This window comes from Streptomyces sp. NPDC055632 (genome assembly GCF_053618675.1).
Genome location: NZ_JBSHHY010000010.1, coordinates 102,300 through 213,160, shown reverse-complemented (window position 1 = coordinate 213,160; position 110,861 = coordinate 102,300). Strand labels below are relative to the sequence as shown.

Genomic DNA, 110,861 nt, shown 5'->3' with positions numbered 1-110,861 from the left:
CGTCGACCACCTGGCCGCGTCCCCCTCCCGCTACGAGGAGGCCCGCGCCCGCCTCGACCTGGCCCGGGTCACCGGCTCCGCCGAGGCCCTCGCCGAGGCGACCGCCCTGGCCACCACCTGCGGCGCGTCCCTCCTCACCGCCGACGCGGTGACAGCCCGTGCGTCGTCCCACCCTCCGCAGTGAGGTAATGTTTCCCCTGCACGCCGACGCGGGACCAAACCGCCGAGGACGCGCATCGGGACGTGGCGCAGCTTGGTAGCGCACTTGACTGGGGGTCAAGGGGTCGCAGGTTCAAATCCTGTCGTCCCGACTTTTCGAAGTCGCAGATCAGGGGCCGTTTCAGAGCAATCTGAAACGGCCCTCGATCATTGTCGGAGGCCGGTCGGCACCGGACGGACGGTCCTGAGCCGGCTCCGCGTCATTCCCGCGGGGCGTCGCGCCGCGTTTCCGCGTCGAGCGTCGCGCGGAGGCGATCCGCGTACGGCAGGTCTCCGTGCCGGGTCGACCAGTCGGCCGCCAGACGCATCACCTGGACTCTCTGGAGGGGCGGGAGCGCCGGGAGAGCGAGCAGATCCTCAATGATCTGACATGCCTTCGGCCTCATGCCGTGCTCTTCGAGCCAGCTCAGGGCGCTGTCGACGGCGCGGGATCTCCGGTCCTCGTCGAGGGCCGGGTGGCGCAGGACGCCGGAGAGCACGGAGCGGGACTTTATCGACCGGTCGGTGCTCAGGCGGTCCAGAGCGATGTCGATGCCGACGCGTGCCTGTTCGGGGGACAGGTCGGGGCGTGTGAGGAAGGAGGCGAGCACCGGGCGCTGGACCTTGCCGCCGTGGCAGGCCAGCCACCGCAGGCTGACGTCCGCGAGGGACCGTGCCTGATCGCGCGTCAGCCCATCGAGCTGACTGAGCATGACGGACATGAGCACGTGGGCGTCCGGACGTGCGAGGAGTACGGTGCATCCGAGGTGGACGGCACGCTCCAGCTGTGCGGACGGCAAGTCCGGTACGCGCAGGAGGGAGCTCAGTACGGAACCGAACGCCTCGTGTTCCGGGTGGCTGTCGAGCCACGTGAAGGCGAGCGTGACGGCGGTCCGAGCCTGGTCCCGGGTGAGTTTCTCGCATTGGATGAGCAGGCGAAGGAGTATGGCCGGGGCCGACTCGGCGTCAGGTTGCGACCTCAGCCGTTCCAGGAGGATGGCGGCGGCGTCCGCCATGCTGTCGGTGGACAGCAACGTGCCCAGGACGCGGGAGCCTGCCGGGTGGTCGGCAGGACCCACGGTCGCCCACCAGCGTGCGACGGCGATCACCCTGGGACGCAGCTCCGGCGGGCACCCGTCCGTGGAGAGGAGTCTCTGCACGACCCGACCTGTGCTCGGGTGTACCCGTCCCCTCTCCAGCCAGTCCAGTGCGCTTCGGATCAATGTCGCGCGGTCCGGGTCCGGGAGGCGATCGTCTTCGAGCAGAACACACAGTTCCGGACCGATGTTCGAGCCCGGGCGCAGATCGGAACGCAGCCACGCGAGGCCGTGATCGACGAGTTTCCGGCGGGCGGCGGCCTCGATGTCCGTGCGCTGCAGGAACCCGCGGATCACGGGTGCGACTCCGAGGGACCGGTAAGGAGTGAGCCACGCCAGTATGCCCGTGACCACTCTCTCCAGTCGGTCCTCGGAGTGGTCCATGCCGAGCAGGCGTTTCAGCAGCGCCGGCGTGTGACGCCAGTCGGGCCGGGAGGACACCCAGGCGAGGGTGCAGTCGACCACCAGGTCCTCGGTCCTCGGCGGAAGGTCGGGGCGCTCCATCAGCGCGAGCAGAAGATACTCCGTGTCGGTCTGTCCGCCCCGGCGAACGAGCCATCCGACGGAAGCCTCGACGAGGAACGCGGGAGCGGGGTCCATACCTCGCAGGGCGGCGGTGAGAAACGGCCGAGCGGTGTGGCCGGCCTCGGCGCGGGAGAGCCAGGGGGCAACCAGGGTGTTCCACACGGAGCGGTCGAACCCTTGCCAGGGCCGGCTCGTCACCATCGTCAGCAGCGCTTGGCCGCCGTCGTCACCGGCTCCGGCCAAGAGGTGGCCGAGCCGGTTCATGTGGGCCGCGAGCCATTCCCCGCAGAAGCGTTCCAGGGCGGCGATCCGATGGGCGGGGCCGTGCGCCGCCATGTCGACGGCCAGCCGCCGGAGATGGCCGGTGAACAAGAAGAACGTATGCGCATGCCGTGTGAACGCGGCGAAGAGCGCACCGGCGGTTCCCGCGTCGATGCTCCATCCGGGAGGAGGCATCAGCGACTGCAACAGGAGTTCGTCGGTGACGATGTCGTGGACCACGACCAGCTGGCCGTCGACCTCATCGAGCCACCCGAGGGAGATCAGCGTGTCGACGACGCGCCGCCCTCCGAACGGAACGGCCGGCCCACCGGCCGCTGTGAGGAACGTGTCGACGGCCTGTTCGACGACCACGCGAGGCTGGGGGCTCGCCACGACCGCCACGGTGAAGGCCAGCTGCTCGACGGCAGGGGTGGCCATACCCAGGGAGGAGGGGCTGAGGGCGGGGCTCGTGGCGAGCGCGTCGCGGCGCATGCCCTCGCGCAGCCAGTCCAGCAGCTCGCCAGGCCGGACGGACGCCGCCGCCGGTGTGTGCTCGGCCAGTCCCTGCTCCTCGATCGCCCGCGCGATCAACAGCGCGATCACCGGACGCCGCCCGCAGATCCGGGACAGCGCCTCGTTCCCCCACCGGCGCACGGTCTCGGGTGCCGTGTGGCGGACTATCTGGTCGATGACCGCGGACTGGTGCGGCCAGTCTTCCCGTACGTAGATCTCGTCGAGCACTCGGCTGCTGCCACGGAGCTGAACCGTGTGCAGGGATCCGGGTCGCACGGATGCCAGGCATGCCACGCTCACGCCACGCTGCTTGGCCTCCGGGATCAGCACTTCGGCGAGGACGCGCAGGTCGACCTGTGGGCAGGCGTCGAGGTAGTCCAGTATCAGCAACACCCGTCGGTGGCCGCACGAGACGATGGCCGCGGCCACGTCGTCGACGGTCACGGCGCTGTCGGCCTGGACGTGCAGGACCTGCCAGCCCGCGCGGTCCGCTCGGTGAGCGACCTCGAAGCACGTCCGAGTCTTGCCCGAACCGGCTGGTCCTACCAGCAGCGCCCCTCGTGAACGGCCGGTGCTCAGCCGGGCGAACAGGTGGTCCGGGTGCGACGCGTGGTCCGTCCCGGGATGGATGAAGGGCAGGTGTTCCTCATCGAGGAAGCTGCGGCGTCCGAGCAGGCGCCGCATGACCTCGGCATGGGTGCGTACGCGGCCGCGCACGGCTGGGTCGAACGGCGTCGGGACGATGTCCTTCGGCGGCACCGGCTCCACCCCGTGTTCGGCCAGCAGGCGCACGAACTCAGGATCCCGGGACACTTGGGAGAGGTCTGTCGCGGTGAGGCTCGCCGCGCCGGACGGAACGTGATGACTCGTGCACACGCCGACGAGAACGCCGTCTCGCGTGATGACCCCTGCCCCGGACACCCCCTGCCAGGGGGACCCGCTCGATTCCAGCGGCGCAGGGCTGCTGAGGGACAGCTCCATCTCGTGGCTCCCCAGGAAGGAGCCCAGGAGGATCGAACCGGCCAACTGGCGCGTTTTCGGAATGCCTTGACGCAACGCGTGGTCGGGGAACCCGATCGCGACGAAGGGCACCGACTCCGCGGTTCGGGGCAGGACGCCCCACCGGGCGGGAGGGACGAGGGGCCCGCCCTCCCCGAGAACCAGGAGGGCGAGGTCCACCTCATGGTCCCGGTGCCGTAGCACCGCGGTGACCTGAAGCCTCTGTGCCGACTGCCCTGGAGTTCTCACCTCATGGCGGTCACCGTGCCGGGTGAAGCCGTGGGCGGCGCAGATGACCAGTCGTGAGGCGAGCAGGAAACCGGAAGCGGCGAATCGAGGGACGCCGTCGGATCCACGGCGCACCACCATGGCCACACGCTCCAAGGACTGCTGCGCGGCGATCACATCAGCCACAGCCGACACCACTCCCGGAGGGCCGACTCATCCACGAGGTCAATCCTCCAGAACGGCTCCACGCCCCGAATCCGTGAGGACCGAGCCGCCGTCGGCCGTCTCGGCCGAGAGCTCCAAAGACAGGGTGTGCGTGGTGGAGACGCCCTCGGTCGCCTTTCCCCCGGCCGACAGCACCCAGAACTTGACCTCGCCCTGAGCCTCCGCCGACGCCGTCACGGCGACCTGTACGTCCAGCTTCACGGACTGCACTCGAAGCCGGACCGGCTGGCCCTCGCCGTCCGCCATCGCCTGCGCCAACTCACCACGCAACGCCTTGATGGTCTCCGCCAGGCCGATCTCCACCAGTCCCCCTCTTCCAGACCGCTGCTGCCGCCCTCGTGCCCGTGTGGTGACGGTGGCGGAGGCGGTCTACGTGATCATCCCATCATGGTAAACGGTCGAGGCGTCGGCGGCGGTGTCGTACCCGAGGCGACGCCGGGCGGCAACACGCCTGCGCGGCAACACCGGTGACGGGCCGGAGGGTCGGCGGGAGCCCTTCCCGTATCACCATATGGACTAGACCAATTCTGTGATCAAGGAGCGCCGACCTGGGGTGCTTCGCGTGCGACCTGCGGCGTTCGCGGCGAACCGCGAGGGGCGGGAGTGGCCGGAGGGGGTTATTGGTCTAGACGTTTCGCGTGGGGCGTCGTTACATGGTCCGCGCACGATCAAGGGAGCTCCCGCACCATCGTTTTCATCTCTCCACGCAACCGGAGGAAACTCATGGTCAAGAGTCTGTCCGCCCTCGCCGGCCGCGCCCTCGCGCGGGTCCTGCCCCAGGAGACCGCCGCGGCCGCGTGCGCGTGCCCGGCCGGCAGCTCCAGCTGGTGTTCGGGCGAGAACCTGTACACCCGCTTCTGCTGTTCCTGGAACTGCGCCGCCAAGCCCACCTGCACGGTGACCGTGGTCTACGGAGCCTGCTGACGGATCGGCTGGGCGACGGGCCCCGGCGACCTCCGTGTCGCCGGGGCCCGGCACCGCCGGCATCGAACTCCGGCCCGCACCACGGGACGAGAGGGGACGCGAGACGTGGACCACCTGCTCTTCGGCGCCCGGTGCGCCCTGACCCTGACCCTGCTGACCTCGGCCGTCGGCAAACTGCGCACCCCCGGTGACCTCGGCCGGACCGTCGCGGACCTGGGCTTCGTCCCGCAGCGCCTCACCGGCGTCACGGCCGTGGCCGTGATCGCCGCCGAGGTGGCGGCGGCCCTGCTGATCTGGCTGCCCGGTGCGACGGGCGCCGCCGCGTTCCTCGGTGCCGGAGCGCTCCTCGTGGCCTTCACGGCGGTGCTGGTCGTCCTGATCCGCAGGGAGGACGACGTCTCCTGCGCCTGCTTCGGCGCCTCGCGCACCCCCGTGGGTCCCGCCCACCTGGTGCGCAACGGCGTCCTGCTGGCCGTCTGCGGCCTCGGGGTCGTCGCGCTGGCCCGGGGAGCGGACGCCGTGGTGCCGCCCGAACCGCCGGCCGCGTTCGCGGCCGGGGCGATCGCGGTCGTCGTCGGTGTCCTGCTGATCGCCACCGACACCCTGGCCGGTCTCTTCGCCCGGCCGCAGTGACACCGGCCCCGCCGCCCCGGCACCGCCCGCACCCGCCCCGCCCGCATCCGTACCACCCGCGCGGGCGCACCCGTCGTACCGGCGGCGCGCCCCGTCGAGAACACCGGCACCGCGTGTGCCGCACCGGTGGCCGTCCGACCACCCCCAGCACACGGAAATGAGGCACAGTTGTCCGTCACCACCACCGTCGTCGTCTGTCTGAACGCCGTCGTCGGCGTGCTCAACCTGGTTCTGCTCCTGGCGCTCGCCCGCCGCATCACCGACTCGGGCCACGGCCACGGCGGAAACGCCGGGGAGGCCGCCGTCACGGTGCCGGAGAACCGGCTGGCCGACGGATCGCCCGTACCGGCCTTCCGCGTGACGACCCGTCACGACGGGGAGATCGACGAGGCGGATGTCCCCGGACCGGCGGCCGTAGGCTTCTTCTCCACGACCTGCCGCCCGTGCCGCGAGCAGGCTCCGGGCTTCGCGCGGATCGCCTCCACCGTCCCCGGCGGGCGCGACCGGGTCGTCGCCGTGATCAAGGGGGCCGGGAAGGTGGCCGACGACCTCGTGGAGATCCTCTCTCCCGTGGCGCGCGTCGTCGTCGAGGCCGACGACGAGAACGACCCCACCCTGCGGCCCGGCGTCAGCCTGGCCTCCGAGGCCTTCGGGATCGTCCGCTGGCCCAGCTACGTGGAGATCGGCGCGGACGGGCGGATCACCCACCGGGAGTCGGCGACCGAACTGTTCGCCGACCCCGCCGAACTCGCGCCCCAGACGGTCTGAGCACCGCCGTGGACACCGCACCGGGCGACGGCACGCGTCGCCGCACCCTCGAAGCGCTGCGCTCCGCGGCCGCCGCCTTCGCCCTGGCCTGGCGGTCGAGCCCGGCCACGGTCGGCGCGTACGTGGCGGTCAGCGTCGTCGCGGGCCTGCTGCCCACCGCGGCGGCCCTGCTGGTGAGCAGCCTCCTGGACCGGCTGACCACCCCCGGCGGCGGTTCGCTGACGCCGGTCGCGCTGCTGCTCGTGGCGGCGACGCTCGGCACGTCGCTGACCACCCCGGCCTCGGAGTTCCTGCGCAGCGAGAGCACCCGGGCCCTGCGCGTGCGGGTGCAGGACGAGATGCTGGACGGCGTCAACCGGCTGCCGGGCATGCGGCACTTCGAGGACCCCGCCTTCCAGGACCGGCTGCGGCTCGCCCAGCAGGCCGCCGGCAACGCACCGGACCTGTTGGTCGGTTCGGTGGTCAGCGGTCTCCAGGCGGTGGTGCTGCTCGCGGGATTCCTGATCACCGTCTTCGTCATCAACCCCGTGCTCGGGGCGGTCACGGTCCTCCTCGCGGTGCCGGCGCTGCGGACCCAGCTGGCGGCGGGGCGGCGCCGTGCGGAGGTGCTGCGCGAGACGATGGGCAACAGCCGCCGCGAGATGTTCTACGGGAGCCTGCTGTCGGACACCGACACCCTCAAGGAGGTCCGGCTCTTCAACCTGCAGCGCTACTTCACCGACCGGGCGGCGAACGAGCTGCGCACCGTCGTCCGCGCCGAACGCGGCACCGACCTGCGCAATCTGCGCGAGCGCGTGCCGGACCTGCTGCTCGGTGCGGCGGTCTTCGCCGCCGGGCTGCTCTGGGCGGTCCGCGCCGCCGGCCGAGGCGAACTGACCGTCGGTGACCTGTCGGTGTTCGTGACGGCCACCGCCGGCATCCAGCGCGGCGTCGCACAACTCGCCTCCACGGCCTCCACCGCGTACCAGGCGGCCCTCACCTTCACGTTCTTCCGGACCCTCCGCGACGTCCCACCCGACCTGGTGCTCACCGACAGCCCCGACCGGGTGCCGCGCCTGACCGGACGCATCGAGCTGCGGGACGTGTGGTTCCGCTACACGCCGGAGTCCCCGTGGATCCTGCGGGGAGTCGACCTGAGCCTCGCGGCCGGCGAGGTGACAGCGCTCGTCGGCGTCAACGGGACCGGCAAGAGCACCTTGGTGAAGCTGCTCTGCCGGCTCTACGACCCGACGCGCGGCCGGATCCTGTGGGACGGAGTCGACCTGCGCGACGTCGATCCGGCCGACCTCAGGGAGCGGATCGCCGCGGTCTTCCAGGACTACGGCCGCTACGACCTGACGGCCGGGGAGAACATCGGCATCGGCCGCGTCGCCGACATCGGACGCGAGGACCTGGTGACCGAGGCGGCCAGCTCGGCCGGGGTGCACGCACGGCTCTCGCGGCTCGGACAGGGCTACGACACCCTGCTCAGCCGGATCTTCGCGTCCGCGGGTTCCGCCGGCGCGGCCGTGGGCGAACTGCTCTCCGGCGGCGAGTGGCAACGCGTCGCCATCGCACGGGCGTTCATGCGCCGTGACGCCGACCTGATGGTGCTCGACGAACCGAGTTCCGGCCTGGACGCGGCGGCGGAGCGGGAGATCCACGACAGTCTGCGCACCCTGCGCGCCGAGGCCACCGTGCTGGTCATCTCGCACCGGCTCAGCACGGTCCGGGACGCCGACCGGATCGTCGTCCTCGGCGAGGGCCGCGTCACGGAGAGCGGAACGCACGACGAACTCCTCGCGCGGGACGGCACATACGCGAGGCTGTTCCGCCTCCAGTCGGAGGGATACGCGCCGCAGGAACCGACCGGCGCCCCGGCCCTGTTGCCGGGACCGGACGCCGACGGCGGGCCGGACGGTGACGGCCGACCGGGTGGTGACGGCCGACCGGGTGGAGACGGTGAACCGGGTGGAGACGGTGAACCGGGTGGAGACAGGAGCCCCGGCGCCGTCGACACCCTCCCCACCACCTCCACCCCGGCCGACACGCGGCCACCCGTGGACGCTCGATCGGTCGTCCCGCGGTGACCGCGGTCACCGTCGCCCTGATCGCCGCCGCGGCACTGGTCGTCGGGTGCCTCCTGGCGGCGCGGCGCGTCCTGATCGCCGTCACGGTGCACGGCGCCAGCATGTTCCCGGCCCTCGCGCCGGGAGACCGCATCCTGGTGAGGCGAGCCGCGTCGCCGGCCGCACGCCCCCGCGTCCACCAGGTCGTCGTCCTGCGCTGCGACCGCATCCCCGGGGCGGGTCCGGGCGGGCTGGTCGTCAAGCGCGTCGCCGCGCGCCCGGGGGACCGGGTGCCGTCCGCGGTCGGCGACGGCGTCGTCCCCGACGGCCGCATCGTCGTGCTGGGCGACAACCCTGAGGTCAGCACCGACTCCCGCGTATGGGGGCCGGTGCCCCTCGACAGCGTCGTCGGGACCATGATCGGCCGCCTCGCCCGCCCGGGCCGATCCCACCCGGCCGCACCGCGCGAGCGGACGCGGGGCTGACGCCCACCGCGTCGGCCGGCGGCAGCCGGACGCGGCCGAAGTCTTCCCGGATCCGGCAATGAACCGCCCTCCACCCGTGTGACACCATGATCCGGCCCGCGGCGGCACCGTCCGTGACGGAGTGTCACGGGGCGGGCCCGGAGCGGGGATCGGCAGGCGAGGGGGAGGCCATGACCGTAGTGCCCCAGGCGAACGGGCGGTTGCGGACCGGTGGGCACATGGTCGTGTGCGGGGACGACGCGCTCGCGCACCGGATCGCCGTCGAGCTCGCCGACGTGTACCGGCAGGCCGTCACCCTGGTCGTGCCGCCGCCGGTCGGTTTCGAGGGGGTGGCCGGTCAGCCGGCGGGCGTCTCCCGGGCCTCGGCGCTGCTCGGCCGGATGAGCGCGGCGGTCGGGCGGCCGGGCGGGCTGCCGGGGAACGGCGCGGACGCCGGGCAGGGGCCGGGCGTGCGGGAGGTGACCGCCGCCGTGCCCGACGAGCAGGTCCTCGCGGAGGTCGGCGTGGCGCGGGCCGAGGCCCTCGCCCTGCTCTACGAGGACGACGAGGCCAACATGCGGGCCGCGTTCCTCGCCCGCCGCCTCAACCCGAGGATCCGGCTCGTCCTGCGGATGTACAACCGGAACCTCGGCCGGCGCATGGCGGAGCTGCTCGACCAGGCCACCGACCTCACGGTCCCCGAGAACGTCCGCGGCCGGCACGACACCTCGACGATCGTACTCTCGGACGCCGACACCACCGCCCCGGCGCTCGCCGCCACCGCCGTCGCCGGCACCCGCAAGATCGTCCAGGCCGACGGACTGCTGCTGCGCGCCGCCGAGCGGCTGCCCAGCCGCCCCGGGGACGTCGCCGCGCCCGGCCTCGCGACCCTCGCCCTGCTGTCGTCCACGACCACCGACCCGGCCGGCGCCGAGGGCTCCGACCGCAGCGGCCCGCAGGCCCCCCAGCTGCTCCCCGACGACGCCGCCGTACGGGCCGCCGCGGGGCGCGGCACCATCGTCCTGGAGGCCGTCACCCACGAACCGGCCGCGCCCCGCAGGCGCACGAGCCGGGGCGCCTCCTTCAAGGAGCTCCTCTCGCGCCGGCTGCGCTGGGCCCTCGCCGGGGTCGTCGCGGCCGTCACCGTCCTGGCCGTCGTCTCCTCGCTCGTCACCGACGACTCCGCGCTGCACGCCGTCTACATCACCCTGCTCGACCTGTTCGCGATCGCCGACCCCGCCGTCGAGGAATCCGCCCCCCGCCAGATCCTCCAGCTCCTCACCGGGTTCGTCGGCCTCGCCCTGCTGCCCCTGCTCGTCGCCGGCGCCCTGGAGGCCCTCGGCGCCTAACGCAGCGCCGCCGCCCTGCGCCGGCCGCCGCGCGGGCTCGCCGGCCACGTCGTCCTGCTCGGCCTCGGCAAGATCGGCACCCGCGTCCTGGCCCGGCTCCGCGAACTCGACATCCCCGTGGTGTGCGTGGAGGACGACCCCGACGCCCGGGGCGTCGCGCTCGCCCGGAGCCTGCGCGTCCCGGTCGTCCTCGGTGACGTCACCCAGGAGGGAGTCCTGGAGGCGGCCAAGGTCCACCGCGCGCACGCGCTCCTCGCCCTCACCAGCGCCGACACCACCAACCTGGAGGCCGCGCTGTACGCGCGCACGCTCGCGCCCGACCTGCTCGTCGCCCTGCGCCTGTACGACGACGACTTCGCCACCGCCGTCTACCGCACCCTGCGCGCCGCCCACCCCGGCGCGCTCACCCGCAGCCGCAGCGTGTCCACCCTCGCCGCGCCCGCCTTTGCCACCGCCATGATGGGCCGCCAGATCCTCGGCGCCATCCCCGTCGAGCGCCGGGTGCTGCTCTTCGCCGCGCTCGACGTCGCCGGACAGCCCCAGTTGGAGGGGCGCACGGTCCAGGAGGCCTTCCGGCCCGGCGCCTGGCGCGTCCTCGCCCTCGACACCACCGCCCCGCAGGCCCGCCGCCCCGACCTCACCGCCGCCCACGACCGCGACGCCCCGCCGGGCCTCCTGTGGGACCTCCACTCCGGCTACGTCCTGCGCCCCGAGGACCGCGTCGTGATCGCCGCGACCCGGGCCGGCCTCGCCCAGCTCCTCGAACGGTCCCGTACGCCCGCCTCCGGCCGGGGGCTGTGAGGCGCCGCCGTCACAGCTCCTGGTCCGGCCAGTCCAGGAAGCGGGCGCCGATGACGGCCGTCTGGAGGGTGTAGCGCTGGGCGGGGTCGCCCGGATCGGCGCCCGTGAGGCGGTGCACGCGGTCGAGCCGGTACGTCACCGCCCGCACGCTCAGGGAGAGCTGCCGGGCCGTCTCGGCGGCGACGCAGCCGGTGTCGAAGTACGCGGTGAGCGTGTCGATCAGCGGCCGGGCGCCGCCCCGCGCCTCCCGGAGCGGGCCCAGGACGCTGACCACCAGGTCGGCCATGGCCTGGCGGTCACGGGTGAGGACCGGGTAGACGAGGAGGTCGGCGGCGCGCAGGACCGGGTCGTTCAGGTCCAGGCGGGCGGCCAGGTCGAGGGCGTTCAGGGCCTCCTCGTACGACTGGACGACACCGCCCGGGCCCGAGTGGGGGCGCCCGATCGCGATCTGTCCGCCGTCGGTCGCCGCGTACGCCTGCTTCGCGAAGAAGGACAGCACCTCCGGCTGGTCGGCCGGGGCGACGCAGACGAGGCGCCCCTCCTTCGTGGTGAGCAGGATGCGCCGCTGGCCGAACCGGGCCACGAGGGACGCCTCGACGCCCCGGGTGACGGAGGCGCCGTCCTCGTACGGCTCCCTGCCCTGCGCCACGGCCACCGCGTGCGCGTGGGCGAGCAGCAGGTCGAAGCGCTCGGCGCGCTGGGCGAGGCGGCCGAGGTCGCTCCGCCCGTACAGCAGGTCGTCGATGAACTCGCGGCGCGACGCCTCCTCCTGGCGCACCGCCAGGATCCCCGCCCGCTCGTGCCCCTCCGCGAAGGCGTCGACGGCCTGCTCGACGACGGCGAGGAGGTGGTCGCCCGCGGCGCGCGGCAGCTCCGCCCGCAGCTCCCCGGCGGCCGAGAGGTGCGCCCGTATCAGGGCGCGCAGCCCGATCCCGGCCTCGGCGGCCCGCTCGCCCCGGGCCCGCAGCGCCTCCAGCTCGTCGCGGGTCAGCCGCCGGCCCGTCGCCGAGGCCCCCGCCAGGATCTCTCCGTACCCCTCCAGGTACTCCCCGGACACCACTCGTTCCACCGGCGTCCTCCCCGCCCCTGTGCCTCGCTCGAACCCCCCTCGACGCACGGACCCGAACGCGGGCCGGACACCGCCAAGGGGCGGTCACCGGCATCAAGGACGCGTCAAGATTGCCGGAAACCGGCAATGCGAACAAGTGGACGGCCGAGCCACGATGGCTCCACGGAGGGCACGTCCGCCGGCGGAACGCCGGGGACGGGCAGCGAAGACCGCGCGTCGAGGGGAGGGGGAGCACGATGAGTGAGTCCCCGACCGATGCCCTTCTCCCGGACGGCGCCCGCTCCGGCGGCAGTGCCCGCCTCCCGGCCCGTGGACGTTTCCCGGCCCGCGGGCTCTCCCCGGCCGGCGCCCGCCTCCGGTCCGGCACCCGCTTCCCGACCGGCGTCCGCCTCCCGGCCGCACCGGCGTGCCGCTGCCTCGCGCGGCGCACGGCGAAGCTCTTCCCCGACGAACCGTAGCCGTCCCGGGAGGACTCCGGTCCCCGGGTACGGCCCCCTCACGGCCGGCGGACGACGGCGCCCGGCCCGGGCGCGGACCTCCCGCACGGGACGGCCCCACCGCGGACGTCCACCGGCCGGCGGCGCGGACGCGGTGCCGCCACACCCCTCAACCTCCTTCATACACACGGGGTTCCCCATGGATGCCATCACCGTGGGCATCGGCGCGCTCGTCGCCGTTGTCCTGCTCTTCGTCCTCGTCCTGGTCTTCGTGATCGGCAGACTGTTCCGCAAGGTGGAGCAGGGCAAGGCGCTGATCGTCTCGAAGATGCGGAAGGTCGACGTCACCTTCACCGGACAGGTCGTCCTGCCCGTGCTGCACAAGGCCGAGGTCATGGACATCTCGGTCAAGACGATCGAGATCTCCCGCACCGGCCGCGACGGCCTGATCTGCCGGGACAACATCCGCGCCGACATCCGGATCTCCTTCTTCGTCCGCGTCAACAAGACCGTCGAGGACGTCATCAGGGTCGCCCAGGCCATCGGCACCGTCCGCGCCAGCGACAAGGACACCCTCCAGGAGCTGTTCAACGCCAAGTTCTCCGAGGCGCTCAAGACCGTCGGCAAGCAGCTCGACTTCACCGACCTCTACACCAAGCGCGAGGAGCTGCGCTTCCGGATCATCGAGATCATCGGCATCGACCTCAACGGCTACAGCCTGGAGGACGCGGCCATCGACTACCTGGAGCAGACCCCGCTCGGCCAGCTCGACCCCGGCAACATCCTCGACGCCCAGGGCATCCGCAAGATCACCGAGCTGACCGCCGCCGAGAACGTGCGCACCAACGAGTTCCGCCAGCACGAGCAGAAGGAGATCACCCGGCAGAACGTCGACGCACGCGAGGCCATCCTGGAGCTGGAGCGGCGCCAGGCCGATGCCGAGATCAAGCAGAAGCGCGAGATCGACACCGTACGGGCCCGCGAGGAGGCCGAGACCGCCCGGGTGGTGGAGGAGGAGCGGCTGCGGGCGCAGAGCGCCTTCCTGAGGACCGAGGAGCAGCTCGGCGTCCAGCGCGAGAACCAGGCCCGCGAGGTCGCGGTCGCGCAGAAGAACCGCGAGCGGGTCATCGCCGTCGAGACCGAGCGGATCGAGAAGGACCGCCTCCTGGAGGTCATCGCCCGCGACCGGGAGACCGAGCTGACCCGCATCTCCGCCGAGAAGGAGGTCGAGGCGGAGCGCCGGGACATCGCCGAGGTGATCCGCGAGCGGGTCGCGGTGGACCGCACGGTCGCCGAGCAGGAGGAGTCGATCAAGCGGCTGCGGGCGGTCGAGGAGGCCGAGCGCAACCGTCAGGCGATCGTGATCGCCGCCGAGGCCGAGGCCCAGGAGCGGCTGGTCAAGGACATCAAGGCCGCGGAGGCCGCCGAGCAGGCCGCCGTGCACCGGGCCGCCGAGGAGCTCACCCTCGCCGAGGCCCGCAACAAGGCCGCCGACATGGACGCCCGCGCCAAGATCCGCCTCGCCGAGGGCGTCCAGGCCGAGGCCGCGGCCGAGGGGCTCGCGGCGGTCCGGGTCCGGGACAAGGAGGCCGACGTCATCGAGAAGGCCGGCCGCGCGGAGGCCGGGGCCACCGAGGCCCGGCTGCGCGCCGAGGCCGCCGGCGCCCGCGAGAAGGCGCTCGCGGAGGCCGAGGGCGCCAGGGAGAAGGCCCTCGCCGAGGCCACCGCGATCGGCGAGAAGCTGAAGGCCGAGGCCGCGGGCCTGACCGAGAAGGCGGCGGCGATGGCCGCCCTCGACGAGGCGTCCCGCGCCCACGAGGAGTTCCGTCTCCGCCTGGAGGCCGAGAAGGACGTCCGGCTCGCCGGCCTCGACGTGCAGCGCCAGGTCGCCGAGGCGCAGGCCACCGTCCTCGCCACCGGTCTGGAGAACGCCGACATCAACATCGTCGGGGGCGAGTCCGTCTTCCTCGACCGGCTCGTGCAGTCCGTCTCGCTCGGCAAGTCCGTCGACGGCTTCGTCGAGCACTCGGGGACCGCGCAGGCCCTCGCCGGTCCGTGGCTGGACGGCTCGCGGCCCTTCACCGAGGACCTGACCCACGTGCTCGGCTCGCTCTCCGGCTCCGACGTGCGCGACCTCAGCGTCTCCGCGCTGCTCGCGAAGCTCATGAAGTCCGGCGCGCTCGACGGCCTCCTGCCGGCCCCGACCCCGGCCCCGACCCCGGCCCCGGCCCCGGCCGCGCCGGCCGGGACCGCCGCGCTGAACGGCGCGGCCAAGGACTGACCGCCCACGGGGGTGGCGGTCGGTACGGGTCCGGTGCCGGCGAACGGGGGAGTGGCCGGCACCGGACCCGCAGTCACTACGGTACAAGGGAGCACAGGGATGAGCGCCGGAATCGACCAGGACACGTACGCGGTGCTGCGCGACCGCCTCACCGCGCAGGCCGGCGAACTGGCCCGGCGGGCCGAGGCGCTCAACACCGCCCGTACCGCCGCCTTCGGCTCCGGCGGACTCGCCCTCACCGGCACCGACCGGGTCCGCACCGAACGCGCCGGGGTGCTCCTGGACGTCGTCGCCGTCGGGGACGGCGTCCTGCTGTTCGGCGGGAGCCCGGTCGCCACGGGCGGTGAGGGACCGGCGGTCGCCGACGTCCTCACGCTGCACGACCGGGACCTGAACCCGCTGCCCGGGGACGCGGTCCCCGGCCTCCTGGACGACCCCGGCTTCGTCCGCGAGTTCGCCGCGCTGCACCGCTACTTCCGGGGCGCCCGGCTGCTCCGGCTGCGGCGCGTGGAGGACCGGCTCCTCGCCGTCTTCCGGACCGGGGAGAAGGCCGACGACCTGCGGGTGCTGCGCTGGGCCCTCGAACCGTCCGGCGGGGCGCGGTTCCTCGACGCCCGGGGCGAGCGCGACCACACCTTCCCGCCCGCGCACGACCTCGACTGGACGGAGAGCACCCGGGACGACCACGTCTCCGGCCGGCACCCCCACATCTCGCTCGGCGGGCGCCTGTACGTCTCCACGACCGGCGGGGCGCTCACCGTCAAGACGGAGAACGACCCCGAGACCGGCACCGGGGTGTACGCGGAGCCGGTCGACGAGCCGCTGCAGTCCCTCGCCGACGCCGAGGTCGCCCACGCCGTCGTCGGCGCCCTGACCCTGATCCGGGTCCGCCCGTACAAGGAGGAGGCCGTCCGCCACCTCGTCTTCAACGCGCTGACCGGGACCGTCGTCCGGCTCGACGGCATCGGGCAGGCCTGTCTGCGGCTGCCCGACGACGAGGGCGTCGTCTTCCCCGGCGGCTACTGCCTCTCCTCCGGTGCCGTGAAGACCTTCGACACCGACACCTCCGGCCTCGCCTTCGACCGGGCGGTCCGCTCGCCCAACGGCGAGGACCTCCTCTTCGCCTTCCACGCCGAGGCGGAGGGCCGCGGCCTCCTCCTGCCGTACAACCTGATCCGCAAGGAGATCGCCACCCCGCTCGCCTGCCGGGGGTACGCGCTGCTCGACGACGGGACGATGGTCGTCCTGCGCGGCGAGTCCGGCGAACCCGGCCGGGTCCACCCCGTGCAGGTCTGGACGACGCCGTACGTCTCCGACACGCACGCGGCCCCCGTGAGCGACGACCCGCTGGCCCGCATCGGCAACGCGGACCTCGTCCGGGGCATCTCCGACTGCCTGTCGATCGCCCGGCGGGCCACCGAGCTCACCCCCGCCGGCGAGGTGTACGAGGCGCTCGTCGCCGCCTGCGAGAGGGCCGGCGACGTCCACCACTGGCTGGGGGACCCGGAGACCGGGGACCTGCGCACCCCGCTCACCGAACTCCGGGCCACCGCCGGACAGGTCCTCGACGAGTTCGCCACCGTCACCACCCTCACCCGGCAGGCCGCCGACGCCCTCGCCGGGGCGACCGAGCGGATCGCCCGGCTCGTCCGGCGCGTCCGCGGCGAGGCGCCCGCCACGGCGGAGGAGTGGATCTCGCGCATCACCGAACTCCGTCGTGCCCAGGGCCACCTGGTGTCCCTGAAGGAGATGCGGTACGCCGACACGGACGCCGTCGACGCCCTCGCGGCGGACGTCGAGTCCGACGTCGCCGCGGCCGGCCGCCGCGCCGTCGCCTTCCTGCGGGGCGAGGACGCCTTCGCCGGACAGCACGCCGAGGCGGAACGGCTCGCCGCCGACGCCGGGGAGGTCGCCACCGTCGCGGGGACGGGCCCGGTCGGCGAGCTGATCGACGAGCGGACCACCGGCCTGCGCGCCCTCGGCGAGATCGTCGCCGGACTCGACATCGGCGACGCCACCGTCCGCACCGCGATCCTGGGCCGCGTCGCGGACGTCCTGGGCGCCCTGAACCGCGCCCGCGCCGTCCTCGCCGCCCGCCGCGCCGAACTCCTCGACCGCGAGGGCCGGGCGGAGTTCGCCGCCGAGTTCGCCCTGCTCGGCCAGGCCGTCACGGGCGCGCTCGCCGCCGCCGACACCCCCGACCACTGCGACGACCAACTCGGCCCGCTGCTCCTCCAGCTGGAGAACCTGGAGTCCCGCTTCGCCGAGCACGACGGCTTCCTCGCCGACCTCGCCGAGCGCCGCACCGAGATCCACGACGCCTTCACCGCCCGCAAGCAGTCCCTCCAGGACGCCCGCGCCCGCCGCGCCGAGCGCCTCGCCGGATCGGCCGACCGCGTCCTGGAGACGATCGCCCGCCGGGCCGCCGCCCTGACCGGCCCGGACGAGGTGCACACGTACTTCGCCTCCGACCCGATGGTCGCCAAGGTCCGGCGCACCGCCGCCGAACTGCGCGAACTCGGCGACCAGGTACGGGCCGAGGAGCTGGAGGGGCGGCTCGGCGCCGCCCGCCAGGAGGCCGGGCGCGCGCTCCGCGACCGCACCGAGCTGTTCTCCGACGGCGGCGACACCATCCGCCTCGGCCGGCACCGGTTCGCCGTCAACCGGCAGGCACCCGAGCTCACCCTCGTCCCGCACGGGGACGCGCTCGCCCTCGCCCTCACCGGGACCGACCACCGCACGCCCGTCACCGACCCGGAGTTCGCCGCGACCCGCCCGTTCTGGGACCGGACGCTGCCCTCCGAGTCGCCCGCGGTCTACCGGGCCGAGCACCTGGCCGCCCGGCTGCTCGCCGAGCACGGCGCGGACGGCCTCGTCGGTGCCGACCTGCCCGCGCTCGCCCGGACCGCCGCCGAGGCCGCCTACGACGAGGGGTACGAGCGCGGCGTCCACGACCACGACGCGGCGGCGATCCTGGAGGTGCTCCTCGGCCTCCGCGAAGGGGCCGGACCGCTGCGGTACCCGGCGGCGGCGCGGTCCGCCGCCCAGCTCTTCTGGGCCCACGCCGCCGACGACGCCCGCGAGCAGTGGACCCGCCGCGCGGTCTCGCTGACCCGTGCCCGCGACCTCTTCGGCGCCGCGTCGGCCGTCGACGGGCTGCGCGAGGAACTGGCCGGGGAGATCGGCGACCCGACCGCCGCCGAGTACCTGGTCGAGGAGCTCGCCGCCGGCCCGAGCGGCTTCGCCGTCTCGGACGCGGCCCGCACCCTGCTCGACAAATTCCGCCGGGCCGTGGGCAGTTCCGCGTACGACGACGCCCTCGCCGGGCTCGCGGACCCCGGCGCGCGGCGCCAGCTCGTCGAGGCCTGGCTCACCTCCTACGCCTCCGCCTCCGGCGAGCCGCTCGACGGGGGCGTGCTCACCGAGGCCGTCGCCGTCGAGCTCTGTCCCGGACTCGAACGGTACGAGGTCGACGCCCCGACCACCGCGACGGTCACCGGCCTCCTGGGCGCCCACCCCCGCGTGCGCGACCGCGCCCTCGACGTGCGGATCGACGAATTCCTTTCCAGGACACGGGAGTTCGCCGCCGTCGACGTGCCCGCCTTCCGCGCCTACCAGGAGCGCAGGGCGCAGCTCGTCGCGGCCGAGCGCGCCCGGCTCCGCGTGGACGAGTACCGCCCCTGCGTCATGTCCTCCTTCGTCCGCAACCGGCTCGTCGACGAGGTCTACCTGCCGCTGGTCGGCGACAACCTCGCCAAGCAGCTCGGCGCCGCCGGGGACGCCAAGCGCAGCGACTCCCACGGCCTGCTGCTGCTCCTCTCCCCGCCCGGCTACGGCAAGACCACCCTGATCGAGTACGTCGCCGACCGCCTCGGCCTGCTCCTCGTCAAGGTCGACGGACCGGCCCTCGGACAGCGCACCACCTCCCTCGACCCGGCCGGGGCGCCCGACGCCACCGCCCGCCGGGAGCTGGAGAAGATCGCCTTCGCGCTGTCCGCCGCCAACAACGTCCTGCTGTACGTGGACGACATCCAGCACACCTCGCCGGAGTTCCTGCAGAAGTTCATCCCGCTCTGCGACGCCACCCGCACCCTGAACGGGCACGACCTGCGGGGCAAGCGCTTCGCCGTCTGCATGGCCGGCAACCCGTACACCGGGTCCGGACAGGCCTTCCGGGTGCCCGACATGCTCGCCAACCGGGCCGACGTGTGGAACCTCGGCGACGTCCTGACCGGCAAGGAGGACGTCTTCGCGCTCAGCTTCGTCGAGAACGCCCTCACCTCCCACCCGGCCCTCGCCCCGCTCGCCGGCCGCGACCGGGCCGACCTGGAGCTGCTCGTCCGGCTCGCGGCCGGCGACCCGACCGCGCGCCGCGACCGGCTCGCCCACCCGTACGCCCCGGCCGAACTGGAGCGGATCCTCGCCGTCCTCGGGCGGCTCCTCACGGCCCGCGAGACGGTCCTCGCCGTCAACGAGGAGTACATCGCCTCCGCCGCCCGGAACGACGCGGCCCGCACCGCGCCGCCGTTCCGGCTCCAGGGCTCGTACCGCACCATGAACAGGATCGCGGCCCGGATCTCGCCCGCCATGAACGACGCCGAGCTGGCCGCCGTGATCGACGACCACTACACCGCCGAGGCCCGGACCCTCACCACCGAGGCCGAGGCCAACCTCCTCCGCCTCGCCGAACTGCGCGGCACCCTCACCCCGGAGCAGGCCGCGCGCTGGGCCGAGGTGAGCGCCGCGTACGTCCGCGCGCGGGCGCTCGGCGGCTCCGGGGACGACCCCCTCGCCCGTGCGGTCGCCGCCCTCGGGCTCCTTGCCGACCGGATCGCCGCCGTCGAGTCGGCGATCGACCGGGCGGCCGACCCGGGGAACCCGCTCCGGGCCCCGCGCCGACCGTGACCCGGGGAGCCCGCCGAGGGCGCCGCGCCACCCGTGAGGAGCGCTACATGAGGAGCGCGCCCGGGTCCCGGACCAGCGGGGCCGTGCCGACGGAGTTGCTCACGTTGAAGGTGACGCTCCCCGCCCGGTAGCGGTCCTCGGTCCACTCGATGGGGCGGCCGTCCGGGTCGCTGGTGAGGTGGCGCTGGCGCAGGAGGGGGCTGCCCCGGCGGACGCGGAGCAGCCGGGCGTCGTCGCTGCCGGCCGGCACGGCGTCGATGAGGTGCTCGCCGTAGTGGGCGACGATCCCGGCCTCCTCGGCCATGCTGTCCATGATCGAGGCGCAGTCGACCGGCAGGGCCTCGACGGCGGGGGCGGCCCAGGCCGCGTACGCGGTGCGCTCCACCATCACCGGCTCCCCGTCCAGGTACCGCAGCCGCAGCACGCCGAGGACCCCGGCCCCCTCCGGCAGGACGAGCCGGCGCGCCTCCTCGGGGGTGGCGGGGCGCCGCTCGCGGTGCAGGAAGCGGCTCGTGGCCCGGTAGCCCATGGCCCGCGCCCACTGGGCGAAGCTGTGCAGCTCGGCGAAGCTGTGCCGGCGCTCGCGGCGCAGCACGATGCGGCGGGCGCCCTGGCGGGAGCCGATCAGCCCCTCGGAGGTGAGGAGGGCGACGGCCTGGCGCACGGTGCCGCGCGAGGCGGACCAGCGGTCGGCGAGGTCGCTCTCGGACGGCAGCCGGGCGCCGACGGGGTACTCGCCGCTGAGGATCGAGCGGCGGAGCCCCTCCGCGATCTCCACGTAGAGCGCCGTCACGGCGTCCCCCTTCCCACGCATGGCTGTGCACACCCGGTCACGGCGCGTGCTGTCCTTCCGTCCACCCTAACCCGGTTCGCGGACGCGGGGCGTACCCGTGGAGGCGCCCCAACACCACCGCGTTCACCCGGGGTTCACCGCCACCGGCTCTTCCGGGAGGCGTGGGGGACCCGTCACGCGCCGTTCACCCGCCGGACAGGAGGTGCGGGCGAACTAGGGGCGTCTTGTCCAGACAAGTTCCACCCTCGCTCCTGGGAGAACCCGTGCACAGAACCCCCGTCCGCGGTGCCGCCGTCCTGCTCGGCGCCGTCGTCCTCACCACCGTCACCGCCTGCGGCGCCGCCCCCGAGGGCGAGGCCGGAGCGAAGGGCGACGGCGCGAAGGCCGCCACCGCGGCCTCCGCCAAGGACCTCGGAGGCCTGGACGCCCTCGCCGCGGCGGCGAAGAAGGAGGGCGCGCTCCACGTCATCGCCCTGCCGCCGGACTGGGCCAACTACGGCGAGCTGATCAAGGCGTTCGAGAAGAAGTACGGCATCGAGGTCGAGAGCGAGAACCCGGACGCCTCCAGCGCCGACGAGATCGCCGCCGTCAAGTCCCGCAAGGGACAGAAGCGCGCCCCCGACGTCCTCGACCTGGGCATCGCCTTCGCCCGCAGCGGCGCCGAGGAGGGCCTCTTCGCCCCGTACAAGGTCGAGGCCTGGGACAAGATCCCGGCGGGCCAGAAGGACGAGGCCGGGCGCTGGTACAACGACTACGGCGGCTACGTCTCCATCGGCTGCGACGCCAAGCGGATCCCGAACTGCCCGACGACCTTCGCCGACCTCCTCAAGCCCGAGTACAAGGGCAAGGTCGCCCTCAACGGCAACCCGACCAAGTCCGGCTCGGCCTTCGGCGGCGTCTACGCGGCCGCCCTCGCCAACAAGGGCTCCTTCGCCGACATCCAGCCCGGCATCGACTTCTTCGGCGCGCTGAAGAAGAGCGGCAACTTCATCCCCGTCGAGTCCACCCCGGCCACGGTCGAGAAGGGCGAGACGCCCATCAGCATCGACTGGGACTACCTCAACGCCGGCTACGCCGACCAGTTCAGGTCCAAGGGCGTCGACTGGAAGGTCGCCGTCCCCACCGACGGCGTCTACGCCCAGTACTACTCCCAGGCGATCAACAAGGACGCCCCGCACCCGGCCGCCGCCCGCCTGTGGATGGAGTTCCTCTACAGCGCCGAGGGCCAGAACCTCTGGCTCAAGGGCTACGCCCGCCCCGTCCTGCTCCCGGCCATGACCGCCGACGGCACCGCCGACAAGACCTTCGTCGCCAAGCTCCCGAAGGTCGAGGGCACCCCCTCCTTCCCGGCCTCCGCCGAACTCGACAAGGCCAAGGCCACCCTCGCCGAGAAGTGGGACAAGGCCGTCTCCTGATGTCCTCCGCCTCCTCCACCCCCACCACGGGAACCGCCTCCACGACGGAGGCCGCTCCCGCCACGGGAACCGTCGGCGGCACCCGCCGCCGGCGGCGCGGACCCCGCCCCTGGCTCGCCGCCCTCCCGCTGATCGCCTTCACCGCCCTCTGCTTCGGACTCCCGCTCGGCGCCCTCCTGTACGGGGCCGTGACCCGCACCGACCCGGCCACCGGAGCCACCGCGCCGACCGGCGAGCACCTGAGCCGCTCCCTCCAGGGCCCCTACCTCGGCTCCCTGATCGGCAGCGTGCAGCTCTCCGCCCTCACCGCGCTCCTCGGCTCCGTCCTCGGCGTCCTCATCGCCCAGGCCGTCGTCACCTCCCGCTCCCGGGCCCTGCGCGGCGCGGTCCTCACCGCCTCCGGAGTCCTCGCCAACTTCGGCGGCGTCCCGCTCGCGTTCGCGTTCATCGCGACCCTCGGCATCTCCGGCGTCGTCACCCAGCTCGCCGACCTCACCTCCCTCGGCTGGAACCTGTACTCGTTCACCGGCCTCACCGTCGTCTACCTGTACTTCCTGATCCCGCTGATGGTCCTGGTGACCGCCCCCGCCCTCGACGGCCTGCGGCCCCAGTGGCGCGAGGCCGCGCGGAACGCGGGCGCCGACGGATGGCAGTACTGGCGCCACGTCGGCCTCCCGGTCCTCGCGCCCTCGCTGCTCGGCGGGTTCGTGCTGCTCTTCGGCAGCGCCTTCGCCGCCCACGCGACGGCCGCCGCGCTCGTCGGCGGCTCCGTCCCCCTGGTCACCCTGAAGATCGCCGACGCGCTCTCCGGGAACGTCCTGGTCGGCCAGGAGAACGTCGCCCTCGCCCTCGGCCTCGACATGATCCTCGTCGCCGGACTCGTCATGGCCCTCTACCTCCCCCTCCAGCGCAGGAGCGCCCGATGGCTGCGATGACCCCCACCGCCCCGGACACCGCGCCGGAGGCCGGGGCGCGGGCGGACCGGCCCGTCGCTCCCGCACGGCGCCCCCGCCCCCGCCCCCGCGTGTGGCGCGGGCTCGTCCTCGGCCTCGGCGGCGCGTACTTCCTGGTCCCGCTGATCGCCTCGTTCGTGTTCACGGTCCACACCCCCGGCCAGGGCGTCTCCTTCGCCGCGTACACCGAACTCCTGGGCGCCGAGGGCTTCCTGAGCAGCCTGCTGCTCTCCCTCGGGCTCGCCGCCGCCACCATCGCGCTGTCCCTGCTGCTCGCCGTGCCCGCCCTGGTGGCCGTGCGGCTCGGCGCGCCCCGGCTGCGCCCGGTGATCGAGCTGCTGTGCACCCTGCCGCTCGTGGTGCCGCCGATCGCCCTGGTCACCGGCGTCACCACGGTCCTGCGCTGGGGCCCCGACCACCTCTCGCGGACCCCGCTCTACCAGACGTTCCTCGCCGTCCAGAACGAGGACTTCCCCGTCGTCCTGGTCCTCGCGTACACCGTCATGGCCCTGCCGTTCGTGTACCGCTCCCTCGACGCCGGACTGCGCGCCGTCGACGTCCCGACCCTCGTCGAGGCCGCCCGCAACTGCGGGGCGAGCCGCACGTACGTGATGCTGCGCGTGATCCTGCCCAACCTGCGCTCCTCGCTCGCGGGCGCCGCCTTCCTCACCCTGGCCCTGGTCCTCGGCGAGTTCACCGTCGCCTCGCTCCTCGGCTTCCGGCCGTTCGCGGTGTGGATCGTCTCCGTCTCCGGCGCCCAGGCCCGGATGTCGGTGGCCGTCTCCCTGCTCAGCCTGCTCGTCACCTGGGCCCTGCTGCTCGTCCTGTCCCGGGCGGGCACGGCACCGGCCGGCCCCCGTACCCCCTCCCGTACCTCCCGTCGCACCGTCCGCAAGGAGCCCTGACCCCTCATGTCCTCAGCAACAGCGGAACGGACGGAGACCGCGACCGTCACCGGGGCGCGCGTCGAATTCCGCGGTCTGCGCCGCTCGTTCGGCCCCACCACCGCCCTCGACGGACTCGACCTGACCGTGGAGCCGGGCGAACTCCTCGCCCTGCTCGGCCCGTCGGGCTGCGGCAAGACCACCGCCCTGCGCGTCCTCGCCGGCTTCGAGCGGCCCGACGCGGGCGAGGTCCTCGTCGACGGCACCGACATCACCCACGTGCCGGCCAACCGCCGCGACGCCGGGATGGTCTTCCAGTCGTACAGCCTCTTCCCGCACCTCACCGCCCGCGACAACGTCGCCTTCGGCCTGCGGGTGCGGAAGGTCGGGGCGGCCGAGCGGCGCGCCCGGGCCGCCGAACTCCTCGACCTGGTGGGCCTGCCCCAGCACGGCGACCGCTACCCGCACCAGATGTCCGGCGGCCAGCAGCAGCGCGTCGCCCTGGCCCGCGCCCTCGCCCTGCGCCCCCGCGTCCTGCTCCTCGACGAACCGCTCTCCGCGCTCGACGCCAAGGTCCGCCTCAGCCTCCGGGAGGAGATCCGGCGGCTCCAGCTCGACCTCGGCATCACCACGGTCTTCGTCACCCACGACCAGGAGGAGGCGCTGTCCATGGCGGACCGCGTCGCCGTCCTCAACGCCGGACGCCTCGAACAGTGCGCGGCCCCGGCCGAGTTGTACCGGCGCCCCGCGACCGCGTTCGTCGCCGGGTTCGTCGGCACCATGAACCGGCTGCCCGGCCGCCTCGCGGGCCCCGGCCTCGTCGAGGTCGCGGGCGCCCGGCTGCCCGTCGACGGCGAGGCGCCGAAGGGCCCCGGGGTCGACGTGCTCGTGCGCCCCGAGAACCTCACCGTGACCGAGGACCCCGACGGCGACGCGACGGTGGTCTCCGCCTCCTTCCTCGGCCCGGTCACCCGCCTCCACCTCGACCGCGCCGGTACGCCGGTCAAGGCCGACCTGCCGTCGCGGGACGCCGGAGCGCTCGCCCCGGGCACACGCGTCGCCCTCGGCGTCGTCCACCACCCCGCCCTCGTCGTGGCCGGGAGGGCGGCCGGTGAGTGAACTCGCCGCGGTCCTCTTCGACATGGACGGCACCCTCGTCGACACCGAGACCCTCTGGTGGGACGCCACCGAGGAGGTCGCCGCCCGGCTCGGCCACCGCCTGACGGCCGCCGACGCCCCCGAGGTCGTCGGCCGCGCCGTCGAGGACACCGCCGCCCACCTCGTACGGGCCACGGGCATGCCGGAGGCGACGGGGACGCCCGGGGTCGCCTCCGCGCTGACCACCGCCTTCCGGCGGCGCGTCGACGCGGGCGCGCCGCTGCGTCCGGGCGCGGCCCTTCTGCTGGCCGAACTGGAGCGCGAGGGCGTGCCGTTCGCGCTGGTCAGCGCGTCTCCCCGGTCGGTGGTCGACGCGGTGACCGGCGGCGCGCTCGCCCACGTTCCGTTCGCCTTCACCCTCTCGGCCGACGACACCGACCGCACGAAGCCGCACCCCGACCCGTACCGGACGGCCGCCCGCCGCCTGGGAGTCCCGCCCGCCGCCTGCGTGGCCGTCGAGGACTCGCCGGACGGGACCGCCTCCGCCGACGCGGCGGGCTGCGTCGTCCTGGTCGTCCCCTCGCTGCTCCCGGTGGAGCCGGGGCCGGGACGGGTCTTCGCGGAGAGCCTGGAGGAGGTCTCCCTCGCCACCCTGCGCGGCCACCTGCGGCACGGCCGATCCCCGGCCGTCAGCCCGCCCAGCGTCCCGACATGAAGGTGATCGCCAGGACGGTGCTCAGCGGCGCGACCAGGCACAGGTAGGCGATCGTGACCCACCGCCTGCGCACGCTCCAGACGGCCAGGCCGACCCACAGCGGCCACCACAGGAGGGTGCTGCGGGCCACGGACATGTACCAGTACGAGGTGCCGAGCGCCCACAGCGTCAGCGCGATGTACACGGCCTCCGGCCAGCGGCGCCGCACGACGAGGACGGCGAGCAGCGCCAGGCCGAGCACCATGGCGAGCAGGTCCGCCTGGAACTGGGCGGCGTAGCCGGTGGCCTGGGTGTGGTCGAAGGCCTCGTGCCAGGTCTGCGACCAGGCCTCCCAGGGGGCGCGGAAGTGGCGGTACCAGCCGCGCTCCTGCGCGTGCTTCCACGCCATGGGGTCGCCGGTCCGCCCGTACAGGTACCGGAAGTAGAGGAGCGCGGGCAGGCCGGGGAGGACGAGCCAGGCGGCGGCGCGCTTCCGGCCGGCCCCTCCGTCCCGCCGCGTCGTCAGGGTCGTCAGGAAGAGGACGACGAGCGCGGCGGCGAGGAAGAGCCCGCTGATGCGCACGGTGGTGGCGCCGGCGGTGAGCACCGAGGCGAGGAGCCACCGCTGCCGCCGGGCCGCGAGCCAGGCGGGCAGGGCGAGGGCGAGGAAGAGCGCCTCGCTGTACCCGGCGGCCAGGAAGACCGCGCAGGGCGACACCAGGAGGAAGAGGGCGGCGCGCCGGCCCGCGCCGGAACCGGGCAGGTGCAGCTCGGCGATCCGGGCGAGGGCCACGGCGGCGACGGCCCCGGCGACGAGGGAGACGAGGAGCCCGGCGACGGTCCAGTGGGGCACGAGGACGTGCACGGCCCGCAGGACCAGGGGGAGGCCGGGGAAGAACGCCTCCCGGTTGTCCCCCTCGCCCGGCCCCCCGGGGAAGTAGCCGTCCCTGGCTATGTTCAGGAAGTGCCCCCAGTCCCAGTGCTCGAAGGGCGCGAGGACCGGCTCGGGCACCCGGGCGTCACCGGACGCCGGGAACAGCCAGCGGGTGCAGTACGCGGTCGTCCACACGGCCGCCCGCGTCAGCAGGTACAGCCACAGGACCTCGCGGTCGGCGGGGCGGAGGCGGGGCGGCGGTACGGGCGCGGGCAGGACTTCCGAGGGGGCCGTGCGCGCGGCGGGATCCGTCCGCACGGGGGCGTGCCCGGGGGAGGGCGGTGCCGAGATCGGCATGGGCGAGGTCTCTCCGTGAGTACGCGGGCACGCCGGAGGGGCGGTGCGCGCGGGTACGGGGGTACGGGGAAGGGCGGGGCGGCCCGGTGGTGCGGGGCCGCTCCGGGAGCGTGGACGCGAGCGGTCACCTGGCTGATCTGCGGGTCGACCGGTCGGGAGCGTCCGGGAAACGTCCGGAAAGTCCGGGAAAAGGGGAGGGTGGCGGGCGGGTCAGCCTTGCGGCGGTGTCGTCGTCACCAGGGTCGTCGCCGTCTCCGGCGGGGTCATCGGTGTCGTCGTCCCGCCGGAGGTCGTCGGCGGACGGGTCCGCCGGCTCTCCGTCGTCGCGCTGCCGGGGCCCGGCGGAGTGCTGTTCTCCGTCTCCCGGGGCAGGGGCTCGGAACGGTGGGTGGGGCTGGGACCGGGCGGGGGTACGGAGGGGCTCGTCGCGGGCAGGACGGGGTCCGCGGGCCCGGGGGCGAGCGAGGCGGCCGTCGCCACGCCGAGGACGGCGACGACGCCCGCCGTGACCGTGGCGAGGGCCAGCCGGCGCCGGTGGGCGCGCCTGCCCCGTTCGACGACCTGCGCGACCGGGAGCGTCGTGGCCTCCCGGCTGCCGTGGTCGGCGGCGGCCCGGAACAGGGCCCTCAGGGAGGGATCGGTGGGGTCGTTCACCGGGATCCGGCCTCCTGTTCGGTGTCCTTGAGCCGGTCGGCGAGGGCGGCGCGCCCCCGGCCGAGGTGTGTCTTGACGGTGCTGGCGGACAGCCCGGTCTCGCCCGCGATCTGCTCGACGGTGAGGTCGCACAGGTAGTGCAGGGTGACGGTGCGCCGCTGCTGGGCCGGGAGGGTGCGCAGGGCGTCGACGAGCACCACGTGCTCCGGCCCGGGGCCGGCCGCGTGGGACGGGGCCGCGCGCCTGCTCCAGGCGTCGGCCGTACGCCTCCGGAAGCGCCACCGGCTCACGGCGAGGCGCCAGGCGACCGTGCGGATCCACGCCTCCGGTCCGCTGTCGCCGTCCAGCTGACGCCGCCGGTTCCAGCCCTTGATGAACGCCTCCTGGACAACGTCTTCAGCCTCCTGCAGATCGCCGAGCATGACGTAGAGCTGCCCGGTGAGCCGCCCGACCGACTGGACGTAGAACGCTTCGAACTCTTCGACGGTCAACGGCAACTCCCGGGTCTCTCGCTTCACCGGGCATACGCCTGGCACGGCCCCGACGGTCGACACCGATCCCGAAGAAGGCACGTGAGCCCGGTCACACCGTGGACCCGCGCGGTCGTCCTCCGACCGTCGACCCTACGGCCTGCCCGGCGGATCAGGGTTTTCGGGCCCTCAGGCCTGGGGGGAGGCGTCCCGTACGGGGTGCTTGCTCAGGATCGACACCCGGTTGAACGCGTTGATGGTGATCGCCACCCAGATCACGGCGGAGAGCTCGTCGTCGGTGAGGGTCCGGCGGGCCTCCTCGTAGGCGCGCTCCTGCGCGGGGGCGTCGGAGGGGTGGGTGGTGGCCTCGGCCAGGGCGAGGGCGGCGCGCTCGCGCGCCGTGAAGAGCTCGGTGTCGCGCCAGGCGGCGAGCACGCCGAGGCGGCGGGTCGTCTCTCCGGCGCGCAGGGCGGCGCGGGTGTGCACGTCGAGGCAGGAGGCGCAGCCGTTGAGCTGGGACACCCGGAGGTTGACGAGCTCCACCAGGAGCCGGTCGAGCCCCGCGTCGGCGGCGGTCGCGCGCACGGCCTCGGCCGTCCGGACCAGGGCGTGATAGGCCTGGGGGCTCCGCTTGTCGAGATACACCCGTCCGGCCGCGGGGGCTCCTGCCGCATCGCTCACTGCGCACTCCGTTCTCGGGGCCTTCCGCGGTCGCGGAAGCTATCATCGTCCATGATTGTTTAAAATAAAACTACAGGTTTCCGGAGGGGTCGAGAATGAGCGGCAAGGCGGAGGTCGGTCCGGGGGCGGTCGGGTCCGAGGTCACCGGGGCGGGGGCCGGGGTCGGGGCCGTCGGGACCGGGGTCGAGGTGCTGTCCGCGCGGGACGTCCCCCTGGGCGGCCCGCGGGCGATGACCGTACGGCGCACGCTCCCGCAGCGGTCCCGGACCCTCATCGGCGCCTGGTGCTTCGCCGACCACTACGGCCCCGACGACGTCGCGGAGTCCGGCGGCATGGACGTGGCCCCGCACCCGCACATCGGCCTGCAGACCGTGAGCTGGCTGTTCGAGGGCGAGATCGAGCACCGCGACAGCCTGGGCAGCCACGCGTTCGTGCGCCCCGGCGAGCTCAACCTCATGACGGGCGGACACGGCATCTGCCACTCGGAGGTCTCCACCGCCCGCACCACGGTCCTGCACGGCGTACAGCTCTGGGTCGCCCTCCCCGAGGAGCACCGGAACGCCGCCCGCGACTTCCAGCACCACGCCCCGGGGACGGTCCGCCTCGACGGGGTGGACGTCAGGGTCTTCCTCGGCACCCTGGCCGGCGAGACCTCCCCGGTGCGGACCTTCACGCCCCTGCTCGGCGCCGAACTCCTCCTCGCCCCCGGCGCGACCGTCACGCTCCCCGTCGACCCCGCCTTCGAACACGGCCTGCTCGTCGACCGCGGAGAGGTCCGCCTGGCCGGAACCCTCCTGCACCCGGCCGAACTGGGCTATACGGCCCCCGGCCCCGACGCCCTCACCCTGACGAACGAGTCGGACGCCCCGGCCCGCGCGGTCCTCCTGGGCGGCCCGCCCTTCGAGGAGGAGATCGTCATGTGGTGGAACTTCATCGGCCGATCCGGTGACGAGATCGCACAGGCACGGGACGACTGGGAGAAGGGCTCGCGGTTCGGCGAGGTGCACGGCTACGACGGCGCCCGCCTGCCCGCCCCGGCACTGCCCACCACCCCGCTGAAGCCGCGTGGGCGAGTGCGCTGACCAGGGGAAACCTATAGTCGGTTTGGCCGTGCTCGCCACTGGCGACCACCATGCTGAGACCCCCGGTCCGCATCCTGTCCCGTGTTCGGCTTGGGGAGTCTGCTGGGAGCGGGAGGAGGCATGCCGAGTCGCGTGTTCGGGCTTGTGTGCCAGGGTTCGATCGGATCGATGCCGACCTTTTGCCGACTTTCCTGACTGGTGGTCAGGTCACGGTGGTCACCGTCTGCCGCCCGGATGCCGAGGACCGGGCCCAGACGGAGTCCCTGAAGCGCGACGGGGCGTTGCGGAAACCGGGTGTCGAGCTCGTCCGGCTGTCCGCGTCTCCGAGGAGCTCGGCCGGGCCCTCCACGGCGATGAGCGACCGCACGGTGAGCCCAGCGGTGCGGGCCTCGGCGACTCCAGGCAGTGACATGTTGTCCGCTGCGAGGGCCTGCCGGCCGGCGTGGAAGCGGGACACCGCGACTGCGATGACCACTTCTCCGGGACGGAGATAGTGGTGGGCCTCCTGCCGGGCGCGCTCATGCGTTCGAGGTCGGCCGTCGAGGTGAGCATCTCCAGCCCGGAGTGCATGCCGAGCCAACTGCTGCGATCGCCGGCTGGGCCCACGAGTCCTTCCTGGAACACGCTGGCGCATGAGGCCGTCCCGGGAACGGTGCGGCCGGGTCCCGGGGCGACGGGCCCCGGGAGGGGGCGGGGGAGGCCGTGCGCGGGGATCGGCGCGTGGTCTCGTTCACGGCCGTTTCGATGAGGTCGACGAGGTGCCGCCGTAGGAGTGGCCGACGAGGACCACGGAGCCTTCGGCCTGTTTGATCATCTTGCGGGTGCGTTCGGCGTCCTCGGCGAGGGAGGTGAGCGGGTTCTCGACGGCGCGGATCTCGTCGTAACCGCGCTTGTCCAGTTCCACGACGACGTTCGCCCAGTGGGCGGTGCCCGGTCGGCGGGCGAGCTCTGCCCCGGATGCGCCGAGGTCCGTGGGGACCCGGTTCACGGGCTCCCACGGACCTGTGTGACGGCGCCGGACGCCGTGTGTCAGATGCCGAGCGTGGTGAAGAACCGGCACCGGAACGGCGCGGAGTGCTCCGGGTCGAGCCGGTCCGGCACGAGTCGGGCCACGTGGGGATCGATCGCCGGGCCGAGGTGGCCGGCCGAGTCGGGGCGGCACTTGTCCCGGAGGACGATGTCGGTGACGTCGGGCCCGGTGAGGAGCCCGCTGGTGTACGGGGTGACCACCGTGTCGTACCGGGTGACGATGCTGGTGTACGTCGGGCCGGAGAAGGGTGTGCCGACGTCGGCGCCGGCGGAATCGGCGGCCGCTTCCGCGAGGGTCTCGTCGATCGCGGCGGGCAGGCGCGCGGCGCTGGAACCGGGGCCGGTGTCGCCCACCGCGACGGCGAAGAGCGGGCCGTTTTCCTCGGCGGGCTCTTTCAGGGCCTGACCGACCGGAGCGGAGCCGCATCGGTCGGCCGTGAGCACGGTCCGGGAAGGTCAGCTGCCGGAACGGGTACGGCGGCGGGCCATGGTGGTCAGGAGCGTTCCGATGGCCACGAACGCGGCGGCGCTGCCGCTCGCGACAGCCAGAGCGGCGGTGCGGGACCCGGTTTCGGCCAGGGCGGCGGGCTCGCCCGCCCCGGCTGCGGTGGCGCCGGCCGCGGCACGGATCTGCTGGGTGACGACATCGGGGTGGGACATCATCGACACGTGGGAGGAGTCGATCTCCACGGTGTGGGACTTGGCGCGCTTGGCCTCGAAGCGCTCCAGGTCCGGGGCTATGGCCTTGTCGTTCTTCGACACCACGAACCAGGAGGGAATGCTCTTCCAAGCGGCGGCGGTCGCCTTCTCCGCGAAGCCGGCCTGCGCGACGGGACGCTGTGTGACCCCCATCAAGCGGGTCTGGGACTCGGGAAGGTCGGCGGCGAACACCGAGCGGAACTTGTCCGTCCTGATGTACAGATCCGTGCCGGTGGCGTCGGCGTACGGGACGGGGGTGAGCGCCGGTCCCAGCTCGCTGCCCGCGAACTTCATGGACAGCTCCGCCGGGGACTCACCTACGTCGGGCATGAACGCCGAGACGTAGACGAGCGCCTTGACGTCGGGATTCCCGGCGGCGGCCTGAGTGATGACCGCGCCGCCGTAGGAATGCCCGGCGAGCACGATCGGGCCGTTGATGCTCTTGAGCACGCCGGCGACGGAGGCGGCGTCGTGGGACAGTCCCCGCAGCGGGTTGGGCGGGGCGACGACCTTGTACCCGGCGTCCAGGAGGCGTTCGGCGACCGCGTTCCAGCCGGAGGCGTCGGCGAACGCGCCGTGTACCAGCACCACTGTCGGCTTCGCTTCCTTGTCTCCGCCCGCCGCAGCGCCTCTGTCGGCGGCGATGGCGGTGGAGGGAACGGCGGCGACCGCGCAGGTCGCCATACCGAAAGCGGCGACGGTGGCTATTCGGCGCCGAGAGAGCGGCATGTTCATGCGCATCTTCCTTACGGGAGGGGGTGCTATCCCCGACCTCACTGCCGCCCGGCCCGCGCGGCACTCCGAGAAGGGCGATCGGGTGAACGGCTGCACCCTCACACAGGCTCTGAAGCCGGGACCGGTCCAGCAGGGCATGTGACTGCTCCGTGCCAGGTCCAGGCCTGGGCGCGGGGCCGGTTGCTGTTCCACCGGGCCGTTACGCGGGGCTGAGGGCGTCGGCCGGAGCGATCCGGGCGGAACGGCGTCCACGGTCCCGGCTTGACCCTCACGCAACGTGAGGCCGGAGGGTGGGGCGCATGAGCGACTACTACGACGCGTTCGAGATGAGTCCCGTGCCCGCCCCCGGCCCGGACGCGGTTCCGCCGGAGCCGTTCCACGGCATCTACGGAATGCCCGCGTTCGTGACGATCCCCACGAACGACCTTGCGGCGTCGGTGGACTTCTGGACGCGCGGGCTCGGCTTCTTCGAGCTGTTCGGCGTCCCCGGCACGCTGACGCATCTGCGCCGGTGGGCGTTCCAGGACGTCCTCCTCGTGTCGGCGGCGAGCGTTCCGGAGCGGCCGCCGGCGATGGCCTTCAGCTTCGCGGGCGTGCTCGGCCAGGTCGATTCCCTTGCCGAGGCGTGCCGTGCGCTGCGCCCGGACTCGGTCGACGGTCCACGGGACACCCCCTGGAACACCCGCGACGTGGAGGTGATCACCCCCGAGAACGCCCGGGTCGTCTTCACCGCGGCGAAGCCCTTCGATCCGTCGAGCCGGGAGGCGCGGAACCTCGCGGCCATGGGGATCACCCCGCCCGGCGGCGAGCGCGGCGAGAATGAGGAGCATGTCCGACACCACTGACGCCGACGGCCTGACCGTCGGTCAGGTCTCGGCGCGTCTGGGCGTGACGGTCCGCGCGCTGCACCACTGGGACGAGATCGGTCTGGCGCGTCCGTCGCTGCGCACGGCCGCCGGATACCGGCTCTACACCGCCGGCGATCTGGAACGCCTGCACCGCGTCGTCGTCTACCGCGAGCTCGGTCTCGGCCTCGACAGGATCCGGGCCGTCCTGGACGACCCGACCGCGGACGTGCCGGGCGCGTTGCGCGCGCAGCGCACCCAGGTCGCCGAACGGATCGACCGTCTCCAGCGGCTGGGCGCCGGACTGGACCGGATGATCGACGCCCACGAGCGCGGCCTGCCGCTGACCGCCGAGCAGCAGGCCGCGATCTTCGGCCCCGCGTGGGACCCGGACGGGCCGGCCCGGGCCCGTCAACGCTACGGAGACACCACGCAATGGCGGCAGTACGCCGAAGGCGCGGCCTCGCGCACTCCGGAGGAATGGCAGGCCGTCGCCGACGACGTCGCCGACCTCGACCGCGCCCTCGGGGAGGCGATGGACGCCGGCGTCACGCCCGGCAGCCCGGAGGCGAACCGCCTCGTCGAGCGGCACCGCGAGGTCTTCGCCTCGTACTTCCCCCTCACCCGGCAGATGCAGGTCTGCCTCGGCTGCATGTACGAGGCCGATCCGGGGTTCGCCGCCCACTACGACGGCGTCCGCGCCGGCCTCGCCACGTGGTTCCGCCGGATCGTCGACGCCAGTGCGCGTGCCCACGGCATCGACCCCGACACCGCGACCTGGGAGGGGAGTTGACGAGCCCTCTCCGCCACGCGCTCGGGCTTCGGCGGCGGCCCGCCCGTCGTGGACGAGGCCGTCAGCCGTGGAGCGCCCAGGTCTCCGGCAGGCCGAGGTCCGTGTAGAGGCGGTCGCGCTGGCCGGGGGTGAGGGTGGTGGTGACGGCGGCCAGGGTGCGGTGTTCCTCGCCCGGCGTCGCCGCGACGGCGCCGCGGACGATCGCGGCCCGGGTCGGGGCCGGCAGGGCGGGCAGCATCGCGCGGAGGTCCGCCAGGCCTTCGGCCGCGGTGCGGGAGGCGCGGAAGGAGGCGAAGACGGCCTCCAGCTCGTCCTCGGTGGCGTGCTCCCACAGGGCCGGCATCGCGACCGTCTCCTCGGCGTGCAGATGGGCCAGGTAGGCGGCGATCACCTCGTTGAGGGCCAGGTACAGCCCGTGCCGGGCTTCCGGCAGGTCGTCGGCGGGGGTGCCGGGCAGGGCGCGGGCGCCCGCGTCGAGCGCGACGAAGGCGGCGTCGAGGCGCAGGTGTTCGGCGTCCAGCGCGTCGGCGGCGGCCGGGGCGCGCTCCCGCAGCAGGGGGTGGATGAAGGCGTCCTCGTGGTCGGCGTGCTCACGGAGTTCCGAGGTCAGGGCGAGGCAGCGTTCGGCGTACGCCGTGGCGGCACCGGCCCGGTCGAGGTCGGCGGCTCCGAGCTCGACGGCCAGCGCGAACATGCGGGCGCGCTGTCCCATGTGAACATTCCGGTAGAGGTCGGTCCTGGGCATGTCGTGTCCTGGGGGATCGGAAACGAATTGGATGACAACATGTTGCGCTTTCGGCAATGTGTTGTCAAGAGAGGGGAGTGTGCGATGCCCGACGAGGCGGCCCTGCTGATCGCCGACGTCTACGAGGCGGCCGGTGCGCTACGGCGGCTGGGCGAGGAGACCGCCGCCGCGGAGGGGCTCACCCAGGCGCGGTGGCAGTTGCTGAGCGTCGTGTCCGAGGAGCCGCTCACGGCCCCCCAGGCCGCCCGGCGCCTGGGCGTCAGTCGCCAGAACGTCCAGCGCGTCGCCAACGACCTCGTGGCGCTCGGACTCGCCGACCTCGCCGCGAACCCGGACCACCGCGCCTCGCCCCTGCTGACGCCGACGCCCGCCGGCGAGGACGCGCTCGCCCGCGTGACCGCGCGGGCCGGGGAGCGGCACCGCTCCCTCTTCGCGGACCTCCCCGACGAGGAGATCCGCGCCACGCGCGCCTCCCTCCGCCGCCTCCTGGCCGCCCTGGACGAGCGGGAGGGGACGGCGGGCCGCCGCTGACGGGTGCCGCGGCCCTTCTGGAGCCGATGACCCCGCAGGGGGTACGAGGCGATCGGACGTGGGCCGGCGTGGACGGCGGCGGCCACGATCTCGATCCGCCCGTTCGGGCGTCGGGGCACCGTGCGGTGTGCCGGAGGTCCGTCCGGAGCGGTGGGCGAGATCACCCGAACGGGTCGTTCCCTATCGCGGTCGAAGTCGTTGGTGAGTCTGGAATTCCGAGAACGACCACAACCCACCACTGCTCGCCCGAGCCGTCCCGAAGCTCCCGCAGGAACGTATCTGCGACTCCGCTCCGGGACTGCCCACCGGGGCGGGCCCCGAACCCCGACGGGGCGTTCCGCCGCCGTCACTACGGACGCAGAAACCTTGAAGAAGCTCATCGCAACCGCACTGTTCACCGGCGCCTTCGCCGCGGGCACGGCCATGACCGCCCCCGCGGACCTGACCGGTCGCACGTCCACCATGCCGTCGGCCGACACGCTGTACGACCTGCTGGACGGGGACCTCGTCGACGAGACGCCGCCCGCGCCGCAGGAATGACCCCGCCGTCGCCGTCGCCGTCGCCGTCGCCGTCGGCTCGGTCAGGCCGTGTCCACGCGCGCGGCGATCGCGTCGAGGAGCAGCCCGAGCGTCGTCTCGAACTGGTCGTCGTCGTCGGCTTCGGCCAAGTGCGGCGCGACGGCGGCCAGGTGGGGATAGAGCGTCGGCGGGACGGCGAGGTACTCCCGGCGCCAGGCCATCCTGTCGCCCTCCCTGGCGCGGCCGTCGAGCGCGGCCGAGGCGGCCTCGTAGGAGGAGAGCGCCAGGGCCGTGTCGACCAGGGAGCGGTAGTAGCGGGCCGCGTCCCGTTCGCCGAGGCCCGCCGCGCGGAGCGCGCCGACGACCGCGTCCGCGCCCCGGAACTCCGCGGCGCGCCGGGAGACCCGGGTGGTGGAGAGCAGGGCGACCTGGGGGTGGGCGAGGCAGGCCGCGCGCATCCGCCGCGCCAGCGCCTCCAGCGTCCGCCGCCAGTCGTCCGCGGGCGCGAAGCCGTCGAGGGCCTCTTCGACCAGCCGGTCCGCGAGGCCGAGCAGGATCTCGTCCTTGCCGGAGAAGTGCCGGAGCACCGCGGTGTGGTTCGTGCCCAGTTCGGCGCCGAGACGGCGGAGCGTCAACGCGTCGGGGCCTTCGCGTTCCACCAGGGCGAGGGCCGTGTCCAGGATGCGCTTCTGGTTCAGGGCGGTGCTCGGCGGACGGCCACGACGGGCTTTCCCCGGGGGCCCGCCCCGCCCTGTGGATTCCGTCATGGCCGCCATGCTACCGGCCGCCACCAGGGCTTCTCCGGTCCGCCCGGGGCCTGTCCGGCGGATCGGGGTCGGGCAGGTCCTAGCCGCCTTGGCCCAGCCGGGCGGTGAGCGCGGTGAGCGCGGCCACCGTCTCGGCGTCCCGCTCCGGATCGTCGGCCGTCGGCCAGGCGCTGGTCTTCACCACCACCACGTCCGCGACGGGATCGACCCAGAGGAACTGCCCGTGGATGCCCAGGCCGGTGAAGGCGCGGTGCTCGCCGCCCAGCGTCCACCACTGGTTCGCGTACCCGTAGTGGGCGGGCAGGTCCCCGCCGAGGGCGCCGACCTCCAGGTGCGGCAGCCCCGCCCCCCGGCTGCGCTCGACCCACGCCGCCGGCACGACCTGCCTCCCGTCCCGGACCCCGCCGTGCGCCATCAGCACCCCGAGCCGTGCCAGGTCCCGGACCGTCGCGTTGAGCGAACCGCCGCCGAGCGCGGTGCGCGGACGCCCCCGGGTCAGGAAGTAGTAGGCGTCGCTCTCCGCCCCGACCGGGTCCCACAGGCTCCGGGCCGCGTAGCGGGCCAGCGGCACGCCCGTCGCCGCCTCCAGGGCCCGGCCCAGTACCTGGGTGTCGAGCGTGGAGTAGTTGAACGCGGTCCCGGGCTCGGCGGCGCGCGGCAGCGAGCGCAGGACGTCCAGGACCGATCCGCCCCCGGTCACCGCCCGTTCGAAGCGGTTGATCGGCGCGTCGGGGTCGGTGTAGTCCTCGACGCCGCCGGCGCCGCTGCACATGTCGAGGAGGTGCCCGACCGTCGCCCCGTCGTAGGCGGAACCGGCCAGCTCGGGGAGGTGGGAGACCACCTGGTCGTCCAGTGAGAGGGCGCCCTCCTCCAGGGCGATGCCCACGAGCATCGACGTCACCGACTTCGTCAGCGAGAACACCTGGAACCGCGAACCGGGCGAGGCGAAGCGGCCGGGGTAGCTCTCGTGGACCAGGACGCCGCGGTGGACCACGGCGAACCCGGTGGTGTGGGTGCGGCGGTGGAGCTCCTCCAGCGTGCGCCGCCGCCCGTCGAACGCGTACGAGCACTCCAGGGGCCGCGTCCGCCGGACGAACGGCCGCGGCCGTGAGGACCGGGGCACGGTGTCGGTGGGCATCAGGGCCGACATGTGCGTGAACGTCCACTCGTTGACCGGCCGCCCCGTGGCCACCGCCCCCTGATTGCGCCACAGCCACACCGCCCCCGCCGTCAGGCCGGCCCCCGCGACCGCCGTGACCGCCGTGCCTCCGAGTCCTCGCGCCTTGAGCACCATGCCGCCCTCCCGTCGTGCCACATCATTTCGAACCAATGGTGACACCAGTGGTGACGAAGGTGCAAGGAGGGTCGGGACAGGCCCCCGGGACGCTTCCGGTCGGTGGCAGGATCGAGGAATGCTGATCGAGGGATACGACGACGGCCCGCCGACGGCGGGCGAACCGCTGCTGGACCGTCCGGGCTTCTGGTCCAACCACCTTCCGGTGCTGTGCGGTGACGGGGCCTGCGCCGAGCGGCCGGTTCCGGAGTGGTTCGGTGAGGACGGCGCCGACGCCGACGCCCTGTCCGAGGTCCTCTTCGATCCCGAACGGTGGCCGGTCTTCCGGGTGCCGTCCGAGACCGGCCCCGGAGCCGTCGTGGTCTACCGCAACCTGATCGGCGAGTACGGCACCGACTACCTCCTCACCGAACCGGACGGGAGCCGCGCCCGGCGGATCGCCGGCTGGGACGGGGACTTCACGGGCGCCGGGCTGACGTGGCGCGAACTGACCGGCATCGCCGACAGCCCGTCCTCCGCGGCCGAAGGCGTCCAGGACCCCGCCTCCCGCCTTCTGCTGCTCCTTCCCCTCCTCACCGACCCGGACGTGCCGGAGGAGGCGCCGGCGAGGGTCGCCGCCGCGCTGGTGGCGGTCGGCGCGCCTCCGCGCACCGCCCCCGCCACGGCGGACCACCTGCTCGCCCACCTCGGGAGAAGGGCCCGGCACGACCCCGCGTGGGAGTCGCCGCTCAGCGGAGGCCGGGAAGGGGTACGGGCCGCAGACCGCTCGGAGGGGTGACGGGCGGCCGGGCGCGGGGCGAGCGGGGGCCGGAGGGGTGACGGGCGGCCGGGCGCGGGGCGAGCGGGGGCCGGGCGAGCAGGGGCCGGAGAGGTACCTGCCAGGTGCGGCCGGCCCCGGCCCGGCCCTCACCCCAGCCAGTCCCCGTCGCGCATGACGACCCTCCCGCGCAGCTCCCGCTCGCCGCGCCACGCGCGCACGGTCTCGGGGACCACGCGTACGTACAGGAAGGAGTCCTCCTTCGCGCGCGGGTCCCATCCGAACGTGGCGGTGAACGCCCGCGCCGCGTCCTCGGGCACCTCCCGGTCCGGGAAGCACTCCGCCCCGCCCTGGATCAGGACCACGTCGTGGGTGTCCGGCAGCGCCAGGCGTACGCGGGGCTCCGCGAGGACGTTCCGCGCGGTGGCGGAAGCGGCGGCGGTACACATCCACACCGCCCGTCCGTCCCACAGGAACCACAGCGGCACCTGGTGCGGCCCGTGGTCGGGGTGCGCCGTCGACACCCATATGTCCCGCTCGGCGGCGAGCCGCCCCAGGGTGTCGCGTACGCGCTCCGCCGTCGTGCGGCGAATGATCTCCGTGGTCTCCATGAGGACCGACCCTAGGCAGGCGAACCCGAAGGGCGCCTGGGGCGAGGGACCTACTTCCCGCGACCGACGACCCCCCGGCCTTTCTCCCAGGACCCCCGTCCGGGTCTCCCAGGATCCACGTCCGAGCCCAGGAATAGCCCCGGACCCGCCCGGAGTTGCCACGACCATGACGACGAACCCGCCGCGGCCCGAGGTGCTGCGCTACACCGCCTTCTCCGGCGCTCCCGACGGCGGGAACCCCGCCGGCGTCGTTCTGGACGCCACCGGACTGGACGACGGCGACATGCTCGCCGTCGCGGCCGACCTCGGATACTCGGAGTCCGCGTTCCTGACCGCGCCCCCGGAGGGACTCGGCGGCCCGGGGGAGCGGGCGTACCGCATCCGTTACTTCAGCCCCCGGGCCGAGGTGCCGTTCTGCGGGCACGCCACCGTCGCGACCGCCATCGCGCTCGCCGAGCGGGAGGGCCCCGGGAAGCTGGTGTTCGCGACGCGCGCCGGCACCGTGCCGGTGGAGGTGACCGAGGAGGGCGGGACGCTCCGGGCCACGCTCACCAGCGTCGAGCCGCACGTCGAGGCGGTCGACGGCGCCGACCTCGCGGAGGCGCTCGCCGCGCTCGACTGGCCGGCCGCCGACCTCGACCCGGCCTTCCCGCCCCGCATCGCCTTCGCCGGCGCCCGCCACCTCGTCCTCGCGGCGGCGACGCGCGCCCGACTCGCCGACCTCGCGTACGACTTCGCGCGCCTCGAAGCCCTGATGCGGCGCCTGGACCTGACCACGGTCCAACTGGTGTGGCGGGAATCGGCCACCGTCTTCCACGTCCGCGACCCGTTCCCCGTCGGCGGCGTCGTGGAGGACCCGGCGACCGGCGCCGCAGCCGCCGCGTTCGGCGCCTACGCCCGTGACCTCGGGCTCGTCCCCGAGGACGCCGTCCTCACCCTGCGCCAGGGCGAGGACCTGGGCCGCCCCGGCGAGCTCACGGTGACGCTGCGCGCGGGCGACCCGCGCGTCCGGGTGAGCGGCCGGGGGACCCGCATCGGCTGAGCCCCCGGCCGTGGCGACGGCACGGCCACAACTCTCTCCGGCCGTGGCGACGGCGCCGCCACGGCTCTCTCCGGCCGTGGCGACGGTATGGTCACGTGTCCCTTCGGCCGTGGCGACGGCGCCGCCACGGGCCCCTCCGGCGGTCGCGACTCCCGCCCGCACGCCGTCGCGTGGGGCATGGGAGCCGGTCCGTCAAGTGTTGCGTGTGCCTCACCAGCGGGTGCTGTTCAAGGAGAGCCCCGGCGGTCAAGCTGAGCGGCGTGCTCCGGACCATCGCGGGCGCGCACTTCTTGATCGAGTCGGGAACACGCCGTTGACGGCCAGAGCAGCGAACGGAGAACACTCGTGATTGTCGGAGTCCTCAAGGAAGCGCGGGCAGGTGAGAGTCGCGTTTCGGCCACGCCGGCCACCGTCGAACAGATCCGCAAACTGGGGTACGACGTGGTCGTCGACCAGGGCGCGGGCGTCGCGGCCGGCTTCACCGACAGCGCCTACGAGGCCGCCGGCGCGACCGTGGGCGACGCGGTGGCCGCGGACGTGGTGCTCGGGGTCAACGCCCCGGCCCCGTCCCAGCTCGACCGGGTCCGGCCCGAGGCGACCGTGATCGCCCTGTTCGCCCCGGCCTTCGACCCGGAGATGGTCGAGGACCTGGTCCGGCGCCCCTTCACCGCCCTCTCGATGGACGCCGTGCCGCGCATCAGCCGGGCCCAGTCGATGGACGTGCTGTCCTCGATGGCGAACATCGCCGGCTACCGGGCCGTCGTCGAAGCGGCGCACGAGTTCGGCCGGTTCTTCACCGGCCAGGTGACGGCGGCCGGCAAGGTGCCGCCCGCGAAGGTGCTCGTCGCGGGCGCCGGCGTCGCCGGCCTGGCGGCGATCGGCGCCTCGGGCTCGCTCGGCGCGATCGTCCGCGCCACCGACCCCCGGCCCGAGGTGGCCGACCAGGTCCGCTCCCTCGGCGGCGAGTACCTGTCGATCGAGTCCCCCGAGGTCGAGGTCTCGAAGACCGGCTACGCCAAGGAGATGGGCGACGACTACAAGGCGCGCGAGGTCGAGCTCTACGCGGCCCAGTGCCGCGAGGTCGACATCGTCATCACCACCGCGCTGATCCCCGGCCGCCCCGCGCCGACGCTGATCACCGCCGAGATGGTGGCGAGCATGAAGCCGGGTGCGGTGATCGTCGACATGGCGGCCGCCAACGGCGGCAACGTCGAGGGCACCGTGAAGGGCGAGAAGACCGTCACGGAGAACGGCGTGACGATCATCGGCTACACCGACCTCGCGGGCCGACTGCCCGCGCAGGCCTCGCAGCTGTACGGCACGAACCTGGTGAACCTGCTGAAGCTGATGACGCCGGAGAAGGACGCCCGGCTCGTCCTCGACTGGGACGACCCGGTGCAGCGCTCGATCACCGTCGTGCGCGCGGGCGAGTCGGCCTGGCCGCCCCCGCCGGTCCAGGTCTCGGCGGCCCCGGCCCCCGCGCCCGCGGCGGCCGCGGTGGAGCCCGCGCCGAAGAAGGCGCCGATGACGGCGGGGCAGAGGTTCGGCGGAGTGGCCCTCGGCGCCCTGGCCCTCTTCCTCCTCGCCGCGTTCGCGCCGGCGGCGCTGCTCCCGCACGTGACGGTCTTCGTCCTCGCGATCGTGATCGGCTACTACGTCATCGGCCACGTGCACCACGCGCTGCACACACCGCTGATGTCGGTGACGAACGCGATCTCCGGGATCATCGTCGTCGGTGCGCTCCTCCAGATCGGCCACACCAGCGCGGCGGTCACGGTGCTGTCGTCCGTGGCGATCCTCCTGGCCAGTATCAACGTCTTCGGCGGCTTCGCGGTGACGCGTCGCATGCTCGCCATGTTCAACCGGAGCTGACATGTCTGCGACCATTGCCGCCCAGGCGGCCTACCTCGTTGCCGCGCTGCTGTTCATCCTCGCGCTGGCAGGACTCTCCAAGCACGAGACGGCCAGGCTCGGCAACGCCTTCGGCATGCTCGGCATGGGCGTCGCGCTCGTCGCGACGGTCGTGCTCGCGGTGGACGGCGACGTCAGCACCGCCGGCCTCGGCCTGATGGGCGTCGCGATGCTGACCGGCGCGCTGATCGGCCTCCAGCGGGCCCGCGGCGTCGAGATGACCGGCATGCCCGAACTCATCGCGCTGCTGCACTCCTTCGTCGGCCTGGCCGCCGTCCTGGTGAGCTGGAACGGCTTCCTGAACGTCGAGCACGACCCGGACGGCCACGAGGCGAAGGCCCTGGACGCGCTCGGCACCCTCGGCATCCACCACGCCGAGGTGTTCATCGGCCTGTTCATCGGCGCGGTGACCTTCACCGGCTCCGTCGTGGCGTACCTGAAGCTCGCCGCGAAGATCGACTCCAAGCCGCTGGTGCTGCCGGGCAAGAACGTCCTGAACCTCGGCTCGCTCGCCCTGTTCGTCGCCCTGACGGTGTGGTTCGTGATCACGCCGGAGCTGTGGCTGCTCATCGTGGTGACGGTCCTGGCGCTCGCCCTCGGCTGGCACCTGGTGGCCTCGATCGGCGGCGGCGACATGCCGGTCGTGGTCTCGATGCTCAACAGCTACTCCGGCTGGGCCGCGGCCGCCTCGGGCTTCCTGCTCGGCAACGACCTGCTGATCATCACCGGCGCCCTGGTCGGCTCGTCCGGCGCCTACCTGAGCTACATCATGTGCAAGGCGATGAACCGCTCCTTCTTCTCGGTCATCGCCGGCGGCTTCGGCATCGAGGCGCCGTCGGGCTCGGACGTCGACTACGGCGAGCACACCGAGATCACCGCCGCGAGCGCCGCCGAACTGCTCGGCTCGGCCCGGTCCGTGGTCATCACGCCCGGGTACGGCATGGCCGTCGCCCAGGCCCAGTACCCGGTCGCGGAGCTCACCTCGAAGCTGCGCGCCAAGGGCGTCGACGTGCGGTTCGGCATCCACCCGGTCGCCGGCCGCCTGCCCGGCCACATGAACGTGCTCCTCGCCGAGGCCAAGGTGCCGTACGACATCGTCCTGGAGATGGACGAGATCAACGACGACTTCGCCAAGACCGACGTCGTCCTCGTGATCGGCGCCAACGACACGGTCAACCCGGCCGGGGCCGAGGACCCCGGCAGCCCGATCGCCGGCATGCCGGTCCTCACCGTCTGGGAGGCAGGCAAGGTCATCGTGTTCAAGCGCTCGATGGCCTCCGGGTACGCGGGCGTGCAGAACCCGCTCTTCTTCAAGGAGAACACCTCGATGCTCTTCGGCGACGCGAAGGCCCGGGTCGAGGACATCGTCGGCGCCCTCTGAGCCGCGACGACGGGCGAGGGCCTCCCGGCCCGGTGCGGCGGCGGACGCCCGCGCCGGGCCGGGAGGCCCTCGTGCTCCACCGTCCCGCCCCGGACTACTGTCGCGGGCATGGTCGAACACGATGCTCCCGGTACCGTCCGCGAGGCCTACGACGCCGTCGCCGCCACCTACGAGGAGATGTTCCGCGACACGCTGCGGGACCGCCCCCTGGACCGCGCGGTCCTGGACGTCTTCGCCGAGGTCGTCCGCGCGGACGGGCGCGGCCGGGTCGCGGACCTGGGCTGCGGGCCCGGTCACGTCACCGCCCACCTGGACCGCCTCGGCCTGGAGGCGTCCGGCGTCGACGCCTCTCCCGCGATGATCGAGCTGGCCCGCCGGGCCCACCCGCACCTGCGGTTCGACGTGGGCTCGATGGACGCCCTCGACATCGCCGACGGCGCGCTGGACGGCGTGCTCTCGCGCTGGTCCGTCATCCACACCCCGCCGGGTGAACTCCCTCCGATCCTCACGGAGTTCCACCGCGTACTGGCCCCCGGCGGCCACCTCCTGATCGCCTTCTCGGGAAGCGAGGGACCGGCGCACCCGACGCAGGTCTTCGACCACGCGGTCGCGCCGGCCCACCGCTGGTGGCCCGACCACCTCTCCGCACTGCTGCGCGAGTACGGACTCGCCGAGACGGCCCGGACGGTCCGCGAACCGGAGCCGACCGACCGGCGGCAGTTCCAGGAGATCCACCTGCTGGCCCGCAAGGTCTGACGAGAGCCGTCCGACCATGCGCCCGCCCGTGCGCGCCCGACGCCCCGGAGCCCCGGGCCCTGGAGTACGGCAGAATCCCGCTGTGACATCCCGAGAGGTCCTGGCCGGGCTGGAAGCCGGCATGGCGGAGCTGTCGGTGCCGACGCGGGTGTACGTGGCGGCCGGCCGTCTCACCGGGCCGGAACCCGCCCTGCCGGAGCTGGCGGCCCGCATCCGCACGCTGCTCGCCGAGGTCGCGGAGGACGAGGCCTGGCGCCGCTTCCTGCCCGGGTACGTCCCGCCGGCGACACCCGGGATCCGCGCCGCGCTGGAACCGCTGGAGCCGCGCGAGGCCGCCGCGTTCCTGACCCGGCTCGCGACCGTCGACCTGGTCTGGCCGAGCCACCGGCACCTGCCCGCGGAGACCGCCGAGCGCGGGGCGGCCCGGGTGGCGTCCCTGCTCGGGCCGGAGGCCGCCTGGTGGACCAACCACGACGCCGAGTGCGGCGCCGTGAACGGCCTCACCCCGCTGTTCGACAGCCTGCTCGCGGGAACGGACGGCGAACACTTCGTCCTGGCCCTGCAGATCGCCGACGACTGAGCACCCCCCGTCCGCGCGCATCGTCCTTCGTCCGGGGCGATCCGGTCGGCCGGCGCGATTCTGGGCAGACGACGGTGGTGTCGGGCATCGCCCGTGTCACCGTCGGCACCAGGAACGGAAAGTCGCATGAACCGCCTCGACCGCATCGCCTTCCGCACCGCACGGACCGCCGCCCGCCGCCGAGGGAACCGGCCCGCCCTGCACCCCCGTGGAACCGCCCTCGCGGGCCGCCTCGTCGTACCCGGCCGCCGGGACCGCTGGGACGTGCCGTGGCTCGACGTTCCCGGCTCCTACGAGGTGACGGCCCGATGGTCCCGGGGCGCCGGGCTGCCGCACCCGCTGCCGGACGGACTGGGCCTCGCGTTGCGGGTGGAGGACGCGGGCGGGCCGGGCCGCTTCCTGGACCTCCTCCTGACGACCGGCGGACGGGGCCGGTGGGCCCGCCACGTGCCGTTCCTCCGCACGTCCGCTACGGCCGGCCCGTACTCCACCCTCCTGCCGTACGTCGTCGGGGGGAGGCGGGGGGTGGTGGCCGCGTTCCCGGTTCCGGGAACCCGGAGGATCCCCGCCGACCCCGTGGCGGTGGGAGCGGTCACGGCCGCACGGCCCATGGTGTTCCAGCTCTGCTTCGGAGAGACCGGGACCTGGCGGCCCCTGGCCCGGCTCACCCTCCACGGGCAGGGCTCCCGGCCCTCTCCGGACGGTGGCGCGTTCGATCCCTACCTCGCCCCCCTGCCGGGCTTCCGTCCTGTCGACCGCCTCCGGTCGCTCCGCATCGCCGCGTACGCGGGGTCACGGGCCGGACGGCACGTGACCCCGGATCTCTGAGAGGGGCCGGAGCGAAGGCCGTCCCACGCGCCGGAGCGCCTTCCCGACCCGTCGTACGCGGCCGCTCTCCCGCACACGACGCGGTTCACGGCAGCGGTCTCCGCCGAGCGGTGTCCACGGCCCGTGCGTCCCGTACGACGGAGACGTCACGCCCGTCCGGGGGGCGCCGTTCTACGCTTCCGGGGCGCGCAGCCTCACCTCGACCCGGCCGTCGACGACGCGGGTGTCGAAAACGGGCTGGGGAGCCGTCGCGGGGCCGCCGACGTTCCAGCCGTCCTCCAGGCGGAAGACGCTGCCGTGCCACGGGCAGCGCACGCAGCCGTCCTCGATCGTGCCCCGGGACAGGGGCCCGGCCGCGTGACTGCACGAATCCACCAGGACGTGCACGCGGTCCGTGCTCTCGCGTACGACCAGGATCGCCACGTCGTCGACGTGCCGCCGGACCGCCTGCCCGAGAGGCAGGTCCGCGATCCGTCCGATCCCGTGCCAGCCCGGCTCCACCAGATCCGGCACCGACGCGGTGCGGTTGGCGCCCGCGGCCTGCCGGAAGGCCAGATGGCCGCCGATCGCGCCGCCGACGCCGACGACCGTCAGGCCCGCGAACCCCAGGGCCTTGCCCAGAGCGGCGCGACCCCGCACCCGGGCGGCCAGGGACCCCGCGTAGAGCCCCACTCCCGTGGCGTTCGCCGCCGCGTGCACCAGCCCGACCCGCATCTGCCGGCGTTGCAGCTCGGCCCAGTCGACCCAGCCCGCCACGGCCGCCGGGGCCGCGGCCGCGAGCCCCACGCCGATCAGCGCGCCCGCCGCCCGTCGCTGTCCCGGCAGCATGTCGAGCACCGCCGCCGAGAACCAGGCGCCGATCGGCAGCTGCACCATCACCGGATGGGCGGGATGGCCCAGCCAACGCCCGTGCAGCGCGTCCCTCGCCCGGCCCAGGGGGAGCGCCCGGACCACGCGGCCGAGACGCCCGGCCGGCCCGTCGAGGACGGTGGAGCGCTCCACGCGGTCCATGGCGCGAAGGACCCTGCCGGGGCCCGAGGCCGACGGCAGTACGCGTTCCAGTGCCCGCAGCACGGTTCCGCTCGTAGGGCCATGACCGTCGAGATCAGAGGCATACGTCATGAACTGCCTATAACCATACAGAAGGCGGCGAAACGGAACGCTGCCGTTCTTCAGCACGGCGGACTTCAGCACGGCGGATTCGGCGCCCCCGCCGTCCGTCCCTCCGGGCGGTTGTCCTCCGGATCCGGCCGCGCGCTCAGCCGATGAGCGCGAAGTCGCTCTCGGAGCGGGCGCGGGCCAGCTGATGGCGGGCGGCGGCGAGGGCGGCGTCGATGTCACGGGCGCCGGTGGACGCGCACAAGGTGTGGGTGAGGTCCTCGATCTGCCGGCGGGCCTCGACCGAGCGGCTCTCGGCGTACAGGGCCCGCAGCATCCCGTACTGCTCGACGAGGTTCTCCAGCACCAGGGGGTGCGCCATCCGCATCGACCGTCTCCTTGTTCCGAAGCCCTGAAGCCCTGAGTTCCCGAAGTTCCGTACGGGGAACACATGTTCCGTTCCGCGCGTGTGCCCCGAACCGCGCGACGGAAACCGTCCGGAACGCGCGACGGTCCCGCGCCCGTACCCGCCGTGCGGGTGCTTTTTCTCCCGGAGGGACGAACGCCGCAGGTCACGGCTCGTGCGATGAAACGATTTCGCCCACACGTCCGTATTTGATCGGTTTGCGGAAAAAGCTGGTCTACGGTCGCCCTGCCGCGTGCGTCCGCCCGAGCCCCCGCAGGAGTTCCCATGACCGTCTCCACGGAGCCGCCCGCCCTCGTGCCCGTGAGGAGGAAGAGCCGGGGGAAGGCCGTCGTGGACTGGCTGACGACGACCGACCACAAGAAGATCGGGCACCTCTACCTGATCACGTCGTTCGTCTTCTTCCTGCTGGGCGGCCTGATGGCCCTCGTGCTCCGGGCGGAGCTGGCGCGGCCGGGCCTGCAGATCGTCTCCCCCGAGCAGTACAACCAGCTCTTCACCCTGCACGGGACGGTGATGCTGCTGCTGTTCGCCACCCCCACCTTCGCCGGTTTCGCCAACGCGATCATGCCCCTGCAGATCGGCTCGCCCGACGTGGCCTTCCCGCGCCTGAACATGTTCTCGTACTGGCTCTTCCTCCTCGGCGGCGTCATCGTCTTCGCGGGGGTCCTCACCCCCCAGGGGACGGCGGACTTCGGCTGGACCGCCTACACGCCCCTCAGTGGCGCGGAGCACACGCCCTACGTGGGCGGCGACCTGTGGATCATGGGGCTCGCGCTCACCGGCTTCGGCACGATCCTCGGCGCGGTCAACTTCATCACCACGATCATCGGGATGCGCGCACCCGGCATGACGATGTTCCGGATGCCGATCTTCACCTGGAACGTCCTGCTGACCTCGGTGCTCGTCCTGTTCGCCTTCCCCGTCCTGGCCGCGGCCCTGTTCGCCCTGGAGGCGGACCGCCGGTTCGGGTCGCACGTCTTCGACCCCGCCAACGGCGGGGCGCTCCTGTGGCAGCACCTCTTCTGGTTCTTCGGGCACCCCGAGGTCTACATCATCGCGCTGCCGTTCTTCGGCATCGTCACCGAGATCTTCCCGGTCTTCTCCCGCAAGCCGATCTTCGGTTACGTGGGCCTCGTCGGGGCCACCATCGCGATCGCCGGACTCTCGGTGATGGTGTGGGCGCACCACATGTTCGCCACCGGGGCGGTGCTGCTGCCGTTCTTCTCCTTCATGACCTTCCTGATCGCGGTCCCGACCGGGGTGAAGTTCTTCAACTGGATCGGCACGATGTGGAACGGGTCGCTCTCCTTCGAGACCCCCATGCTGTGGTCGATCGGATTCCTGGTCACCTTCCTGTTCGGCGGTCTGACCGGGATCATCCTGGCCTCGCCGCCGATGGACTTCCACGTCACGGACAGCTATTTCGTCGTCGCCCACTTCCACTACGTGGTCTTCGGCACGGTCGTCTTCGCGACGTTCGCCGGCTTCTACTTCTGGTGGCCCAAGATGACCGGAAAGATGCTCGACGAGCGCCTGGGCAAGGTCCACTTCTGGACCCTGTTCGTCGGCTTCCACGCCACGTTCCTCGTCCAGCACTGGCTCGGCGCCGAGGGGATGCCGCGCCGCTACGCCGACTACCTGTCGGCCGACGGCTTCACCGCGCTCAACACGGTGTCCTCCATCGGCGCGTTCCTGCTCGGGGCGTCCACCCTGCCGTTCTTCTACAACGTCTGGAACACCGCCAGGACCGCCCCCCGCGTCACCGTCGACGACCCGTGGGGCTTCGGCCGCTCCCTGGAGTGGGCTACCTCCTGCCCGCCGCCCCGCCACAACTTCGTCACCCTCCCGCGCATCCGCTCCGAGTCGCCCGCCTTCGACCTCAACCACCCCGTCATCGCCAGCCTCGACCAGGGCAAGGACCACAAGCGGGACGTGTTCGACGACTCCGGCGCCGCCACCCACGACGGCCCCGACGCGGGCCGGAACGCATGACCGGGTACGGCTCCGCCACGGGCCGCTGACGCGGGCCCCGGCGCGGGGTCCCGCGGCGTGCGCCGTGCCGTCAGGCGCCGTCCGCCGCGTCGTCCCGGCGCCGGCGGCAGTCCAGGAACACGTGCGGCTCCGGACCGGCGTCCGGATGGGCCGGGGTGAACAGCGTCTCCTCGCGCTCCAGCACGTCGAGACCGGCGGACTCGGCCACGGCGGCGAGGTCCGCCGCGGTGAAGCTGGTCACGCGCACGGGCTGCCCCATGAAGACGGCCTCCACCCCTTCCACGTCCAGCGGCACGGTGGCCAGGACCAGATGACCGCCCGGCCTCAGCGCCCGGGCCAGCCGCCGCACCGTCTCCGTCTGTTCGCGCCGGTCCAGCTGGAGCAGGGAGAAGTACACGCAGACCGCGTCGAACGAGGCGTCGTCGAGCGGCAGGTCCCGGATGTCGGCGCACCGGAAGGAGGCGGCCGGCACCTGACGGGACGCCAGCTCCACCATGACGGGGGAGACGTCGACGCCCAGCACCTCGTGACCGGCGTCCGCGAGCGTCCCGGCGGTGGGCCGGCCCGTGCCGCTGCCCACGTCGAGGACCCGGCTGCCCGGCGCGAGCCGCCCGAGCAGCCGCTCCAGCGAGCGCCGGTGCGCCTCGGAACCGGCGAACGCCTTCTCGTACTCCGCTCCCAGCGCGTCGAACACGACCGCCGCGGGCGGTCGTTGCTGATCGTCGGTCACGACGGTCCCTCCGGTCGGGCGATCGGTGCGGTCGCATCGTTCCACCGGCGGGAAGCCGTTCACAAGAGCGCCACGAGGGCCCGGCCGGGGAGGGGCCGGCGGGAGGGGCGGGCCGACGGTCGCGCCGGGAGGTACCGGGCCGGACGGTGCCGTGGCTGCGACCACCGCCCGGCCCGGAGTCTCGGACCGCCGCTTCCGTCGGGCGGTCGTACGGGGGCGCGTGCTCAGCCCTCGGGGCGGAGGAGTCCGCGCTCGTACGCCTTCACGAGCCGCTGGGGGACCCGGTGGACGGTGCCGTCGACCGTGACCGGCACGAGCTGCGTCGCGGTCGCCTTCCACCGGGCGCGGCGGTGACGGGTGTTGCTGCGGGACGTCTTGCGCTTGGGGACGGCCATCGTGGACTCCTGGGGGAGGGGGCGGGTGTGCGGAAGAGAGGCTAGATGAAAATGGCTGCCATTTTCAATTCGAGGTCCCGCCTTCACGCTCCGGCCCCCCGCGCTCGGGCGCGCCGGTCCGCCCTCGTCTCCGAACGCACCGGTCCGGCCCCGCGAGCGGCGCGGCCGGACCGGTGTCGGGGCCTACCAGGACGACTTGGTCACCCCGGGCAGGAAGCCCGCGTGCGCCTGCTGCCGGGTGCGCACCCGGGACAGTCCGAACGCGCGCAGATAGCCCCGGGGCCGCCCGTCCACGCCGTCGCGGTTGCGCACGCGGGTGGCGCTGGCGTCGCGCGGCTGCCGGCGCAGCTCGGCCTGCGCGGCCTCCCGTTCCGCCGGGGCGGTGGACGGGCGGCGGATGATCTCCTTGAGCTCGGCGCGCCGGGCGGCGTACCGCTCGACGACCTCCTTGCGCCGCTCGTTCCGCGCGATCTTGCTCTTCTTCGCCATCAGACCTTCCCTCCCCGCGCCCGGATGCGGGCCACGGCGGCCTCGACGCCGATCACGTCCACGGTCCTGATCGCCCTGGCGCTCAGGGTGAGGCGGACGTGGCGCCCCTCACTGGCCAGCCAGTAGCGCTTGCGCTGGACGTTCGGGTCGAAGCGGCGCGAGGTGCGCCGGTGTGAATGGGAGACGGAGTTGCCGAATCCCGGCTTGGCGCCGGTCAGTTGGCAGTGGGCGGACATGGGTGGTTCACCTCTCGGGGACGGTTCTGGGGTCGGGCGGTTTTCGATAATGAAAACCGTTGTCATATACTAGCCCCATGGCACGCAACGAGATCCGCCCCGTCATCAAGCTCCGCTCCACCGCGGGCACCGGCTTCACCTACGTCACCCGCAAGAACCGCCGCAACGACCCCGACCGCATGGTGCTGCGCAAGTACGACCCCGTCGCCCGCCGGCACGTCGACTTCCGCGAAGAGCGCTGACCCCGTCCCCTACCCCCACCGCCGAAAGGTCCCCGCCATGAAGCCCGGCATCCACCCCGCCTACGGCCCCGTCGTCTTCCGCGACTCGGCCTCCGGCACCGCCTTCCTCACCCGCTCCACGATCACCAGCGACAAGACGATCGACTGGGAGGACGGCCACACCTACCCGCTCGTCGACGTCGAGATCTCCTCGGCGAGCCACCCCTTCTACACCGGCACCGCCCGCGTCCTCGACACCGCCGGCCGCGTGGAACGCTTCGAGCGCCGCTACGGAGCCCGCTGATGCCGTACGCCCGTGAACTGCCCGTCGTGATCGTCGCCGGGCTCCACGCCGAGGCCCGCAAGGAGGTCGTCGACCGCCTCCTGCGGGCCGTCCCGGGGAGCGTGGCGCTCCACCACGACCTCGCCTCGGCCCCCGACGGCACCGTGCTCCGCCTCGTCCGGGACGCCTCCGGGCCCGTCTCCCGGGGCGAGACGCCGCTGGTGAACGACTGCGCCTGCTGCGCGCTGCGCGAGGACCTCGTCCCCGAGCTGGAACGCCTGGCGGGCGACGGCCTCACCCGGCTCGCGGTGGTCGAGCTGTGGGACTCGGTCGAGCCGAAGGCCATGGCCGAGGTCATCGCCGGACACGGCGGGGACCGCCTGTCCGTGACGGGCGTGATCACCGCCGTGGACCCCGCGCTCGTCCTGCCGTACCTCGCCAACGGCGACGACCTCGCGGAGGCCGGGCTCGCCGCCGCCCCCACCGACCGGCGGACCGTCGGCGACACCTGGGCCCGCCAGCTGGAGTACGCCCCCGTCCTCGCCGTGGTCGACAGCGCCGAGGCGGACGAGGAGGACCACGCCCTCCTCGCCCAGCTCCACCCCACCGCCCGCCGCGTGCCGGCCGCCTCGGCCGACCTCGCCCGGGCCGCCTTCGCGGGCTTCGACGTCGAGGCCGCCGCGGCCGCCCAGCACCCCGCGTGCGCGCTCCTGCCTCAGGACGCGGACGAGGCCGGCGTGACCACCTTCGTCTGGCACCGCCGACGTCCCTTCCACCCCGAGCGCCTCTACGAGGCCCTGGAGGACCTGTGCTGCGCGGCGGCCCGCAGCCGCGGCCGGTTCTGGCTCGCCGACCGCCCGGACACGCTGCTCGCCTGGGACGCGGCCGGCGGGGCGCTGTGCGTGGAGAGCGCCGGGCCCTGGCTCGCCTCGCTGCCGGACGCGGCCTGGGAGATGGTCCCGCCCGTGCGCCGGGCGGCCGCCGCGCTCGACTGGCACGCCGAGCACGGCGACTGCTGCCAGCACCTCGTCTTCACCTCGCCCGGCCTCGACCGGGACGGCCTCGAACGGCTCCTCGACTCCTGCCTGCTGACCGACGCGGAGTACGCGTCGGGGCCGGAGTCCTGGAAGCGCCTGCCCGCGGCCTTCGCCCCGCTGCTCGACGCCGCCTGACCCCGCCGTACGACACGCACGACACGTCCACCGAAGGAGAAACCGCCGTGGCCCGACGCCCCGACCCCCGCAAGCCCGCCAAGCCCCGACCCAACCCGCTGGACGCGGCCGGGATCACGTACATCGACTACAAGGACACCGACCTGCTGCGCAGGTTCCTCTCCGACCGGGGCAAGATCCGCAGCCGCCGCGTCACCCGCGTGACCGCCCAGCAGCAGCGGGCCCTCGCCGCCGCGATCAAGAACGCCCGCGAGATGGCCCTGCTGCCGTACGCGAGCCGCTGACCGCGCCCGGGCCCCCGCCCCCGGTCCTCCGCGTCCGTCACGCGTCCGTCACGGCGCCGAGCCCTCTCCCCGCCCGACACGGTCCAGCAGGGGCGCCGCCCACTCCGGCAGGGCGGACGCGGCGGGCAGGGGCGGGCGGGGGTCCGAGGCGATGCCGATGCCGCCCTCCGGATCGCCGTACACGAACCGCCCCGACCACCACAGCCAGGAACGGACGAACAGGTTCGCGCTCCACGCGAGGGCCGGCGCGCCGCGCGACCCGGGCACCTCGTACCAGTAGCCGGTGAGCACCACGGCGCGGGAGACCGCCTCGTCCCGGTCGTCCGGCCGGGAGTCGGCGGTGAGTCCGGCGGCCAGGACCGGCGCCGCGAACCGGTTGTCCCCGAGCAGTCCGCCCGCGTCGCGGACGACCGCGTCCAGCAGCTCCACGGGCAGCTCCGCCGCGGCCCGCTCCAGGCGCGCCAGCAGCTCGGGCAGTCCCGGATCGGCGGCCGTCTCCGGCCCGGGCGTCACCCGCAGGTCGGCCCACAGCCGTTCGTCCCCGCCGCGGACGGCCAGCAGGCGCGTGTACGCCAGCGCGCGCAGCGCCTGCCAGCGGCAGAGGGTGTCGAGCAGCGCGACCCGGGAGGCGCGGAAGGCGAGCCGCACCGGCCGGTCGGCCGCCCGGACCACGTCCCCCAGGGCCCGCAGTTCCGGCGGGACCGGGGCCGGGAAGATCCGGCTCCGGCCGGGGTCGTACGACGGCTCGGCCCGGTATCCCGGCCGGTCGGGGGCGGTCGGCTCCTCCCGGCGGGCCGCGGTCTCCTCGGCCGGTTCCACGGCGCGTTCCCCTCCGTGCGGTCGGCCGCGACCGGACGTGCTCACCCCTCGGCGGGGAAGCGGTCCGGTGCGAGCGTGGTGAGGAGGGAGTTCAGGGCGAGTTCCGTCGACACGGTCATGTCGACCGCGTCGGGCGCGAGGAGCCACTGGACCTGGAGGCCGTCCATGACGGCGATGATCGCGCTCGCGGCCGGCTCGACGCGGGCGTCGTCGTCGGCGAGGCCGCCCGCCTCGCGCAGCGCGTCGGCCACGAAGGCGCGCAGTCCGGTGTAGCGGTCGCGGAAGTAGGCCTGCGCGGGGTGGTCGTCGGTGACGGACTCGGCCGAGAGCACCGCGTACAGGCGCACGATGCCCTCGCGCTCGGCGTTGCGGCGGGCGGTGTCGACGAGGTGGCGCAGGAACTCCGTCCCGCGCGGCCGGTCGGGCCCGAGCTGCTCGATGTCGGTCTGGTCGCGGAGTTCCAGGACGCTGGTGAGCAGTTGGGCCTTGGTCCGGAAGTAGTGCAGGACCCCGGCCTGGGTGAGTCCGGCGCGGTCGGCGATCTCCTGGATCGGCGCGTTGTGGTAACCGCGGGCGGCGAACGTGTCCATGGCGATGTGCAGGATGTCCTGCCGGCGCTGCTTGGCCTCCGCGCTGCGGGGCGTGCGGGGCGGACGCTGCGTCTTGCCTGCCGGGTGGTTGCTCACGCGCGCCAGCATAGGTGGCCCCGAGAGCCGGGAGACCGCCTCCGGGGACTCCTCGGAGGCATGTGGCTCAGATCACTTACTGAGTACTTAGCGGGTGTGCTTTCATGTGGCCGTCATCACGACGGCACGTCGCCGCCCCGGCCGGAGGGAACCCCATGTCTGCCCCGTCGCCCGCACCTCCCGCCTGCCCCGCCCGGCCGGAGGCGGACGAGAGCCGCTGGGCCGCGCTGATCGCGTCCCTGGACCTGACGGCCAAGGTGCGGCTGCTGACCGGGGCGAGCCTCTGGGCGCTGCACGGGGAACCGAGGCTCGGACTCCACCCCGTCGTCACCTCCGACGGACCCCAGGGCGTACGGGGGACCGGCGAGGTGCCCGGCGAGACCGGACTCCTCGCCCCGGCCCCGAGCGCCACCGGCGCCACCTGGGACACGGAACTCGCCGAACGCCTCGGCCGCGTCTTCGCCGCCGAGGCCCGCCGGAAGGGCGTGGACGTCGTCCTGGCCCCGCTGGTCAACCTCCAGCGCACCCCGGTCGCCGGCCGCCACTTCGAGTGCCTCTCCGAGGACCCCCTCCTGTCCGGCGCGCTCGGCGCCGCGCTCGTGCGCGGCCTCCAGGGCGAGGGCGTCGCCGCCTGCCTGAAGCACTTCGTCGCGAACGACTCCGAGACCGACCGCACCCGGTACCGCGCCAGGATCGACCCCCGCACGCTCCGCGAGGTCTACCTCGCCCCGTTCGAGCGCGTCCTCGCCGAGGCCGGACCGTGGAGCGTGATGGGCGCTTACTCGGGACTCGACGACGGCACCGAGTCGGCGCCGGTCCTCGAACACCGGCGGATCCTCCGGGGCGTGCTGAAGGACGAGTGGGGCTACGACGGGGCGGTGATCAGCGACTGGGCCGCCACCCGGACGACCGCGGCCACCGCCGTCGCCGGTCTCGACCTGGTGATGCCGGGCCCCGACGGGCCGTGGGGCGACGCCCTCGCCGCGGCGGTCCGCCGCGGCGAGGTGGACGAGGCGGACGTCGACGACAAGGTCCTGCGGCTGATGCGGCTCGCCGCCCGCGTCGGAAAACTGACCGGGCCCTGGGCGCCCGGCGACCAGCCCCCGCCGCCGCCGGCCGCACCCGCGCCCGCACCGGTCGGCGAGGAGGACTTCGCCGCGCTGCGCGAGGTCCTCACCCGGGGCACCGTCCTGCTGCGCGACGACCGGGCCCTCCTGCCCCTGGACGCGAGCCGGCTGAACCGCGTGGCGCTGATCGGACCGAACGCCGTCGAGCCGTACCTCCAGGGCGGCGGCAGCGCCTACGTCCCGGCCGTCCGCACGGTGGGGTACGCCGAGGGGCTGCGGGCCGCCCTGCCGGAGGCGGTCGAACTGACCGTGCACCGCGGCGGATCGTCCCGGCGGCACGCCCCGTTCGTCGACCCCGCGCTCCTCACCGGGATGCGCGCCGCGTACCTGGACGGGAACGGCACCCCGCTGGGCGAGGAGGTCCGCCGCACCGGCGACTGGGGGGCCTTCGGCGTGTCGGACGGAACCGCCGACGTGGTCCTCACCGGCCGGATCACCCTCGCCGAACCGGGCGACCACCTCCTGGAGTTCGGCTGCGCCGGGCGCTTCACCGTCGCCCTCGACGGCGAGCCGGTCCACACCGGCGAGGACGACCGGGGCGTCGAACTGATCCTGGAGTCCGGCCACCACCACCCCGAGACCCGCCGCCACACCGTGCGGGTGGACGCCGACCCGGTCCGCCTGGACCTGAGGATCGACCTCCGGGTCGTCGACGCCGACGCCTACGGCCGCTTCGTCACCGCCCACGTGCGCCACCTGCCGCCCGGCCCGGACGTCGAGGACGAGATCGCCGAGGCCGTCGCGGCGGCCCGCGCGGCCGACGTCGCCGTGGTGGTCGTCGGGACCAACGAGGAGGTCGAGTCCGAGGGCTGGGACCGCCCCGACCTGGAGCTGACGCCGCAGCAGCACCGGCTCGTGCGCGCGGTGGCCGCCGCCAACCCCCGTACCGTGGTGGTGGTCAACGCCGGCGCCCCGGTCCTGCTGCCCTGGGCCGACGAGGTGCCCGCCCTGCTCTGGGCGTGGCTGCCCGGCCAGGAGGCGGGACACGCCCTCGCCGACGTCCTGCTCGGCCGCGCCGAACCCTCCGGCCGCCTGCCCTGGACCCTGCCCGCCCGCGCCGGGGACGTCCCGGTCCCCGACGCCGTCCCCGTCGACGGCGTCCTCGACTACCACGAGGGGCTCCACATCGGCCACCGGGGCTACGACCGCGCCGGCACCAAGCCCGCCTTCCCCTTCGGCCACGGACTCGGCTGGACCACCTGGTCCTACGACCGCGCCGAGGCCCTCGGACCGTCCGTCCCCGCCGACCGCACCGTCCCCGCCGACCGCTCCGCCTCCGCCGACCGCTCCGCCTCCGTCGGCCGCTCCGCTCCCGCAGGCGGCGACGGGCCCCGGATCGCCGTGACCCTCACCAACACCGGCCCCCGGACCGGGCGGGAGGTCGTCCAGGCGTACCTGGAGGCCCCCGACGGCGCGCCCGGCGAACCCGTCCGCGTCCTGGCGGGGTTCGCCGTCGCCGAGGTCCCCGCGGGCGGCACCGCGACGGTCGTCCTGACCCTGCCCCGGCGGGTCTTCCAGTCCTGGGACGAGGAGCGCCGGGACTGGCGCACGCCGGCCGGCCGCCGCCGTTTGCGCGTCGGCCGCTCCAGCCGCGACCTGCGCCTGACGCTCGACCTGGATCCCGACCTGGATCCCGACCTCGGCCTCGGCCTCGATCCGGACCCCGGCCTCCGCTGACCCCCGGGAACCGGCCGTGGCGGGAATCCGTCCCCGTGGAGGAGGGCGGCCGGGGTGCCGGGGAGGGGGGCGGGGATGAGCGCGTGGGTGGTCCCGGGATACACGGAGGCCCGTGAGCTGGGGGCGGGCGCCGGCGGCCGCGTGGTGCTGGCCGCGCACGACGCGACCGGCACGCCGGTGGCCGTGAAGTACCTGGGCGAACGGCTCCGTTCGGACGAGGCGTTCGTCCGCGGCTTCCGGGCCGAGGCCCGGCTGCTCGGCGCCCTGGACACCCCGTACGTCGTGGGGTTCTACGAGTACGTCGAGGCGCCCCGGGGCGCGGCCATCGTCATGGAACTGGTGGACGGCGTCGCGCTGCGCGCCCTCCTCGCGCGGGAGGGCTCGACCGGACCCGAGGCCGCGCTCACGGTGCTCAAGGGCTCGCTCCTGGGCCTGGCCGCCGCGCACCGGGCGGGCGTCGTGCACCGCGACTACAAGCCCGAGAACGTCCTGGTCGCCGCCGACGGCTCGTCCAAACTGGTCGACTTCGGGATCGCGACCGGACGCGACAGCAGACCCGGCGTCGCCGGGACGCCCGCCTACATGGCGCCCGAGCAGTGGAACGGCGCCCCCGCCTCCCCGGCGGCCGACGTCTACGCGGCGACCGCGACCTTCTTCGAGTGCCTGACCGGACGCAAGCCCTTCACGGGCGACAACTTCGCCGAACTCGCCCTCCAGCACCTGGAGACACCCGTCCCCGACGGACAGGCACCCGAGCCGCTGCGCCCGCTCATCCGCCGCGGCCTCGCCAAGGCCCCGCACGAACGGCCGGAGAACGCCGCCGCGTTCGTCGACGAACTGGAGTCGGTCGCCACGGCCGCGTACGGCCCGGACTGGGAGGAGCGGGGCCGGGGCCGCCTCGCGGCCCTCGCCGCGCTCCTGCCGCTGCTCTTCCCCTCCTCCGGCGGTACGGCCCAGGGCGCGACCGCGTTCGCCACGACCACCCTGCCCCGGCCGCCCGCGCCGCGCCTCCGGCGCCGGTTCCCCCGCGCACTGCCCGCCGGGGCGGCCGCGCTCGTCCTGGCGCTGCTGCTCGCCCTCGCCGCGCGGGCCGGGGGAGAGGAGACGGACGGCGACCGGGCCGCGCAGGCCTTCGCGACCACGGACACGGCGGCGAACCCGCTCCCGCCGGACCCGAGCGCGTCCGCCTCTCCCTCGCCGGAGTCCACGCCCACGGCCACGCCGACACCGACCGCGACACCGACTTCGATACCGACCGCGACACCGACTTCGACTTCGACGGATCCGGAGACCTCCGCCCCGCCGGCCACCCCCTCCCCGACGGACGGCGCGCCGACCGGGCCGCCCGCCTCCACCGTTCCGGCCGCTCCGGTCACCCCGACCGCTCCGGCCACGGAACCTCCGTCGACTCCGCCGAGCACACCGCCCACCACGCCCCCGACGACGCCGCCCGTCTCCGTGACGGCCGTCTCCGTCACGAGCCTGCGGCAGACCGGGACCGCGACCGCCGAGGCCACCGTCGAGATCACGACGGACGGCACGGGCCCGGTGACGCTCCTCGTCGAGTGGTCCACCGGCGACGAGAAGGGCTCGCCGGGCACGCCGGACGGCTCCGAGACCTTCCGGCGCGCGGGGGACACCCGGTACACCCTCACGCTCCCGCACGCCTTCCGGGGCGCCGGCTGCTACTGGGGAGCGCGCGCGAGCACGGACCCGGCCGCCGGGAACGGCGGTTCCCTCCGGCAGGTCTTCGTCCGACGGTGCGTGATCTCGTGAACGACGACGACTACAGCGCCACCGAACTCGGCAGCCACTGGTTCGAGGGACCCGAGCCGGACCCGGTCCCCGACCGGCGGGAGGGCGAGGTCCTGCGCTTCGGACCGGGGGTGACCGCGGCCGCCGCCCGGCGCGCCGGGAACACCCCGACCGCGGTCCAGATCTGGCAGGGCACCCTGCCCGGCGCCCCGCCGCCGCGCCCGCCCCGCCCCCGGCGGCCGCGCCGCTACGCGCTCGCCGCGCTGGTCCTGGTCGCCGTCCTGGCCTTCCTCGCCTGGCGGGAGTACGGCCCCCGGGCGGCGGTGCGGGACGTCGCGGTCACCGCCGCCGGGCCGCTCGGCTGCGACGGCACGGCGGACGTCGTGGGCGTCGTGCGCACCGACGGCCGGCCCGGCACCCTGACGTACCACTGGGAGCGCAGCGACGGGACCCGGTCCGCGCCCCTGCGCGAGACCCTGGCCCGGGGGCAGGAGGAGGCCGGGCTCCACCTGCTCTGGACCTTCCACGGGCCCGGCACCCACCGGGCCGTGGCCCGCCTGGTGATCACGTCGCCCGACGCGCGCACGGCCGAGGGGGCCTTCACGTACCGCTGCGGGTGAGCGGGGCCCCGGGCGCGCGCCGGTTCCCGCGGACGCGCGGGCCCTTCCGGTCCGGGGCGAGGGCGGCGAACCGCCGCTCGGTGTCGTCGAGCAGCCGCCGGCGCTGCTCCGGGGTCCTCCCGGCGACGCGGTCGAAGTTGATCCACCGCAGGTTCCCGACGCCGATCTTGCCGAAGGTCCCCTTGAACAGGATCTTGGTCAGCGGGTCGCGGTACCACCAGCGGTAGGCCTTGTCCGGGGTGGTCATGACGGACAGGACGGTGACCCCGCCGAGGCGCGGCATCAGGTTGTGGAACGGATTGCCCTTGGCGTCCGGCCGTTCGGCGAACACCACGCCCTTGGTGAGCACCCGGTCGAGGAAGCCCTTGGTGGCCGCCGGCATCGCCTCCCACCACACCGGAAAGGCGAACACCAGGTGGTCGGCGGCCAGCAGGCGCCGCTGGTAGGCGTCCACCAGGGGGTCGACCACGGCGCCCTGCCGCCAGGCGACGAGGTCCTCCCGGGTCATCACGGGCGAGAACCCGTCGGCGGCCAGGTCGATCACGTCCACCTCGTGTCCGGCCGCGGTGGCGCCCCGGACGGCGGCCGCGGCGACGGCGGCGGTGAAGCTGCGCCGGTGCGGCACGTTCTCGGCCGAGGCGAGGGTGTAGGGGTGGTCGAGGACCAGCAGGACGCGCACGGGGACTCCCGGAGGACGAAGGACCGTTTCGACAGCAACGGTTGCAGTCGAAACGGTTGTCTGTCAAACGCATGGTCTACCCTGACCCCATGGACAACCAGCCGCCGCTGCCCGACGACCTGGCCACGCTCTGGTACCTCACCCGCCGGGTCGCGGGTCTGATGGACCGCAACGGAGAGACGCTGTTCCAGCGGGAGTTGGGCATCTCTCTTGCACAGTTCCTGGTGCTCTCCGTCATCGACGCCCACCCCGGGACGCTCAACCAGCAGCAGGTCGCCGACCGGCTCGGCCTGACCAAGGGCACCGTCAGCCGCCAGATCGACCACGCGGTCTCCGCCGGACTCGTCGAGGTCCGGCCGTCCCCGCACAGCCGCCGCGAGAACGCCGTGGGCCTCACCCCGGCCGGCACCGACCTGGTGCGGCGCGGCGACGCGGCGTTCGACCGGGAGCGCGAGGGGCTCCTGCCGCTCGTCGAACCCGACGACCTGCGCGCCGCCCTCCGCGTCCTCGCGCGCATGAACGACGCCCTCGGCGCGTACCGCTGAGGCCCGGTCACGGACCCGCGGATATCGTCGGGCGCGCGGGGCGCGGACGACCGCCGGCCCCGTGGGGCGCGGGCGATCGGTTCCGGCCGGCTCCCCGCTCTCCTCCCGTCACCCGAAAGGCACCCCCATGACCCAGCAGGCAGCCGCTCCCGAGGTGCGCCGCGTGGACGACCGGCACCGCTACGAGATCCTCGTCGACGGCGAGCGCGCCGGTCTGACGGCCTACCGCGACCGCGACGACCGGCGGGTCTTCTTCCACACCGAGGTCGACGACGCCTACGCCGGACAGGGCCTGGCCGGGATCCTCGTCGAACGGGCCCTCGCCGACGTGCGCGCCTCCGGCCTGCGCGTCGTCCCCGTCTGCCCGTACGTGGCGAAGTTCCTGAAGAAGCACGAGGAGTTCGCCGACATCACCGACCCGGTGACCCCCGAGGTCCTCCAGTGGCTGGACGCCCGACTGGGGCGCTGATCCCGGCCACTGGCCGACACGCGAACGGATGGCTCGAAAACCTGTGTTCGGGCAGGTAAACCCTGTTCGGATCAAGATCACTGCATGGAGGTAAAGGCCCCCTTCCGAGGGGGCGAGCCGGGTGCGACGGCCGTTACTGTTCCCCGGGATCCGGGCGGATTGCCGGATCTTCGCACCCTGTTTCTCCTTTCGGCGGTGTCACGCGCCCAGGCGCCGAGCACCGCCTTCGCGGAAGAGAGCTCGCCCGATGACCGTTGACGACCGCCCGGACGTACGGCCCCTGCCGTCCCGGCAGTCCAGTCTGAGCACCGCGGCCGCCCGCAAGCTCGCCCACACGGCCAAGTCCGCCCCGCAGATGCAGGAGATCACCTCCCGCTGGCTGCTGCGGATGCTCCCCTGGGTGGAGACCAGGGGCGGCGCCTACCGGGTGAACCGCCGGCTCAGCCACACCGTCGGCGACGGGCGCGTCGAGTTCGTCCAGGACGGCGCCCGCGTCCGGGTCATCCCGCGCGAGCTCGGTGAACTGGCCCTGCTGCGCGGCTTCGACGACGAGGAGGTGCTGACCGCGCTCGCCGCCCGGTGCGTCCAGCGCGACTTCCGCGCCGGAGAGGTGCTGGCCCGGCACGGCGACCCCGCCGGGGGACTCCACCTGATCGCCCACGGCCGGGTCGGTCAGACCTGCCCCGGCAAGTACGGCGGCGAGGACACCGTCGGCGTCCTCGCCGACGGCGACCACTTCGGCGAGAGCGCCCTCCTCGAAGCCGACGCCGGCTGGGGCCGCACCGCCACCGCCGAGACCGCCGGCACCCTGCTCACCCTCTCCCGCGCCGACTTCGAGGCCGTACTGGCCCTGGCGCCCGGCCTCCGGGCTCACGTGCGGGAACTCGGCTCCCGGGCCCACCGGCCGAAGAACAAGTACGGCGAGGCCGCGATCCCGATGTCGTCCGGCCACACGGGAGAGGTCGCGCTGCCGGGCGCCTTCGTCGACTACGAGCTCGCGCCGCGCGAGTACGAACTCTCCGTCGCCCAGACCGTCCTCAAGGTCCACACCCGCGTCGCCGACCTCTACAACGGCCCGATGAACCAGACGGAGGAACAGCTCCGGCTCACCGTCGAGGCGCTGCGCGAGCGCCAGGAGTACGAGCTGATCAACAACCGGGAGTTCGGCCTGCTCCACAACGCCGACTTCAAGCAGCGGATCCAGCCGCACTCCGGCCCGCCCACCCCGGACGACCTCGACGAGCTGCTCTGCCGCCGCCGGGGCACCAAGCTCTTCCTCGCCCACTCCCGGACGATCGCGGCGATCGGGCGCGAGCTCAACGCCCGGCGGATCCACCCGGACCACGTCGACCTCGACGGGCAGCGGGTCCAGACCTGGCGCGGGGTCCCGATCCTGCCCTGCGACAAGATCCCCATCAGCCCGGAGAACACCAGCTCGATCCTCGCCATGCGCCTCGGCGAGGACAACCAGGGCGTCGTCGGCCTGCGGCAGACCGGCCTGGCGGAGGAGTACGAACCGGGCGTCTCGGTCCGCTTCATGGGCATCGACGAGAAGTCGATCATCTCCTACCTGGTCACCACCTACTACTCCGCCGCCGTCCTGGTGCCCAACGCGCTCGGGGTCCTGGAGAACGTGGAGATCGCCCGCAGGCGCTAGCGCGCCCCGGCTTTCCCCGCCCCGCCGCCCGGCCGGCCCGGCTACCCCGCGCCTCATCGCCCAGCCGACCAGTCGCCCATCGGCCCGCCCGGCGAAGCCCGTTCGGCGAAGCCCGTTCAGCACGGCCCGGAGCCCCCGGGCCGGGCGGGCGTGCCCGGAACCGGGCGGCCCGCCCACCCCCTCCAAGGAGTCACGGATGCCCGATCCCGGGCCTTCCCCCCTGCGGTCGAGCCTGCCCACCGCCGCGTCCCACGCCCTCACCCTGCCGACGGCTCCCGCCGCTCCCGTCGTCCCCGCGGCCCCCGCCGCTCCCACCGTCCCCGACGGCGCCCCGGCCGCCCCGCCCCTCCGGGAAGGCGTTCCTGAACCACCGCCACGGCCCGCCCTCGAACGGATCCTGCGCGGCCCCAGCGGTCTGGGCACGGCGGGCCTCTCCCTGGTCCCGCGCCCGGAGGCCCCCGCGCCCCCCGCGCCGGAGGAGCCGGCCGATCCGGCGGAGGGACGCCCGATCCCCGGCCTCTACTTCCACCCGGTGCCGGAGCCCGACCCCGCCCGCGTGGCGGAGGTCAGCCGCCGCATCAAGGAGTGGGCGGTGGACGAGGTCGACCTGTTCCCCGAGGACTGGGAGGGGCAGTTCGACGGCTTCCTGGTCGGCCGCTACATGGTCGCCTGCCACCCCGACGCCCCGACCGTCGACCACCTGATGGTCGCCACCCGCCTGATGGTCGCCGAGAACGCGGTCGACGACTGCTACTGCGAGGACCACGGCGGCTCGCCCGTCGGCCTCGGCGGTCGCCTCCTCCTCGCCCACACCGCCCTCGACCCGCTGCACACGACGTCGGCCTACCAGTCGCAGTGGGCGGAGTCGCTGCACGCGGACGCCCCCCGGCGCGCGTACCGCTCCGCCATGGAGTACTTCGTCCGGCAGGCCACCCCCTCCCAGGCCGACCGGTACCGGCACGACATGGCCCGGCTGCACCTGGGCTACCTCGCCGAGGCCGCCTGGGCCGAGACGGACCACCTGCCGGAGGTGTGGGAGTACCTCGCGATGCGGCAGTTCAACAACTTCCGCCCCTGCCCCACCATCACCGACACCGTCGGCGGCTACGAACTCCCCGCCGACCTGCACGCCCGGCCGGACATGCAGCGGGTCCTCGCGCTCGCCGGCAACGCCAGCACCATCGTCAACGACCTGTACTCGTACACCAAGGAACTGGCGACCCCCGGCCGCCACCTGAACCTGCCCGTGGTGCTCGCCGAGCGCGAATCCCTCTCCGAGAAGGACGCCTATCTGAAGGCGGTCGAGGTCCACAACGACCTCATGCGCGACTTCGAGTCCGAGGCCGCCGCCCTGGCCGCGGCCTGCCCCGTCCCGAGCGTGCTGCGCTTCCTGCGCGGCGTGGCCGTGTGGGTCGACGGCAACCACCACTGGCACCGGACCAACACCTACCGCTACAGCCTGCCCGACTTCTGGTAAGAAACGGAAACCTCAGTGACCAGCACCGACACGACCACCACCGCCGCGTTCGTCCCCGGCCCCGCGACCCCGTACCAGGGCGACATCGCGCGCTACTGGAACGCCGAGGCGCGGCCCGTGAACCTGCGCCTCGGCGACGTCGACGGGCTCTACCACCACCACTACGGCGTCGGAGCCGTCGACCACGCCGCCCTCGGGGACCCGGAGGACGCCGCGTACGAGAAGAAGCTCGTCGCCGAGCTGCACCGCCTGGAGTCGGCGCAGACCGACGTCCTCCTCGACCACCTCGGGGACGTCGGGCGCGAGGACACGCTCGTCGACGCCGGCTGCGGCCGGGGCGGTTCGAGCGTCATGGCCCACCAGCGCTTCGGCTGCACGGTCGAGGGCGTCACCCTCTCCTCCGCGCAGGCCGAGTTCGGCAACCGGCGCGCGAAGGAACTGGGCATCGACGACCACGTCCGCGCCCGCGTCTGCAACATGCTCGACACCCCCTTCGAGAAGGGCTCCGTCACCGCCTCGTGGAACAACGAGTCGAGCATGTACGTCGACCTGGACGACCTCTTCGCCGAGCACGCCCGGTTCCTGAAGGTCGGCGGCCGGTACGTCACCGTCACCGGCTGCTGGAACCCGAAGTACGGCCAGCCGTCCAAGTGGGTGTCGCAGATCAACGCGCACTTCGAGTGCAACATCCACTCCCGCCGCGAGTACCTGCGCGCGATGGCCGACAACCGGCTCGTCCCGCAGGCCGTCGTCGACCTGACCCCGGAGACCCTGCCCTACTGGGAGCTGCGGGCCACGTCGTCCCTGGTCACCGGCATCGAGGAGGCGTTCATCGAGTCGTACAGGGACGGCTCCTTCCAGTACGTCCTGATCGCGGCCGACCGGGTCTGACCGCGGCCGGACCGGAAGAACCCGCCGGGGGCGGCGGGACCGACCTCCTACGGTCCCGCCGCCCCCGGCGCCGGCCGTTCCCGGCGTCTCCACGGGCGTCGGCCGGGCAGGACCTGCCCGGCAGGTCTCCGTACCGGTTCAGGACCGGTTCAGGACCGGTTCAGGGCTCCGCCGGTGTTCCGGCCGATCCACTGCCGGTGGGCGGTCACATCGGTGTGGATGGTGGCGCTGCCGTTCTGCCCGGCGCGGCTGGTGGCGCCGACCAGTTGCCGGCGGCCGGAGCTCCCGATCAGGGCGGGGCCGCCGGAGTCCCCGTAGCAGGCGGTGGCCTGCGGGGTGCCGTACACGCACAGTTCATCGGCGCCGTCGAAGCCCGCCGCGCACATCCGGTCGGGGTCGATCCGGGTGTCCAGTTGCTTCAGGTGGCGGGGCGGCTGCTGCGAGCATCCCTGCCGGGGACAGGTCTGGCCCCAGCCGAGCAGGTGCGTCGCGGTGCCTTCGGACGGCGAACCGGAGGCGATGGAGACCGGCCGGTTCCGCACCGGGGCGCCCAGGTGCAGCAGAGCGATGTCGTTGCCGCCGGAGACGTCGCCGGTGTACCGGGGGTGGCGGACGATCCGCCGGACGGCCGCCGTGGTGTCCTGGGTGCGGTCGGCCGAGCCGATGCGCAGCTGGATCTGCTGGGCCGGAATCCGGCCGCCCTGCCGGCCGGTGACGCAGTGGGCGGCGGTGACGACCCACCGCGGGGCGATCAGGGAGCCGCCGCAGCCGTGCCGGCCCTGCTGCTGGAGGGAGACCATGAACGAGCGGTTCTCGCTCGCCTGGCCGCCGCTGCCGCCGCCGACGATCGGCCGGACGCCGGCGACGGCGGGGACAGCGGCGGGTTCGGGAGCGGGCGCGGCGTGCGCGGTGGTGGCGGGGGCGGTCAGGTCCGGGACCCCTCCCCGAACGCCTTCAGGACCCGCTCGGCCGCCAGCGTCGCCGTCAGCTCGCCGTCCCTGACCTGGCGTTCGAGCAGGGGCGCGAGTTCCTGGACCGCCGGGTTCGTGCGCAGCCGGTCGAGGAGTTCCTCGCGGACCATGGTCCAGGTCCAGTCGACCTGCTGGTCCTGTCGCTTGGCCGTGAGGCGGCCGGTGGAGTCGAGCAGGGCGCGGTGCCGCTCCAGGCGTCCCCACACCTCGTCGAGGCCCGAGGACTCCCGGGCGCTGCAACTGAGCACCGGCGGCGTCCAGAACGCGTCGGCGCCGTGCATCAGCCGCAGCGCGCCCGCCAGTTCGCGCGCGGCGGCCCGCGCGTCCTGCTCGTGCGGGCCGTCCGCCTTGTTGACGGCGACCACGTCGGCCAGTTCCAGGACGCCCTTCTTGATGCCCTGGAGCTGGTCGCCGGTGCGGGCCAGGGTCAGCAGGAGGAAGGAGTCGACCATGTTGGCGACGGCCGTCTCCGACTGGCCGACGCCCACCGTCTCCACCAGGACCACGTCGTACCCCGCCGCCTCCATGACGACGATCGACTCCCGGGTCGCCTTCGCGACCCCGCCGAGCGTGCCGGCGGTGGGGGAGGGGCGGACGAAGGCCGCCGGGTCGACGGCGAGGCGCTCCATCCGCGTCTTGTCGCCGAGGATGGAGCCGCCCGTACGGCTCGACGACGGGTCGACGGCGAGGACCGCCACCCGGTGGCCGAGCCCGGTCAGCATCGTCCCGAACGCGTCGATGAAGGTCGACTTGCCCACCCCGGGCACCCCGCTGATCCCGATCCGCACCGCCCGGCCGCTGTGCGGCAGCAGCTCGGTGAGGAGTTCCTGGGCGAGGGCCCGGTGCTGGGGCCGGGTGGACTCGACGAGGGTGATCGCCCGGGCGATCAGCGCGCGCTTCCCGTCGAGCACCCCCTTCACGTACGTGTCGAGTCCGATCACAGGTCGTGCCCGAGGCCGGCGGCGAGGCGCGTCACCAGGTCGTGGGCCGCGTCCGGGATGACGGTGCCGGGCGGGAAGACCGCCGCCGCGCCCATCTCCAGGAGCGTCGCCACGTCCTGCGGGGGAATCACCCCGCCGACCACGATCATGATGTCCTCGCGGCCCTCCGCCGCCAGCTCCTCCCGGAGCGCCGGCACGAGGGTCAGGTGACCCGCGGCCAGCGAGGAGACCCCGACGATGTGCACGTCCGCCTCGACGGCCTGGCGGGCGACCTCGGCCGGGGTCTGGAACAGCGGGCCGACGTCCACGTCGAAGCCCAGGTCGGCGAAGGCCGTGGCGATCACCTTCTGGCCGCGGTCGTGCCCGTCCTGGCCCATCTTGGCGACCAGGATGCGCGGGCGCCGTCCCTCGGCCTCGCCGAAGGCGTCCACCAGGGTCCGGGTGCGCTCCACGGAGGGGGACTCCCCTGCTTCGTTGCGGTACACACCGGAAATGGTACGGATCTGGCCCGCGTGACGCCCGTACACCTTCTCCAGGGCGTCCGAGATCTCGCCGACGGTGGCCTTGGCGCGGGCCGCGTCCACCGCCAGTTCGAGCAGGTTGCCCTCGCCGCCCGCCGCGCGGGTGAGCGCGTCGAGCGCGTCCCGGCAGGCGGTCTCGTCCCGCTCCTCGCGCAGCCGGCGCAGCTTGGCGATCTGCTGGGCGCGCACCGAGGAGTTGTCGACCTTGAGCACGTCGATCTGCTCGTCGGTCTCCACCCGGTACTTGTTGACGCCGATCACCGGCTGCCGGCCGGAGTCGATCCGGGCCTGGGTGCGGGCCGCGGCCTCCTCCACGCGCAGCTTGGGGATGCCCGCGTCGATGGCCTTCGCCATGCCGCCGGCGCCCTCGACCTCCTGGATGTGCTGCCAGGCGCGGCGCGCGAGGTCGTAGGTCAGCCGCTCGACGTACGCGCTGCCGCCCCACGGGTCGATGGTCCGGCAGGTGCCCGACTCCTGCTGGAGCAGGAGCTGGGTGTTGCGGGCGATGCGCGCCGAGAAGTCGGTCGGCAGGGCGAGGGCCTCGTCGAGCGCGTTGGTGTGCAGCGACTGGGTGTGGCCCTGGGTCGCCGCCATCGCCTCCACGCAGGTGCGGGTGACGTTGTTGAACACGTCCTGCGCGGTCAGCGACCAGCCCGAGGTCTGCGAATGCGTGCGCAGGGAGAGCGACTTGGTGTTCTTCGGGTCGAACTGCCTGACCAGCTTGGCCCACAGGAGGCGGGCCGCGCGCAGCTTGGCGACCTCCATGAAGAAGTTCATGCCGATCGCCCAGAAGAACGACAGGCGCGGGGCGAACGCGTCCACGTCGAGCCCGGCCTCGCGGCCCGCGCGGATGTACTCGACGCCGTCCGCGAGCGTGTACGCCAGCTCCAGGTCGGCCGTCGCACCCGCCTCCTGGATGTGGTAGCCCGAGATGGAGATCGAGTTGTAGCGCGGCATCCGCTGCGAGGTGTAGGCGAAGATGTCGGAGATGATCCGCATCGAGGGCCCGGGCGGATAGATGTACGTGTTGCGGACCATGAACTCCTTGAGGATGTCGTTCTGGATGGTCCCGGCCAGCTTCTCGGGCGGTACGCCCTGCTCCTCGGCGGCCACGATGTAGAGCGCGAGGACCGGCAGGACGGCGCCGTTCATCGTCATCGACACCGTCATGCGGTCCAGCGGGATGCCGTCGAACAGCTGGCGCATGTCGTAGATCGAGTCGATGGCGACGCCCGCCATGCCGACGTCGCCGGTGACGCGCGGGTGGTCGCTGTCGTAGCCGCGGTGGGTCGGCAGGTCGAAGGCGACCGACAGGCCCTTCTGGCCGGCCGCCAGGTTGCGCCGGTAGAAGGCGTTCGACTCCTCGGCGGTGGAGAAGCCGGCGTACTGCCGGATCGTCCAGGGCTGGTTGACGTACATCGTCGGGTACGGGCCGCGCAGGTACGGCGCCATGCCCGGGCGGGTGTCCAGGAAGTCGAGGCCCTCCAGGTCCTGCCCGGTGTAGAGCGGCTTGACGCCGATGCCCTCCGGGGTCTCCCAGAGCAGGTCGTCGCCGCCCGCGGCCTTCTTGACGGCCGTGCGCCACTCGTCGGAGCCGGCGCCGCGGGCGGGGGCCCCGAGTTCGATCCCGGAGAAGTCGGGGACGGTCATCGGGACACTCCCATGCGGTCGAGGGCGGTGGCGAGCAGGGCGACGGCGTCACAGCCCGCGAAGAGGTACGTGTCGACGCCGGAGTACTGCCCCGGGCGGCCGGCGAGGAGGACGTGCTCCGCCCCCGCCGCGCGCAGCTCGGACGCGGTGGCCTCGGCCCGTTCCTCGTACAGCGCGTCGCTGGAGCAGAGGCAGGCCTCGCGGGCGCCGCTCTCCTCGAACGTGCCCTCGGTGACCGGCTCGATGCCGCCCGCCTGGAAGAGGTTGGCGGCGAACGTCAGGCGGGCCGAGTGCGCGGCCGCCGGGCCGAGCGCGGCCAGGTAGACCCTGGGCCGGGTGCCGGTCGCCGCGAGGTGGGCGTCGGAACGGGCGCGCAGCGCCTCGTACGCCTCGTCGCGGCGGACGCGGGGCAGGCCGCCGGAGGGCGGCGCGGGCGCGGGCGCGCGTTCGACGGGCTTCTCCGCGAGGTGCGGGAACTCGCTGACGCCGGTGATCGGTTCGCGGCGGGTGGCGAGCTTCCTGCTCCGGGCCGCCCAGGTCTCGGCCAGGCGCTCGCCGACGAAGCCGGAGCGCAGCGCGGCCTCCTGGCCGCCCTCGCGCTCGATCGTCCGGAAGAACTCCCAGCCCGCGTGGGCCAGCTCGTCGGTGAGCCGCTCCACGTACCAGGAGCCGCCGGCCGGGTCGATGACCCGGGCGAGGTGGGACTCCTCGATGAGGACGGTGGAGGTGTTGCGGGCGATGCGGCGGGCGAACGCGTCCGGCAGGCCGAGCGCGTCGTCGAAGGGCAGCACGGTGACGCCGTCCGCGCCGCCGACCCCGGCGGCGAGCGTGGCGATCGTGGTGCGCAGCATGTTCACCCACGGGTCGCGGCGCGTCATCATCACCGGCGAGGTCACCGCGTGCTGGCGCTGCGCGCCCGCCTCCGGGGCGCCGGAGGCCTCGGCCACCCGGGCCCAGAGCCGGCGCGCCGCGCGGAACTTGGCGATCGTCAGGAACTGGTCGGCGGTGGCCGCGTAGCGGAACTCGATCTGCCCGAGGGCCTCCGCGACGCTCAGACCCGTCTCGGTGAGCCCGCGCAGATAGGCCACGCCCGTCGCGAGCGAGCAGCCCAGCTCCTGCGCGGCCGAGCCGCCGGCCCCGTGGTACGGCAGGGCGTCCACGGTCAGGGCCCGCAGGCCCGGGTACCCGTCGGCGCAGCGGCGCGCGAGGCCGGCGACGGACGCGAGGTCGTAGGAGGGGCGGCCGGTGCGGGCCTCGTGGCCCAGCGGGTCCGCGCCCAGGTTGCCCCGGGCCGCCTCCGGTGCGACGCCCCGCTCCTCGTACAGGCGGAAGAGGCGCTCGGCGGCGGCCGCCGTCTCGTCGCCGGCGTCGAGGACGACGGGCGCGAGGTCGAGGTAGACGCCGTCGAGGGTCGCGGCGAGGGAGTCGACCGGGACGGCCGCGTCGCCGACGCCCAGCCACAGGGAGGTGACGCCGTTCTCCAGGTCGGAGAGGACCGCGGCGTTGTCGGGCGCCAGGTGGCGCTGGCGCACGTCCCAGCCGCCGGCGGTGTTGCCCTCGGCCCGGCCGCCGCGCACGAAGGGCGCGAAGCCGGGCAGGCCGGGGTCGGGTGCCGCGTCGCGCGCGGTGTACAGCGGGCGCGTGTCGAGGCCGTCCTCCAGCAGGGTGGACAGGGCGTCCTCGGCTTCGGCGCCGGAGACCTCCTTGCCCGATTTGCGCAGGACGCCCGCCACGAGGTTTTGCCACTGCTCATGTGGCGCGTCTGGGAATTCGGACGCCAGGGAGAGCCCGTCGTCAGGCAGGACCGTCATGCTCGGATGCTAGGTGAGATCACTAAAGGATCAGGAGAGCGCGCCACTGTGACCTTCTTCTCTTCGCGGCGATGAGTTAGGTTAGGCTTGCCTAAGTGACTGCTTCGGCCTTTCCGTCCCCTGCCCCGGGAGAACCCGCATGCGCCCCTTCAGCCCCCGCCCCACCCGCCCCACCCCCGCCGAACGCGTGCGCTCCATCCTCACCGCGGCCCACTCCATGACCGTCGTCACGGACGGCGGCGAGCAGGAGGTGCACCGCCTCGACGGCACGGGACCGATGGGCCACATCCACCTGCACGACCCCTCCGAGGACTGCCCCACCGGGCGGGCCGCACGCCTCCCCGTGCGCCTCGAACTCACCGACATCGCCCCCACCCCGGTCCGCGACCGCCTCCGCGCCCGCGTCACCCTCACCGGCCTCCTCGACGCCCCCTACGAGTCCGAGGCCACCCGCAGCACGTGCATGGAGTTCGGCCAGGCCCTCCTGGAGGACGCCGACGGCCGCACCTTCGTCGCCCTCGACGAACTCCAGGCGACCGAGCCCGACCCCATGGCCACCTGCGAGGCGGCCATGCTCACCCATCTGGTCGACGACCACGCCGAACTCGTCCCCCTGCTGCTCCGCCTCGTCCGGCCCCGCCCCGACCGCGACATGGTCCGCGCCCTCCCCGTCGCCCTGGACCGCTACGGCATCACCCTGCGCCTCGAACACCCCACCGGCCACCAGGACGTCCGGCTGCCCTTCCCCACCCCCGTCAGCGACATCGACGAGGCCGGCCCCCGCATCCACGCCCTCCTCTCCGCCGCCCGCCGCTCCTCCCACCCCAACCGCCTGCTGACCTGAACGGCCCCGGCCCGGGCCCCGCACCCCGTCGAGATGCCGAAGCGCGGTCGCGGACGAACAATGGACGGGTCGGCCCGCACGCCACCGGCGCCGGAACCGCTCGGGGACCGCCTACCGGGACACGGCCACGCCATGAACGCAGGAAGCCAGGCCGAGGGCCGCCCGTCACCGCCGAAGGGCGCCCTTTACCGCACCGGCCACTGGTGCGCCCGCCACTTCGTCGTCGTCATCGCGCTGTGGCTGGCCGCCATGGTGGGCCTCCAGCTCACCGACCGGGCCGTCGGCGGCCAGTACTCCGACGACTTCGACCTCCCCGGAGTCCAGTCGGCACAGGGCCTCGACGTCCTCAAGGCGCACGACCCCGCGGCCGGCGGCTACGGCGCCCAGATCGTCCTGAACCGGCCCTCGGGCCCCCTCACCGACGAGGCGTCCGCCGTCGACTCCACCGTCGCCGCCCTGGAGAAGCTGCCCGACGTCCTCAGCGCCCAGAACCCGCTGCCGCCGCCGGGCACCACCCCGCCCGCCACCCCCGCCGGAACCCCCGACACCGGCCCGCTCTCCACCGACGGCAGGACCGCCTACATCACCGTCCGCTTCGGCGTGCAGCCCTCCACCCTCGGCGCCGACTACCTGAACGGCGTCGACGCGGCCGTCCAGCCCCTCCGGGACGCCGGCGTCACCGTCGAGTACGGCGGCACCCTCGGCGAACTGGCCCGCCCCGAGGCCGACGACCGCACCAGCGAGGCCATCGGCTTCGCCGTCGCGATCGTGGTCCTCGTCATCGGCTTCGGCAGCCTGATCGCCGCCGCCCTGCCCCTCGTCACGGCGCTCCTCGGGGCGATCTGCGGCCTCGCCCTCCTCGGCCTCATGGCCGCCGCCTTCACCTTCGGCACCGTCTCGCCCACCCTCGCCACGATGATCGGACTCGGCGTCGGCATCGACTACGCCCTCTTCCTCATCACCCGGCACCGCCAGAACCTCATGAACGGCCACGATCCCGCCGACTCGGCGGGCCTCGCGACCACCACCAGCGGCCGCGCCGTCCTGGTCTCCGGCTGCACCGTCATCATCGCCCTGTCCGGACTGTGGGTCTCCGGCGTCACCTTCATCGGAAAACTCGGCCTCGCCGCCGCCTTCACCGTCGTCACCGCCGTGCTCTCCGCGCTCACCCTCGTCCCCGCCCTGCTCGGACTCGTCGGCCGCCGCATCGACCGCTACCACCTCCGCAAGCCCGTCGCGGAGACCGACGCCGAACCCGGAGCGCCCGCCCACGGAACCTGGCACCGCTACGCCCAACGGGTGGAGAAGCGCCCCTGGTGGTTCCTGACCGGGGGAGTCCTGGCCCTCCTCGTCCTGGCCTTCCCACTGCTCTTCATCCAGCTCGGCCACATCGGCGACGGAGCCGATCCCGAGTCCTTCACCGACCGGCGGGCCTACGACCTCGTCTCCACGGCCTTCGGCCCCGGCGCCAACGGCCCCCTGACCCTCGTCGTGGACCAGTCGGCCGTCCCCGCCGACGACCGGGCGGCCCTCGCCACCAAGCTCCAGCAGTCCCTCACCGACGTCCCCGACGCCGCCTCCATCACCCCCCTCCAGACCACCTCCGACGGCCAGGTCCTCGTCGGGACCGCCTACTCGGTCGCCTCCCCGCAGGACGAGCGGACCACCGAACTCACCGACCACCTCGTCGACGACGTGCTGCCGCAGGCGGTGGCCGGGACCGAGGCGAAGACCTACGTCACCGGCACCACCGCGGCCCAGGTCGACTTCCTCGACATCGTCTCCAGCCGGCTCCCGCTGATCATCGCCGTGGTGGTCGGCCTCGCCTTCCTCGTCATCCTGATCGTCTTCAGAGGCCTTCTCGTCGCCCTCAAGGCCGCCGTCCTCAACGTCCTCTCCATCGCCGCCTCCTACGGCGTGGTCGTCGCCGTCTTCCAGTGGGGCTGGGGCGGACCCGCGCTCGGCGTCTCCGGCAAGGTGCCCATCGAGAGCTACGTCCCGATGATGATGTTCGCCATCGTCTTCGGCCTGAGCATGGACTACGAGATCTTCCTGCTGTCCCGCGTCCGCGAGGCCTGGCTGCGCACCGGCGACCCCAAGGCGGCGGTCGCCCACGCCCTGGAGATCACCGCCCGCGTCATCACCTGCGCCGCGCTCATCATGGTCAGCGTCTTCGCGGCCTTCATCGTCTCCGACAACATCGTCGTCAAGATGCTCGGCCTCGGCCTCGCCGCCAGCGTCCTCATCGACGCCACCGTGGTCCGCCTGCTGCTCGTCCCCGCCGTGATGACCCTCCTCGGCAGTCACGCCTGGTGGATCCCCCGCCGCCTCGACCGGATCCTGCCCCACCTGGACACCGAGGGAGAGGGCGAACCCGAACCGGAACGGACCCCGGCGGACAGGCGCTAGGCCCCGCTCAGCTCCCCGAGCAGCTTCCAGGTGCGGCGCCGGTCCTCCTCGCCGTTCACCTCCGTCGCGGTGAACACCACCTCCGTCGCCCCCGCCTCGCGGTAGCGCCGTATCCCCGCGGCCACGGTCTCCTCGTCGCCGATCAGGGCCAGGTCGGCGGCCCGCTCGGCCCCCGACAGCTCGATCACCCGCCGGTAGGAGGGGATCTTCTCGTAGAGCGCGAGGGCCTCGGCCGAGGCCTCCCGCACGGCGTCCGCGTCGGACGTGACCACCCCCGGCACGAGGGCCACGACCCGGGGCGCGGGACGGCCCGCCGCCCCGGCCGCGGCGGCGACCGCCGGGACGATGTGCTCGGCGAGCGCCCGGGGACCGGCCAGGAACGGCAGGATGCCGTCGGCGAGTTCACCGCTGACCCGCAGCGCCTGCGGCCCCATGGCGGCGACCAGGACCGGCACCGGCGGCTCGGCGCCCGGCACCGACGCCGAGTACGGGGTCGTGGCGGTCAGCAGCTCCCCGTGGAAGTCGGCGCTGCCCGTCTCCAGGAGCGGACGCAGAGCGGTGAGGAACTCCCTGAGCAGCCCGATCGGCCGCTCGTACGGGATGCCGAAGGCGGTCTCGGTCAGATGGCGGGTGCCGAGCGCGAGCCCGAGGTGGTAGCGGCCGCCGGTGGCGGCCTGCGCCGTCTGCGCCTGGGCCGAGACGACCAGCGGGTGCCGGCCGAAGACCGGGATCGCGGCCGTCCCCACCTGGAGGCCCGGCACCTCGCGTCCGACGATCGCGGCGAGCGAGGGCGAGTCGTACGCGAAGGACTGGCCGAACCACGCGGAGTGCAGGCCGGCGTCGCGCGCCTCCCGCGCGAGCCGCACCGTCTCGTCGATCGGAAGCTGACGGGAGGTCGAACTGAGCGTTGCTCCGAGATTCATGCACCCGGCAACGGGCCCCTCCCGGACCGGCATTCCCGTTCCCGTATGACAAACATGTGTCAGGAGCCCGGGGCCCGTCGCGGTGCCGTCCGCCGCGCCCCGCCATGATGGGGGCATGAAGACTCTCGCCGAGGTGGACGCACTGGCCGACCGCGCGCACGCCGGACAGGTCGACAAGACCGGCGTCCCGTACGTCGAACACGTCCGCGCGGTCGCGGCCGGCCTGGAACCCCTCGGCACGCACCTGGCCATGGCCGGTCTGCTGCACGACGTCGTCGAGGACACCGGGTGGACGGCGGAGCGGCTCCGCGCCGCCGGGGTCCCGGACCGGGTCGTCGCCCTCGTCGAGGCCGTCACCAACCGGCCGGACCTCACCTACGAGGAGAAGGTCCGGCAGATCGCGGCCGACCCCGACGCCACCCTCGTGAAGATCGCCGACAACGCGCACAACAGCCGCGCCGACCGGTCCGCCGCGCTCCCGCCCGACCAGCGGGAACGGCTCGCCGCCAAGTACCGCGCGGCCCGCGCCGTCCTCTGGCCCGCCGCCGACCCCGACCGGATCGCGACGATCCTGCGCGTGGTCAACCCGGACCTCCTGGCCGAACTCGACGGCCCCTCCCCGGGCGCCGGCACGCCCTCCTGATCCGGCGCGACCGCCCGCACGCGGCCCGGCCCGGCCCGGTGCGCTCCGGCCCGGACCGGTGTGACCCGGATCACGGGAACCCGCTCCGGGCGCCGGACAGACCCCAGACGTGAACAACGACACGCGCGCACGCATCCGGGACGGGGACCCGTCGGCCTTCGCCGAACTCTTCGACTCCCACGCCCGGAGCGTCTACAACCACGCCTTCCGGCTGACCGGCGACTGGTCGGTCGCCGAGGACGTCATGGCGGCGACCTTCCTGGAGGCGTGGCGGCTCCGGACCAAGGTCGACCCCGACGGCGGATCGCTCCGCCCCTGGCTGCTCGGCGTCGCCACCAACGTGGCCCGCAACCACTGCCGGGGCAACCGCCGCTACCGGGCGGCCGCCGCCGCGTACGCCGCGGCCGTGCCCGAGCCCTCCGTGCCCGACCACGCCTCCGAGGTCGCCGGGCGGCTCGACGACCGCCGCCGCATCGCCGCCACCCTGCGGGCGCTCGGCACGCTCCGCCGCACCGAGCGCGAAGTCCTTGTCCTCTGCCTCTGGGAGGGCCTCGCCTACACCGAGGTGGCCCGGGCCCTCCGCATCCCCGTCGGCACCGTCCGCTCCCGGCTCTCGCGCGCCCGCGCCAAGCTCCGCGACGGCGCCGAGGCGGAACTCGCCCGGGAGCGAAAAGAATTCGACCCGCGAGAACGGGAACCCGCCGCCCGCCCCCGACAGACAACAGGTGATCGCGTGAACGCGGTCCGGCCCGCGCAGGAAGGAATCCGATGAACCCCGAACCGACCGACCCCCGTACGGCGAACCGGCACGAGACCGGAGACCTCTCGGCGATCCTCCCGGCGATCGAGGAGCGAGACCTTCCTCCGGGCCGCCACCAGTTCCACAAGGAGCACCTGATGAACCGGATCCACGACGACCGCCGCGCCGCCGCCCCGCGCGCGCCCCGCAACCCCTTCCTGCGGAAGGCCGTCCTCCTGCCGGCCGCGACCGCGCTCGCCGGGGCGCTCGCCGTCGGCGTCCTCGTCCTCACGCCGGGCGGTACCCCGGACGTCGACGACCGCGCCACCGGACCCGCCCTCACCACCACCATCGGCGCCGTCGACACCCACGGCGCGCCCCGCCTCCTCGACCGCATCTCGCTCGCCGCCGCCGGCACCGACGTCCCGCGCTCCCGCGCCGGCCAGTACGTCTACATCGAGACGCGGAGCGCCTCCACCCACGTGAGGACCGTCGACGGAGTGAGCAGCCTCGTCGGCGTCCCCCTGCACACCCGGCAGTCCTGGCGGTCCCCCGACGGCAGCAAGGGCTGGCTGATCGAGCCCGGCAACACCGGCCCCGAGGGCATCACCCTGGAGGGCACCGACGAGAAGGGCGACGCACCGGAGCCGCACCTCGGCGCGCCCTCGCACGACTACCTGGCCGCCCTGCCCACCGACCCCGACGCGCTGCTCCGGAAGATCTACGAGGAGACCGAGGGCAAGGGCAGCGGCAAGGACCAGCAGGCCTTCACCACCATCGGCGACCTGCTCACCGAGAGCTGGCCGACCCCCGAACTCGCGGCGGCGCTCTACCGGGCCGCCGGGAAGATCCCCGGCGTGGTCACGGTCGACGGCGCCGCCGACGCCGCCGGCCGCAAGGGGGTCGCGGTCGCGCGGCTCGACGAGGCCAGCGGGCAGCGCACCGAGTGGATCTTCGACGACAGGACCCTGGCCTTCCTCGGCGAGCGCACGGTCCAGGTGGTCGGCAGCGACGGCGAGAACGGCCTGATCAAGCCCGGAACCGTCGTCTTCACCCACGCGATCATGGTCCGGGCCTTCGTCGACGACATCAAGGTCACGCCCTCCGGCACCGCCTCCTAGGCGGCGCAAGGGGTGCGGACGACCGGGGCGGCCCCGCCCTTCCGGTCCGGGGCCGCCCCTTCCGGTCCGGGGCTGCCCCTTCCGGCCCGGGGCCGCCCCTTCGGTCCGGGGCCGGACACCCTCTAGCCCGCGCTCCGCCCCGCCGTCCAACCCACCAGTTCCGTGGGCCGGTTGGTGATGATGCCGTCCACACCGAGGGCGTCCATCGTCTTCCAGCGGGCGGGGGCGTCGACCGTCCAGACGTTGACCGCCACGCCCGCGGCGTGCAGCTCGCCGACCACGTCCGGCCGGTCGGTCAGGGCGGTGTGCGAGACGTTGTACGCGGTGAGGCCCAGCTCCTGCGCGAGCGCGACCGGATCGGCGTCCAGGGCGGAGCGCAGGAGGCCGAGCGGGAGTTCGGGCGCCAGCTCGCGTACGTACCGCAGGGAGGGGACGTCGAAGCTCTGGACGAAGACCCGGCGCATTATGGCCTGCTCCCCGACCTCCCGCACGATCCGGGCCACCTCGTCGCGGCTGTGCCGGCCCTTGATCTCCAGGAGCAGGTTGCCGCCGCGCTCCCGCAGGTCCGCGAGCTGGGCGGCCAGGGTCGGGACGCGGGCGCCCGCGTAGACCGGGGCGAACCAGGAGCCCGCGTCCAGGGCGTCCAGCCGGGCGGAGGTCAGGGAGCGGATCGGGCCCGTCCCGTCGGTGGTCCGGTCGACGGTCGGGTCGTGCAGGACGTACGGCACGCCGTCGCTGCTCGGCTGGACGTCGTTCTCGATCCACTTCGCCCCGCCCCGCCGGGCGACCTCGTCGGCGACCAGCGTGTTCTCGGGCGCGGCGGAGGAGGCCCCCCGGTGGGCGAACACGGTCAACGGCGCCCCGGCGGGGCGGATCCAGGGATTCCCCCGGGCCTCGGCGTCCTGCTCGGAGGGACGGGGCGCGGACGGCGGCGCCGGAGGGGACGGCGGGGACGGAGCGGTCGCGAACACGGTCGCGAACACCGCCGCGGCGACGGCCCCGGCCGTGAAGCCGACGGTCCGGCGACGGGAGCGGAAAACGGGCGGAAGTGCATCTTTCATGAGGGCACACCCTAGAGGTGACGTATCGGAACATCGGCGTGTTCGCGCCACGACGCGCGGTCCGAGCCCCTTCGCCGGAACGTCCGGTCTGCGGCATGGTGGGAGACGTGCCCGGAGCCGTGCCGTCGGGGGACCACGGCCGGGCGTACGAAGTGAGGGGGACTCATGGACACGCACACGCACACGGACACGGGTACGGGTACGGAGCCGGGGGCGGACCGCGCCGGGGCGGCCGGGGCGGCCGAGGCGCGGGACGGAGGCGAGCGGGGCCCGCGCGGCCGGGGCGGCCGGGGCGTGCTCGAAGGGGCGTTCGCCCTGCTCGACGCCCTCCGCCGGAACGGCGACGAGGCCGGGGTGACCGAACTGGCCCTCGCCTGCGGGGTGCCCAAGGGCAGCGTCCACCGGCTGCTCGACCAACTCGTCGGCGTCGGCGCCGTCGAGCGGACCGGGAACCGCTACCGGGTCGGCCCCCAGCTCTACCGCCTCGGCCAGGCCTGGGAACCCCACCCCGGCCTCCGCCCCGCCGCCCGGCTGCCGCTCCAGCGCCTGCGGGCCGCCACCGGCGCGAGCGTCGTCCTCGTCGTGATGCGCGAGGAGACGGCGCTCACGGTCGGCTCGGTGCCGGGGGACCTGGAACCCCTCCTGCCCGTACGGGACGGACTCGCGTTCCGGCTCGACACGGCCGCCGGAAAGGCCCTGCGGGGACCCCTGAGGGGCGGCGCCGTCCTCGACCGGGAGGACGTGATGGAAGGGGTGTGCTGCGCCTCGCTGCCGGTCCGTGCCCCGGACGGGCGCACGGTCGCCGCCCTCGCCGCCATGGTCCCGGCGGGCCGCCGGCTCGACGCGCTCGCCCACGCCGTCGCCGGGGCCGGTGCCGCGATCACCCGCGCGCTCGCCGGCGGCGGCCGGCGAAGACCGCTCCCGCCGACCGTCCTCGTACCCTGACGGAGCTTTCCGGCAGCCCTGTTCCGTCCAGTGGAACGCGCGTAGAACCGGGCCGGGGGAGCGGGGCACAGTAGGTGTCGTGCCGGGGGGAAACGGCACACCGGGACCGCCGGGGAAGGCGGGCCGGAATCCACGTCACACCCGTGACCCGATGTGTGGGGGGACACCACATGCGCAAGAACCGAGCCGCCCGACTGGCCGCCGCAGCCCTGCTCGGACTCGGAGGCCTCGGCGCCTTCGCCGGCACCGCGCACGCCGAGCCGATCGACTACGTGAAGATCGAGCTCGTCGAGCTGCACTGCCAGAAGAACAGCGAGGGCGACCACGACGAGGCCTACCTCAAGATCACCGACGCCAACGGCAACGCCGTCAAGGTCTGGCCCGGCGGCAGCCTCAAGTACCAGACCATGGGCACCGGTTACGTCCGCTCCATGGCCGACGGCAACGGCAACGCGGCCCTCATCCTGGGCAAGCAGCAGGCCCGCACCCTGACCCTGTGGGACCAGGACTCCTTCGGCGGCGACGACAAGCTCGGCGCCACCCTGGTCACCGGCACCGAGGTCGGCGCCGAGACCCAGTGGCGCACCGTCGAGGGCTCCGGCGGCGTCTACGTCATCGGCTACCGGGTGATCGACATCTGACAGGCGCTCAGGACACCCCGAGGGCCGTGCCGGTGATCCGGCACGGCCCTCCGCGCGTCTCCGCCTCAGCCCGCGTCCGGGGCCGTCAGCTCGCCCGACCGCGCCACCCGCGCGTACCAGCGGGCGCTCGACTTCGGCGTCCGTTCCAGGGTGTCGTAGTCGACCCGGACCGCCCCGAACCGCTTCGCGTAGCCGTACGCCCACTCGAAGTTGTCGAGCAGCGACCAGAGGAAGTAGCCGCGCACGTCCACGCCGTCCGCGAGCGCCCGGTGCACCGCCTCCAGGTGCGCGTGCACATAGGCGGCCCGCTCCGGGTCGTGCACCGAACCGTCCGGGCCGACCACGTCCTCGTACGCCGCCCCGTTCTCGCTGATCACCAGCGGAAGACCGGGGTACGCGGCGGACACCCGCCTCAGCAGGTCGTACAGCGCGCCCGCGTCGACCGGCCAGCCCATCGCCGTCCGCTCGCCCGGCGCCCGGTGGAAGGCGACCCGGTCCGCCCCCGGCCACGGGGAGTGCGGACTGTCGCCGTGCCCGTCGTCCTGCGGCTTCTCCGCGCCCTCCGAGACCTCCGACACCAGGGTCGGCGCGTAGTAGTTGACCGCGAGCAGGTCCAGCGGCTGCCTCGCCGTCGCCGCGTCCCCGTCCCGCACGAAGGACCAGTCGGTGAGGTGCGCGGTGTCGGCGAGCAGGTCCTCGGGATAGGCGCCCTCCAGCATCGGACCCAGCCAGATCCGGTTGCCGACGGCGTCGATGCGGCGGACCGCGTCCAGGTCCCCGGCGGAACCGGTCAGCGGCCGCACCTCGTGCAGGTTGAGGGAGACGGAGAGCTGCCGCCGGTCCGCCGGCAGCGCGGCCCGCAGCGCCTGGACCGCGAGCCCGTGCCCCAGGTTCAGGTGGTGGGCCGCGCGCAGGGCGGCCACCGGGTCGGTGCGGCCCGGCGCGTGCACCCCGGAGCCGTACCCCAGGAAGGCGCTGCACCAGGGCTCGTTGAGCGTGGTCCACCGGGAGACCCGGTCGCCGACGGCGTCCGCGACGATCCCCGCGTACTCGGCGAACCGCTCGGCGGTCGACCGCTCCGGCCAGCCCCCCGCGTCCTCGAGCTCCTGCGGCAGGTCCCAGTGGTAGAGCGTCAGGGCCGGCTCGATCCCGGCGGCCAGCAGCTCGTCCACGAGCGCCCGGTAGAAGTCCAGGCCCTTCTGGACGGCGGGACCGCGCCCGGTGGGCTGCACCCGGGACCAGGAGACGGAGAACCGATAGGCGTTCAGGCCCAGTTCGGACATGAGGGCGACGTCCTCGCGGAACCGGTGGTAGTGGTCCACGGCCACGTCGCCGGTGTGGCCCTCGAAGACCTTGCCGGGGGTGTGCGAGAAGGTGTCCCAGATGGACGGGGTACGGCCGTCCTCCGCCGCCGCTCCCTCGATCTGGTACGCGGCGGTGGCCGCGCCCCAGAGGAAGCCGGGCGGGAACGAGCGGGTGGCGGTGAGCGGCCGGGTTTCGGACGCGGTCATAGGAGGGCGCTCCCAACGCTGGTGCGGGATCGGTACGTTGTGGTGGGGGAGGGGCCGGTCAGCTCTTGACGGCGCCGGCCGTGATGCCGCCCACGATGTGCTTGCCGAGGAAGGCGAAGACGAGCAGCAGCGGCACGGTGGAGATCAGGGCCCCGGTCAGCACGATGGCGTGGTCCACGCTGTGGTTGCCCGCGCCGAGCCCGGCGAGCGCCACCTGGAGGGTGGGGTTGCCGTCCGGGGTGAGCGCGATGAACGGCCAGAAGAAGTCGTTCCACGACTGGACGAAGACCAGCATGCCGAGCACCGCCATCGCGGGCCGGGCCACCGGGAAGACCACGTGCCAGATCACCCGGAGGCTGTGCGCGCCGTCCATCCGGGCCGCCTCCACCAGCTCCACGGGCAGCGCCTCGACGAGGAACTGGCGCATGAAGAACACGCCGAAGGCGGCGACGAGCGAGGGCAGGACGACCGACTGGAGCTGGTCGACCCAGCCCAGGTCCGTGACGATCCGGTAGAGCGGGATGACGCTGAGCTGCGGCGGGATCGTCATGGTGGCGACCACCAGCGAGAGCAGCATCGTGCGGCCCCGGAAGGGCAGTTTGGCGAAGGCGAAGCCGGCGAGCGTGGAGAAGAGGACGGTGGACACGGCCACCAGGCTCGCCACGATCGTCGTGTTGACCAGGGCCTCGCCCATGTCGACCTGGTTCCAGGCGAAGGTGAGGTTGTCGAAGAGGCGGGGGCCGGGCAGCAGCGGCGCCGGGGCCTCCACGACCCGCTCGCCGGTGTGCGAGGCGGCGACCACGTTCCAGTACAGCGGGAAGAGCGAGACCACCGCGGCGAGGGCGAGCAGGACGTACGTGAGCGGTCCGGCGTGGTGCTGCCGGCCGGCCGACCGGCGGAAGCGCCGGCCGGGCGCGGGACGTTGGGCCGCCGGGCCCGTCGGCCGGTGCGTGTCGAGGGTGCGCGCCATGGGTCAGCCTCCCAGCTTCTTGCGGTTGTGGCGGGAGACGAGCGCCTGGACGCCGCCGACGATCAGCAGGAGCAGCAGCATCACCCAGGCGATGGCCGAGGCCTGCCCGAGGGCGCCGGTGACCCACCCCTTCTCGTACATCAGCAGGCTCAGCGTCTGGAACTGGTTGCCGCTGCCGCCGCTGATGCCGACGCTGCCGCCGTAGAGCATCGGCTCGCCGAAGAGCTGGGTCGCGCCGATGGTGGAGACCACGATGGTGAAGAGGATGGTGGGCCGGATGGAGGGGATGGTGACGCTGAGGAACTGGCGCCAGCGCGAGGCCCCGTCCAGGGAGGCCGCCTCGTACAGGTCCTGCGGCACGGCCTGCATGGCGGCCAGGTAGATCAGCGCGTTGTAGCCGGTCCAGCGCCAGGTCACGATCGTCGAGATGGCGATCTGCGCGGGCCACTTGGACGCCTCCCAGTCGACCGGGCCGACGCCGGTCCACTCCAGGAGGCTGTTGATCATGCCGTAGTCGGTGTTGAACAGCTGGGCGAAGACCAGGGTCGCCGCCGCGATCGAGGTGGCGTACGGGGCGAGGATCGCGACCCGGAAGAAGCCGCGGCCCCGCAGCCTGTAGTTCAGCAGGTGCGCCAGGCCCAGCGCCATGAGCAGCTGCGGGACGGTCGAGATGACCCCGATGGTGAAGGTGTTGACGAGCGCGTTCCAGAAGAACTCGCTGGTCGCGAGGTCGGTGTAGTTCTCCAGGCCCTTCCACTCGGCTCCGCCGCCGAGCTCCACCCGGTGGAGGGAGAGCCAGCCGGTGTAGATCAGCGGGAAGAGGCCGAAGGCGGCGAAGGTGAGGAAGAAGGGGGCGACGAAGAGGTACGGGACCGCCTTCAGGTCCCAGCGGTAGAGGGTGCTGCGCCAGCCGCCGGGGGCGGGGCGGCGGCCGCGCGGGCCGGGGGAGGAGGGCGGGGCGGCGGGCGGCGGGGAGCCGTCGGACCGCGCCCGGACGGAGGTGGCCACGGGGGCGTCCTTCCAGGTCGATGCGTGCGCCGGTGCGGACGGTGCCGGTCCGCCGCCCGGCAGGCGGCGGCGGACCGGCACGCGGCCCCCGCTACTGGTCGATCTTGTCGTCGACCAGCTTCTTGACGTTCTCCCAGGCCTTGGCCGGGTCGGTGCCGCGCTGCTCGATGTCGAGGATGCCGTTGTCGGTGAGGAAGGTCTTCACCTGGCCGTCCCAGCGGCTGATGCTCGCGGGCGTGATCCTGGCCGCGGCGCCGGAGAAGATCTTGCCGACCGGGGTGTCGCCGAAGTACGGCAGTTTCGCGTCCTGGACGGCGGGCGAGGTGAGCGTGTCCTTGGACGAGGGGATGTTGCCGTTGACCGCGAACACCTTGGCGTGCTGCTCCGGGGCGGTCAGCCAGGCGGCCAGCTCGGCCGCCTCCTCGGCGTGCTTCCCGGACTTCGGCACGGCGAGGAAGGCGCCGCCCCAGTTGCCGGCCACCGGCGGCGCGGCGATGTCCCACTTGCCCTGGTTGGCGGGCCCGGCCTGGTCCTTGATGATGCCGGTCATCCAGCTCGGGCAGGCGACGGTGGCGAACTTCGAGTTCTTGAAGGCCGCGTTCCAGGTGCCCTTCTCGTCGAACTGGCGCAGCTTGGCCGTGAGTCCGTCCCGCGCCGCCGCGACGGCGGTGTCCCAGGCCTTCTTCACGCCGGGGCTGTTCTCCCAGTCGAGCTTGCCGCTCGCGTCGGCGTACTGCACCGGGTCGCTGGAGACGACCGCGTTGAAGAGGCCGCTCGCCGAGTCGTGGAAGGCGGTCCCGGCGGGCGCGCTCTTCTGATAGGTCTTGCCGACCTCCAGGAACTCGGACCAGTCGCCGGCCCACAGCTTCCCGACGGCGTCGCGGTCGGTGGGCAGCTTGGCCTTGGCGAAGAGGTCCTTGTTGTAGCAGACGGCCATGGGGCCGATGTCGGTCCCGAGACCGATCACCCTGCCGTCGGCGGTGGTCGCCTGCTTCACCTTCCAGTCGAGGAAGGCGTCGAGCTTCGCGCCGCCCTCCTTGCCCAGGTCGACCCACTTGTCCGCCATGGTGGACCCGGTCGCCTCGGCGATGTAACCGACCTCGATCGCCTGGACGTCCGCGAGTCCGCTGTTGCGGGAGAGGCGCAGCTTCAGCGTGTCCCAGTACTTCTGCCCGTCGGCGACGTTCGACTCCTCGATCTTGATGCCGGGGTGGGTCTTCTCGTACTCGGCGTAGAGCTTGGCGCCGGTCTTGTCGTCGTAGCCGAAGGAACCGAAGGTCCCGACCCGCAGCGTGATCGTGCCGCCGCTCTCGGCGCCGTCGTCGCCGTCGCCGCCGCAGCCGGTGAGCAGGCTCGTGCCGGTCATGACGACGGCGACCGCCGCGACCGCCGTGCGGCGCCCGCGTCTGCTGCTGGAAGTGCGCATTCCACTCTCCTCGTCCAAGGTGGTGCTCGTTGTGCGCCGGGGGGATCCGGTCGGCTGAACGCGGCTCGGCGGCGGCCGGTCCGGACCCGTGGCGGGCTTAGCGCCTCCTGTATGGGAGCGCTCCCACGTCGTTGCCGGAAGGTTGCTGCCTGCCGGGTGCGAGTGTCAAGACGTGAACGCGGATTCGTTACCGGAAGGTTTTCCGGGGGTTTCGCGCCCTTCCGGCGCTCCGGTCGCCCCGCCTCCCGAACGATCTCCCGGGCGCACCTCATGGCGCGGAGGGGTTCGGGTGATCTAATGTGGGAGCGCTCCCATCCTCTGTGGGGGCCGCTTGAACAGCACTTCCGCCTACGAGGGGAGCCGGTGGGGTCGTGAACGGACGGCAGAGCGGCAGACCCACCCTGGAACAGGTCGCGGCCAGGGCCGGGGTCGGCCGGGGCACGGTCTCCCGGGTCATCAACGGCTCCCCCCGGGTCAGCGAACGGGCCAGGACGGCCGTCGCCAGAGCGGTCACGGAACTCGGCTACGTGCCCAACCAGGCCGCCCGCGCCCTGGCCGGCAGCCGCACCGACGCGATCGCGCTCGTCATCCCCGAGGCCGAGGCCCGGCTCTTCGCGGAGCCCTACTTCCTCGACCTCATCCGCGGCGTCAGTGCCGAACTCGCCGAACACGACAAGCAGTTGCTGCTCACCCTGGTCCGCAGCGAGCAGGAGCGGCAGCGCTTCGAGCAGTACCTCGCGGCCCAGCGCGTCGACGGGGTGCTGCTCGCCTCCGTCCACGGCGACGACCCCCTGCCCGACCGGATCGGGGAGCTGGGCCTGCCGGTCGTCATGAACGGGCGCCGCACGGAGGCCGAACCCGTGCCGTACGTGGACTCCGACAACATCGGGGCGGGGCGGGCGGCCGTCGCCCATCTGGTGGGACGCGGCCGGAGCCGGATCGCGACCGTCACCGGGCCGCCCGACATGTACGTGGCGCGCGCCCGGCTCGGCGGCTACCGGGCCGGCCTCGCGGAGGCCGGTCTCGCGCCCGACGAGGAGCTGGTCGCGGCGGGCGACTTCACCGAGGAGGGCGGCCGGCGGGCCACGCGGCTGCTGCTCGACCGCCGGCCGGACCTGGACGCGGTCTTCGCCGCCTCCGACGTGATGGCGGCCGGCGCGCGCGGGGCCCTGCGGGAGGCGGGCCGCCGGGTGCCGGAGGACGTGGCCCTCGTCGGGGTCGACGACTCGCCGGTGGCACGGCTCATGGACCCGCCGCTGACCAGCGTGCGGCAGCCGACCGAGGAGATGGGCCGCACGATGGCGCGGATGCTGGTCCGGGGCATCGCGGAGGAGCGGACGGAGCCCTGCCGGCACGTACTGCCGACGGAGCTGGTGGTGCGCGAGTCGTCCTGAGGGGGGCGGGACCCGCGGCCCGGTGGATTCCGGACCGCGGGGTTCCTCCCGTACGGGACGCTACGACACGGGCGTTGCGGCGTGGACGTTACGGCGCGGGCGCTACGACACGGGAGTTACGGTGCGGGCGCTACGACACGGGAGTTACGGTGCGGGCGTTGCGGCGCGGGCGTTACAGCGCCGGGTGGGCGTTCTTCAGGAGCTCCTGGAACTGGGCCGAGAACCAGCGGCCCGAGACCGGGGCGTCCGGCAGCGCGCCCGACATGCTGTTCCCGTTGCGGGCGTTGCCCGTGTACGTCGGGTCGCACATCCGGTCGAAGCCCTTGCCCTCGTCGTTCGGGATCTCCTTGCTGGCGCCGTCGGACTCGCCCGGGGGCTTCATCCAGACGTACGCGTCGATGCCCGCGGCGGGCGCCGTCCGGGGCCGCTCGCCGAGGCCCGCGCCGGCCTGGTTGCACCAGTTGCCGAGGTGGATGCGCCGGTCGTAGCGCCCGCCGTTGACGTACGTGTCGACGTTCGTGGTCGCGCCCGGGGCGGTGGGCCGGGCGGCGCCGCCCCAGCCGTTGCGGGAGGTGTCGATCAGCATGCCGAGGCCGGGGTCGAAGCCGATCGACACCAGCTTGGCGCGCAGGCCCTGGGCGTACGACAGCTCGTCGGTGTACCGGTTCCAGTCGACCCACTTCGACTGGCGCACGGAGACGCCGTTCACGTTGTCCTCGATCTTGAAGTGGTCCTCCTTCAGGGCGCTGTAGTTGGCGGTGTTGACGATGAAGCCGTGCACGTTCGCGAGCGTGGAGCCCTCGGCGGTGGCGGCCTGCTTGAAGAGTTCGGCGGAGGGGCCGAGGTTGTCGTCCCAGCCGAGCCAGCCGTGGTGCCCGGCGTCCACGTAGTTGTAGACGTTGCCGAGCGAGCCCAGCTTCTTCAGGGCGTGGCCGACGCCGGTGATGTAGTTGCCGTTGGCCTTCATGACGTCGCAGCTGGGCGTGCCGGTCGGGCGCCCGCTGACGTTGGTGACCAGATTGGGCAGCGAGTCGACCTCGATCGTGGTGACGATCCGCAGGCCCGCGTACTTCTGATCGGCGAGGATCGCGGCGATCGGGTCGATGTACTGGGTCTTGTAGCGGCCGATCTCCGTCGGGCCCAGCTCGCCGTTGGAGGCGAGGGCCGCGCAGTCGCGGCCGGGCAGGTTGTAGACGACCAGCTGGACGACGAGCTCGCCGGAGCCCTTCTGCTTCAGGGCCTCGTCGAGGTGGGCGCGCAGGCCCATGGAGGTCGCGGAGCCGTTGATGGCGGCGATCCGGTCCAGCCAGACGCCGGTGGGCTGGTTCGACACCTTGGTGCCGCCCGGCTCGGCGGCGGCCCTCGCGGACCACTCGGGGTTCACGTACACCTTGGCGCCGGCATAGGGGTTGTCGGCCTTGGAACCGGGCGGCGGGGTGGTGGGCGGCGGGGTCGTCGGGGGAGTGGTGGGCGGATCCGTGGGCGGGACGGTCGTGTTGCAGGTGACCCCGTTGAGCTTGAAGGTCGCCGGCACCGCGTTCGTACCGCTGTACGAACCGTTGAAGCCGAAGGAGGCCGAACCCCCGGTGGCCAGCGCCCCGTTGTAGGAGAGGCTCCTGGCGGTGACGGCGGTGCCGGACTGGGTGATCGTGGCGTTCCAGCCCTGGGTGACCTGCTGGTTCCCGGCGTAGGACCACTCGACGGTCCAGGAGGCCACCGGGTCGCCGGTGTTGGTGACGGTCACGTCGGCGCCGAAGCCGGTGTTCCACTGGTTGGTGATCCGGTAGTCGACCTTGCAGCCGGGAGCGGCGGCGCCGGCGGTGGCGGCGCCGAGGACGGTGGCGGTGGCGCCGGTGGCCGTGATGAGGCCGAGCGCCGCCAGGAGGGCGGTGCGGCTGGTGCGACGGGTGCGGCTCATGCGGGTGGGGATTCCTCTCGACTGGGAAGGGACGATCGCCGGGAGGGGCGATCGGGTGAAGGGGCGATCGCCGGGGAGGGACGATCGGGAGGGAAGGTCAGGTGGTGAGGGCGCGCAGGCGGTCGCGCAGCCCGGTGCCGAACGCGGCGGGGGTGCCGTCGTACGCACTGATCAGGGCGGACCCGGAACCGCAGTCCCCGGTGTTCCGGATCCAGCCCGGGTACGACAGGCCGCGGTCGTCGGACTTGAGGGTGTTCGCGGCCGAGGTCCGGAACGCCGGGGTGTGCCGCGCGCCGGGCATCGGCTTCCGGCAGGAGGCGTGCACGTCGGAGCAGCCGGCCGAGTTGCCCGTGTACTGGCCGTGGGTCCGGTGCGGTTCGACGGCCTGGCCGGCCGGGAAGGAGAAGCCGAGGCTCCCCCCGGTCAGTGGGGCGCCGTGGTGGGTGACGGTGACGGCGCCCTGGTGACCGCCGGCCCACTGGCCGACGATCGTGTACTCCACCGTGCAGGCGGGTGCGGCCGCGGCTCCGGAGGCCGTACCCATGGGGGCGGGAGCGGTGCGCGCCGTCGTGAGCGCCGCTCCTGCGGGCAGCGCGGACGGACGCAAGAGGCGTAAGCCGTACGGGACATGCGCGGGACGCACGGGACGCACGGAACGTACGGGACGTGCGGGATGCGCAAGGTGTCGCATGAGCGAGTCCTCACAGCGAGGGCACACCACGACGATGTGCCGACCGGACGGAATCGCTCCCACTGGGTCCGGCAGACCGTAGCGCCAACGGCGGCCGAGGAGAAGGGGAGCGGAGCGAATTCCCCGCCGGCCGCCTTCGACCCTTCGCACGGCTTGACGCCGTTGCCTCCCGGCTGCACAGTGGGAGCGCTCCCACTGGTTCAGGACCCGCTCCCGAGCACACCCCGCACTCCCCACCGGCCCTTACCTCCCCCCGCACCCTCCCTCCCCGCCCGCACCGTTCCCTCCCTCTCCGAGCCGCGAGGAGAACCGCCCATGCCGCGCCACCGCCCCGGCCCATGCCGCGCTCTCGCCCCGGACCATGGACACGGGCACGCCCCGACCCGCCTGGACAGCCCGTCGCACCGCCGCCTAGGGTCGGGACCCGAAGCGTCGGGCGGCCGCCCGTGACACCGGGAACCGTCCAGGAGCACGCACGTGGTCACCCCCCTCCACGCCCACCGGGAACGCCCGTGGGCGTGAAGGACGTCGAGGGCGACGACGCCGCGGCCGAGTTCCGGTCCTTCTTCGAGCGCCACTACGCCGAACTCGCCCGGCTCGCCCACCTGCTCACCGGGGAGACCGACGCCGCCGACGACCTGGCGGCCGACGCCATGCTCGCCCTGTGGCACCGCTGGGACCGGGTCCGCGCCGCGGACCACCCCGCCGCCTACGCCCGGGGCGTCGTCGCCAACCTCGTCCGCACCCGGATCCGGAGCGCCGTCCGCGAGCGGCGCAGGATCACCGCCTTCTGGGACCGGCGCCCCGAGCACACCGACGGCCCGGACGTGCCGGCCGTCCTCGACGTACGGACCGCGCTGCGCGCCCTGCCGTTCCGCAAGCGCGCCTGCGTCGTCCTCCGGCACGCCTTCGACCTCTCCGAGCGCGACACCGCCCTGGCGCTCGGCGTCTCGGTCGGCACGGTCAAGAGCCAGACGGCCAAGGGCATGGCGGAACTCCAGCGGCTGCTCGGCGACCGGGCCGCGGCCGAACTCACCGCGGGAAGGCGCTGATGGACGAGACACGGCTCCGCCACGAGCTGCGCGAGGCGGCCCTCGCCCACCGGCCCGACCGCGCCCGCATCCTGGCCCGGGTGGAGCGCGGCCTCGCCGCGCCCGCCCCGGCCGCCCGGCCGCCGCGCTCCCCGGCCCGGTGGACCGGCCGCCGCTGGGCGGCGGTCGCGGCGGTGACCGCGACGGTCGCGGGGGCGGTGGGCCTCGCGGGGGTCATGACCACGGCGTCGACCGACCGCCCGGCGGCTCCCGCCACCACCACCGCTCTGCCCGCCCCCGGCCCGACGGCGCGGGCGACCGGCACGATCAACCCCGGCAGCAACCGCTGGTGGGCGCAGAGCGACCTCGGCGTGACGACCGAGTCGCCGGTCACGGGCCTCGTCGTCGAACTGCGGATCGCCCGTACCGCCGGCGTCATGAGCACCGGCCACTGGCGCACCCGCCCGGCCGGGGACTTCACGGTGACGGTGACCGAGGAGCCCGCCTCCCTGGTCTACCGGTGGACCCTCAAGGAGGGCCGCACGCTGCCGCCGGGCCCGCACGTCTTCGCGGCCCAGTACCACCACCCCGAAGGGGTACGGGACGCCTCGTCCGACACGTACGGCATCACCCTGACGGCCCCCGACGGCGGCCTGACCACCTTGAAGGGCGGCTTCGGGCCGACACCGCCGAAGTGACGGGGGGCGTCGGGTCCGGGGCCGTCCGCGTGGACAGTTTGAGAGGACCGCGGGGTCGGCCACCATGGAGCCATGAGCCACGGATTCGAAACCCGCACCCTGGACGTCACCACCGGATCGTCGGAGAGGGTCCACGACCTGACCGGGGAGTGCGCGTCCTTCCTGGCGGAGGTGGCGCAGGGCCGGGACGGACTCCTCAACGTCTTCGCGCCCCATGCGACCACGGGCATCGCCCTGATCGAAACGGGCGCGGGCAGCGACGACGACCTCCTGTCGGCCCTCCACCGCCTCCTCCCCGCCGACGAACGCTGGCAACACCGCCACGGAAGCCGGGGCCACGGCCGCGACCACGTCCTCCCGGCCATCGTCCCGCCCCACGCGACCCTCCCCGTGATCGGCGGCGAACTGGCCCTCGGGACGTGGCAGTCGGTGTGCTTGGTGGATACGAATCGCGACAATGCGGACCGTCAGGTGCGGTTGTCGTTCCTCGGGTAGGAGCACATACGCCGTCACTGTAGGAGCGACTTTCGGCCACACCAAACGAGACGCCGCCCAGATCGATGATGGCCTCGCGGGAGGTTGAGTGTTCCTAGGACCGACCGTTCCTGGAGGGCGATCTGTACCTGGCGTGACTACCGCAACCTGCTCATCGCCGCCCACACGCTGGCTGGGACGCCGATCGGTCAAGACCACGATCAACATCTACGAGCATCTATTGCCGAGCGCCTGGGGTCGCTGTCGTACGGTCCTGCAGAACGCGGTGCGGCTGGCACCCCTCATTGAGGCGGGCCCGACTGAGGCGCTGACTGGATCCGGCGTTAGCACCCAGGCGACGGATCAAGGGGCGGCCGGTGAGGCGACGGGGCTGCGTGGTGCTGGGATAGAACTCCCGTGCTGGGATGGGCGCCCCAGGAATCACTCTCCGCAGACGGGAGCTCTGCACCAACCATTCCGCTTCAACGTTTAGGGTCGCGGCAGCGTGGATGCGGTGATGTGGCAAATGTGCAGCTCAGATTGGGTCGGCCCCGTGGTGTGCCGATGGGTGTCGAGCAACCCTGCCGCGGCCGGAGGACCGTCGGCCGGCCTCCCGGGTTCCCCGCAGAGCCGCAGGCCGACCTGCGCGACGAGAAAACCCATCGCATCTCGATCTGCCAGGGCCTCGTACTCCGGCCAGAGCCGCTTCAAAGGCTCGACGGCCGTCTTGATCTTGCCTTCCCTGTGCAGCCACGCCTCGATCTCGGCGAGCGAAAACAGAGGGCTCGCATCGGTGCCATCGATCGGTGCGGGGAAGGTCTCGTGGCGTCGCCGCCAGTTGCTGATGGCGGCACGTCCCACGCCCGCGATCCGCGCGACCTCTGCGAGGGGCACGGAGACTGTGGGGGTCTGCGGGCTCGGGCATCGAACTCTCCGGAGGTGGTACAGACCTGCGGTGCGGCGGCTTACGGTACCGGGTATGCAGCGCACACGGGCATGTGTCTCTTGGCTCAGTTTATGAATGCACCGTTCAGAGCTGAGATCGTCCGGTTACTCCCGTGCGCACCTCTGATTGTGGAAAATGGGCAGCCGGTCGAAGACACCCACGGGGAGAAGCGCGCGTGCACGCTCAAGAGACCACGTTCAAAGAGCTCGTCCAGGGCGAGAAGCAGTACCAGGTGCCGCTCTACCAGCGCACCTACAGCTGGCAGCGTGAGCAGCTGCAGCAACTCTGGGACGACGTGCAGGAGCTGGTCGAGGAGCAGTTGGAAGGGCGGGCCCCCGCAGCGCACTTCCTAGGCTCCGTCGTGCTGGCACCGGGCCGGATCACCGCCGGCGGCATGCAGCGCTGGCTCGTCGTCGACGGCCAGCAGCGGCTCACCACCCTCATGCTCGCCTTCACCGCGCTGCGCGACCGCCACCGGGAACGCGGCGGTGCGGAACGGCAGGCCGATCGCATCCATGACCTAATGCTCGTCAACAAGTACCGCAACGGTGACGACCACTACCGGCTCCTGCCGACGCAGGCGGACCGGGATGCCTTCACCGCATGTGTCGAGAGCTCACCCAAGGCGGGCGGTCCCGGCAACGTGGGCGCCGCTTACCGGTTCTTCCTCGCCGCGCTGACCGAGGGTGAGGAGAGCGGTGGTGAGGCGTGGACGGACGCGGTGGAGACCGTACTGAGCGGTCTGCTGTCGATCGTCGAGATCACCGCGGCCGAGGGCGACAACGTCTACCGGATCTTCGAGTCGATCAACAACACCGGTGTCGGACTCAGCCAGAGCGACCTGCTGCGCAATTACCTCTTCATGTGTCTGCCGACCCGCGGGGAGTCGGTCTACCGCAACCGCTGGCTGCCCATGCAGGAACTGCTCGGCCCAGCCAACCTCGAACTCCTGGTCTGGCTCGACCTGGTCGTGGCCAGCAACAGCCGGGCCAAACAGAGCGAGATCTACCGCGACCAGAAGAAGCGCCTGGAACCCCTGAGCGCGGACGAAGCGGCACTCGAAGCCGAGATCGAGTCCCTCTCCCGGCGGGCCGAACGCCTGATGCGGATCCTGGAGCCCGAACGGGAGCCTGATCCGGAATTGCGCGAGGTGCTGGAAAGACTGTCCCGCTGGGGCGGCCAGACCCACTACCCGCTGGCGCTTCAGCTGCTTGACCGCGTGGACGGCGGACAGGCCACACCCCATCAGGCCGCCCGGGCACTGGCGTACGCCGAGAGCTACATGGTGCGACGGCTCTTCGCGGGCTACTCCACCACGGGTAGCAACCGGGTCTTCATGGAGATGCCCAGGGAACTGGAGAAGGACGAGGACCCGGCGGAGGCCGTACGCCGCATCCTGTCGAAGAACAAGACGGGCGCGCGCGTCTGGCCCGACGACGACGCCGTCCGCGAAGCGATCCGCACCCGGCCCTTCTACAAGGCGGGCCGCAGCAACCAGCGGCTCCAGGTACTGCGCAGGCTGGAGGAGAGCTACGGGGGGAGCGAGCCGGTCGACTACGCCAAAGCGCGTCTCGCCGTCGAGCACGTACTGCCGCAGAACCCCGCCCAGCAGTGGTTCGACCTGCTCGCCGAAGAGGCCGAGGACGGACAGGGCCCGGACGAGCTCCATGCCCTGCTCGTCCACACACTGGGCAACCTGACCCTCTCTGGGGACAACGCCAAGCTCTCGAACCATCCGTTCCGCCGCAAGCAGGAGATCCTGGACTCCAGCGCCTTGCGCATGAACCAGGAGATCGCGGGGCGGGAGCGGTGGGGGAGGGCGGAGATCCTCGACCGCGCCGCCGGCCTGGCCGACCGGGCGGTGCGGCTGTGGCCCGGCCCCGTCGCCGGGACGGTCCCCGGGGACGACGAGTGGTCCGGCTGGAAGGAGCTGCGGGCCGCGCTCCTTGCCATGTCGGCGGGTACGTGGACGACGTACGGCGATGTCGCGGCGCTCATCGGCACCCATGCCGTCCCGGTAGGCCAGCACCTGGCGTCCAAGACCGGCCTGCACGGCGCTTACCGGGTGCTGACGGCGGACGGCCGCGTCTCGGCGGGCTTCCGGTGGCCCGACGGTCAGGAGTCCGGGGATGCGCGAACCCGCCTGGAGGCGGAGGGCGTTCCCTTCGACGGCGCGGGCCGGGCCCGCCGCTCTCACCGGCTGACGACGGCCGACCTGGCGGCCCTGCTGGGCAAGGAAACCGCCGAGGAGGCCATGCCGTCCCCACAGACCGAAGACGAGCAGCAGTCGGCGGCCGACCGCTTCGAAGCGCAACTGCGCGACAACCAGACCAAGGAAACCGCCGAAGGCGTTCTGGGCGCGCTCCGCTTCTGGGAACAACAGGGTGGCCACCTCGCCTACGGCCGGGCGAGCGAGACCAGCTGCTTCCCCATGGCGCGGTTCGACGGCACGCTCGACACCCGAGCGCTGTGGCCACTGGGGATCTACCCGGTCTCCGGGACGGTCGAAGTCGTCTTCCAGTATCTGAAGCGGCGTCCCCCATTCGACGACGAGCCGCTGCGGCGCGAGTTGATGACCCGGCTGAACGGCATCGACGGCATCGACCTGGCAGAGGCCAAGCTCGATCTGCGTCCGTCCTTCTCCGTGGAGGTCTTCGCCGTGCACAGCGAGGAGATCTGCGCCGTGCTGGAGTGGTTCGCGCACACGGCCGCCCTCGGGGAGGTCCGCCGCATGCTGGACGAGGACCCCGGCACTCTCTGACGCCTCGCATCCATCGCGCGCGTGGGGCTCAGGTGACTCCCCGGGGCCTCATGCAGGTCAGACTCGCTCGGCGCTATGGGCGCGGGCTGATGACCGGGCCAGGAGCGGACTCGGCTCGCCGTGCCAGGACACCCGAAGTGCCTCCCACGCCCGCGTGCACGCCACGAACAGCAGGCTCAACTCGCTGTTCAGGTCCTCTTGGTGCTGCTGCGCGTCGACCTCCACCGGAGTGACCGCGGCCTTCATCGGCATCGTGCCGTCGTTCACCCCGGCCACCACCAGACAGCGGAACTCCAGCCCCTTCATCCGGTGCATGGTCCCGATTCGCACCCCTGATCCGCTACGACCGGCGCCCAGCACACATGCCGTGATCCCGGCCCGTTCCAGGGCCCTCACGATGTCCCGGCCGAACCGGACGAACCGCACCGGCTATACCGATGTGTTCCGCCTCCACCTCCGAGGCGATCCACTTCTCCACCCGGGACACCAGTGCCGCGGTCTCCTCGGTCTTGGCCGCGTGCGCGGACGTCTCGGGCCGTTCGCCGTGCATCGTGGAGCGGTAACCGGCCAGGGATTCCTTCGCCCCGTCCATGTCGTCCGGCTCCTCACCCGTCAGTAGCGAGGCGGACCAGGCGAGGATCTGGTGCGTGGTGCGGTAGTTGACCCGCAGCCGGTGCGAACGCCCGACCACCTGGATGCCGAGCGAGCGCAGCGAGACCCGGTTGCCGTAGATGCGCTGATAGGTGTCCCCGGCGAGGAACAGGTCGTCGGGGCCGGGTGACACCAGGGACCGGAGAAAGCGCCACTGCGCCGGATGCAGGTCCTGCGCCTCGTCGACCACCACATGCCGGAACGGCCGCTCCTCGCGCCCGTCCATGACCCGAGCCGCCTCCGCACACACCTGGAGGAACGTCCACTCGCCTGCCTGCCGCAGCTGCTCCTCGAACGCGGCTATCGCCCGCCACACCTGGAGCCGCTTCAGCGGCCCCAGCGCGCTGCCCCGGCCGGTCCGCGGCGCCTTCAGGTACTTCTCCGGCGTGGTGAGGGCCTGGGTGAGGACGACATGCCGCCACTCCTGGTCCAGGAACACATCGGTGAAGTCGGCCTCCACTCGGCGGGCGATCCGCGCCCAGCGGGCCGTGATCTCCTTCTGGTCGAAGACCAGCTTCAGCGGGGCGCCGCCACGCTCTGCGCGTACCGTCTCGTTGGCCAGCGCGTCGACGTTCACCACCCGGATCTTCGCGCGCATCGCCGGGTCCGTGACCAGCAGTGCCAGGCAGCGCTCCAGCTCCGCGGCGAGGTCCTTGGTGCACGTGTTGAGCAGCACATACCCGTCGGGCGCGTCGGCGGGCAGCCGCCGCGCTAGGTGGTACGCCCGGTGCAGGGCGACCACCGTCTTGCCGGTGCCCGGCCCGCCCGTGACACGCGCCGGTCCGGCGTAGCTGTGCTGGCACGCGACCCGGCACTGGCTAGGGTGCAGGAAGATCCGCCAGGCGCCGAAGGGCCGCTTCAGGATCTCCTGCAACTCCTCGGTCCCGGACACCAGCACGACCCGGCCGCGCGAACGGGCCATGGCGGCGGCATGTTCGTCTCCCTCAGATGCGTCGGGCGACCGCGGTGCGGCCCGGGCGTACGCCTGGACGATCTCCCGGTCGATCTCGGCCGGTTCCATCCCGGTGGCGATCCCCAGGAGAGCACGTCGTACTGCTGCTCGGGCAGCATCTTGTGCAAGGCCTCCAGGTGCGTCTCGTCCGGGACGAGACGGATGATCGGCAGGATCTCCTCGTCCACTCCCAGGTTGCGCAGCACTTTGTCCGGGTACTCCGAGGCCGGGAAGAGCGGAGAGGGCTCCTCGGCCGCCCGCGCCCGGAGCCCGGCAGCGGCCCGCTCCAGGCCGACGTCGTTGCGCATCTCGATGCCCTGCGTTGCCTCGTTCACCGACGCGCGGTGCTTGGCGGCCCGTCTACGACGCTGCTGTCACCGGCGACACCCACTGGCTCGTGATGCAGCTCGTTGTGCTGGGCCTGCAGGACAGCAGGTTGCCGCGGCACCTGCAAGGGCTGGACGGGTGAGTGCGGACGCGGTGACGGTGTGGCTGGGACTGCGAGGGTGCGATGAAGCCGTCCAGGCTGTGACCTGGCCCGAGGAGTGGCGAGTGATGGCCGGGCGCCGTGATCCGCGAGGACGAGAATCGACCACCCCAACCGTATGCCAGCCGTAGGCTGTTGTGGGAACGCAAGGGGAGACGATGATTGACTACCGCAAGGCAACAGCCGTTCCGGTGTGGACGCTCGCGACCGGTGACGTCCGGGTGCCCGCAGTGGTCGGGGATAGGCCGATGACGGCTGAGCGCCTGGGTGAGTTGCGCGGCGTGCTGGCCGTCCTGGCCGACGAGCCGATCGCCACTCTCGAGGTACATCCGCTGCCCGACGAGCTCGACCGCAGCCGAGGCCTCCCGCTCGACGCTGTGAGTCCCTTGGCACAGCACCTGTCGCAGCTCGTCACGCAGACAGCACGGAACTCCTCCGCCGCGGCCACGGCGACCGCCGCAGGCGAGAACCTGTATCGCATCGTGATTCCGGCGAAGGTCGCAGCCCAGGTCGGTCAGGGCATGGTCCGCCAGATGGCATCGAAGGCGGTGGTCGGTGGCGTCCGTAGTCCACTCGTGGATCCCATGGGCCGCATCGTCGCCCACGCGACGTACGTGCCGGTCGGTAAGGCGGCGGCAGCGGGCGCAGCCGGTGGAGCCGGTGCGACGGCCGGAGTCACGGCCGTCGGCGGTGCGGCGCTCACCGTGGCCGCGCCGCTCGTGCTCATGGCCGTGGCGGTGGGGGTGAGTGCGCATGCCGACCAGCAGCGTCAGCAGGCCATCGAACACATCACGGAACTGCTGGAGCGACTGCACGAGGAGAAGCTCGAAGACGAGCACAGTGCCCTCGACGGCTGCCGAGGTGCCATCGAAAAGGCCACCGCGATTCTGCTCGACCAGGGCAAGCTCGGTGTCTCGCTGGGGTTGGACTCGGCGGTGTATGCCATCGACACGGCGCTGGGCAAGGCCGGCCGCCGCCTCACCCGGTGGCAGAACACACTTGATGCGCTGCCTGATGGCGAGGCCGTCGAGATCGGCACACTGACCAAGTCGTTCCCCGGCATCGACGACCAGGGTGGCGAATTCCGTGCCCACCTCGAACTCGCTTCGTTGGCCGTTGCGTTGAAGCGGCGGGTCGTCGTCCTGCAAGCGGTCGAGCATGCGCAGAACAACCCTGGCAACCTGTTCGAGAGCTTCACGCGTGAACTCAAGCGGGACCAGCAGCGCCTCGACGAATTGGAGTTGGGCATCGCCGAGGTTCTGCTACGCCTGTCGGCGCTTGAGTTGGCTCGCCCGAACGGATTGCGGCCCGTATTCACGCCCGGTGAAGTCGATCGCCTGATGCGTGCGGCACACCGGATCAACCGGCTGGGCGAAAACGTGACGGTCAACAGCCGCGCCACGGACGTGACGATCGAGATTGCCCGCAACAGGGACGGCTCGGTGGTTGTCTTTCCTGCCCTGCCCGCGTAGACGCGCCCGACTCACCTGGTGAGGCGAGTGGTGCGGGTTGCAGATGACGCGTGCCGATGCCGATGGGCGTGACGAGGTGATCACTGTCGACGCGACAGCGCGGCGAAGCGATACGGCCAGCCGGTCGGTGTCGGTCTCATTCGAAAGCTGCGGGGGAGCGGCGGCGTCTGGTGTTCTACGCGTCCGGTGGTCATGCGGTCGGCGCCCGGAAGTTCGCGGGCAAGAGAGGACGGAGGACGCGTGCTGGGAAGGCAGGGAAATATGCCATTCGGGTGAGCGGTCAGGGCGCGTGTGCATAGGGTCACGTCATGGTGAGGCTCGAAACGCTGCGCGGGTACCTCCTCGAAGAGGTCCTCGCCTGGCTGCTGAGATCCAGTGGGTACCGGCTGCTGGCTGAGAAAGACGACCCGGCCAGGCCGCCGTGGAGGGTGTTGGAGAAACGCAAGCACGGTCTGGTGGTGCGGGGCCGCGGAGCCTGGCACCAAGCGGACACTCTGGGGGAGTTCCAGTACGTGCCCCCGTTCTCACTCCCGATCCGCCTGTTCGCCGAGGCGAAGTTCACTCGCATCAAGGTCGGTCTTCCTACCGTGCGTAACGGCCATGGTGTCGTGCATGACCTCAATGAAAACGTCGTCACCACACTGAGCAACGGATCCGGACCGCACCGCCCGAGGGTGCGATATCACTACAGCTATGCGATCTTCTCGACGTCGGGGTTTACTCAGGATGCTCAGGAGTTCGCGCTCGCCCATCAGATCTCTCTGATTGACCTGTCGCTTCCTGACTTCCTGCCGCTGCACAATCTGGTGAGGGCATCGGCCAAGTCGGTCTACGACGCCATGAAGCTGCTGCAGCCGAGTCGGCGACCCACTGTGTACGAGATCCGCAATTACTTGCGCCGACACCTGCTGGATTTGTGGGACGGATCCGCAGCCGATGCTCCCTCGGTGACCGATCCGCTAGACGAGTTGGCGGCGGGCCTTCGCCGGCGGTCGTCGCTGGGACTCGTGCTGGCCTTTCCCGCCGCTCCCTTCGTCCTGGGGCTCGTCTCCGACGATCTGAACGCTTTCGTCAGGTACGCGCTTGATCAGCCCACTCACGACATCCGCGTATACAGAAACCACCGGTCGGCGAAGCATCCCGTGTGGCAGATCGAACCGCGTGTCGGTCCTGCCTACAGGCTGAGCTTCAGCCTGCCGGAGCAGGTCGAGGCGTGGATCCTGGACCAGGAGGAGGGAACGCGGTCCCGCACGCGCTGGATGACGCGGAACTTGCTTTCCGCCATCACCCTGTACTGGGTCGACGAGAACCGCACCTACACCTTCCAGCTTCGGTACAGCTCGGAGGAGTTTCGGGAGTTCAGCGGAAGGCCGATCAGCGACTTCGATGAGGCAACCGACCTCTTCTGAGGTCGGAGGTCGTGTCCCGTTCGAATCCGGCCGCTGTCCCGTGTAACAGATGCCGGGCGGCGCTTCAACTCCCTGTCTTTTGTAGCAGTCGTTTCACGTCTTCCTGGAGGATCCGACCTTGCGGCAGATCGACACCCGCCTCATCCAGACTGCGGTCATCGGAGCCAGCGACTCCGACTTAGAGGTCCTAACAGAAGCTGTTGATCATGTGACTGTCGGCTTGGTTGCTCGTTGGTCCGTTCATGGCGAGGAGGAACTCTCGGCCGTGAATCGTCTCGGACGAACTGTGGTCTCTGATCGAGCCGTTGTTGCCGGTCCCGGCACCGAAGCTGGTAATGGGTCGGCCGCGGGTGCCTGATCGGCAGGCTCTGTGCGGGATCCTGTTCGTGCTGCACACCGAGATCCAGTGGGAGTATCTGCCCCAGGAGCTCGGCTTCGGTTCTGGCATGACGTGCTGGCGTCGTCTTGCCGCGTGGAACGAGGCCGGGGTGTGGGACCGGCTTCACGTCGTCCTGCTGAGGAAGCTGCGGTCTGCCAAGCAGCTCGACTGGTCGCGGGCGGTGATCGACTCCAGTCACGTCTGGGCCGCTCGGCGCGGCCCAAAAGCGGACCCAGCCCGGTCGACCGCGCACGGCCGGGCAGCAAGCACCACGTTCTCGTCGACGGGCAGGGCATCCCGCTCGCCGTGTCCCTGACCGGCGGAAATCGCAACGACGTCACCCAGCTCCTGCCCTTGCTGGCGAAGGTTCCCTCCGTCGCCGGTCTGGTCGGCCGGCCGCGCCGCCGTCCGGACGTGCTGTTCGCCGACCGGGGCTACGACCACGACAAGTACCGCCGCCTGGTCTGGGACCGGGGCATCAAACCGATGATCGCCCGCCGGGGCGTTCCGTACGGCTCCGGCCTCGGTGTCTACCGGTGGGTTGTCGAGCGGACCATCGCCTGGCTGCACGGGTTCCGACGTCTCCGCGTCCGCTGGGAACGACGCGACGACATCCACGAAGCCTTCCTCGGCCTCGCTACCTGCCTCATTACCTACAGGCATGTCCAACGGCTTTGTTAGGACCTCTTAACGGAGTTTGGTGGACACGAACGTCGACAATGCGGATCGTCGGGTGCGGCTGAGCTTCCTGGGCGGATGACTCGTTTCGGCGAGCCGGTACCCGGTGGCCTCGGTGGTCGGCGCGCCGCCTCGGCCGAACCGTTCGGCAGCGCGGTCCCGCATGAGCCCATGCGGATCTGCCCGCGCGAATCGCTCCGCGACCCGGGCGCGCGTCGTCCCCGTTCCGCGGCCCGTCTCGGTGCCGATCGTCGCCGCCGTGCCCGGCTACGGCGGGAACCAGCCGGGACGCGAACCACCACGGGAGTGGCGGTCCTCGACCGAACCGGGCCTCCTACCAGTAGTGACGGCGTCCACCGACCGCGTGCCCGGCGGCCCCGAGGACCCACAGGACGACTCCGATGACGACCAGGATGATTCCGATGGTCCACAGGACGGAGATACCGGCCACCAAACCGATGACGAGCAGGACGACCCCGAGAACGATCATGATGACCTCCGGTATCGAGTGCCTCTCCACTCCAGACTAGGTACAACTCGTGGCGGTGGCCTGCTGGGCGCCCTGTGGTGCCGGGTCGGTGGGCGAGCCCGGCCTCCTCGGACAGGGCCGTGAGCGGTCGAGCGCACCGGGCCTCCCACGAGCGCGCCCGGAGACGGACCGGCCGACCGGGCGTGCTTCCCTCTAAAACGGGTAAAAAGGGAAAAAGGGTTGTCGAGTTTTCATCCCTTCCCGCAGCCGCACCTGCCGGGAGAGCCCATGGATCTTTGGCTGGTCTGGTCGATCGCCGCGGGGGTGCTGGTGGTGGCGGAGATCTTCACCCTCACCGCCGCGCTCGGGATCCTCGGCGTCGCCGCGGCGGTCACGGCGGGAACCGCCGCCCTGGGTCTCCCGTCGCCCCTGCAACTCGTGGTCTTCACCGTTCTGGCCGTGATCAGCCTGCTGTTCGTGCGCCCCGTCGCCGTGCGCCATCTGCTCGCGCCGCAGGGCGAGAGGTTCGGCACGGACGCTCTGGTGGGCCGCTCCGCCCATGTCGTCTCGGAGGTGACGGGCCTGGGCGGCAGGGTCCGCATCGGTGGCGAGGAGTGGACGGCCCGCGCCTACGACGAGACGCTGGTCATACCTCCGGGGACGACCGTCGACGTCATGGAGATCGAGGGTGCCACCGCCGTCGTCTACCCCCGGGAGTGAGCCATGGACGTGCCGGGACTGCTCATAGCCGGTCTGGTCCTCGCGTTGCTCGCCGTCTTCACCGTGGTACGGGCCGTGCGCATCGTGCCGCAGGCGCGAGCCCGCAACGTCGAGCGCCTCGGCCGCTACCGGCGCACGCTGAGGCCCGGGCTCAACCTCGTCATCCCGTACGTCGACCGCGTGTACCCGGTGATCGACCTGAGGGAACAGGTGGTCTCCTTCAAGCCGCAGCCGGTGATCACCGAGGACAACCTGGTCGTCGAGATCGACACCGTGCTGTACTTCCAGGTCACCGACCCGCGTGCGGCCGCCTACGAGATCGCCGACTTCCTGCAGGGCGTCGAACAGCTCACCGTCACCACTCTGCGCAACGTCGTGGGTTCGATGGACCTGGAGAAGACCCTGACCTCGCGCGACAGCATCAACAACCAGCTCCGCGGCGTGCTCGACGAGGCGACGGGCAAGTGGGGGCTGAGGGTCAACCGCGTGGAGATCAAGGCCATCGACCCCCCGCAGTCCATCAAGGACGCGATGGAGAAACAGATGCGCGCCGAGCGGGACAAGCGGGCGGCGATCCTGGGGGCCGAGGGGCAGCGGCAGTCGCAGATCCTCACCGCCGAGGGGGACAAGCAGGCCGCCGTCCTCCGGGCGGAAGGCAACCGCACCGCCGAGATCCTCAAGGCCGAGGGGCAGTCCCGGGCCGTGGACGAGGTGTTCCAGGCCGTACACCGCAACGACCCCGACCCCAAGCTCCTCGCCTACCAGTACATGCAGATGCTGCCCCAGCTCGCCCAGGGCGCGGGCAGCACCTTCTGGGTGATCCCCAGCGAGGTCACCTCCGCGCTCCAAGGGGTCTCCCGCGCCTTCAACGAGGCACTGCCCCGGTCGCCGGCCACCCGGGAGACGTCCGCCGAGGACAAGGCCGCCGCCGAGGCCGCCGACGACGCGGCACAGGCCGCCGAGGCCGCCGCCGAGGCACTCGCCGACGCGGCTGAAGCCGACACCGACACGCATCCCCTCACCGCCGACCGCCACCGCCGGGCGCCACGGGAACCGGAGGGCGGGCAGGACGGACCCTGACGCCACGGCCGACGCCGGCCGGGCTGTCCGCGCAGCTTCCTGTTCCGCCCCGTCCTCGGGAGGAGGACACGTCTCCCCGTCCTGCCGTGACGGCGCCACCGGGCGGGCCGCGCGGTGGGCAGTATGGCGGCATGACGACAGGAGACCGGGACGGGATCGTGGTGCGCCGGGCGCGCCCTTTGGACGCGCGGGCGCTCTGCCGCGTCGACGCGGTGGTCGCCGGCGGTGACGCCGAGCGGCGGGCGGACATCCGGAGGTGGTGCGAGGACGGCCGGGCCACGGTGGCGGAGGACGGGCACGGTCCGCTGGGGTACTGCGTGGTGGAGTACACCTTCTTCGGACAGGGATTCGTGACCATGCTCATGGTCGAACCCTCGGCCCGCCGCCGGGGTGTGGGGCGGCTGCTGCTGGAGGCCGCTGCGGCCTCGTGCGCCACCGAGAAGCTCTTCACCTCGACCAACGTCTCCAACCGGCCGATGCAGGCACTGCTCGAACGGGCCGGCTGGGCTCCCGTCGGCCTCCTCCACGGGCTTGACGAAGGAGATCCGGAGCTGTTCTATCTCTGTCCCCGCCGTGGTTGAACCCCGCGCCCCGGAGCGCCGGGGCGTGGCCGGCGGAGGCGGGCGCGCGGCCCTTCGCGGGGTCCGGACGTCAGACCGGAGGGCCTGCCACGCTGCAAGCTTGGCAAGAAGTGTGTAACTTCCTGACTCTCTTTGCGCTAGAGTTGCGTTCGTGACGCGACGACTTGCTCTGGTAGCGAAAAAAGTGGGAGTCAGCGAGGCCACGGTCAGCCGAGTTCTCAACGGCAAGCCGGGGGTCTCGGAGGCCACCCGCCAATCCGTGCTCAGCGCACTGGACGTCCTCGGCTACGAGCGTCCCACGCAGTTGCGCGGGGAGCGGGCCAGACTGGTGGGTCTGGTCCTGCCCGAGCTGCAGAACCCCATCTTCCCGGCCTTCGCCGAGGTCATCGGTGGTTCCCTGGCGCAGCAGGGGCTCACGCCCGTGCTCTGCACGCAGACCAAGGGCGGCGTCTCGGAGGCCGACTACGTCGACCTCCTCCTGCAGCAGCAGGTGTCCGGAGTGATCTTCGCGGGAGGCCTCTTCGCGCAGGCGGACGCGCCGCACGAGCACTACCGGCAGCTGGCGGAGCGCAACATCCCCGTCGTGCTCGTCAACGCGCCCATAGAGGAGCTCGACTTCCCCTGCGTCTCCTGCGACGACATCGCCGCGGTCGAGCAGGCGTGGCGCCACCTCTCCTCCCTGGGACACGAACGCATCGGCCTGGTCCTCGGCCCCGAGGACCACATCCCCTCGCGCCGGAAGCTGACCGCGGCGCGGGCGGCCGCGGCCGCGGCGGGAACGGAGCTGTCGGAGGAGTCCGTGGAGCGCTCGATGTTCTCGCTCGAAGGGGGGCAGGCGGCCGCGGGCCGGCTCTGGGACCGGGGCGTGACCGGAGTCATCTGCGCGAGCGACCCGCTGGCCCTGGGTGCCATCAGGGCCGCCCGCCGGCGCGGACTCGCCGTTCCCGCCGACGTGTCCGTGCTCGGGTTCGACGACTCGGCGTTCATGAACTGCACCGAGCCGCCGCTGTCGACGGTCCGGCAGCCGATCGAGGCGATGGGGCGGGCGGCCGTGGACCTCCTGTGCGCCCAGATCCAGGGATCGCAGACCCACCCCGGTGAGCTGCTCTTCGAGCCGGAACTCGTGGTGCGGGGCTCGACCGCGCCGCCGTCCAGCGCCTGACCCGAGCCCGCCCGCGCCCCACCGAGGGCCAGACCTGACGGTCTGGCCCTTTTTCGCGTGCCCGCGCACTCGGTTTCGCGTCCCGGCGCACCCGGTTTCGCATGCCCGCGCACCCGGGAGCGGCTCCGTCGACTCCGCCACCACCGGCTCTCCCACGGGCCAGTTGTGTCGGCCCCGTTGACAAAGCGGTGACCTGGCGGAAACCTGTCACCTGGTCATCGCAAAAGATTGACTGAACAGCTCAAAAAGTCTTGCTCGCACTTGGATGTTCCCTCTTTGGGTACGAAAGGTGCTGTGCGAGGGCCCTGTCGACGTTTGCCCGGTGTATACGCCCCCAGGCCCGTCCTCCTTCCCCGGCGCTGTTCACGCCGTCGGCAGGGCGAGTCGCGGCCGGTCGCCCGGGTGAGGAATCAAGAGGACTTCATGCGATTGAGAAACCACGGGCGGCGAGTGATCGTCGGCTCGGTGATGGCGGGCCTGATGGGCGTGGGGACGCTGCCCGCCCCCGCCCACGCCGCCGAGGGCCCCAACCTCGCCCTGGGCAGGCCCGCGACCGCGGGCGGCACGAACGGAGGCTACGTCGCCGCCCACGTGACCGACGGAAGCCAGGCGTCCTACTGGGAGGGCCCCAACGGGTCGTTCCCCCAATGGGTGCAGGTCGACCTGGGGGCCAGTACCGAGGTCGACCGGGTCGCGCTGAAGCTGCCGGCCTCCTGGGGCTCCCGCGTCCAGACGCTCAGCGTGCTCGGCAGTACGAACGGATCCTCCTTCGCCGCGCTCTCCGGATCCGGGGCACGCACCTTCGACCCGGCCGCCGCCAACACGGTCAGCATCCCCGTCACCGCGACCACGGCCCGCTACATCCGCGTCCAGGTGGCCGCCAACACCGGCTGGAACGCGGCCCAGTTGTCCGAGCTGGAGGTCTTCGGCGAGGACGACGGCGGCCCGGTCGACCCGCCGCCGACCGGCACCAACCTGGCGCGCAACAAGCCGATCGAGGCGTCCTCGGTCACCCAGTCCTACGTGGCCGCCAACGCCAACGACGGGAACACCGGCACCTACTGGGAGTCGGCCGGCCTCCCCGCGACCCTGACCGCGAAGCTCGGCGCCAACGCCGACGTCGAAGCGGTCCGGATCAAGCTCAACCCCGACCAGGCGTGGGGGCCGCGCACCCAGGCCGTCGAGGTGCTCGGACGCGAGCAGTCCGCGTCCGGCTTCACGACCCTCAAGGCCCGCGCCGACTACCAGTTCAGCCCGTCCTCGGGCGCCAACACGGTCACCGTCCCGGTGACCGGCCGCTACGCCGACGTGCAGCTCAAGTTCTTCGCCAACAACGGTGCTCCCGGCGCCCAGGTCGCCGAGTTCGAGGTGGTGGGCGCCGCCGCCCCGAACCCGGACCTCACCGTTACCGACCTCACGTGGACCCCCTCCTCCCCCTCGGAGACGGACCCCGTCGAGGTCGCCGCGACCGTCCGCAACGCCGGGACCGCCGCCTCGCCGGCCACCACCGTCAACGTGAGCCTCGAAGGCGCCGTGGCGGGCAGCGCGCAGGTCGGCGCGCTCGCGGCGGGCGCCTCCACGACCGTCAGGATCCCCGTCGGCAGGAAGGCGATGGGCAGCTACACCGTGTCCGCCGTCGTCGACCCGGCCAACACCGTCGTGGAGCAGGACGACACCAACAACAGCAGGACCGGTTCCGCCAAGCTGGTCGTCGGCCAGGCGCCCGGCCCCGACCTCACGGTCACCGCGGTCACCCCGAACCCGTCCTCCCCGGCGGTCGGCGCGCAGGTCTCCTTCACGGCCACGGTCCAGAACCGGGGCACCACCGGTGTCGCCGCCGGCACCGTCACCCGTCTCGCCGCGGGGACCACCACCCTGAACGGCTCCACCCCGGCGGTCGCCGCCGGACAGTCGGTCACCGTGCCGATCTCCGGCACCTGGACCGCCGCGAGCGGCGGAGTCACCCTCACCGCGACGGCCGACGCCACCGCGATCGTGGCCGAGACCAACGAGAACAACAACGTCTTCAGCCGCTCCCTGGTCGTCGGCCGCGGCGCCGCCGTGCCCTACACGGAGTACGAGGCGGAGGACGCCCGCTACCAGGGGACCCTGCTCACCGCCGACGCCACGCGGACCTTCGGCCACACCAACTTCGCCACCGAGTCCTCCGGCCGCAAGTCGGTCCGGCTCAACTCCACCGGTGAGTACGTGGAGTTCACCTCCACCAACGCCGCCAACTCCCTCGTCGTGCGCAACTCGATCCCCGACGCCCCCGGCGGCGGCGGGCGGGAGGCCACGCTGAGCCTCTACGCCGACGGCCAGTTCGTGCGGAAGCTGACGCTCTCCTCCAAGCACAGCTGGCTCTACGGCACCAGCGACGACCCGGAGGGGCTCACCAACGCCCCGCAGGCCGACGCCCGCCGCCTGTTCGACGAGTCCAACGCCCTGCTGACCCAGTCCTACCCGGCCGGCACCAAGTTCCGGCTCCAGCGGGACGCGGGCGACACCGCCTCCTTCTACATCATCGACCTGATCGACCTGGAGCAGGTCGCGCCCCCGACGGCCCAGCCGGCCGGCTGCGTCTCGATCACCAACTACGGCGCGGTGCCCAATGACGGCCTCGACGACACCGACGCGATCCAGCGGGCGGTGACCGCCGACCAGAAGGGCGAGATCTCCTGCGTGTGGATCCCGGCGGGCCAGTGGCGCCAGGAACAGAAGATCCTGACCGACGACCCGCTGAACCGGGGGAACTACAACACCGTCGGCATCCGCGACGTGACCATCCGCGGCGCCGGCATGTGGCACTCGCAGCTCTACACCCTCACCCCGCCGCACCAGGCGGGCGGCATCAACCACCCGCACGAGGGCAACTTCGGCTTCGACATCGACCACAACACGCAGATCTCCGACATCGCGATCTTCGGCTCCGGCACCATCCGCGGCAACAACGCCAACGAGGAGGGCGGCGTCGGCCTCAACGGGCGCTTCGGCAAGAACACCAGGATCAGCAACGTCTGGATCGAGCACGCCAACGTCGGCGTCTGGGCCGGCCGCGACTACACCAACATCCCCGAGCTGTGGGGACCCGGTGACGGCGTCGAGTTCTCGGGCATGCGGATCCGCAACACCTACGCCGACGGCATCAACTTCGCCAACGGCACCCGCAACTCCACCGTCTTCAACTCGTCCTTCCGCAACAACGGCGACGACGCGCTGGCCGTCTGGGCCAGCAAGTACGTCAAGGACACCTCGGTGGACATCGGCTCCAACAACCACTTCCGCAACAACACGATCCAGCTGCCCTGGCGGGCCAACGGCATCGCGGTCTACGGCGGATTCGGCAACACCATCGAGAACAACATCATCTCCGACACCATGAACTACCCCGGCATCATGCTGGCGACCGACCACGACCCGCTGCCCTTCTCCGGGCAGACCCTCATCTCCAACAACGCCCTGTACCGTACGGGCGGCGCGTTCTGGAACGAGGACCAGGAGTTCGGCGCCATCACCCTGTTCGCGCAGGGCCAGCCCATCCCCGGCGTCACCATCAAGGACACGGACATCGTCGACTCCACCTACGACGGCATCCAGTTCAAGACCGGTGGCGGCGAGGTGCCGAACGTGAAGATCACCAACGTCCGCATCGACAAGTCGAACAACGGCTCCGGCATCCTCGCGATGAGCGGCGCCCGCGGCAGCGCCACCCTGTCGAACGTGACGATCACCAACTCGGCCCAGGGCAACATCCTGGTCGAGCCCGGATCCCAGTTCGTCATCACCAACCCGTGACGCCGTCGGCGGCGCCCGGGGCGCCCTGACGAGGGGGTCCGGCCACGGCGGTGGCCGGGCCCCCGCCCCTCCGGTACTTCCCGACGACCCCGTAGCCCCTCGTGCGCGGGGCCTTCGGCATGCCCTCGTACGCCACGGCGGACCGGAGGAAGCCCGCCTTCGCGAGATGTAGACGCCTTGGCAATTGTCTGCAACTCTCTCACCGCTCGCAGCAAACCAACGACATATCCGAGCCGGAGTCCCACCCGACGAGCCGCGCCACGCAGCCATCGCCTGCGGGGCCGAGATCGAGGACAGATGAAACTGCACAGCTGGAGATCGCGGGGCATGAGCGCCGTGATCGCGACGAGCCTCCTGGCGCTGGGGGGTCCCCTCATGACCGCCCAGGCCGCCGGAGGCCCCAACATCGCGCTGGGCGATCCCGCGGCGGCCGGCAGCGCGCTGCCGGAGTACGGCGCCGCGAACGTCACCGACGGCAACCAGGGCACGTACTGGCAGAGCTCCGGGTCGAGCCTGCCGCAGTGGGTGCAGACCGACCTCGGCACGAGCACCCGCATCGACGAGGTCGTCCTGAAGCTCCCGGCGGGCTGGGAGAGCCGCAACCAGACGCTGTCCGTCCAGGGCAGCGCCGACGGCACCAGCTTCTCCACCCTGAAGAGCTCGGCCACGTACACGTTCAGTCCGGGTGCCGGCAACACCGTCACGGTGACCTTCCCGGCCGCCCAGGCCCGCTTCGTGCGCATCGACATCACCGCCAACACCGGCTGGCAGGCAGCCCAGTTGTCCGAGCTGGAGGTGCACGGCGCCGACAGCACCTCGGCGAACCTCGCCGCGGGCAGGACCCTGACCGCGAGCAGCCACACCGAGGTGTACACGGCGGGCAACGCCAACGACGGCAACAAGGCCACCTACTGGGAGAGCCGGAACAACGAGCTGCCCCAGTGGCTCCGGGCCGACCTCGGCTCCTCCGTCCGCGTCGACCGCGTCGTCCTGCGCCTGCCCGACAACTGGGGCGCGCGCAGCCAGACCCTGAAGATCCAGGGCAGCGCGAACGGCACGGACTTCACCGACCTCACGGCGTCGAAGGCGTACGAGTTCGCCCCCTCCGGCCAGAACTCGGTGACGATCCCGTTCGGCGAGACGACGGCCCGGTACGTCCGGGTCCTGGTCACGGCGAACACCGTCCAGCCGGCCGCGCAGATAGCGGAGCTGGAGGTCTACGGCCCGGGCACCGGGGACACGCAGGCGCCGACGGCTCCGGCGAACCTGGCGTTCACCGAGCCCGCGACCGGCCAGGTGAGGCTGACCTGGACCGCCGCCACGGACAACACCGGCGTCACCGGGTACGACGTGTACGCCAACAACACGCTCCTGACGAGCGTGGCGGGCAACGTCACCACGTACACCGACAGCCGTCCGGCCAACCAGACGGTGACGTACCACGTCCGGGCCAAGGACGCGGCCGGCAACCAGTCCGCCAACAGCAACGCCGTCACCCGCCAGGGCGACACCGGGGACACGCAGGCGCCGACGGCCCCGGCGAACCTGGCGTTCACGGAGGCGACCTCCGGCCAGGTGAGGCTGACCTGGGGCGCCTCCTCGGACAACACGGGTGTCACCGGGTACGACGTGTACGCCAACAACACGCTGCTGACGAGCGTGGCGGGCAACGTCACCACGTACACCGACAGCCGTCCGGCCAACCAGACGGTGACGTACCACGTCCGGGCCAAGGACGCGGCCGGC

General features: G+C 72.9%; 99 protein-coding genes, 1 tRNA gene and 2 pseudogenes. 61 read left to right on the top strand and 41 right to left on the bottom strand.

Annotated features, from left to right (window positions below; all coding sequences use genetic code 11):
* The coding region (locus ACWGSR_RS16410) for a hypothetical protein (protein WP_453567046.1) at positions 1-184 on the top strand (184 nt) is incomplete at its 5' end.
* Between the two features lie 53 nt (positions 185-237).
* Positions 238-311 (top strand) — tRNA-Pro (locus ACWGSR_RS16405).
* Positions 312-419: 108 nt separating this feature from the next.
* On the opposite strand, the gene ACWGSR_RS16400 is transcribed toward ACWGSR_RS16405, so the two are convergent.
* On the bottom strand, positions 420-4,007 hold the full coding sequence (locus ACWGSR_RS16400; protein WP_453567044.1) for a trypsin-like peptidase domain-containing protein: 3,588 nt from the start codon (positions 4,005-4,007) through the stop codon (positions 420-422).
* 39 nt (positions 4,008-4,046) lie between these two features.
* A complete protein-coding gene (locus ACWGSR_RS16395) occupies positions 4,047-4,349 on the bottom strand; it encodes a trypco2 family protein (protein ID WP_376230852.1) in 303 nt (100 codons plus the stop codon).
* Positions 4,350-4,769: 420 nt separating this feature from the next.
* Here ACWGSR_RS16395 and ACWGSR_RS16390 point away from each other — a divergent pair, with 420 nt between their 5' ends.
* The 6 genes and pseudogenes from ACWGSR_RS16390 to ACWGSR_RS16365 all read left to right on the top strand — a co-directional run bounded on the left by ACWGSR_RS16390 (position 4,770) and on the right by ACWGSR_RS16365 (position 11,033).
* Positions 4,770-4,970: a hypothetical protein gene (locus ACWGSR_RS16390; RefSeq protein WP_376230853.1), complete on the top strand. Its 201-nt coding sequence runs from the start codon at positions 4,770-4,772 to the stop codon at positions 4,968-4,970.
* A gap of 105 nt (positions 4,971-5,075) precedes the next feature.
* Positions 5,076-5,603 carry a MauE/DoxX family redox-associated membrane protein gene (locus ACWGSR_RS16385; RefSeq protein WP_453567042.1) on the top strand — a complete coding sequence of 176 codons (528 nt, stop codon included), beginning with the start codon at positions 5,076-5,078 and terminating at the stop codon, positions 5,601-5,603.
* A gap of 168 nt (positions 5,604-5,771) precedes the next feature.
* Positions 5,772-6,371: a TlpA family protein disulfide reductase gene (locus tag ACWGSR_RS16380; RefSeq protein ID WP_453567040.1), complete on the top strand. Its 600-nt coding sequence runs from the start codon at positions 5,772-5,774 to the stop codon at positions 6,369-6,371.
* An 8-nt stretch (positions 6,372-6,379) separates the two neighbouring features.
* Complete coding sequence (locus ACWGSR_RS16375) at positions 6,380-8,440, top strand: ABC transporter ATP-binding protein (RefSeq protein ID WP_453567039.1); 2,061 nt, start codon at positions 6,380-6,382, stop codon at positions 8,438-8,440.
* Positions 8,437-8,904, top strand: coding sequence for a S26 family signal peptidase (locus ACWGSR_RS16370; RefSeq protein WP_453567037.1), 468 nt, complete (start codon positions 8,437-8,439; stop codon positions 8,902-8,904). Before ACWGSR_RS16375 ends, ACWGSR_RS16370 begins: the two co-directional genes overlap by 4 nt.
* 218 nt (positions 8,905-9,122) lie before the next feature.
* Positions 9,123-11,033 (top strand): annotated as a pseudogene (locus ACWGSR_RS16365) (NAD-binding protein).
* A 10-nt stretch (positions 11,034-11,043) separates the two neighbouring features.
* Here ACWGSR_RS16365 and ACWGSR_RS16360 read toward each other — a convergent pair.
* Complete coding sequence (locus ACWGSR_RS16360) at positions 11,044-12,102, bottom strand: PucR family transcriptional regulator (RefSeq protein WP_453567035.1); 1,059 nt, start codon at positions 12,100-12,102, stop codon at positions 11,044-11,046.
* Positions 12,103-12,738: 636 nt separating this feature from the next.
* On the opposite strand from ACWGSR_RS16360, the gene ACWGSR_RS16355 reads away from it, so the two are divergent.
* Together ACWGSR_RS16355 and ACWGSR_RS16350 are read left to right on the top strand one after the other, a co-directional pair.
* A complete protein-coding gene (locus ACWGSR_RS16355; protein ID WP_453567033.1) occupies positions 12,739-14,820 on the top strand; it encodes a flotillin family protein in 2,082 nt (693 codons plus the stop codon).
* Between the two features lie 99 nt (positions 14,821-14,919).
* A complete protein-coding gene (locus ACWGSR_RS16350; protein ID WP_453567031.1) occupies positions 14,920-19,725 on the top strand; it encodes a DNA repair ATPase in 4,806 nt (1,601 codons plus the stop codon).
* A 43-nt stretch (positions 19,726-19,768) separates the two neighbouring features.
* Here the strand turns inward: ACWGSR_RS16350 and ACWGSR_RS16345 are convergent, their stop codons facing one another.
* Entirely contained in the window at positions 19,769-20,539 is a 771-nt protein-coding gene (locus ACWGSR_RS16345; RefSeq protein WP_376230863.1) for a GntR family transcriptional regulator, read from the bottom strand.
* Positions 20,540-20,814: 275 nt separating this feature from the next.
* On the opposite strand from ACWGSR_RS16345, the gene ACWGSR_RS16340 reads away from it, so the two are divergent.
* Genes ACWGSR_RS16340 through ACWGSR_RS16320 form a run of 5 tightly spaced genes read left to right on the top strand, consistent with a single transcriptional unit; the run spans position 20,815 to position 25,583 of the window.
* Positions 20,815-21,933, top strand: a complete 1,119-nt coding sequence (locus ACWGSR_RS16340; protein WP_453567060.1) for an ABC transporter substrate-binding protein — start codon at positions 20,815-20,817, stop codon at positions 21,931-21,933.
* Positions 21,933-22,868, top strand: a complete 936-nt coding sequence (locus ACWGSR_RS16335) for an ABC transporter permease (RefSeq protein WP_453567029.1) — start codon at positions 21,933-21,935, stop codon at positions 22,866-22,868. Before ACWGSR_RS16340 ends, ACWGSR_RS16335 begins: the two co-directional genes overlap by 1 nt.
* Entirely contained in the window at positions 22,856-23,791 is a 936-nt protein-coding gene (locus tag ACWGSR_RS16330; RefSeq protein ID WP_453567027.1) for an ABC transporter permease, read from the top strand. The genes ACWGSR_RS16335 and ACWGSR_RS16330 overlap by 13 nt, the downstream gene beginning before the upstream one ends.
* A gap of 6 nt (positions 23,792-23,797) precedes the next feature.
* The gene (locus ACWGSR_RS16325) at positions 23,798-24,889 is read left to right on the top strand and encodes an ABC transporter ATP-binding protein (RefSeq protein WP_453567025.1); all 1,092 of its coding nucleotides are present in this window, start codon (positions 23,798-23,800) and stop codon (positions 24,887-24,889) included.
* The gene (locus ACWGSR_RS16320; RefSeq protein WP_453567023.1) at positions 24,882-25,583 is read left to right on the top strand and encodes an HAD family hydrolase; all 702 of its coding nucleotides are present in this window, start codon (positions 24,882-24,884) and stop codon (positions 25,581-25,583) included. The genes ACWGSR_RS16325 and ACWGSR_RS16320 overlap by 8 nt, the downstream gene beginning before the upstream one ends.
* On the opposite strand, the gene ACWGSR_RS16315 is transcribed toward ACWGSR_RS16320, so the two are convergent.
* The 4 genes from ACWGSR_RS16315 to ACWGSR_RS16300 form a co-directional block, all read right to left on the bottom strand.
* Positions 25,558-26,793, bottom strand: coding sequence for a mannosyltransferase family protein (locus tag ACWGSR_RS16315; RefSeq protein WP_453567021.1), 1,236 nt, complete (start codon positions 26,791-26,793; stop codon positions 25,558-25,560). The two genes, ACWGSR_RS16320 and ACWGSR_RS16315, sit on opposite strands and share 26 nt — an antisense overlap.
* A gap of 210 nt (positions 26,794-27,003) precedes the next feature.
* Positions 27,004-27,447, bottom strand: a complete 444-nt coding sequence (locus tag ACWGSR_RS16310; RefSeq protein WP_453567019.1) for a hypothetical protein — start codon at positions 27,445-27,447, stop codon at positions 27,004-27,006.
* The gene (locus ACWGSR_RS16305) at positions 27,444-27,938 is read right to left on the bottom strand and encodes a SigE family RNA polymerase sigma factor (RefSeq protein ID WP_376230870.1); all 495 of its coding nucleotides are present in this window, start codon (positions 27,936-27,938) and stop codon (positions 27,444-27,446) included. The genes ACWGSR_RS16310 and ACWGSR_RS16305 overlap by 4 nt, the downstream gene beginning before the upstream one ends.
* Positions 27,939-28,106: 168 nt before the next feature.
* A complete protein-coding gene (locus ACWGSR_RS16300; protein WP_376230871.1) occupies positions 28,107-28,598 on the bottom strand; it encodes a carboxymuconolactone decarboxylase family protein in 492 nt (163 codons plus the stop codon).
* Positions 28,599-28,693: 95 nt separating this feature from the next.
* Here ACWGSR_RS16300 and ACWGSR_RS16295 point away from each other — a divergent pair, with 95 nt between their 5' ends.
* A complete protein-coding gene (locus tag ACWGSR_RS16295) occupies positions 28,694-29,680 on the top strand; it encodes a pirin family protein (protein ID WP_453567017.1) in 987 nt (328 codons plus the stop codon).
* A gap of 202 nt (positions 29,681-29,882) precedes the next feature.
* Here ACWGSR_RS16295 and ACWGSR_RS16290 read toward each other — a convergent pair whose 3' ends face one another.
* The 4 genes from ACWGSR_RS16290 to ACWGSR_RS16275 all read right to left on the bottom strand — a co-directional run bounded on the left by ACWGSR_RS16290 (position 29,883) and on the right by ACWGSR_RS16275 (position 32,143).
* On the bottom strand, positions 29,883-30,092 hold the full coding sequence (locus ACWGSR_RS16290; protein WP_453567015.1) for a hypothetical protein: 210 nt from the start codon (positions 30,090-30,092) through the stop codon (positions 29,883-29,885).
* Between the two features lie 318 nt (positions 30,093-30,410).
* A complete protein-coding gene (locus ACWGSR_RS16285; RefSeq protein ID WP_453567013.1) occupies positions 30,411-30,668 on the bottom strand; it encodes a hypothetical protein in 258 nt (85 codons plus the stop codon).
* A gap of 41 nt (positions 30,669-30,709) precedes the next feature.
* The gene (locus ACWGSR_RS16280; RefSeq protein ID WP_453567011.1) at positions 30,710-31,153 is read right to left on the bottom strand and encodes a hypothetical protein; all 444 of its coding nucleotides are present in this window, start codon (positions 31,151-31,153) and stop codon (positions 30,710-30,712) included.
* A gap of 12 nt (positions 31,154-31,165) precedes the next feature.
* A complete protein-coding gene (locus ACWGSR_RS16275; RefSeq protein ID WP_453567009.1) occupies positions 31,166-32,143 on the bottom strand; it encodes an alpha/beta fold hydrolase in 978 nt (325 codons plus the stop codon).
* Between the two features lie 299 nt (positions 32,144-32,442).
* On the opposite strand from ACWGSR_RS16275, the gene ACWGSR_RS16270 reads away from it, so the two are divergent.
* Entirely contained in the window at positions 32,443-32,988 is a 546-nt protein-coding gene (locus ACWGSR_RS16270) for a VOC family protein (RefSeq protein WP_376230877.1), read from the top strand.
* Positions 32,972-33,781, top strand: coding sequence for a MerR family transcriptional regulator (locus ACWGSR_RS16265; protein ID WP_453567007.1), 810 nt, complete (start codon positions 32,972-32,974; stop codon positions 33,779-33,781). Before ACWGSR_RS16270 ends, ACWGSR_RS16265 begins: the two co-directional genes overlap by 17 nt.
* Positions 33,782-33,842: 61 nt before the next feature.
* Here the strand turns inward: ACWGSR_RS16265 and ACWGSR_RS16260 are convergent, their stop codons facing one another.
* Positions 33,843-34,526 carry a hemerythrin domain-containing protein gene (locus ACWGSR_RS16260; protein ID WP_453567005.1) on the bottom strand — a complete coding sequence of 228 codons (684 nt, stop codon included), beginning with the start codon at positions 34,524-34,526 and terminating at the stop codon, positions 33,843-33,845.
* An 84-nt stretch (positions 34,527-34,610) separates the two neighbouring features.
* Between ACWGSR_RS16260 and ACWGSR_RS16255 the strand changes: the two genes are divergently transcribed.
* Both ACWGSR_RS16255 and ACWGSR_RS16250 read left to right on the top strand, forming a co-directional pair.
* Positions 34,611-35,057: a MarR family winged helix-turn-helix transcriptional regulator gene (locus tag ACWGSR_RS16255; protein ID WP_376230880.1), complete on the top strand. Its 447-nt coding sequence runs from the start codon at positions 34,611-34,613 to the stop codon at positions 35,055-35,057.
* 366 nt (positions 35,058-35,423) lie between these two features.
* Entirely contained in the window at positions 35,424-35,597 is a 174-nt protein-coding gene (locus tag ACWGSR_RS16250; protein ID WP_376230881.1) for a hypothetical protein, read from the top strand.
* A gap of 41 nt (positions 35,598-35,638) precedes the next feature.
* Here the strand turns inward: ACWGSR_RS16250 and ACWGSR_RS16245 are convergent, their stop codons facing one another.
* Positions 35,639-36,343 (bottom strand): TetR/AcrR family transcriptional regulator, encoded by a 705-nt coding sequence (locus ACWGSR_RS16245; protein WP_376230882.1) that lies wholly within the window; start codon positions 36,341-36,343, stop codon positions 35,639-35,641.
* Positions 36,344-36,422: 79 nt separating this feature from the next.
* Complete coding sequence (locus ACWGSR_RS16240) at positions 36,423-37,637, bottom strand: serine hydrolase domain-containing protein (RefSeq protein ID WP_453567002.1); 1,215 nt, start codon at positions 37,635-37,637, stop codon at positions 36,423-36,425.
* A 118-nt stretch (positions 37,638-37,755) separates the two neighbouring features.
* Here ACWGSR_RS16240 and ACWGSR_RS16235 point away from each other — a divergent pair, with 118 nt between their 5' ends.
* A complete protein-coding gene (locus ACWGSR_RS16235; protein ID WP_453567000.1) occupies positions 37,756-38,415 on the top strand; it encodes a hypothetical protein in 660 nt (219 codons plus the stop codon).
* 128 nt (positions 38,416-38,543) lie between these two features.
* Here ACWGSR_RS16235 and ACWGSR_RS16230 read toward each other — a convergent pair whose 3' ends face one another.
* On the bottom strand, positions 38,544-39,005 hold the full coding sequence (locus ACWGSR_RS16230) for a pyridoxamine 5'-phosphate oxidase family protein (RefSeq protein ID WP_453566998.1): 462 nt from the start codon (positions 39,003-39,005) through the stop codon (positions 38,544-38,546).
* A gap of 166 nt (positions 39,006-39,171) precedes the next feature.
* On the opposite strand from ACWGSR_RS16230, the gene ACWGSR_RS16225 reads away from it, so the two are divergent.
* The 6 genes from ACWGSR_RS16225 (at position 39,172) to ACWGSR_RS16200 (ending at position 45,503) form a co-directional block, all read left to right on the top strand.
* Positions 39,172-40,047, top strand: coding sequence for a PhzF family phenazine biosynthesis protein (locus ACWGSR_RS16225; RefSeq protein ID WP_453566996.1), 876 nt, complete (start codon positions 39,172-39,174; stop codon positions 40,045-40,047).
* A gap of 345 nt (positions 40,048-40,392) precedes the next feature.
* Positions 40,393-41,919: a Re/Si-specific NAD(P)(+) transhydrogenase subunit alpha gene (locus ACWGSR_RS16220; RefSeq protein WP_376230887.1), complete on the top strand. Its 1,527-nt coding sequence runs from the start codon at positions 40,393-40,395 to the stop codon at positions 41,917-41,919.
* 1 nt (position 41,920) lies between these two features.
* The gene (pntB, locus tag ACWGSR_RS16215; protein WP_376230888.1) at positions 41,921-43,339 is read left to right on the top strand and encodes a Re/Si-specific NAD(P)(+) transhydrogenase subunit beta; all 1,419 of its coding nucleotides are present in this window, start codon (positions 41,921-41,923) and stop codon (positions 43,337-43,339) included.
* 108 nt (positions 43,340-43,447) lie between these two features.
* Positions 43,448-44,095, top strand: coding sequence for a class I SAM-dependent methyltransferase (locus ACWGSR_RS16210; RefSeq protein ID WP_376230889.1), 648 nt, complete (start codon positions 43,448-43,450; stop codon positions 44,093-44,095).
* A gap of 82 nt (positions 44,096-44,177) precedes the next feature.
* Positions 44,178-44,675, top strand: coding sequence for a hypothetical protein (locus ACWGSR_RS16205; protein WP_376230890.1), 498 nt, complete (start codon positions 44,178-44,180; stop codon positions 44,673-44,675).
* 126 nt (positions 44,676-44,801) lie between these two features.
* Positions 44,802-45,503, top strand: a complete 702-nt coding sequence (locus ACWGSR_RS16200; protein ID WP_376230891.1) for a phosphodiesterase — start codon at positions 44,802-44,804, stop codon at positions 45,501-45,503.
* Positions 45,504-45,674: 171 nt separating this feature from the next.
* Here ACWGSR_RS16200 and ACWGSR_RS16195 read toward each other — a convergent pair whose 3' ends face one another.
* Positions 45,675-46,625, bottom strand: coding sequence for a Rieske 2Fe-2S domain-containing protein (locus tag ACWGSR_RS16195; RefSeq protein WP_376230892.1), 951 nt, complete (start codon positions 46,623-46,625; stop codon positions 45,675-45,677).
* A 136-nt stretch (positions 46,626-46,761) separates the two neighbouring features.
* Complete coding sequence (locus ACWGSR_RS16190; protein WP_453566992.1) at positions 46,762-46,989, bottom strand: DUF5133 domain-containing protein; 228 nt, start codon at positions 46,987-46,989, stop codon at positions 46,762-46,764.
* Positions 46,990-47,292: 303 nt separating this feature from the next.
* Between ACWGSR_RS16190 and ctaD the strand changes: the two genes are divergently transcribed.
* Positions 47,293-49,020: an aa3-type cytochrome oxidase subunit I gene (gene ctaD, locus ACWGSR_RS16185; protein ID WP_453566990.1), complete on the top strand. Its 1,728-nt coding sequence runs from the start codon at positions 47,293-47,295 to the stop codon at positions 49,018-49,020.
* A gap of 70 nt (positions 49,021-49,090) precedes the next feature.
* Here ctaD and ACWGSR_RS16180 read toward each other — a convergent pair whose 3' ends face one another.
* The 4 genes from ACWGSR_RS16180 to rpmB all read right to left on the bottom strand — a co-directional run bounded on the left by ACWGSR_RS16180 (position 49,091) and on the right by rpmB (position 50,870).
* The gene (locus ACWGSR_RS16180; protein ID WP_432126794.1) at positions 49,091-49,750 is read right to left on the bottom strand and encodes a class I SAM-dependent methyltransferase; all 660 of its coding nucleotides are present in this window, start codon (positions 49,748-49,750) and stop codon (positions 49,091-49,093) included.
* 224 nt (positions 49,751-49,974) lie between these two features.
* Entirely contained in the window at positions 49,975-50,145 is a 171-nt protein-coding gene (rpmF, locus tag ACWGSR_RS16175; protein WP_366374251.1) for a 50S ribosomal protein L32, read from the bottom strand.
* Between the two features lie 183 nt (positions 50,146-50,328).
* On the bottom strand, positions 50,329-50,634 hold the full coding sequence (gene rpsN / locus ACWGSR_RS16170; protein WP_453566987.1) for a 30S ribosomal protein S14: 306 nt from the start codon (positions 50,632-50,634) through the stop codon (positions 50,329-50,331).
* Positions 50,634-50,870 carry a 50S ribosomal protein L28 gene (gene rpmB, locus ACWGSR_RS16165; RefSeq protein WP_453566985.1) on the bottom strand — a complete coding sequence of 79 codons (237 nt, stop codon included), beginning with the start codon at positions 50,868-50,870 and terminating at the stop codon, positions 50,634-50,636. Before rpmB ends, rpsN begins: the two co-directional genes overlap by 1 nt.
* Before the next feature lie 77 nt (positions 50,871-50,947).
* Between rpmB and rpmG the strand changes: the two genes are divergently transcribed.
* Genes rpmG through rpsR form a run of 4 tightly spaced genes read left to right on the top strand, consistent with a single transcriptional unit; the run spans position 50,948 to position 52,830 of the window.
* Entirely contained in the window at positions 50,948-51,112 is a 165-nt protein-coding gene (gene rpmG / locus ACWGSR_RS16160; RefSeq protein WP_030493469.1) for a 50S ribosomal protein L33, read from the top strand.
* A gap of 37 nt (positions 51,113-51,149) precedes the next feature.
* On the top strand, positions 51,150-51,395 hold the full coding sequence (locus ACWGSR_RS16155; RefSeq protein WP_401295343.1) for a type B 50S ribosomal protein L31: 246 nt from the start codon (positions 51,150-51,152) through the stop codon (positions 51,393-51,395).
* Positions 51,395-52,546: a CobW family GTP-binding protein gene (locus ACWGSR_RS16150; protein WP_453566983.1), complete on the top strand. Its 1,152-nt coding sequence runs from the start codon at positions 51,395-51,397 to the stop codon at positions 52,544-52,546. The genes ACWGSR_RS16155 and ACWGSR_RS16150 overlap by 1 nt, the downstream gene beginning before the upstream one ends.
* 47 nt (positions 52,547-52,593) lie before the next feature.
* A complete protein-coding gene (gene rpsR / locus ACWGSR_RS16145; protein WP_366374259.1) occupies positions 52,594-52,830 on the top strand; it encodes a 30S ribosomal protein S18 in 237 nt (78 codons plus the stop codon).
* Positions 52,831-52,878: 48 nt separating this feature from the next.
* Here rpsR and ACWGSR_RS16140 read toward each other — a convergent pair whose 3' ends face one another.
* Together ACWGSR_RS16140 and ACWGSR_RS16135 are read right to left on the bottom strand one after the other, a co-directional pair.
* Complete coding sequence (locus ACWGSR_RS16140) at positions 52,879-53,649, bottom strand: hypothetical protein (RefSeq protein WP_453566981.1); 771 nt, start codon at positions 53,647-53,649, stop codon at positions 52,879-52,881.
* A gap of 41 nt (positions 53,650-53,690) precedes the next feature.
* Positions 53,691-54,254, bottom strand: coding sequence for a TetR/AcrR family transcriptional regulator (locus ACWGSR_RS16135; protein ID WP_453567058.1), 564 nt, complete (start codon positions 54,252-54,254; stop codon positions 53,691-53,693).
* 236 nt (positions 54,255-54,490) lie between these two features.
* Here ACWGSR_RS16135 and ACWGSR_RS16130 point away from each other — a divergent pair, with 236 nt between their 5' ends.
* From ACWGSR_RS16130 to ACWGSR_RS16120, 3 genes are all read left to right on the top strand, one after another.
* Complete coding sequence (locus ACWGSR_RS16130; RefSeq protein ID WP_453566979.1) at positions 54,491-57,139, top strand: beta-glucosidase; 2,649 nt, start codon at positions 54,491-54,493, stop codon at positions 57,137-57,139.
* A 75-nt stretch (positions 57,140-57,214) separates the two neighbouring features.
* Positions 57,215-58,915 (top strand): serine/threonine-protein kinase, encoded by a 1,701-nt coding sequence (locus ACWGSR_RS16125; RefSeq protein WP_453566977.1) that lies wholly within the window; start codon positions 57,215-57,217, stop codon positions 58,913-58,915.
* Positions 58,900-59,514, top strand: a complete 615-nt coding sequence (locus ACWGSR_RS16120; protein WP_453566975.1) for a hypothetical protein — start codon at positions 58,900-58,902, stop codon at positions 59,512-59,514. Before ACWGSR_RS16125 ends, ACWGSR_RS16120 begins: the two co-directional genes overlap by 16 nt.
* Here ACWGSR_RS16120 and ACWGSR_RS16115 read toward each other — a convergent pair.
* The gene (locus ACWGSR_RS16115) at positions 59,495-60,193 is read right to left on the bottom strand and encodes an NAD(P)H-dependent oxidoreductase (protein WP_376230906.1); all 699 of its coding nucleotides are present in this window, start codon (positions 60,191-60,193) and stop codon (positions 59,495-59,497) included. The two genes, ACWGSR_RS16120 and ACWGSR_RS16115, sit on opposite strands and share 20 nt — an antisense overlap.
* Before the next feature lie 89 nt (positions 60,194-60,282).
* Between ACWGSR_RS16115 and ACWGSR_RS16110 the strand changes: the two genes are divergently transcribed.
* The 5 genes from ACWGSR_RS16110 to ACWGSR_RS16090 all read left to right on the top strand — a co-directional run bounded on the left by ACWGSR_RS16110 (position 60,283) and on the right by ACWGSR_RS16090 (position 65,232).
* On the top strand, positions 60,283-60,738 hold the full coding sequence (locus ACWGSR_RS16110; RefSeq protein ID WP_453566973.1) for a MarR family winged helix-turn-helix transcriptional regulator: 456 nt from the start codon (positions 60,283-60,285) through the stop codon (positions 60,736-60,738).
* 127 nt (positions 60,739-60,865) lie between these two features.
* On the top strand, positions 60,866-61,207 hold the full coding sequence (locus ACWGSR_RS16105) for a GNAT family N-acetyltransferase (RefSeq protein WP_376230908.1): 342 nt from the start codon (positions 60,866-60,868) through the stop codon (positions 61,205-61,207).
* A gap of 247 nt (positions 61,208-61,454) precedes the next feature.
* Entirely contained in the window at positions 61,455-62,864 is a 1,410-nt protein-coding gene (locus ACWGSR_RS16100; protein ID WP_453566971.1) for a family 2B encapsulin nanocompartment shell protein, read from the top strand.
* A 196-nt stretch (positions 62,865-63,060) separates the two neighbouring features.
* On the top strand, positions 63,061-64,341 hold the full coding sequence (locus tag ACWGSR_RS16095) for a family 2 encapsulin nanocompartment cargo protein terpene cyclase (protein ID WP_453566969.1): 1,281 nt from the start codon (positions 63,061-63,063) through the stop codon (positions 64,339-64,341).
* A gap of 15 nt (positions 64,342-64,356) precedes the next feature.
* The gene (locus ACWGSR_RS16090) at positions 64,357-65,232 is read left to right on the top strand and encodes a geranyl diphosphate 2-C-methyltransferase (protein ID WP_376230911.1); all 876 of its coding nucleotides are present in this window, start codon (positions 64,357-64,359) and stop codon (positions 65,230-65,232) included.
* A 149-nt stretch (positions 65,233-65,381) separates the two neighbouring features.
* Here the strand turns inward: ACWGSR_RS16090 and ACWGSR_RS16085 are convergent, their stop codons facing one another.
* The 4 genes from ACWGSR_RS16085 to ACWGSR_RS16070 form a co-directional block, all read right to left on the bottom strand.
* Entirely contained in the window at positions 65,382-66,080 is a 699-nt protein-coding gene (locus ACWGSR_RS16085) for a S1 family peptidase (RefSeq protein WP_453567056.1), read from the bottom strand.
* 77 nt (positions 66,081-66,157) lie between these two features.
* Positions 66,158-67,144: a methylmalonyl Co-A mutase-associated GTPase MeaB gene (gene meaB / locus ACWGSR_RS16080; RefSeq protein WP_453566966.1), complete on the bottom strand. Its 987-nt coding sequence runs from the start codon at positions 67,142-67,144 to the stop codon at positions 66,158-66,160.
* Positions 67,141-69,315, bottom strand: coding sequence for a methylmalonyl-CoA mutase (scpA, locus tag ACWGSR_RS16075; protein WP_453566964.1), 2,175 nt, complete (start codon positions 69,313-69,315; stop codon positions 67,141-67,143). Before scpA ends, meaB begins: the two co-directional genes overlap by 4 nt.
* A complete protein-coding gene (locus ACWGSR_RS16070) occupies positions 69,312-71,126 on the bottom strand; it encodes a methylmalonyl-CoA mutase family protein (protein WP_453566962.1) in 1,815 nt (604 codons plus the stop codon). The genes scpA and ACWGSR_RS16070 overlap by 4 nt, the downstream gene beginning before the upstream one ends.
* 139 nt (positions 71,127-71,265) lie before the next feature.
* Between ACWGSR_RS16070 and ACWGSR_RS16065 the strand changes: the two genes are divergently transcribed.
* Entirely contained in the window at positions 71,266-71,970 is a 705-nt protein-coding gene (locus ACWGSR_RS16065) for a DUF2470 domain-containing protein (RefSeq protein ID WP_376238057.1), read from the top strand.
* 132 nt (positions 71,971-72,102) lie between these two features.
* Entirely contained in the window at positions 72,103-74,379 is a 2,277-nt protein-coding gene (locus ACWGSR_RS16060; RefSeq protein WP_453566960.1) for an MMPL family transporter, read from the top strand.
* Here ACWGSR_RS16060 and ACWGSR_RS16055 read toward each other — a convergent pair.
* Positions 74,376-75,302 (bottom strand): TIGR03564 family F420-dependent LLM class oxidoreductase, encoded by a 927-nt coding sequence (locus ACWGSR_RS16055; RefSeq protein WP_453566958.1) that lies wholly within the window; start codon positions 75,300-75,302, stop codon positions 74,376-74,378. The genes ACWGSR_RS16060 and ACWGSR_RS16055 overlap by 4 nt on opposite strands.
* A 115-nt stretch (positions 75,303-75,417) precedes the next feature.
* On the opposite strand from ACWGSR_RS16055, the gene ACWGSR_RS16050 reads away from it, so the two are divergent.
* The 3 genes from ACWGSR_RS16050 to ACWGSR_RS16040 all read left to right on the top strand — a co-directional run bounded on the left by ACWGSR_RS16050 (position 75,418) and on the right by ACWGSR_RS16040 (position 77,805).
* Complete coding sequence (locus tag ACWGSR_RS16050) at positions 75,418-75,945, top strand: HD domain-containing protein (RefSeq protein WP_453566956.1); 528 nt, start codon at positions 75,418-75,420, stop codon at positions 75,943-75,945.
* 109 nt (positions 75,946-76,054) lie between these two features.
* On the top strand, positions 76,055-76,717 hold the full coding sequence (locus ACWGSR_RS16045) for an RNA polymerase sigma factor (protein WP_376238066.1): 663 nt from the start codon (positions 76,055-76,057) through the stop codon (positions 76,715-76,717).
* A complete protein-coding gene (locus ACWGSR_RS16040; protein ID WP_453566954.1) occupies positions 76,714-77,805 on the top strand; it encodes a CU044_5270 family protein in 1,092 nt (363 codons plus the stop codon). Before ACWGSR_RS16045 ends, ACWGSR_RS16040 begins: the two co-directional genes overlap by 4 nt.
* A gap of 122 nt (positions 77,806-77,927) precedes the next feature.
* On the opposite strand, the gene ACWGSR_RS16035 is transcribed toward ACWGSR_RS16040, so the two are convergent.
* Complete coding sequence (locus tag ACWGSR_RS16035) at positions 77,928-78,866, bottom strand: glycerophosphodiester phosphodiesterase (RefSeq protein ID WP_376238071.1); 939 nt, start codon at positions 78,864-78,866, stop codon at positions 77,928-77,930.
* Positions 78,867-79,031: 165 nt separating this feature from the next.
* On the opposite strand from ACWGSR_RS16035, the gene ACWGSR_RS16030 reads away from it, so the two are divergent.
* The gene (locus tag ACWGSR_RS16030) at positions 79,032-79,811 is read left to right on the top strand and encodes an IclR family transcriptional regulator (protein ID WP_453566952.1); all 780 of its coding nucleotides are present in this window, start codon (positions 79,032-79,034) and stop codon (positions 79,809-79,811) included.
* A gap of 170 nt (positions 79,812-79,981) precedes the next feature.
* Positions 79,982-80,452: a hypothetical protein gene (locus tag ACWGSR_RS16025; protein ID WP_376238077.1), complete on the top strand. Its 471-nt coding sequence runs from the start codon at positions 79,982-79,984 to the stop codon at positions 80,450-80,452.
* Between the two features lie 65 nt (positions 80,453-80,517).
* Here ACWGSR_RS16025 and ACWGSR_RS16020 read toward each other — a convergent pair whose 3' ends face one another.
* The 4 genes from ACWGSR_RS16020 to ACWGSR_RS16005 form a co-directional block, all read right to left on the bottom strand.
* Positions 80,518-81,963, bottom strand: coding sequence for a GH1 family beta-glucosidase (locus tag ACWGSR_RS16020; protein ID WP_376238079.1), 1,446 nt, complete (start codon positions 81,961-81,963; stop codon positions 80,518-80,520).
* A 58-nt stretch (positions 81,964-82,021) separates the two neighbouring features.
* Positions 82,022-82,933, bottom strand: a complete 912-nt coding sequence (locus tag ACWGSR_RS16015; protein ID WP_453566949.1) for an ABC transporter permease subunit — start codon at positions 82,931-82,933, stop codon at positions 82,022-82,024.
* 3 nt (positions 82,934-82,936) lie between these two features.
* Complete coding sequence (locus ACWGSR_RS16010) at positions 82,937-83,941, bottom strand: carbohydrate ABC transporter permease (protein ID WP_453566947.1); 1,005 nt, start codon at positions 83,939-83,941, stop codon at positions 82,937-82,939.
* Between the two features lie 91 nt (positions 83,942-84,032).
* Complete coding sequence (locus ACWGSR_RS16005; protein ID WP_453566945.1) at positions 84,033-85,367, bottom strand: ABC transporter substrate-binding protein; 1,335 nt, start codon at positions 85,365-85,367, stop codon at positions 84,033-84,035.
* Positions 85,368-85,738: 371 nt separating this feature from the next.
* On the opposite strand from ACWGSR_RS16005, the gene ACWGSR_RS16000 reads away from it, so the two are divergent.
* Entirely contained in the window at positions 85,739-86,761 is a 1,023-nt protein-coding gene (locus tag ACWGSR_RS16000) for a LacI family DNA-binding transcriptional regulator (protein ID WP_376238089.1), read from the top strand.
* Positions 86,762-86,933: 172 nt separating this feature from the next.
* Here the strand turns inward: ACWGSR_RS16000 and ACWGSR_RS15995 are convergent, their stop codons facing one another.
* Both ACWGSR_RS15995 and ACWGSR_RS15990 read right to left on the bottom strand, forming a co-directional pair.
* Entirely contained in the window at positions 86,934-88,679 is a 1,746-nt protein-coding gene (locus ACWGSR_RS15995) for a glycoside hydrolase family 6 protein (RefSeq protein ID WP_453566943.1), read from the bottom strand.
* Between the two features lie 97 nt (positions 88,680-88,776).
* Positions 88,777-89,061 (bottom strand): annotated as a pseudogene (locus ACWGSR_RS15990) (glycoside hydrolase family 5 protein); the annotation flags it as partial.
* 827 nt (positions 89,062-89,888) lie between these two features.
* Between ACWGSR_RS15990 and ACWGSR_RS15985 the strand changes: the two are divergent.
* The 3 genes from ACWGSR_RS15985 to ACWGSR_RS15975 all read left to right on the top strand — a co-directional run bounded on the left by ACWGSR_RS15985 (position 89,889) and on the right by ACWGSR_RS15975 (position 91,594).
* Positions 89,889-90,422, top strand: a complete 534-nt coding sequence (locus ACWGSR_RS15985) for a SigE family RNA polymerase sigma factor (protein ID WP_453567054.1) — start codon at positions 89,889-89,891, stop codon at positions 90,420-90,422.
* On the top strand, positions 90,422-91,099 hold the full coding sequence (locus tag ACWGSR_RS15980; protein WP_453566941.1) for a hypothetical protein: 678 nt from the start codon (positions 90,422-90,424) through the stop codon (positions 91,097-91,099). The genes ACWGSR_RS15985 and ACWGSR_RS15980 overlap by 1 nt, the downstream gene beginning before the upstream one ends.
* Before the next feature lie 72 nt (positions 91,100-91,171).
* Complete coding sequence (locus ACWGSR_RS15975; protein WP_453566939.1) at positions 91,172-91,594, top strand: YjbQ family protein; 423 nt, start codon at positions 91,172-91,174, stop codon at positions 91,592-91,594.
* Between the two features lie 468 nt (positions 91,595-92,062).
* Here ACWGSR_RS15975 and ACWGSR_RS15970 read toward each other — a convergent pair whose 3' ends face one another.
* Positions 92,063-92,467 carry a helix-turn-helix transcriptional regulator gene (locus ACWGSR_RS15970; RefSeq protein ID WP_453566937.1) on the bottom strand — a complete coding sequence of 135 codons (405 nt, stop codon included), beginning with the start codon at positions 92,465-92,467 and terminating at the stop codon, positions 92,063-92,065.
* Positions 92,468-92,694: 227 nt separating this feature from the next.
* Between ACWGSR_RS15970 and ACWGSR_RS15965 the strand changes: the two genes are divergently transcribed.
* Positions 92,695-95,280 carry a GmrSD restriction endonuclease domain-containing protein gene (locus tag ACWGSR_RS15965; protein WP_453566935.1) on the top strand — a complete coding sequence of 862 codons (2,586 nt, stop codon included), beginning with the start codon at positions 92,695-92,697 and terminating at the stop codon, positions 95,278-95,280.
* 57 nt (positions 95,281-95,337) lie between these two features.
* Here ACWGSR_RS15965 and ACWGSR_RS15960 read toward each other — a convergent pair whose 3' ends face one another.
* Positions 95,338-95,610 (bottom strand): 3'-5' exonuclease, encoded by a 273-nt coding sequence (locus tag ACWGSR_RS15960; protein ID WP_453566933.1) that lies wholly within the window; start codon positions 95,608-95,610, stop codon positions 95,338-95,340.
* Between the two features lie 10 nt (positions 95,611-95,620).
* Positions 95,621-96,952, bottom strand: a complete 1,332-nt coding sequence (locus ACWGSR_RS15955) for a UvrD-helicase domain-containing protein (protein WP_453566931.1) — start codon at positions 96,950-96,952, stop codon at positions 95,621-95,623.
* 576 nt (positions 96,953-97,528) lie between these two features.
* Between ACWGSR_RS15955 and ACWGSR_RS15950 the strand changes: the two genes are divergently transcribed.
* The 3 genes from ACWGSR_RS15950 (at position 97,529) to ACWGSR_RS15940 (ending at position 101,311) form a co-directional block, all read left to right on the top strand.
* Positions 97,529-98,842: a hypothetical protein gene (locus ACWGSR_RS15950; protein ID WP_453566929.1), complete on the top strand. Its 1,314-nt coding sequence runs from the start codon at positions 97,529-97,531 to the stop codon at positions 98,840-98,842.
* Positions 98,843-99,150: 308 nt separating this feature from the next.
* The gene (locus ACWGSR_RS15945) at positions 99,151-100,251 is read left to right on the top strand and encodes a hypothetical protein (protein ID WP_453566927.1); all 1,101 of its coding nucleotides are present in this window, start codon (positions 99,151-99,153) and stop codon (positions 100,249-100,251) included.
* Positions 100,252-100,520: 269 nt separating this feature from the next.
* A protein-coding gene (locus tag ACWGSR_RS15940) for an IS5 family transposase (RefSeq protein ID WP_453567052.1) occupies positions 100,521-101,311 on the top strand; the annotation gives its coding sequence in 2 pieces (ribosomal slippage) (positions 100,521-100,851 and positions 100,851-101,311; 792 coding nt in all).
* Positions 101,312-101,642: 331 nt separating this feature from the next.
* Here the strand turns inward: ACWGSR_RS15940 and ACWGSR_RS15935 are convergent.
* The gene (locus ACWGSR_RS15935; protein WP_376238099.1) at positions 101,643-101,798 is read right to left on the bottom strand and encodes a DUF6131 family protein; all 156 of its coding nucleotides are present in this window, start codon (positions 101,796-101,798) and stop codon (positions 101,643-101,645) included.
* A 267-nt stretch (positions 101,799-102,065) separates the two neighbouring features.
* On the opposite strand from ACWGSR_RS15935, the gene ACWGSR_RS15930 reads away from it, so the two are divergent.
* From ACWGSR_RS15930 to ACWGSR_RS15905, 6 genes are all read left to right on the top strand, one after another.
* On the top strand, positions 102,066-102,497 hold the full coding sequence (locus tag ACWGSR_RS15930; RefSeq protein ID WP_453566925.1) for an NfeD family protein: 432 nt from the start codon (positions 102,066-102,068) through the stop codon (positions 102,495-102,497).
* A 3-nt stretch (positions 102,498-102,500) separates the two neighbouring features.
* Positions 102,501-103,577, top strand: coding sequence for an SPFH domain-containing protein (locus ACWGSR_RS15925; protein WP_376238105.1), 1,077 nt, complete (start codon positions 102,501-102,503; stop codon positions 103,575-103,577).
* A 131-nt stretch (positions 103,578-103,708) separates the two neighbouring features.
* On the top strand, positions 103,709-104,158 hold the full coding sequence (locus ACWGSR_RS15920) for an N-acetyltransferase family protein (protein WP_453566922.1): 450 nt from the start codon (positions 103,709-103,711) through the stop codon (positions 104,156-104,158).
* Between the two features lie 151 nt (positions 104,159-104,309).
* Positions 104,310-105,320 (top strand): LacI family DNA-binding transcriptional regulator, encoded by a 1,011-nt coding sequence (locus tag ACWGSR_RS15915; protein ID WP_376238110.1) that lies wholly within the window; start codon positions 104,310-104,312, stop codon positions 105,318-105,320.
* A gap of 423 nt (positions 105,321-105,743) precedes the next feature.
* Complete coding sequence (locus ACWGSR_RS15910; RefSeq protein WP_453566920.1) at positions 105,744-109,115, top strand: CARDB domain-containing protein; 3,372 nt, start codon at positions 105,744-105,746, stop codon at positions 109,113-109,115.
* Positions 109,116-109,412: 297 nt separating this feature from the next.
* Positions 109,413-110,861 (top strand): discoidin domain-containing protein (locus tag ACWGSR_RS15905; protein WP_453566918.1); only part of this gene is annotated, 1,449 nt, incomplete at its 3' end.

Coding starts and splice junctions, on each gene's coding strand:
- ACWGSR_RS16335 (WP_453567029.1), top strand. CDS start 21,933: ATGTCCTCCGCCTCCTCCACCCCCACCACGGGAACCGCCTCCACGACG.
- ACWGSR_RS16055 (WP_453566958.1), bottom strand. CDS start 75,302: ATGAATCTCGGAGCAACGCTCAGTTCGACCTCCCGTCAGCTTCCGATC.
- ACWGSR_RS15910 (WP_453566920.1), top strand. CDS start 105,744: ATGCGATTGAGAAACCACGGGCGGCGAGTGATCGTCGGCTCGGTGATG.
- ACWGSR_RS16150 (WP_453566983.1), top strand. CDS start 51,395: ATGCCGTACGCCCGTGAACTGCCCGTCGTGATCGTCGCCGGGCTCCAC.
- rpmG (WP_030493469.1), top strand. CDS start 50,948: ATGGCACGCAACGAGATCCGCCCCGTCATCAAGCTCCGCTCCACCGCG.
- ACWGSR_RS16015 (WP_453566949.1), bottom strand. CDS start 82,933: ATGGCGCGCACCCTCGACACGCACCGGCCGACGGGCCCGGCGGCCCAA.
- ACWGSR_RS16225 (WP_453566996.1), top strand. CDS start 39,172: ATGACGACGAACCCGCCGCGGCCCGAGGTGCTGCGCTACACCGCCTTC.
- ACWGSR_RS16125 (WP_453566977.1), top strand. CDS start 57,215: ATGAGCGCGTGGGTGGTCCCGGGATACACGGAGGCCCGTGAGCTGGGG.
- ACWGSR_RS16230 (WP_453566998.1), bottom strand. CDS start 39,005: ATGGAGACCACGGAGATCATTCGCCGCACGACGGCGGAGCGCGTACGC.
- ctaD (WP_453566990.1), top strand. CDS start 47,293: ATGACCGTCTCCACGGAGCCGCCCGCCCTCGTGCCCGTGAGGAGGAAG.
- pntB (WP_376230888.1), top strand. CDS start 41,921: ATGTCTGCGACCATTGCCGCCCAGGCGGCCTACCTCGTTGCCGCGCTG.
- ACWGSR_RS16240 (WP_453567002.1), bottom strand. CDS start 37,637: ATGGTGCTCAAGGCGCGAGGACTCGGAGGCACGGCGGTCACGGCGGTC.
- rpsN (WP_453566987.1), bottom strand. CDS start 50,634: ATGGCGAAGAAGAGCAAGATCGCGCGGAACGAGCGGCGCAAGGAGGTC.
- ACWGSR_RS16315 (WP_453567021.1), bottom strand. CDS start 26,793: ATGCCGATCTCGGCACCGCCCTCCCCCGGGCACGCCCCCGTGCGGACG.
- ACWGSR_RS16060 (WP_453566960.1), top strand. CDS start 72,103: ATGAACGCAGGAAGCCAGGCCGAGGGCCGCCCGTCACCGCCGAAGGGC.
- ACWGSR_RS16190 (WP_453566992.1), bottom strand. CDS start 46,989: ATGCGGATGGCGCACCCCCTGGTGCTGGAGAACCTCGTCGAGCAGTAC.
- ACWGSR_RS15945 (WP_453566927.1), top strand. CDS start 99,151: ATGGTGAGGCTCGAAACGCTGCGCGGGTACCTCCTCGAAGAGGTCCTC.
- ACWGSR_RS16020 (WP_376238079.1), bottom strand. CDS start 81,963: ATGACCGCGTCCGAAACCCGGCCGCTCACCGCCACCCGCTCGTTCCCG.
- ACWGSR_RS16235 (WP_453567000.1), top strand. CDS start 37,756: ATGCTGATCGAGGGATACGACGACGGCCCGCCGACGGCGGGCGAACCG.
- ACWGSR_RS16035 (WP_376238071.1), bottom strand. CDS start 78,866: ATGAAAGATGCACTTCCGCCCGTTTTCCGCTCCCGTCGCCGGACCGTC.
- ACWGSR_RS16040 (WP_453566954.1), top strand. CDS start 76,714: ATGAACCCCGAACCGACCGACCCCCGTACGGCGAACCGGCACGAGACC.
- ACWGSR_RS16195 (WP_376230892.1), bottom strand. CDS start 46,625: ATGACGTATGCCTCTGATCTCGACGGTCATGGCCCTACGAGCGGAACC.
- ACWGSR_RS15925 (WP_376238105.1), top strand. CDS start 102,501: ATGGACGTGCCGGGACTGCTCATAGCCGGTCTGGTCCTCGCGTTGCTC.
- ACWGSR_RS16290 (WP_453567015.1), bottom strand. CDS start 30,092: ATGTCACTGCCTGGAGTCGCCGAGGCCCGCACCGCTGGGCTCACCGTG.
- rpmF (WP_366374251.1), bottom strand. CDS start 50,145: ATGGCCGTCCCCAAGCGCAAGACGTCCCGCAGCAACACCCGTCACCGC.
- ACWGSR_RS16095 (WP_453566969.1), top strand. CDS start 63,061: ATGCCCGATCCCGGGCCTTCCCCCCTGCGGTCGAGCCTGCCCACCGCC.
- ACWGSR_RS15950 (WP_453566929.1), top strand. CDS start 97,529: ATGATTGACTACCGCAAGGCAACAGCCGTTCCGGTGTGGACGCTCGCG.
- ACWGSR_RS16345 (WP_376230863.1), bottom strand. CDS start 20,539: ATGCGTGGGAAGGGGGACGCCGTGACGGCGCTCTACGTGGAGATCGCG.
- ACWGSR_RS15930 (WP_453566925.1), top strand. CDS start 102,066: ATGGATCTTTGGCTGGTCTGGTCGATCGCCGCGGGGGTGCTGGTGGTG.
- ACWGSR_RS16295 (WP_453567017.1), top strand. CDS start 28,694: ATGAGCGGCAAGGCGGAGGTCGGTCCGGGGGCGGTCGGGTCCGAGGTC.
- ACWGSR_RS16325 (WP_453567025.1), top strand. CDS start 23,798: ATGTCCTCAGCAACAGCGGAACGGACGGAGACCGCGACCGTCACCGGG.
- ACWGSR_RS16100 (WP_453566971.1), top strand. CDS start 61,455: ATGACCGTTGACGACCGCCCGGACGTACGGCCCCTGCCGTCCCGGCAG.
- ACWGSR_RS15975 (WP_453566939.1), top strand. CDS start 91,172: ATGAGCCACGGATTCGAAACCCGCACCCTGGACGTCACCACCGGATCG.
- ACWGSR_RS16155 (WP_401295343.1), top strand. CDS start 51,150: ATGAAGCCCGGCATCCACCCCGCCTACGGCCCCGTCGTCTTCCGCGAC.
- ACWGSR_RS16110 (WP_453566973.1), top strand. CDS start 60,283: ATGGACAACCAGCCGCCGCTGCCCGACGACCTGGCCACGCTCTGGTAC.
- ACWGSR_RS15955 (WP_453566931.1), bottom strand. CDS start 96,952: ATGGAACCGGCCGAGATCGACCGGGAGATCGTCCAGGCGTACGCCCGG.
- ACWGSR_RS15980 (WP_453566941.1), top strand. CDS start 90,422: ATGGACGAGACACGGCTCCGCCACGAGCTGCGCGAGGCGGCCCTCGCC.
- ACWGSR_RS16270 (WP_376230877.1), top strand. CDS start 32,443: ATGAGCGACTACTACGACGCGTTCGAGATGAGTCCCGTGCCCGCCCCC.
- ACWGSR_RS16005 (WP_453566945.1), bottom strand. CDS start 85,367: ATGCGCACTTCCAGCAGCAGACGCGGGCGCCGCACGGCGGTCGCGGCG.
- ACWGSR_RS16260 (WP_453567005.1), bottom strand. CDS start 34,526: ATGCCCAGGACCGACCTCTACCGGAATGTTCACATGGGACAGCGCGCC.
- ACWGSR_RS16265 (WP_453567007.1), top strand. CDS start 32,972: ATGTCCGACACCACTGACGCCGACGGCCTGACCGTCGGTCAGGTCTCG.
- ACWGSR_RS16200 (WP_376230891.1), top strand. CDS start 44,802: ATGAACCGCCTCGACCGCATCGCCTTCCGCACCGCACGGACCGCCGCC.
- ACWGSR_RS16025 (WP_376238077.1), top strand. CDS start 79,982: ATGCGCAAGAACCGAGCCGCCCGACTGGCCGCCGCAGCCCTGCTCGGA.
- ACWGSR_RS16105 (WP_376230908.1), top strand. CDS start 60,866: ATGACCCAGCAGGCAGCCGCTCCCGAGGTGCGCCGCGTGGACGACCGG.
- ACWGSR_RS16050 (WP_453566956.1), top strand. CDS start 75,418: ATGAAGACTCTCGCCGAGGTGGACGCACTGGCCGACCGCGCGCACGCC.
- ACWGSR_RS16390 (WP_376230853.1), top strand. CDS start 4,770: ATGGTCAAGAGTCTGTCCGCCCTCGCCGGCCGCGCCCTCGCGCGGGTC.
- ACWGSR_RS16330 (WP_453567027.1), top strand. CDS start 22,856: ATGGCTGCGATGACCCCCACCGCCCCGGACACCGCGCCGGAGGCCGGG.
- ACWGSR_RS16275 (WP_453567009.1), bottom strand. CDS start 32,143: ATGAACATGCCGCTCTCTCGGCGCCGAATAGCCACCGTCGCCGCTTTC.
- ACWGSR_RS16245 (WP_376230882.1), bottom strand. CDS start 36,343: ATGACGGAATCCACAGGGCGGGGCGGGCCCCCGGGGAAAGCCCGTCGT.
- ACWGSR_RS16350 (WP_453567031.1), top strand. CDS start 14,920: ATGAGCGCCGGAATCGACCAGGACACGTACGCGGTGCTGCGCGACCGC.
- ACWGSR_RS16130 (WP_453566979.1), top strand. CDS start 54,491: ATGTCTGCCCCGTCGCCCGCACCTCCCGCCTGCCCCGCCCGGCCGGAG.
- ACWGSR_RS15935 (WP_376238099.1), bottom strand. CDS start 101,798: ATGATCGTTCTCGGGGTCGTCCTGCTCGTCATCGGTTTGGTGGCCGGT.
- scpA (WP_453566964.1), bottom strand. CDS start 69,315: ATGACCGTCCCCGACTTCTCCGGGATCGAACTCGGGGCCCCCGCCCGC.
- ACWGSR_RS16030 (WP_453566952.1), top strand. CDS start 79,032: ATGGACACGCACACGCACACGGACACGGGTACGGGTACGGAGCCGGGG.
- ACWGSR_RS15920 (WP_453566922.1), top strand. CDS start 103,709: ATGACGACAGGAGACCGGGACGGGATCGTGGTGCGCCGGGCGCGCCCT.
- ACWGSR_RS16065 (WP_376238057.1), top strand. CDS start 71,266: ATGCGCCCCTTCAGCCCCCGCCCCACCCGCCCCACCCCCGCCGAACGC.
- rpmB (WP_453566985.1), bottom strand. CDS start 50,870: ATGTCCGCCCACTGCCAACTGACCGGCGCCAAGCCGGGATTCGGCAAC.
- ACWGSR_RS16355 (WP_453567033.1), top strand. CDS start 12,739: ATGGATGCCATCACCGTGGGCATCGGCGCGCTCGTCGCCGTTGTCCTG.
- ACWGSR_RS16255 (WP_376230880.1), top strand. CDS start 34,611: ATGCCCGACGAGGCGGCCCTGCTGATCGCCGACGTCTACGAGGCGGCC.
- ACWGSR_RS15995 (WP_453566943.1), bottom strand. CDS start 88,679: ATGAGCCGCACCCGTCGCACCAGCCGCACCGCCCTCCTGGCGGCGCTC.
- ACWGSR_RS16210 (WP_376230889.1), top strand. CDS start 43,448: ATGGTCGAACACGATGCTCCCGGTACCGTCCGCGAGGCCTACGACGCC.
- ACWGSR_RS16070 (WP_453566962.1), bottom strand. CDS start 71,126: ATGACGGTCCTGCCTGACGACGGGCTCTCCCTGGCGTCCGAATTCCCA.